Origin of the sequence: Pseudomonas sp. 2835 (assembly GCF_050435905.1) — a bacterium.
Classification (GTDB): domain Bacteria; phylum Pseudomonadota; class Gammaproteobacteria; order Pseudomonadales; family Pseudomonadaceae; genus Aquipseudomonas.
Window position 1 is genome coordinate 57,672 of record NZ_JBNDLE010000014.1, and the last position, 82,320, is coordinate 139,991.

Sequence of the window (82,320 nt, forward strand, 5' to 3'; positions counted from 1 at the left end):
CGCCGCCCTATACCCTGGGGCTCAACAGCTGGTGGATCAAGCCTTCGGAGAAAGCCCAATGATGCCAATGTCCCGCCTGCGCCTGAAGGCCTGCGCACTGCTGCTGGCCTGCCTCGGCGGCCAGGCACTGGCTGCACCGCAACACGCGCTGACCCTTTACGATGAAGCGCCGAAATACCCGGCAGGCTTCAAGCACTTCGACTACGTCAACCCCGACGCGCCCAAGGGCGGCACCTTCCGCCAGGCCGGCTTCGGCGGCTTCGACAGCCTCAATCCGTTCATCAACAAGGGCGTCCCTGCCGATGACATCGGCCTGATCTACGACACCCTGATGACCCAGAGCCTGGACGAACCTTTCACCGAGTACGGCCTGGTCGCCGGCAAGATCGAGAAAGCCCCGGACAACAGCTGGGTGCGCTTCTACCTGCGCCCCGAAGCACGCTTTCATGACGGCCAGCCGATGCAGGCCGAAGACGTGGTGTTCACCTTCAACACCCTGATCAAGCACGGTGCACCGCTGTACCGCGGCTACTACGCCGACGTCGCCGAAGTGATCGCCGAAGACCCGCAGCGGGTGTTGTTCAAGTTCAAGCACAGCAACAACCGCGAGCTGCCGCTGATCCTCGGCCAGTTGCCGGTGCTGCCCAGGCACTTCTGGGAAAACCGCGAGTTCACCAAGGGCAACCTGGAAATCCCCCTGGGCAGTGGCCCGTACAAGGTCGCCGAGGTCAAGCCGGGGCGCTCGATCCGCTACGAGCGGGTCAAGGACTACTGGGGCAAGGACCTGGCGGTCAACCGGGGTTACTACAATTTCGACGAGATGACCACCGACTACTACCGCGACAGCGCCGTCACCCTCGAAGCGCTAAAGGCCGGTCAGTTCGACTACCGCCTGGAAACCGCCGCCAAGAGCTGGGCCACCGCCTACGACGTACCGGCCGTACGGCAGAAACGCCTGATCCTCGAAGAACTGCCCAACGGCAACCCGACCGGCATGCAGGGCTTCGTCTACAACATCCGCCGGCCGCTGTTCCAGGATGTACGGGTACGTGAAGCGCTGAGCCTGTTGCTGGACTTCGAATGGACCAACAAGCAGCTGTTCAACGGTGCCTACACCCGCACCCGCAGTTACTTCGAGAACTCCGACATGGCCGCCACCGGCCTGCCCGACGACGCCGAGCTGAAGATCCTCGAACCGTTGCGCGGCAAGATCCCCGACCAGGTGTTCACCCAGGCCTTCGCCAACCCGGTCACCGATGGCAGCGGCATGATCCGCGAACAACAGCGCAAGGCCTACAAGCTGCTGCAGGAAGCTGGCTGGCGCATCGTCGATGACAAGATGGTCGACGCCCAGGGCAAGCCGGTGTCGATCGAGTTCCTGCTGGCGCAGACCGAATTCGAACGCATCCTGCTGCCGTTCAAGCGCAACCTGGCCGACCTGGGCATCGACCTGGTGATTCGCCGCGTCGACGTTTCGCAGTACATCAACCGCCTGCGCTCGCGGGACTTCGACATGATCGTCGGTGGCTACCCGCAGTCCAACTCGCCGGGCAACGAGCAACGCGAGTTCTGGCAGAGCGCCGCCGCCGACAATCCCGGCAGCCGAAACTTCATCGGCCTGAAAGACCCGGCCATCGATACGCTGGTCGAGCAACTGATCAATGCCGATTCGCGGCAAAGCCTGATCGAGCACTCGCGCGCCCTGGACCGGGTGCTGCAATGGGGTTTTTACGTGATCCCCAACTGGCACATCAAGACCTGGCGCGTGGCCTACTGGAACCACATCGGCCACCCCAAGGTGTCGCCCAAATACGACATCGGCATCAACACCTGGTGGATCAAGCCGGATGTCGAACCGGTGGTGCCGCTGACCCCGGCACCCGAAGCGCAAGCGGCCGAAGGGGCGAAATAGCATGCTGGCCTACATCTTTCGCCGTTTGCTGCTGATCATTCCGACCCTGCTGGGCATATTGATCATCAACTTCATCATCATCCAGGCCGCCCCCGGCGGTCCGGTCGAGCAGATGATCGCCAAGCTCGAAGGCTTCGAGGGCGCCACCAGCCGGATTGCCGGTGGTGGCGCCGAAGTCTCGGTAGCCGGCTCCAACTACCGCGGTGCCCAGGGCCTGGACCCGGCCCTGATCAAGGAAATCGAGCAGATGTACGGCTTCGACAAGTCGGCGCCGGAACGCTTGTGGATCATGATCAAAAACTACGCCCACCTGGATTTTGGCGACAGTTTCTTCCGTGACGCCAAGGTCATCGACCTGATCGTCGAGAAGATGCCGGTGTCGATCTCCCTGGGGTTGTGGAGCACGCTGATCATGTACCTGGTGTCGATCCCCCTGGGCATTGCCAAGGCCACCCGCCACGGCAGCCATTTCGATATCTGGACCAGCTCGGCGATCATCATCGGTTACGCCATTCCGGCGTTCCTGTTCGCCATCCTGCTGATCGTGCTGTTTGCTGGTGGCAGCTACCTGGACTGGTTCCCGTTGCGCGGCCTGACGTCGAACAACTTCGACGAGCTGAGCACCGCCGGCAAGCTGCTCGACTACTTCTGGCACCTGGTGCTGCCGGTCACCGCCCTGGTGATCGGCAACTTCGCGACCATGACCCTGCTGACCAAGAACAGCTTCCTCGACGAGATCAACAAGCAGTACGTGGTCACCGCCAAGGCCAAGGGCCTGAGCCCCAACCGCGTGCTTTACGGCCATGTGTTTCGCAACGCCATGCTGCTGGTGATCGCCGGATTTCCTTCGGCGTTCATCGGCATCTTCTTCACCGGTTCCCTGCTGATCGAAGTGATCTTCTCCCTCGACGGCCTGGGCCTGATGAGTTTCGAGGCGGCGATCAACCGCGACTACCCGGTGGTATTCGGCACCCTGTTCATCTTCACCCTGCTCGGGCTGGTGGTGAAGCTGATCGGCGACCTGACCTACACCTTGGTCGACCCACGTATCGACTTCGACAGCCGGGAGCACTGAGATGAACCTGTCACCTCTGAATCGCCGGCGCTTCGAGCGCTTCAAGGCCAACCGCCGCGGCTGGTGGTCGCTGTGGCTGTTCCTGATCCTGTTCGGCCTGAGCCTGGGCGCCGAACTGATCGCCAACGACAAGCCCCTGGCCGTGCGCTACGACGGTGAATGGTATTTCCCGGCGCTCAAGCGCTACCCGGAAACCACCTTCGGCGGCGAGTTCCCGCTGGAAGCCAACTACAAGAGCCCGTACATCCGCGAACTGCTCGCCGCCAAGGACAGCTTCGTGCTGTGGGCACCGATTCCGTTCAGCTACCAGAGCATCAACTACGACCTCAAGGTCCCGGCACCCGCCCCGCCGTCGGCGCAGAACTGGCTGGGCACCGACGACCAGGGCCGCGACGTGCTGGCGCGGGTCATCTATGGTTTTCGTATCTCGGTGCTGTTTGCCCTGACCCTGACCATCCTCAGCTCGATCATCGGCGTGATCGCCGGCGCCCTGCAGGGCTTTTACGGCGGCTGGGTGGACCTGGCCGGGCAGCGCTTCCTGGAAATCTGGTCGGGGCTGCCGGTGCTGTACCTGCTGATCATCCTCGCAAGCTTCGTGCAACCGAACTTCTGGTGGCTGCTGGGGATCATGCTGCTGTTCTCATGGATGAGCCTGGTGGATGTGGTACGCGCCGAGTTCCTGCGCGGGCGCAACCTTGAATACGTGCGCGCGGCGCGCGCGCTGGGCATGCAGAACGGCGCGATCATGTACCGGCACATCCTGCCCAACGCGATGATTTCGACCATGACCTTCATGCCGTTCATTCTCACAGGCGCCATCGGCACCCTGACCGCCCTGGACTTCCTCGGCTTCGGCCTGCCGCCCGGTGCACCATCGCTGGGCGAACTGGTGGCCCAGGGCAAGTCCAACCTGCAAGCGCCCTGGCTGGGCATGAGTGCCTTTGCCGTGCTGGCATTGATGCTCAGCCTGCTGGTGTTTATCGGCGAGTCCGCCCGCGATGCCTTCGACCCGAGGAAATGACATGAGCAAGGAAACCTTGATCGAAGTCCGCGACCTGGCCGTCGAGTTCGTCACCGGCGATCAATGCCAGCGAGTAGTCGAAGGCGTCAGCTTCGACATCCGCCGCGGAGAAACCCTGGCCCTGGTCGGCGAAAGCGGTTCGGGCAAGTCGGTGACGGCGCACTCGATCCTGCGCCTGCTGCCCTACCCGCTTGCCCGGCACCCGAGCGGCAGCATCCAGTTCGAGGGGCACGACCTGCTGAGCCTCGACGAGAAAAAGATGCGGCGCATTCGCGGCAACCGTGTAGCGATGATCTTCCAGGAGCCGATGACCTCGCTCAACCCGTTGCACAACATTGAAAAGCAGATCAACGAGATCCTCCTGCTGCACAAGGGCTTGCGCGGCAAGGCGGCCACTGAGCGCACCCTGGAGCTTCTGGCGATGGTCGGCATACCCGAGCCGCACAAGCGCCTCAAAGCGCTGCCACACGAGCTCTCAGGCGGCCAGAGGCAGCGTGTGATGATCGCCATGGCCCTGGCCAACGAGCCTGACCTGCTGATCGCCGACGAACCAACCACGGCGCTGGACGTCACCGTGCAGTTGAAGATCCTCGAACTGCTGAAATCCTTGCAGGCCCGGCTGGGCATGGCCCTGCTGCTGATCAGCCATGACCTCAACCTGGTCAAGCGCATTGCCCACCGGGTTTGCGTGATGCAAAAGGGCCAGATCGTCGAGCAAGCCGACTGTGAAGAACTGTTCCGCCACCCCAAGCACCCCTACACGCAGATGCTCCTCGGTGCCGAGCCCAGCGGCGGCCCGGCCGGCAACCCGCCCGGCGCGCCGATGCTGCAGGTTGAAGACCTGCGCGTGTGGTTCCCGATCAAGAAGGGGCTGTTGCGGCGCACCGTCGATTACGTCAAGGCAGTCGACGGCATCAACTTCGACCTGCCTCAGGGCCAGACCCTGGGCATCGTTGGCGAGAGCGGCTCGGGCAAGTCGACCCTGGGCCTGGCGATCCTGCGCCTGCTCGGCAGCCAGGGCAGCATCCGCTTCCAGGGCACCAACCTCGAGCACCTGACCCAGCAGCAGGTACGTCCGCTACGCCGGCAGATGCAGGTGGTTTTCCAGGACCCGTTCGGCAGCCTAAGCCCGCGCATGTGCGTCAGCGACATCGTCGGTGAAGGCCTGCGCATCCACCGCATGGGCAGCGCCGCCGAGCAGGAACAGGCGATCATTGCCGCCTTGCAGGAGGTCGGGCTCGATCCGCAGGCGCGGCATCGTTACCCGCACGAGTTCTCTGGCGGCCAACGCCAGCGCATCGCCATTGCCCGGGCACTGGTGCTCAAACCGGCACTTATCCTGCTCGATGAGCCGACCTCGGCCCTGGACCGAACCGTGCAGCGCCAGGTGGTCGAGCTGCTGCGCTCATTGCAGAGCAAGTACAACCTCACCTACCTGTTCATCAGCCACGACCTGGCGGTGGTCAAGGCGCTCAGCCACCAGTTGATGGTGGTCAAACAGGGCCAGGTAGTGGAGCAAGGGGTGGCGGCGGATATCTTTGCCGACCCGCAGCATCCGTATACCCGCCAGTTGCTTGAGGCGGCTTTTCTGGCGCCATCTGCCGTTCAGTAGCCTCTTCGCGGGGCAAGCCCGCGCCTACAAACCGGTGGGAGCGGCGGTGCGGCGACCCGACTTGCCCCGCGATGAAAACAGAAAAGGCCGCATCAGCGGCCTTTTCTGTTTCAAGCATCCAGCACTCAGTAACGAGTGATATCCGCTTTGGCTTCCAGCTGCTTGCGGTACGCCGCAAAGTCTTGCTGGCCGGCGCGCGAAGCGAGGAAGCGGCGGTAGCTCGCTTTCTCTTCTTCAGTAGCCGCTGTGCCTTCGTTGACGCCGCTCAGGCGCAGTACCACGAGGCTACCGTCGTTAAGGGTGACGCTGGCGTACACCGGCTTGTCCTTGGCTTCAGGCTTGCTCATGCGGAACAGTGCCTGCAGCTCGACCGGGTCGATACCGTCCTGGCTGCGCGATACCGCCTCCTGAACCTTCCAGGCCTGACCGTCCTGGCTTGCCGCCAGGGCAATCTTGCCATCACGCAGACCGGCGATCAGGGCATCGGCCCTGGTCTTCAGGGCAGCAGTCGCCTGCTCTTTGGCCAGGTGCTTGCGAATGCTCTCGGAGACCACTTCAAGGCCCAGTTGCTCAGGTTTGCGGTGTTCCTTGACGCGCAGCACCACGATGGTTTCCGGATCCAGCTCGATCGCCGTGCTGTTGGAGCCTTCTTCCAGCACTTCGGTGCTGAACGCAGCCTGGATCACAGCGCGGTTGGCCGTGATGCCTTCGCCGCCTTCACGACCGAACGCTGGCGAGGTATGCACCTTCAGGCCCAGTTCCTGAGCCGGCTGGGCCAGGTCGGAGGCTTCGAATGCCGAGTCTTCCAGCTGCTTGGTCACTTCGACAAAGCGCTGTTCGACCTGCTGGGTTTTCAGCTCGCGGGTCAGCTTGTCTTTCAGGCTGTCGAAGCTTGGCACTTCAGGTGCCTGCACATCGAGCAGCTTGATCAGGTGGAAACCGTATTCGGTGCGTACCGGGCCCGAGACCTGGCCCTTGTTCAGCGTATACAGCGCATCTTCAAAGGCTGGGTCATAGACGCCCTGGCCGGCATAACCAAGGTCACCGCCGCTGCTGGCCGAGCCCGGATCCTGGGAGAACTCCCTGGCCAGGGAGGCAAAGTCTTCGCCCTTGGCCAGGCGTGCCTGGATCTCTTCGATCTTGGCCTTGGCCTGCCCCTCGTTCACCTTGTCGTTGATTTCGACAAGAATGTGCGCGGCATGGCGCTGCTCGGCGAGGTTGGCGATTTCTTTCTCGTACAGCGCCTTGAGTTCGTCCTGGTTGACCTCAACCTGGTCGAAGAACGCGGACTTCTTCAGCTCGATGTAGTCGATGACGACCTGATCGGGGCTCATGAATTCCTTGGCGTGTTCGTCGTAGTGCGCCTTGATCTGCTCGTCGGTAACCTTGACCGCGGCCGGGTCGACCTTGAAGGTCAGCGAAGCGAAATCACGGGTCTGTTTTTCCAGACGGGCGAAAGCATCAACCTGGTCGTCGGTGACAAAACCGCTGCCGGCAAGGCCAGTGCGCAATTGGCCGATGAGCATTTCCTGGGCCAGCATTTCGCGGAATTGCAGACGGCCATAGCCCATCTGGCGAATGACCTGGTCGAAGCGCTCGGGGCTGAACTTGCCGTCCACCTGGAACTCAGGGGTTTGCAGGATCAGTTGGTCGAGGGCAGCTTCCGAGAAAGCGAACTTGGCGTCTTCAGCGCCCTGAAGCAGCAACTTGCGATCGATCAGCCCCTTGAGCGCGGCTTCACGGAGCATTTGCTCGTTGAGCATGGCCGGATCGAAGTCCTTGCCCAGCTGTTGCATCAGCTGCCGACGTTGCATGTCGACGGCCTGGCTCAGCTCGTTCTGGCTGATCTTGTCGCCATTGACCTTGGCAGCGTCCTGGCTGTGGGTGGTGGCCTGGAAGATGGCATCGAAGCCGGTCAGTGCCATCAAGGCTACGATGACACCGATGATGGTCTTGGCAATCCAACCTTGTGAATTGTCCCTGATATTCTGCAGCATGCGTCCCCCAGAAACGGTTGTACTGAATAAACCAACCGTGGAGCGTGGGTAGAGTCCTGATAGAAGAAAGGCGCATCCGAGGATGCGCCTTCTCGTAACTGGCCGAGCGCCGGGAACCTGGTATCAGGCCTCCCGGCGCTCGGCAGCCGGGCCAGGCGTTAGCCCAGCTCGGTTAGGCGTGAGCCTGAAGGAAGCGACTTAGTTGACGGCTTCTTTCAGTGCCTTGCCAGCCTTGAAGCCAGGCTTCTTGGCGGCAGGGATTTCCAGAGTCTTGCCGGTTTGCGGGTTGCGGCCGGTGCGAGCTGGGCGGTCGGTGACGGAGAAGGTACCGAAACCTACCAGTACCACGGAGTCACCTGCCTTCAGGGCGCCGGTGACGGATTCGATTACTGCGTCCAGCGCTTTGCCAGCGCTAGCTTTCGAAATATCAGCAGATGCGGCGATAGCGTCAATCAGTTCCGACTTGTTCACTCTAAGTCCCCTTATATCTCTATTGAGTTTGTTTCTAAGTATGTAATGAAAAGCTAAACGAGCGCTGGGTGGCCTGTTGACATTTAAGTGCCGCTTTATAACAAGGGCCTGAAAATACTGTCAAGAAAGCCCCCCAGCCAAATACGTACTAATGTGTGCTGATTCTTTCCTTGGAATCGCTGTCGCGCTTTTCATCCTTGGCGACAATCTCCGGAGCCACATCGGGCAAGGGCTCCGGGGCGTATTGCAGCGCAATTTGGAGGACTTCGTCAATCCATTTGACCGGTTTAATCTGCAGATCCTGCTTAATATTCTCAGGAATTTCCTTCAGATCACGCACATTCTCTTCCGGAATGATCACCGTCTTGATTCCACCCCGGTGCGCGGCCAGCAGTTTTTCCTTCAAACCGCCAATCGCCAGCACCTGACCACGCAAGGTAATTTCACCGGTCATGGCTACATCGGCACGCACAGGGATCTGGGTCAGGGCCGAGACCAGGGCAGTGCACATGCCGATACCGGCACTTGGACCGTCCTTGGGCGTAGCGCCTTCGGGCATGTGAATGTGGGTGTCGCGCTTCTCGTGGAAGTCCGCAGGAATGCCCAGGCTACGGGCTCGGCTGCGCACCACGGTTTGCGCGGCAGTGATGGACTCGACCATCACGTCGCCGAGCGAGCCGGTCTTGATCAACTGACCCTTGCCCGGAATCACCGCCGCTTCGATGGTCAGCAGCTCGCCACCCACCTGGGTCCAGGCCAGGCCCGTGACCTGGCCGACCTGATCCTGCTGCTCGGCCAGACCGTAGCGGTACTTGCGCACGCCCAGGTAGTGCTCGAGCTGCTCGCCAGTGACCTTCACCGCGACCTGCTTGAGGCCGGCGTGCTCCTTGACGACCTTGCGGCAGATCTTCGCGATCTGGCGCTCCAGGCCCCGCACACCGGCTTCGCGGGTGTAGTAGCGAATGATGTCGCGTATCGCCGAAACATCGATCTCCAGCTCGCCCTTCTTCAGGCCGTTGGCCTTGATCTGCTTGGGCGACAGGTACTTGACCGCGATGTTGATCTTCTCGTCCTCGGTGTAGCCCGGCAGACGGATGACTTCCATGCGGTCCAGCAACGCTGGCGGGATGTTCATCGAGTTGGAGGTGCAGAGGAACATCACGTCCGAGAGGTCGTAGTCGACTTCAAGGTAATGATCGTTGAAATTGTGGTTCTGCTCGGGGTCGAGTACTTCCAGCAGCGCCGAGGCCGGATCGCCACGCATGTCGCTGCCCATCTTGTCGATTTCGTCAAGCAGGAACAGCGGATTGCGTACGCCAACCTTGGTCATCTTCTGAATCAGGCGACCAGGCATCGAACCGATGTACGTACGGCGGTGGCCGCGGATCTCGGCCTCGTCACGCACGCCACCCAGGGCCATGCGCACGAACTTGCGGTTGGTGGCACTGGCGATCGACTCGGCCAGCGAGGTTTTACCCACGCCAGGCGGCCCTACCAGGCACAACACCGGGCCACGGATCTTTTTCACCCGTTTTTGCACGGCGAGGTACTCAAGGATGCGCTCCTTGACCTCTTCCAGGCCGTAGTGGTCGGCATCGAGGATTTCCTCGGCCTTGGCCAGGTCCAGGCGCACCTTGCTCTGCGCCTTCCACGGCACCTGCACCAGCCAGTCGAGGTACGAGCGCACCACGGTGGCTTCAGCCGACATCGGCGACATTTGCTTGAGCTTGTTCAGCTCGGCCTGGGCCTTGGCGTAGGCATCCTTTGGCAGGCCGGCGGCGTCGAGACGCTTTTTAAGCTCTTCGACTTCGTTGTGACCTTCTTCGCTGTCGCCGAGCTCTTTCTGAATGGCCTTCATCTGCTCATTCAGGTAGTACTCGCGCTGGCTGCGCTCCATCTGCTTCTTGACCCGGCCACGGATACGCTTCTCGACCTGCAGCAGGTCGATTTCGGCATCCAGCAGCGCCAGCACGTGTTCGACACGGGCCGACAGGTCGAGGATCTCGAGGATTTCCTGCTTCTGCTCGATCTTCAGCGCCATGTGCGCTGCCATGGTGTCGACCAGACGTCCAGGTTCGTCGATGCTGTTGAGCGACGACAGGACTTCAGCCGGGACTTTCTTGCCCAGCTGAACGTATTGTTCAAATTGTGACAGCAAGCTGCGAACGAACACTTCAGACTCGCGCTCGGCGGCCTGGGACTCGTCAATCAGCGAAACCTCGGCACGAATGTGGCCGTCGACTTCGTTGAAACGCTCGACCGCACCGCGCTGTTCACCCTCGACCAGCACCTTGACGGTGCCATCGGGCAGTTTCAGCAGTTGCAGGACGGTGGCAATGGTACCGACGCGGTACAGGGCATCTTCGCCTGGATCGTCGTCAGCGGGGTTCTTCTGGGCCAGCAGGAGGATCTGCTTCTCGCCCGTCATCGCGGCCTCAAGGGCCTCGATGGACTTCTCGCGCCCCACGAACAGTGGGATGACCATGTGCGGATAGACGACGACATCGCGCAATGGCAGGAGAGGCAAGTCGAGGGTGGTCTTCATGATTTCGCCTCTACAGCGGCCTTATGGCCGGAAACCGATGGAATTTGAGCGTGGAGTTAATGTGGGGGCAGGCCCGCAAAAAAACAAGCTCTGCGACAGGAAAAGCAAAGGGGCCCGAAGGCCCCTTGCTTGAATCGAGCCGCGTGGCGACTCAGACGTCGGGTGCAGCCTTGGCTTGCGGCTCGCTGTTCTCGTAGATCAACAGCGGCTGCGAGGAGCCATCGATGACGCTCTCGTCGATCACCACCTTGCTGACATCCTTCTGCGAAGGAATCTCGTACATGGTGTCGAGCAGGATGCCTTCGAGGATCGAACGCAGGCCACGGGCCCCGGTCTTGCGCTCCAGGGCCTTGCGGGCCACGGATTTGAGCGCATCGCTGCGGAACTCCAGGTCCACGCCTTCCATTTCGAACAGCTTGGCGTACTGCTTGGTCAGGGCGTTCTTCGGCTCGGTCAGAATCTGCATCAAGGCAGCTTCGTCCAGCTCGTCGAGGGTTGCCAGAACCGGCAGACGACCGACGAATTCCGGGATCAGACCGAACTTGACCAGATCGTCAGGCTCGACTTCACGCAGCGACTCGCCAACCTTCTTGCCTTCCTGCTTGCTGCGTACTTCGGCACCAAAGCCGATGCCGCCGCGGGTGGAACGCGCCTGGATGACCTTTTCGAGGCCCGAGAACGCACCGCCACAGATAAACAGGATGTTACGCGTATCGACCTGCAGGAATTCCTGCTGCGGGTGCTTGCGGCCACCTTGCGGCGGTACCGAGGCAACCGTGCCTTCGATCAGCTTGAGCAGCGCCTGCTGCACGCCCTCGCCCGAGACGTCACGGGTGATGGACGGGTTGTCCGACTTGCGCGAGATCTTGTCGATTTCGTCGATGTAGACAATGCCCATCTGGGCCTTTTCCACGTCGTAGTCGCACTTTTGCAGCAGTTTTTGAATGATGTTCTCGACGTCTTCACCCACGTAACCGGCTTCGGTCAGGGTGGTGGCATCGGCGATGGTGAACGGTACATTCAACAGACGCGCGAGGGTTTCGGCGAGCAGGGTCTTACCCGAGCCCGTCGGACCGATCAGCAGGATGTTACTCTTGCCGAGCTCGACGTCGTCGTTCTTCTTGTCGCGTTGGTTCAGGCGCTTGTAGTGGTTGTACACCGCTACGGCCAATACCTTTTTCGCACGCTCCTGACCAATGACGTACTGGTCCAGGATGGTGCTGATTTCTTTCGGCGAAGGCAGTTTATGCGCGCTGCTCTCGGCCTGGGCTTCCTGCACCTCCTCACGGATGATGTCATTGCACAGGTCGACGCACTCGTCGCAGATAAATACCGAGGGGCCGGCAATCAACTTGCGCACTTCGTGCTGGCTTTTGCCGCAGAAGGAGCAATAGAGCAATTTGCCGTTGTCCTCGCCGTTACGGGTGTCAGTCATTCGATCGATCCAATCCGGTAGGCTTGCAACACAAGATGAAGGCAATTGCGGGCTTTTTCAAGTCCGCAGGTAGGCGCATTACACGCCCGCCTGCTCTGGCACCCGGATTCAGGAGGCCAGTTGCCGCTTGTCGTAGACCGAGTCGATCAGGCCGTATTCGGCTGCGCGCTCGGCGCTCATGAAATTGTCGCGCTCGGTATCACGCTTGATGGTCTCCAGATCCTGGCCGGTGTGGTAGGCCAGCAGCTCGTTCAGACGCGACTTGATGGACAGGATTTCCTTGGCGTGGATCTCGATATCCGTGGCCTGACCCTGGAAACCGCCCAGTGGCTGGTGAATCATCACCCGCGAGTTCGGCAGGCAGTGACGCTTGCCCTTGGCACCGGCGGCCAGCAGGAAGGCGCCCATGCTGCAGGCCTGGCCGATGCAGATGGTCGAGACGTCCGGCTTGATGAACTGCATGGTGTCGTAGATCGACATGCCGGCAGTCACCGAACCGCCCGGCGAGTTGATGTAGAGATGGATATCCTTGTCCGGGTTTTCCGCTTCAAGGAACAGCATCTGCGCCGCAACCAGGTTGGCCATGTAGTCCTCTACCGGGCCGACCAGGAAGATCACCCGCTCCTTGAGAAGGCGCGAGTAGATGTCGTAGGCGCGTTCGCCACGAGCGGATTGCTCGATAACCATCGGGACCAGGCCGCCTGCGGCCTGGATGTCAGAGCTCTGCTGATAATAAGAATTGCGGGACATGTCCTGCACTCACTCCCAAATAGTCATGTCTTGAATACGCACAAGCCAGCTCGAAGGCTGGCTTGTGGTGTTTTCCTACAAAGCTGGCGTATTACTCAGCAGCGGCAGGTGCCTGGGCTGGTTTTACGGCTTCTTCGTACGAGACCGATTTATCGGTCACAGTCGCTTTCTGCAGAACAGTATCCACAACTTGTTCTTCCAGCACAACCGAACGGACTTCGTTCAGTTGCTGGTCGTTCTTGTAGTACCAGGCCACGACCTGCTCAGGCTCCTGGTAAGCCGAGGCCATTTCCTGAATCATCTCGCGAACGCGGTCTTCGTCCGGCTTCAGTTCGTTCTGCTTGACCACTTCGGCGACGATCAGGCCCAGCACGACGCGGCGCTTGGCTTGCTCTTCGAACAGTTCGGCCGGCAGTTGCTCAGGCTTGATGTTGCCGCCGAACTGCTGAACGGCTTGAACGCGCAGGCGGTTCACTTCGTTTTCCAGCAGGGCTTTCGGCACTTCGATCGGGTTGGCAGCCAGCAGGCCGTCCATTACCTGGTTCTTGACCTTGGTCTTGATCGCCTGACGCAGTTCACGCTCCATGTTCTTGCGAACTTCGGTGCGGAAACCTTCCAGGGTTGCTTCCTTGATGCCGAACTGGGCGAAGAATTCTTCGGTCAGCTCAGGCAGCTTTGGCTCGGCAACACTGTTGACGGTAACGGTGAACTCGGCGGTTTTGCCAGCCAGGTCGAGGTTCTGGTAGTCCTCGGGGAAGGTCAGGTTCAGAACGCGCTCTTCACCGGCCTTGGCGCCAACCAGGCCTTCTTCGAAGCCTGGGATCATGCGGCCGGAACCGAGTACCAGCTGGGTACCCTTGGCCGAACCACCGGCGAACACTTCACCGTCGACCTTGCCAACGAAATCGATGTTCAGCTGGTCTTCGTTCTGGGCAGCACGGTCGGCGGCTTCGAAACGAACATTCTGCTTGCGCAGCACTTCGAGCATGTTGTCCAGGTCGGCGTCAGCCACTTCGGCGCTCAGGCGCTCAACGGCGATCGAGTCGAAACCGGCAACGGTGAACTCAGGGAATACTTCGAAAATGGCGACGTATTCCAGGTCTTTGCCCTTTTCGAACGATTTTGGCTCGACGGCAGGGGCGCCAGCCGGGTTCAGCTTCTGCTCGACCACGGCTTCGTAGAAGGAAGCCTGTACCAGGTCGCCGAAGGCTTCCTGACGGGCAGCGTCTTCGTAGCGCTGACGGATCACGCTCATCGGCACTTTGCCAGGACGGAAGCCTGGGACCTTGGCGCGACGGGCAGTCTGTTGCAGACGCTTGTTGACTTCGGTCTCGACGCGCTCGGCCGGAACGGCGATGGTCATGCGGCGCTCGAGAGCAGAAGTATTTTCAACAGAAACTTGCATGGATATTCCTCGTTGCACAGACGTTAGCCGGCGATACCCGACTCCAGAATCAAGGGCAAGCATTCTAGTGGCTCAAAGGCCAGAAGTCACCCCGTTCAGGACGACGGGAAAGTACGCCGGTCCATTTAATTCAAAGACCCCGGCAAAAACCTTGCCCAAGGCCGCTCAACACACGCAGACCCTGGGCTGGACGCCATAACTGAAGCCATGGTGAGCCAGCCCCCGGGGCTGCAGAAAATCTTGTCAAAACACTACAAATTCGAGTCCAGGCGTCACGAATCCAGTTCGATATCGTTGAACGCGCAGTACTCTTCCCACGCCATCCCCAGCGCCTCGGCTACTTCGCGATGCACCTCAAGGCGCATGGCCGCAAGCTCTTCGGCAGACTCGGCAATCAACTGCAAAGTCAGCTCCCAGGGCTCAATCCCCTGCTCCTGCGCGGCATCCTCGAAGGCCCAAAGGACCTGCTGAGCCTGTTCGTGCTCGCTGAGCCCAGCGATCTCTTCCAGCATCTGCGGGTTTGCCTCGACATAGCGCTGCAGGGCGATGGCCTAACGTTCGGGTGAAATCATGGTGGTTTCCCTTTTTGCGACCCTAAACCCGGCCACTGTTTCAACCGGCTGAAATTTATCAGCTTTTCGTCGATTGTCACCAGGCGGTAAAAAGATGCGTGAATAATGTCTTCCGATTGTCGGAAATTTCTGGAACAAATAAGGAAAGGTGATTGTCTAGGAAGCGCTCGCCCACTAAGCTAGCAAGGTGTATTAACGATAATGGGTTGCATTATCGATCGGCACCACCTGCCAATCACAGCGCCAATGCAAGGAAGTACCCGTGCTGATCAAACTTATTTCTGGCAGTTGCCTCGCACTCTGCTGCTTCGCCGCTGGCGCTACAGCGCTGCAAACCTCCTTCGACCACGACGCTCGCTACTCCATCGTCAGCGTGGCCGGCGATGCCTCCCAGCGCACCGTGATTACCCAGCGTGTCGGCGTCAGCGGTACCAGCTACAGCGCCCGTCAGTTCGATTGCACGGCGCGAACCGTCCGGTTCCTGGGTTCGGGGACCTCGCTGGAAGATCTTCAACACGCCGAAGCCGATAACGAGCCCACGCCGATCTTCAAAGGCTCATTGGCCAGGGCCATCAGTCACGCAGTATGCGACGAAAGCGTGCAACCGGGCGCTACAGCAGACGGACAGCACGACACATCCGCTCACGGCCAGCCGGTAACCAGCATCACGAAATAACAATAATTATCATTTGATAATCATTCTCGCTATACTGGGCGTCCGTTCCGCTTTACGCCGGCCACGCACCCGATGGACACCCGCACCGCTTCACCGCAGCTCGATTCCTGCCTAGGCACCCTGTACAACGACCATCATCGCTGGCTGCACCGATGGCTGCGCAACCGTATCGGCTGCTCGGAACATGCCGCCGACATTGCCCAGGACACCTTCCTGAGCATCCTCAGCTCCAAGGACCTGTTCAGAATCCGCGAACCCCGCTCGTTTCTTTCGACCGTAGCGAGGCGACTGATGGCCAATGTCTATCGCCGGCGCCAGGTCGAGCAGGCGTATCTGCAGGCCCTGGCCAGCCTGCCTGAAGCACTTGAACCCTCACCCGAAGTCCGGGTGCTGGCACTTGAAGCGCTGACCCTGCTCGATCGCATGCTCGACGCCCTGCCGGGCAAGGTTCGCGAAGCCTTCTTGCTGTCGCACCTGCAGGGCCTGAAGATCGCCGAAATCGCCGAACGCCTGCAGGTCAGCACCCGCTCGGTGAAACTGTACCTGGTCCGGGCCAACCAACACTGCTTTTTTGCCGACCTGCAATGAACCCCTCACCCTTTAACCCGCGCACCACCCGCAAAGCCGCGCAATGGCTCACGGAAACCATGGAAGGCGCACTCAGCTGCGAGCAGCAGCGTGCGCTTGAGCAGTGGCGCGCCGCCCATCCGGACAACGAACGTGCCTGGCTGCACATCGAGGCCCTGCGCCGGCGCATGGCCGGGCTCGAACCGCATGCCGGCTACCAGAGCCTGTCCCAGGGCAGCGCGGGCAGCAGTCGCCGGCAAGCACTCAAGACCCTCGCCCTGCTCGGCTTGTTCGGCTGCGCCGGGCAACTGGCCTTCCGCAACTTCTGGCAACCGCGGGCGAGACTGAGCTACAGCAATGGCGCCAGTGCGCCGCAGCACATCAGCCTGGAAGATGGCAGCCAGCTGACCCTCGATGCAGGCACCGAGGTCGCCGTGCTGTTTGATAGCCAACAGCGGCGCCTGCAATTGCAAAGTGGCCGCCTGCTGATCAGCAGTGGCCACCCCTCCAACGCCATTGATCGGCCGTTGAGCGTACACACCCCGCACGGGCTGGTGCGTGCGCTGGGGACACGTTTTTGCGTCGAACTGCAAGCAGGCCGGACCCAGGTCGACTTGTTCGAAGGCGCGGTAGAAGTGCAAGCCCAGCAATCGCCAGCCAATACCCTGCGCCTGGCCCCGGGGCAACGCACCCGTTTCACCCTGGCACGTATCGAACCGGCCAGCGCCAACCAGGCCGAGCCGGCCTGGAGCAACGGTTTGCTGGTAGCCGACAACCTGCGCCTGGACGCCTTCGTGGACCAGCTCAGCCGCTACCGGCCAGGCCTGCTGCGCTGCAGCGACGAGCTCGCCGCGCTGCGTATCTCAGGCGTTTACCCGCTGGCCGACACCGATGCGGTGCTCGACGCCCTGCCCCTTTCATTGCCGGTGCAGGTGCAGCGGCGTTCGCGCTATTGGGTCACCCTGAGCCGACGCTAGTTGCTGTCAGGGCATCAGCTCGATGCTCACCTTGTGCTGCTCGCCCGCCGCTACCCGCACCTGCGCACCGAACACCTGTGCAACGCGCTGCTCGCTGAGCACCTGGGCCGGCGTACCACTGGCGCAGAACCGGCCGTTTTCCAGCAGCCACAGGCGATCGCAGTAGCGCGCGGCCAGGTTCAGGTCGTGCAGTACGCAAACCACCGCAATGCACGGCGAACCGGCCAGGGTACGTAGCACCCGCATCAGGTTCTGCTGCTGGCCGATGTCCAGGGCGCTGGTGGGTTCGTCCAGCAACAGCAGGCAGCCCCGGCCATCGTTCCAGGCGTCAGTCAGCGGGCTGACGGCCAACTGGTTCATGGCCCGGGCAATGGTCACCCGCTGCAATTCGCCGCCAGACAGCGACAACACCCCACGGCCAAGCAGATGACGGATATCCAGGGCGTCGATTATGCCCGGGCAAGGTTCGCCGGGGTGCTGCTGGCCCAGAGCAATGAACGCTTCGACTCGCCAATCAAAGGCACTGTCCATCTGTTGAGTAACCAGCGCCCGCCTGCGCGCCAGCTGTACCGGCAAGTACCCTGACAGTTCACGACCCAGCAACTTGATCTGCCCACCACCCGGGTGCAGGTAGCCGGAGATCAGCGACAGCAGCGTGCTTTTGCCCGCACCATTAGGGCCGATCAGCCCCAGCAGCTCCCCCGCCCTTACCTGTTCGCTGAACGGCGCCAGGGCAAACGGCCGCTCCAGGCTGACATTGATCAGTTCAAGCATGTCAAAACTCCCGCACCTTGCGACCGAGCAACAACCAGAGAAAGTAAGGCCCACCGATAATGCTGGTGACCAGGCCGACGGGAATCTCCGCCGGGCTGGTGAGGCTGCGCGCAAGGGTATCGGCGACCAGCAACAGGATCGCGCCACAGAGCATTGAGGCCGGAATCAGTAAACGGTGGCCGGGGCCGAAATACAGGCGCAGGCAATGCGGCACCAGCAGGCCGATAAAGCCGATGATGCCGCTCAGGGCCACGCACAGGCCCACGCCCAGCGACGAGGCCAGCACCACGCGGTTTTTCAGCCGATCGCCATCCAGCCCGGCGGCGTGCGCAGATACCTCGCCCAGCTGGAACAGGTCCAGATCCCCCGCGCAACGCGCCAGCATCCACAGGGTCAAGGGCAAGACCAGGCAAGCCACTGTCAGGGTCGACCATTCGGCGCTGCTCAGGCTGCCCATACCCCACAGACTGAGCTGGCGCAACTGCTCTTCACTGGCAACAAAGGTGAGAATGCCGCCCACAGCACCCGTCAGGGTGTTGATGACCAGACCTGCCAACAACAAGGTAATGGTCGATTCGCGCCCCTTGTATCCCCGGCCAATACGGAAAATCACCAGGGTCACCAGCAACGCTCCGACAAAGCCGGCGAGAAACTGCCCATACAGCTCCAGCCCGGCAAAGCGGCCGTTGAACAGCACCACCCAGATCGACACCGCCAGCCCCGCGCCACTGGCCTGCCCCAACAGGGTCGGGTCGGCCAGCGGGTTACGAAACAGCCCCTGCATCGCCGTGCCGCCCACCGCCAGGGTCGAACCCACCAACACCGCCAGCAACAGTCGCGGCAGACGCACCTCGCTCCACACTTGCCACTCCAGTGCAGTGGGCAGATCGCCAAACAGGATCCGCGGCGACAAGCCGATACTGCCAACCAGCGAACACATCACCAGCAGAGCGCACAAGCCTGCCAGCATCAGCATCAGGATCGGCAACGAGACATTCCTAGCGCCCCTCATGGAAACAGCGCCCCAGCATCCTGGCGCAACTGCAGCATGGCCTGAACCGTGCGCGGCCCGAGGTTGAGCAGCGCCTGGTCATCAACCTGCACCAACCGCCGCCGCTGTCCAGCCGGGGTGTGCGTCAGGCCACCCAGCTTCCACAGGTTGTCTTCACCGCCCAACGCCGCCAAGCCGGCCTTGCTGACAATGACAAAGTCCGGCGCCAGCGACACCATGGCCTCGCCCGCCACTTGCTTGTAGGCATTGAAGGTTGCGCAGTTTTCGATCCCGGCCTGCTCCAGTGCCGCCTGAGCCTCGGTGCCGCGCCCCATGATCAGCGGGGTCATGCCTGCGTGGTTGAAAATGAACAAGGCCTTCGGCCCTTTCAATGCCGGTTGTTTTGCCAGTTGCGCAAGCAGCCGGCGCTGTTCGTCGAGCAGCGGTTGCGCCCGTGCCTGACGATCCATGGCCGCCGCGACCTGCTCAATCTTCGCAGGGATATCAGCAATGTTTTTGCCGCGGGCAATGCTCAGGACCTCAAGCCCCAGGCCGTTCAACTGGCGCAACACGATGGCCGGACGGGCTGCATCGCTGATCAGCAGCCGTTGCGGCTTGAGCGCCAACACGCCTTCTGCCGAAAGCTGGCGCAAGTAACCCACCGAGGGCAGGCTGGCGATGGCTTGCGGATAACGACTGGAATCATCGCGGCCGACAAGGCGCGAAGTGCCATCCAGGCGATCGACAATTTCCGCCAGGTCGTTGCCGATCACCAGAGTGTCGGCGGTTTCGGCCTGTACGGTCATGACCGCGCAGGCCGCCAGTACGCCAAGGAGCCAAGCCTTCATCGCGCTGCCTCCAGGGCATCCAGCCATTCGCGCCAGGCCGACTGCTCAGGCTGCCCCGCCGGGCGACGGGCAAAGACCTGGACGATCAGGCGCTCTTCGGCGTCAAAAAACTCAAGGCTGGTGACACCGCCAACCTGGTTCGGCTTGTAAACACGCCAGATCTGCGCATCCGGCGCATCAGCGATCCAGAAGCGGGTCGGCGCCGCCTGTTCACTGGCGGGCATGTCGAACACAAGCTCGACCCCCGCCTCGCTCATGCCCGTCAACAGGCCGGTAAAGATCTGCACGCTACCGGCGCTGTAGACAAACAGCATCAGCTCCAGCGCGCTGGCGGCCAGTTCACGGAACATCGCCACCGGGCTGGCCTGCGAAAGTTGCCGGGCAAATTCCGGGGCCACCAGGGCGTTACCTTCGTAACGGCTCAGGCCGTGGCGCTTGAGCAGGGCAAAGTGCTCATGGACGTTGGCCATCGCCGCCCATTCCTCAACAAGGCCGGGCACCTGCAGATCACGCTTGCTCAAAGCAGACGGCTCGCTGAAGACAGCCGGCTTGTCGATGCACCGCTCATACAGTCCTGCCCAGCCGGCCATGGACGATTGCCCGGTCGAGGCCAGGCGCAGCAGTACTTTGCCGTGGCGATCGAAGACACTCAGGTTGTAGTCACCAGCATCATGAACCATGCCGATCCAGTACCAGGCGCGCAGGTTCAAGCGCAGGTCCAGGCCGTCCTCGCCGATCACCAGCCCCGCTTCGCTGATATCGTCGGACTGCGGATAACGCCCCGGCTGTTCGATCGTGGCATGGGTCGCCGGTGTACAGGTGCGCACCTGGCCCAAGGTATGCAGTTGTGCGGCCAGCTCCACGGCAGGCAGGTCCAGACACCGAGGGTTGAACCCGGCGATAGTCAATTCAGTCATGGATAAATTCCTTGTAGTGAAAGGTTCAATGGGCTGGCTGGTCGCAACCGCCAGCGTCGACCACCAGGGCGGCACCCTCGGCATCCTCGGTCGGTAGCATCCAGACGTAGTCGGCGTCGCGGGCGCTCAGGCGATGATCCTGCTCAGCGATCACCAGCACTTTCAGCCCCGGGTCGTTCGCACCCCACCCCAGGTATTGCGGGGCGCCGAGGCTTTTCAGCGTGTGCAGCACGCCCGCAAATAGCAGTCGCGGCACCTGGGCGTTATCGAGCACCTGTGCCATGCGCTGATCACGGGCGTGCTGGATAGCGAGCATTGCATTCATGCGCGCGGCATCGATCTGCCCGCAGTGCATCTCGTTGATGTGCTGGCGCTGGCGAGCGGTAATCGCGGGCGACGGGAACAGGCCGTCGGGGTTGGCTGGCGCTGCCGCCATCAGGCGCTTGAGCTCGGCGCCCGAGAGGTTGCCGGCCAGCAGTACCGGCGGCGCCGGCATCAACGCCGCCATCAGGGTGCCGTACTGCTCCCAGCTCCAGCGCGGGTCCCAATGGATGACCTGTTGCAGGCGCTGGCTACGCACCTGGTTGCCCTGGCCCAGCCAGGCCTGGACTTCGGCGACCGGGCGCTGCTGGTCGCTGTCGAGCATCTCCAGGACCACCGCGCCCTGGGGTCGGCGCTTGGCCAGGTGGGTCGCCAGCCATTGCTCGATCAGATGATGGGCGAAGTTGTCGTGCACTTCGCCGACCATCACCGTGCGCGCTGGCGCCAGCTCATCGAGCAGTTGCGTCGGCGAAACCTGCTTGCCGCTGCTCAACTCGATGATCGCGCCCCATTCGGGAATATGGCTTTCGACCCGGGTGTAGGCACTGTCGGCCACCGGCGCATTGACGTTGGCACAACCGACGAGCAGCGCCAGCCCTGCCCCTATAAAGGAAGACTTGAACATATAGGGTCCTGTCAGTATTCGAGGGTGAAGCCGAACGAGGTGGTGCGCCCGCGGCCATTGCCCTGGTCCATCACCGCTGACATCAGGTAGTCCACCGAAGCGCTGTTGTTGTAGACCTTGTTGCCGACGTTCTCAACGTTGAAAAACAGGCTCAGGTTGTCCTGTACCCGGTAACTGCCATACAGGTCCCAGATCACCCCGGTGGAGTTGGATTTTTTCGTCTCATACCAGTCCCAGCTGGTTTCCGACGGGCCGGCGTACTCGCCGCGGGCGCCCAGCACCAGGCGTTCGTCAAACCAGCGGGTGCCAAGGTCGAGGGTCCAGAAACGGTCCGGCTGGCTGTTGATGTCTTCCAGTTCGATGCCGGAGGTGGTCGGCGACTTGGTCGTGGCCTTGGTCCATGACAGGTTGGCGTAGAAGAAACCAGCGTCGTAGCGCCCTTCCACCTCGTAGCCGCTCATGCGCACTTCTTCCGGCCAGTTGACCCAGTTCATCTTCGCCGACTCTTCGCCGTCATCATCGAGGATGTCGAACGACTGCGGGGTGATGTAGCCATCGATCTTGCTGATGAAGCGGTTGATCTTCAGTTGCCCGTAGTCATCGTTGCTGAACAGCCCGGCGCGGGTGAAATTGACCCCGAACTCGTAGTTGGTCGAACGTTCCTGACGCAGGAACGGGTTGGCGCCGACGCCATCGGCGTCGCTGGCGTCAGCCTCGAGCGGCACTTTCTCGAAGAACATTTCCTGCACCCGCGGCGCCCGCGAGGTGCGCGACCAACTGCTGTAGAGCTGCATCCAGTCATAAGGCTTGACTGCAAAGCCCACCCGCGGGTTGAAGCTGTGTTCACGACGGGTGATATCCACGTCACCGCCATCGATGCCGCGGCACTGGCCGATGATCGAGCACTTGGGCACATGGCCGCTGACCTTGTAACCGTCGTAGTGGCCGGCCAGGGTCAGGGCATAGATGTCGTAGTTGAACTCCAGGGTGCTGAACAGGCTATGGGTGGCCTGCTTGCCTTCGGGGTTGGCGCCGCGTTTTTCCGGGGTCTGGGCAACGAAGTCGTCGGTGTAGTAGCGCGCGCCATTGCTCCAGCTCGCCTCCACCGGCCCAAGGTTGAAACGGCTGACGTTGGTCAGGTCAAAACCGTGGGCGTCGTCGCGGGTCTTGCGGCCAATATAGTGGGACTCTTCTACCGGCGGGTACTCAAGCTCGGTCTTGTTCTGGTAGGCATTGACCGTAAGGTTGATCCATTCGCTGTAGGGCGTGTAGGCGTACTTGGCGCGATAGGTCTCGTTGTCCAATTGCCAGGGATAGTTGTGATAGAACTCGTTGCGGTACTTCACCCCGCTCAGGTCCAGGCGGTGCATGTCGTTGGGCTGCAGGCGCAGCTTGAGCAAGCCGGAGCGCGGGTTCTGCTTGGTGGTGTCGTATTCGTTGGACTGGCCGTTGGTGGTCTTGTACTCGCCGGTCTGGGTGCTGCTCACCGCAGCGACCAGGCCGTAGACGCCTTCGACGTCTTCCGGGCGGGTGCGGGCACCGGCGGCGAACATGCGGGTATTGCCGTAGCCATTGTTACCGGTGCGGTAGGTCGTGCGCAGGCCTACACGGTGGTCTGGCTTGACGATGTCATCGATATCGAAGGTACGAAAGTTCGCCGAGCCGCCCAGGGTGTTGGCACCTTCGGCGCCGTCCACCGAACCACGCTGTACATCGACCCCGGCCAGCAGGTTGGCGTCGACAAAAGCCATCGGCCCACCCGAGCCGTGGCCGGCGTTATTGCGAAAGGTCTGGGTGACGCCATCGATCATGGTGTTGACCCGGCCCAGGCCGGCCAGGCCACGAATGTTCACCGACACCCCCGGCTGGCTGCGCGAGTGCAAGGTGTAGGTACCGGGTATCGAGCGCACCACACTGTTGAGGTCCTGGCGCTCGGCATGCACTTCCCGGCTGCTCTGGATTGCCCCGGGCCGCTCGGCCAGGGCGCCGACCATGGTCGGGCCGACTTCAAGCGCGCTGTCGCTGCGTTCGTGCATGCGCAGCACGTAGGTGTGATCCTTGAGTCGCTCGACCCACAGGCCAGTGCCCATCAGCAGCAGATCGAAAGCTTCCTTGAGGGTGTAATCACCGTTCAGGCCCTGGGTGCTGCGGTTCTCGCTGAGTTGCGGATCGAAGGTGAGGATCACCCCGGTAGCGGTGGCCAACTGGTTCAAAGCCGGCGCCAGTTGCCCTGGCGCAATTTCATAATGCTTGCGCAGCGGCGCCTGCCGGGTCGCGCCTCTTTCAGCGGCATTGGCCAACGACCAGGCGCTACAGCCGCCCGCCAAAACCAGTGCGGTCAGCGCACTACAGGCAATCTTGCGTGCAGCGTTTTTGTTGTTTGGCTGCAGCCGCTGAACGGCGGCCGGCTGTGTGCTCTTCACGAGGCGCTCCCTTGCAGATTGAAATGATCTTGCAGGAGAGGTCACGCGAGGGAGACAAAAAGGGAAATGAAAATCAGTATTATCTGAAACTATCTTCTATTTGACCGAAAACGAACAGGCGAGAGTCAAACCCTAGAAACGAAAAAAGCCGCACAAGGCGGCTTTTTCGAGGTTTTCACGCGCTTCAGCGAAGGGCGGGAAAAGCATGGATGGTGCGGACGAAGAGACTCGAACTCTTACAGCTTGCGCCGCTGGAACCTAAATCCAGTGTGTCTACCAATTTCACCACGTCCGCATGAAGCATTTAAAACAAAGGCGCCGGATTTTCATCGGGCGCCTTTGAGAATATGGGGTGGACGATGGGAATCGAACCCACGACCACAGGAATCACAATCCTGCGCTCTACCAACTGAGCTACGTCCACCATATTGCATGTGCCGCTTTGCTTGTGTCAAAGCCGCTTTTGAAACATTCACGCGCTTCAGCGAAGTGCGGTGAAACGTTGGATGGTGCGGACGAAGAGACTCGAACTCTTACAGCTTGCGCCGCTGGAACCTAAATCCAGTGTGTCTACCAATTTCACCACGTCCGCGTGACGCTTTTAAAGCAAAGGCGCCAGACTTTCATCAGGCGCCTTTTGGAATATGGGGTGGACGATGGGAATCGAACCCACGACCACAGGAATCACAATCCTGCGCTCTACCAACTGAGCTACGTCCACCATATTGCAGTTACCGCTTTACTTGTGCCAAAGCTGCCGATTGGCGCACCCGGCAGGACTCGAACCTGCGACCATCCGCTTAGAAGGCGGATGCTCTATCCAGCTGAGCTACGGGCGCATATTTAATCTGCTTTCTGTTACGATTACAAATTAACTTTTAGCCGTACCGAACAAGCTAAAAAATCTGCTCATTCTGCCTGACCTTGCTAACCAGTGCTAGGCTCTGCCCGACAAGTGCGACGAATGTTATAGCCGAGCCTAAAGGTCGTCAACTCTTTTCTGAAAAAAATTCATTTTATTTAAGGGCTTAGGGCAATTGCCGGACCAAGCGCCTTTGCCCTCGGCCCCCTTCATGCGAGAATGCGCGCTCTTTTTATTCCCTCTCGATGGTTAATCACGCGTCATGACTGCACACCTTATCGACGGCAAGGCGATCGCCGCCAGCCTGCGCCAGCAGATCGCCCAACGTGTCGTGGAGCGTCGCCAGCAAGGCCTGCGTACGCCTGGCCTGGCGGTGATCCTGGTCGGCACCGACCCCGCCTCTCAAGTCTATGTCTCGCACAAGCGCAAGGATTGCGAAGAGGTCGGCTTTATCTCCCAGGCCTTCGACCTGCCCAGCGATACCACGCAGCAAGCCCTGACCGAGCTGATCGATCGCCTCAATGACGACCCGAACATCGACGGCATCCTCCTGCAGCTGCCACTGCCAGCGCATCTGGACGCCTCGCTGCTGCTCGAGCGCATTCGCCCCGACAAAGACGTCGATGGTTTCCATCCGTATAACGTCGGCCGCCTGGCCCAGCGTATCCCGCTGCTGCGCCCGTGCACGCCAAAAGGCATCATGACCCTGCTGGAAAGCACCGGTCAGGACCTGTACGGCATGAACGCGGTGGTCGTCGGCGCTTCCAACATCGTTGGCCGGCCGATGGCCATGGAACTGCTGCTGGCCGGTTGCACCGTGACCGTCACCCACCGCTTCACCAAGGACCTCGCCGGCCACGTCGGCCGCGCCGACCTGGTGGTGGTTGCCGCCGGCAAGCCGGGCCTGGTCAAGGGTGAGTGGATCAAGGAAGGCGCGATCGTCATCGACGTCGGCATCAACCGCCAGGAAGACGGCAAGCTGGTGGGCGACGTGGTCTACGAGACCGCCCTGCCCCGCGCCGGCTGGATCACCCCGGTACCGGGTGGCGTCGGTCCGATGACCCGCGCGTGCCTGCTGGAGAACACTTTGTATGCGGCCGAAGCGCTGCATAAGTAAGTGCTGATGGCGGGACAAAAAACGGCACCTGCGAAGGTGCCGTTTTTTTGTGCCTGTGTGGTTACTTGCGCGCAGCCTCCCAGGATTTGAGCAGTTCGCTGTAGCTCACGGTCTCGCCCTGGGGTTTCTCGTTGGCCAGTTTCGGCTTCGGCGCCCCTGGCTGGTCGAACCAGTACTGGGCATCTTTCTCGGGGTTGAGCTTCGGTGCACAAGTCGCCTGGGCCTTGGAGCGCTCCAGACGCTCGAGGATGCGGTCCTGATCCTTGGCCAGGCCATCCAGCGCCTCCTGCGGGGTTTTCTCGCCACTGGCCGCTTCGGCAATATGGCTCCACCACAGCTGTGCCAGGCGCGGGTAATCCGGTACGTTGGTGCCGGTCGGGGTCCATTGCACCCGCGCCGGGCTGCGGTAGAACTCCACCAGGCCGCCGAGCTTGGGCGCAAGCTCGGTCATGGCCTGGGAGTTGATGTCCGACTCGCGGATCGGCGTCAGGCCGACGATGGTCTTTTTCAGCGAGACGGTCTTGGAGGTGACGAACTGGGCGTAGAGCCAGGCCGCCAGGCGCTGTTTCTCCGGCGTCGACTTGAGGAAGGTCCAGGAGCCGGTGTCCTGATACCCCAGCTTCATGCCCTCCTCCCAATACGGCCCCTTGGGCGACGGCGCCATGCGCCACTTTGGCGTGCCGTCGGCGTTCATCACCGGCAGGCCCGGCTTGGTCATGTCGGCGGTAAAGGCGGTGTACCAGAAGATCTGCTGGGCGATGTTGCCCTGGGACGGCACCGGCCCGGACTCGGAGAAAGTCATGCCCTGGGCTTCGGGCGGCGCATAGGCACGCATCCAGTCGACGTACTTCTGCGTGGCATAGACCGCTGCCGGGCCGTTGGTGTCACCTCCACGGGTGACGCTGGAACCGACCGGGTGGCAGTCCTCGACGCGAATACCCCACTCATCCACCGGCAGACCATTGGGCAGGCCCTTGTCGCCGCCACCGGCCATTGAGAACCAGGCGTCGGTGAAACGCCAGCCCAGCGACGGGTCTTTCTTGCCGTAGTCCATGTGCCCGTAGACGCGCTTGCCGTCGATTTCCTTGACGTCCTCAGTGAAGAACTTGGCGATATCTTCATAGGCCGACCAGTTCACCGGCACGCCCAGCTCGTAGCCGTACTTTTCCTTGAACTTGGCCTTGAGGTCGGGGCGGTCGAACCAGTCGGCGCGGAACCAGTAGAGGTTGGCGAACTGCTGGTCAGGCAGTTGATAGATCTTGCCATCCGGCGCGGTGGTGAAGGAGATACCGATAAAGTCCTTGAGGTCCAGGGTTGGCGAGGTGTAGTCCTTGCCTTCGTTGGCCATCATGTCGGTGATCGATTCAGTCTTGCCATAGCGAAAGTGGGTACCGATCAGGTCGGAATCATTTACCCAACCGTCGTAAATGTTTTTGTCCGACTGCATCTGCGTCTGCAGTTTTTCCACCACGTCGCCTTCCTGCAGCAGGTCGTGGGTCAGCTTGATCCCGGTAATCTCACTGAAGGCCTTGGCCAGCACCTTGGATTCGTACTCATGGGTGGTAATGGTTTCCGACACCACGTTGATCTTCATGCCGCGAAACGGCTCGGACGCCTTGATGAACCACTTCAACTCTTCGAGCTGCTGCTCGGGGGTCAGGGTTGAAGGCTTGAACTCGCTGCCGATCCATTTCTTGGCGGCATCTTCGTAGGCATCGGCCCAGGCGCTGGCGTGAAAGCTGCCCAGCACCAGCAGGGCTGCCAGGGTCAAATGTCGCCGGTTCTTGTTGTTGTCGAACATTGTGATCTCCCGATTGAGTGTTTTCCCGGAGCCCTGCCGATTGCCCTCGGCTAACCCCAGCGCATCACCACCAACAGCCAGGCCAGGGACAGCAGCGAGGCTACCCACAGGTTCCAGTCGCTGAGCCCGCTTACCAGCAGGTGCAGGTAAGCGCTGCCCAGTAAAGCAATGAACAACCGGTCGCCACGGGTGGTGGCAATCGGCAGAAAGCCGCGACGCTCGACGCACGGCCGGCGCAGCTCATACACCGTCATGCCCAGCAGCAACAGGCCGATTGCGGCGAAGAAGATCGCCGTGGGCAGTGTCCAGGCCATCCAGTCCATGGCGCGCTCCTCAGACCCGGCCCAGGGCAAAGCCCTTGGCCACATGGTTACGGACAAACCAGATCACCAGCATGCCCGGCAGAATGGTCAGCACCCCGGCAGCCGCCAGCACGCCCCAGTCGATCCCCGAGGCCGACACCGTGCGGGTCATCACCGCAGCAATCGGCTTGGCGTTCACCGAGGTCAGGGTGCGCGCCAGCAGCAGTTCGACCCAGGAAAACATGAAACAGAAAAACGCCGTGACACCGATGCCGGAGCCAATCAGCGGGACAAAGATCTTCACGAAGAATCGCGGGAAGCTATAGCCATCGATGTAGGCAGTTTCGTCGATTTCCTTGGGCACCCCGGACATGAAGCCTTCGAGAATCCACACCGCCAGCGGCACGTTGAACAGGCAATGAGCCAGGGCCACGGCAATGTGTGTGTCGAACAGGCCGATGGACGAGTACAGCTGGAAAAACGGCAGCAGGAACACCGCCGGCGGCGCCATGCGGTTGGTCAGCAGCCAGAAGAACAGGTGCTTGTCGCCCAGAAACCGGTAGCGCGAAAAGGCATAGGCGGCCGGCAAGGCCACGCTCAGGGAGATAACCGTGTTCAGGCACACGTAGTACAGCGAGTTGATATAGCCGCTGTACCAGCTGGGGTCGGTGAAGATCACCCGGTAGTTGTCGAAGGTGAAGTTCTGCGGCCACAGGGTCAGGCCGCCGAGGATCTCGGTATTGCTCTTGAACGACATGTTCAGCAGCCAGTAGATCGGCACCAGCAGGAACAGGATGTACAGCAGCAACGGCAGCGTCTTGCGCAGGTTCATGGGCGGCCCCTACTGTTTGTCGGCGTGAGTCATGGCGGTATAGAACAGCCACGACACCAGCAGGATGATCAGGAAGTACACCAGCGAAAACGCCGCCGCAGGCCCCAGGTCGAACTGCCCCACCGCCATCTGCGTCAGGGTCTGGCTGAGGAAGGTGGTGGCATTGCCCGGCCCGCCACCGGTGAGCACGAACGGCTCGGTGTAGATCATGAAGCTGTCCATGAAGCGCAGCATCACCGCGATCAGCAGCACGTTCTTCATCTTCGGTAACTGAATATGCCGGAACACTGCCCAGGCCGAAGCGCGGTCGATGCGCGCTGCCTGGTAATAGACATCGGGGATCGCCCGCAGACCGGAGTAACACAGCAGCGCCACCAGCGAGGTCCAGTGCCAGACGTCCATCACCAGCACCGTGACCCAGGCGTCCATGGTGTTGGCGGCGTAGTTGTAACTGATGCCCAGCTGGTTGAGCGAAGCGCCCAGCAGGCCAATGTCGGCACGGCCGAAAATCTGCCAGATGGTGCCGACCACGTTCCACGGAATCAGCAGCGGAATGGCCATGACGATCAGGCACAGGGACGACCAGCGGCCCTTGGTCGGCATGGTCAGGGCGATGGCGATCCCCAGGGGGATTTCGATCAGCAGCACGCAGGCCGAATAGATGAACTGGCGCAGCAGCGAGTCGTGCAGGCGCGGGTCCTGCAGCACCTGGCGGTACCAGTCGGCGCCGACGAAGTAACGGCTGGACTGGTCGAAAATGTCCTGCACCGAGTAATTGACCACGGTCATCATCGGCACCACAGCGCTGAACGCCACCAGCAGGAACACCGGCAGCACCAGCCACCAGGCCTTGTTGTTGGGCACCTTGTTCATGGCCGCGCCTCCAGCAGTACGTCATCGGCATAGAGCATCAGCCACTGCGCCGGAAAACTGATCCAGGCCTGGCCCTCGGGCAGCGTACGATCCTCGCCCAGGCGTACCTTGAGCGGCACGCCCTGCAGGTCGAGGCTGAGAATCTTGTAGGTGCCCAGGTCTTCGACATCCACCACCCTGGCGCTGAAGCCTTCATCGAACGGAGTGTCCCAGACCTGGACGAACTCCGGGCGGATACCCACCTGCAAGCGCGTGGCGTTGCTCGCGGCCAGGCGCTCCTGCAACTCCAGCGGCAACGCCAGGTGGATGCCGGCAAAGCCGACGCCACCAGGCTGCACCTGTACCGGGATCAGGTTCATCCCCGGGCTGCCGATGAAATAACCGACGAAGGTATGGCGCGGGCGTTCGAACAGCTCGCGCGGGGTGCCGAACTGGACGATCTGCCCGCCATACATCACCGCAATCTTGTCAGCGAAGGTCGACGCTTCGAGCTGATCGTGGGTGACGTAGATCATGGTGATGTTGAACTGTTCATGGATCTGCTTGAGCTTGCGCCGCAGCTTCCACTTAAGATGCGGGTCGATCACCGTCAGCGGCTCGTCGAAAAGGATTGCCGAAACGTCGTCGCGCACCAGCCCGCGGCCCATGGAGACCTTCTGCTTTTCATCGGCGCTGAGGTTGCGGGCCTTTTTCTTCAGCAGGCTGCCGAGGTCGAGCACCTCGGCGATCTCGGCCACCTTCCTGGCAATGCGCGCTTCATCCAGGCCCTGGTTGCGCAGCGGGAAGGCCAGGTTGTCGAACACCGTCATGGTGTCGTAGACCACCGGAAACTGAAACACCTGGGCGATATTGCGCGCCTGCGGCGACAGTTCGTTGACCACTTTGCCATCGAACAGTACCTGGCCCTGGGACGGACTGAGCAGCCCGGAAATGATATTGAGCAAGGTCGACTTGCCGCACCCCGACGGCCCGAGCAAGGCATACGCACCGCCCTGCTCCCAGACATGCTCAAGCTCACGCAAGGCGTAGTCGTCCGCACCTTGAGGGGCACGGCTGTAGCTATGGGCCAGGTGCTGCAGGCGGATCTCGGCCATCAGGCGACCCTCGTTTCACGCAAGCCCGGGGCCTGCACCAGCTGCCCGGCGGGGTCGAAGACGAACAGCTTGTGGGTGGGGATGAACACCCGGATCGGCGCATCGACGTGGTACTCGTGCACCCCCGGCAAGTGCAGGACCAGGCGAAAGTGCTCGTTGCGCACATGCAGGAAGGTTTCCGAGCCGCTGATTTCCGCCAGTTCCACCAGCACCGCCAGCTCCAGGTCATCGTCGTTGGACGGCACCAGGCTGATATGACTGGGGCGTACGCCGAAGCGGTAGTCGCCATCGCCGATGCGGCGCAGGTCGGCGTTCATGGCAAAATGTACGGCACCGGCAAAACTCACTTCATTGCCGCTGATACGCCCGGGTATCAGGTTGATCGGCGGCTCGGAAAACAGCTCGGCCGCCAGCACCGTGCGCGGTTGGTGATAGACCTGGGCAGTGGGCCCGCTCTGGACGATGCGCCCTTCATGGAGAATGGTGGTGGTGCCGCCCAGGGCCAGGGCCTCGTTGGGTTCGGTGGTGGCATACACGGCAATGCAATGGCGCGCGGCGAACAGCTCGCGCATCTCCTGGCGCAGCTCTTCGCGCAGTTTGTAGTCGAGGTTCACCAGCGGTTCGTCGAACAGGATCAGCTCGGCATCCTTGACCAGCGCCCGGGCCATGGCCGTGCGTTGCTGCTGGCCGCCCGACAGTTCCAGCGGCAAGCGCTGCAGGTACGGCTCGATACGCAGCATCTTTGCGGTCTGCTGGACTTTCTCGCGGACCAGCTCCTCGGCCATGCGCGCCTGGCGCAAGGGCGAGGCGATGTTCTCGAACACGCTCAGGGTCGGGTAATTGATGAACTGCTGATAGACCATCGACACATTGCGCCGGCGCACCGGGCGGCCGGTGACATCCTCGCCATTCATCAGCACCCGGCCACGGTCCGGCCGATCGAGCCCGGCCATCAACCGCATAAGGCTGGTCTTGCCGGCCAGGGTGCGGCCGAGCAGCACATTGAACGAGCCAGGTTCGAAGCTCAGGCAGGCGTCGTCGATGCACACCTGGTTATCCACGGTACGGCTGACATGCTCGAGCGTGAGCGACATGGCGCGGCCTTCTTGTTGTTATCGGACAGGCGCCTGCTGTAGAGCGAGATTCATGCCAGCGCTAACCAAGCCATTGTCTGTAAACGACTTTCAGCCGATTGCAGGTTTGCCGAGGTTCACTCCTGAACAGAAATGAACAGCCTTCGCTGCACAGTTGAACAGCCGCGGCATTGACAATGAACAGGACTGAACAACACTGGATCACACAAAAACAACAACACTGCCGCCGGCAGAGGACGGGCCCATGGCCGCATCCACCAGCGCCCATGCGCATCTGATCCAGGCGTCCTGGCAGCGCTGCCGCGCCTACGGCCTGGACCACCAGTCGCAACCGCAGTTTGGCGAAGCATCCGCCGCCCAGGTCAGCGAACTGCTCGAGCGCGAGCATGCACTGCTGGACACCACCCGCGACGAAGTGCTGCCGCAGTACGCACACCTGCTGGGCAACTCCAGCTACTTGATCATGCTCAGCGACCATCTGGGCCAGCTGCTCGATGCCTGGGGCACGCGGCGCTTTATCGACCCGCGCCAACGCCACGGCTTTGTCGCCGGCGCTTGCTGGCGGGAGCAAGGGGTGGGCACCAATGCCATTGGCACCGCCCTGGCCACCGGCGAGGCGGTGCATATCAGCCAGGACGAGCACTTCCTCAAGCTCAACCGCTTCATGGCCAGCGCCGCTGCTCCCTTGTTCGATGCCGAGCGCCAGCTGATCGGCGTGCTCGATGTTTCCAGCGACAGCTACCTGCCTACGGCGCAAACCCAGGGCCTGGTACGGATGATGAGCCAGAGCCTGGAGAACCGCCTGATCCTGGCGCGCTTTGCCGGGGATTACCGGCAACTGAGCTTCAATACCGGCGCCAACAACCTCGACAGCCAATGGGCCGGGCTGCTGCTGTTCGATGACCAGGGGCGGGTAATGGCGGCCAATCGCCGGGCCGACAGTTTGCTCGGCCAGAACCCGTTGCAACTGAACCTTGAGCAGTTGTTCAGGACTCCCCTGGCGCAGCTGTTGGCCCACGGCGCGGACCAGCCGTTTGCGCTACAGGTGACCGGGCGCAACCGCTTCCACTGTCTGTTGCATGCGGCCACAGCCCCAGCCGCCCCGCTCAGCCGCCCGCAAGCGGGCTGCGACCCGCGTATCGACAAGGCTCTGCGCCAGGCCGGGTTGCTGCTGGAAAAAGACATCCCGCTGTTGATCGAAGGCGAAACCGGCGCCGGCAAAGAGGTCTTTGTCACCGCCCTGCACCGCGCCAGCAGCCGCGCCGCGCAGCCATTGATTGCGGTGAACTGCGCGGCGATTCCGGCCGAGCTGGTCGAGTCGGAGCTGTTCGGCTATGAAAAAGGCGCGTTCACCGGCGCCCACCACAAGGGCAACATCGGCCTGATCCGCAAGGCCGACCGGGGCATTTTGTTTCTCGACGAAATCGGCGACATGCCGCTGCCCACCCAGGCACGCCTGCTGCGCTTTCTGCAAACCCGCAGCATTCAACCACTGGGCAGCGGCGAACCGACGCCGGTGGATATCCGCGTGGTCTCGGCGACCAACCACAACCTCGCCGAACAGGTACGGCTGGGCCACTTTCGCCAGGACCTGTATTACCGCATCGCAGGCTTGAGCCTGAAGCTGCCACCGCTGCGCGAGCGTAGCGACCGCCTGGCCCTGATCGAACAGCTCCACCAGCAGTACCGCGAACCGGGGGCACCGACGCAATTGCCCGGCAAAGTGCTGGAGCTGCTGCTCCAGCATCCCTGGCCGGGCAACCTGCGACAACTGGCCAGCGTGCTGCAGGTGGCATTGGCTCTGGCCGGCGAACGACCGATTGCCATGGAGCACCTGCCAGACAGTTTCTTTGCCGACCTGCCTGAGGCCAAGCCCGCCGCGCCAGTGCTGGCCACGCCGGCAAACACTGACGATCTCGGCCAGCGCCTGCGTGCCCTCAATGGCAATATCTCGGCCCTGGCCCGGGTCCTCGGCATCAGCCGCACCACCCTGTACAAGCGCCTGCACACCCAGGGCCATGCCGGCACAGTTGACGAACGCCTGGGCTGATGGTCAGATGCCTGCCAGTTTCAGGTGCCTGCCGCCGCCGTGCGTCAGGTGAAACGGGAAGCCGGTGCGTCGTTATCGACCAGTCCGGCGCTGCCCCCGCAACGGTAAGCGAGTGAAGCATTCAACACGCCACTGTGCCCACAGGAATGGGAAGGCGAATGACTTTACGCCTCGCAAGCCCGGAGACCGGCCTGAAGCCCCACGACTGCATGCAGTCAATTAGGCAAACCTGCGGAGGGCGGGCACGAGCCGGCTGCCTGGCGCGTGTTGGCCGGGGCCCTCCTGTGCGCTTCGCGAATATTTTTCGAGAAGTCCATGACAGCAACAACCCCCAAGCGACGCCGCGGCCGCCTCGCCGAAGAGCAAATCCAGAGCAAGCCGGAGTGGTCGCAAATCCCCGAGCATACCCGCCATGTGATGCTCTGCACCGGCCCGCGCTGCGTACAACGCGGTGCCCTGCCACTGTGGAAAGTCCTGCGCCGCGAGCTGCTGGTGGCCAACCGCATCGAAACCACTGACGGCGTGCTGCTGACCCGCAGCCATTGCCAGTTCCCGTGCAACCTTGGCCCGGTGTTGACGGTGTATCCGGACCGCTGCTGGTACCGGGTGGCCAGCGCCGAAGACGCCCAGCGCCTGGTGCGCGTGCACCTGATCGACGGCCAGCCGGTGCCCGAGCTGCTGCTCAACGGCCAGGGCTCATGAAGTGGATCGGCGCCAGCCTGCTGGCCCTTTTAAGTAGCAGCGCAGTGGCCCTGGACTATCAGAACTGCGGACACACCTGGCAACTGCCACAGGAGCGCCCGCAACGCATCCTGGCCCTCAACCAGCACGCCGCCGACCTGTTGCTGGCCCTGGACGCCGGCCCGGCGCTGGCCGCCGTCAGCTATATAGATGATGACGCCCAGGCGCTGACCAGCGGACGCTATCGCGGCGTCCCCCTGCTGTCGCGTCGCTACCCGGCAACCGAGGTGGTCTATGCCCAAGGTTACGACCTGCTGGTCGGCGGCTTTGCCAGCGCCTTTCGTGACCGCGACGGGGTCGCGCCGCGCACCACCCTGCAGGCCAACGGCATCGCCAGCTACCTGCTGGAAAACGCCTGCGCGCCAGCGCCGGAAAACGGCTTTGCCGCCATTGAACAAGACCTGCGCAGCCTCGGCCACCTGTTGCAGCGCGAGGCCCGGGCCAGCCAGTTGATCACCCGCCAGCGCCAGAACCTGGCCGCCGCCAAAACCATCGCCGGGCACAGCCCGCCGCTGTCGGTGTTCTACCTCGACAGCGAGGTCAACGGCCTGCAAAGCGAAGGCAAGCGCGGTTTCATCACCCAGTTGATCGACGCAGCAGGCGGTCGCAACCTGTACGCCGAGATCGAGCTGAACCGGGTCACGGTCGATGCCGAGCGCTTGCTGCGCGCCGATCCTGACGTGATCATCCTTGCCGATGCGGTGTGGTCGCCGGCCGCCGGCAAGCGCGCCTACCTGCGCCAGCACCCGGCGCTTTCGCACCTGCGCGCGGTGCGCGACGACCGCCTGATCGACCTGCCCTTCAGCCATATCGTGCCCGGCGAACACAGCGCCCGTACCGCCCTGACCCTGGCGCGCCAACTGCGCGCCTTGAAGCAACAGCGGCCTTGACCCGTCGCAGCAGAATCCGTTGCCAAACCCACTATTTCAGCTTTACCGGCTGAGCACCCAATGCGCTTCAGCCGGGATTTATCGTTGATCACGTCGACAATAAGCACACAGCCAACCCCGGATGCGTGCCTCGATGCAAACAACAAATACAGTCTTGATGATCCGCCCGGCGCGGTTCGCCTTCAACCCGGACACCGCCCTCAACAACCGTTTCCAGCAAGCCCTGCTCAACCCGCAGCAGGCACAGCAGAAAGCGCTGGAAGAGTTCGATGGCTATGTCGATACCCTGCGCCAGCACGGTGTCGAAGTGCTGGTGGTGCAGGACACCCCGGCGCCGCACACCCCTGATTCGATCTTCCCCAACAACTGGTGGAGCAGCCACGCCGACGGCAGCCTGGTGCTCTACCCGATGGAAGGCCAGAACCGCCGCCTGGAGCGCAGCAAAGGTGTGCTCAAGGTCCTTGAGGAGCGCTTCGCCGTCCGTCAGACCATCGATCTGAGCCCCCTGGAACAGCAGAGTATGTATCTGGAAGGGACCGGCAGCATGGTCCTCGATCGCGAGCACCGGATCAGCTACGCCTGCCACTCCGGGCGCACCCACACCCAGGCCCTGCGCCTGTTCGCCGAACAGCTCGATTATCGCCTGTGCCTGTTCCACGCCGTCGACCGCCACCAGGCACCGATCTATCACAGCAACGTGATGATGAGCGTCGGCCGCGGGCTCTCGGTGGTCTGCCTGCAGGCGCTGCCCGAGGCCGATGAGCGTCGCGCCCTGGAGCATTCGCTGCGCGACACCGGCAAGGACATCCTGACCCTGGACTTCGACCAGCTCGAAGGTTTTGCCGGCAACATGCTTGAAGTCCACGACAAGCAAGGCCAGCCACTGCTGGTGATGTCACGCAGCGCCTGGCGCTCGCTCAACCCCGAACAACGCCGGCAGGTCGAGCAGCACAGCCACCCGGTGGTGGTGAACATCGACCATATCGAGCGCATCGGCGGCGGCAGCGCCCGCTGCATGCTCGCCGAAGTGCACCTGCCCGTCCGTCACTGATTACAACAAAGGAGTTCATCATGACCCGCTATATCGACGTTACCGACCTCAGCCGCCTGGTGGCACGCAAAGGCCTGAGCACCTGCATCAGCGAGATGGCCGAGTACATCCGTGAGGACTACCTGCGCTGGCACGACTTCGAAAAATGCGCGCGCCTGGCCAACCACTCGCCCGACGGCGTGATCGAGCTGATGCCGGTGTCCGACGCCAACCTGTACGCCTTCAAGTACGTCAACGGCCACCCGAAAAATACCCAGCGCGGCATGCTCACAGTGATGGCCTTCGGTGCCTTGGGCGACGTCGATACTGGCGCGCCGGTGCTGCTCAGCGAAATGACCCTGACCACCGCCATCCGCACCGCCGCCACCTCGGCCCTGGCCGCCCGCTACCTGGCGCGCAAAAACAGCCGCAGCATGGCGCTGATCGGCAACGGCTCGCAAAGCGAGTTCCAGGCCCTGGCCTTCCATGCCCTGCTGGGTATCGAGGACATCCGCCTGTATGACCTGGACCCTGCGGCCAGCGCCAAGCTGGTGGCCAACCTCAGCGCCTTCCCGGCAATCAGGGTGAGCGTTGCCGGCTCCGTCGCCGAAGCGGTGCGCGGCGCCGATATCGTCACCACGGTGACTGCCGACAAGGCCTACGCCACCATCCTTACCCCGGAAATGATTGAGCCGGGCATGCACCTGAATGCCGTCGGCGGCGACTGCCCGGGCAAGACCGAACTGCACCGCGAGATCGTCGAGCGCGCGCGGGTGATCGTCGAGTACGAACCGCAAAGCCGCATCGAAGGCGAAATCCAGCAAATGCCTGCCGACTCGCCCACCACCGAATTCTGGCAAGTGGTCAACGGCCAGGCCGCCGGCCGCGAAAACGCCGAGCAAGTGACCCTGTTCGATTCGGTCGGCTTTGCCCTCGAGGACTACTCGGCCCTGCGCTATGTGCTGGACGTGGCCAAGGCCCTGGACATCGGCAGCGAGATCGCCCTGGTTCCGGAGCTCAAGGACCCGAAAGATCTGTTCGCGCTGCTGCGTGCACCGGTTGAAAACCTGCAGAAAAAACGCGCCTGAACCCGACCGATTCTGCCGCGCTCTGGCGCGGCAGATCGGAAACCGCTGCATGCGAAGCTCAAACCGGAGGTGCTCCAGCCGAATCGGCTGCCATACACGCGTTAACAGCACAATCCGGCAGCCGACGCCGGCGCAAACGACACAAAAAAAACGTCGTCATCGCGCATTCTGAGCCCGACCAGAGAGTCACTAAAAGACCAGAAGCGCACCACTGCCCTACATCAACTATAAAACTCAGGGATACTCATATGACTTCGCTGCGAAAGCTCCTCAGCGTGCTGCTCCTGCCACTGTGCGCAAGTGCGGTGCAGGCCAAGGAATGGACCGAGATCCGTTTCGGCGTCTACCCCGAATACCCCCCTTTTGAATCCGTTGCCGCCGATGGCAGCCTGCAAGGCTTCGACATTGAACTGGGCAACGCCATCTGCGCCAAGCTGCAGGTCAAGTGCACCTGGGTACACAACGAATTCGACGGCATGATCCCGGCCCTGCGGGCGCGCAAGTTCGACGCGATCATGTCGTCGATGGCGGTGACCCCGGCGCGACAGAAGCAGATCGACTTCAGCGCCAAACTGTTCCTCAGCCCGACCTCGGTAATCGTGCGCAAGGGCGCCGATTTTGGCGACACCCCCGAGTCGCTCAAAGGCAAGCAGGTCGGTGTGCTGCAAGGCTCGCTGCAGGAAGCCTATGCCCGCGCCAAGCTGACGCCGCTGGGCGCCCAGGTCAAGGCTTACCAGGCCCAGGACCAGAACTACGCCGACCTGATCAACGGCCGCCTCGACGCCACCCTGACCGACAAGCTCGAAGCCCAGCTCAACTTCCTCACCAAGCCCGAAGGCGCCGACTTCAAGAGCGGCCCGGCAATCAAGGACCCGACCCTGCCCCTGGACATCGCCATGGGCCTGCGCAAGAACGACAGCGAGCTCAAGGCCCTGCTCGACAAAGGCATCGCCGCAGTTCACGCCGACGGCACCTTCGCCGAAATCCAGAAAAAATACGTCGGCGACCTGGATATCTACAACGAGTAAGCCGTGCCGGCGTGATCAGTTCGCCCTGGGCTGATCACAGCCGCATTTGCCCTGCGTCCTACCGAGATTTTTCCCGTGAACGACTTCCTTCACTCCCATGGCTGGCAGGCCCTGAGCCTGCAGGGCTTCGGCCCGCTGTTGCTGCAAGGGACCGCGATGACCCTGAAACTGGCGCTGCTGTCGCTGGCCCTGAGCCTGGCGCTGGGCCTGATCGGCGCCAGCGCCAAGCTCTCGCGCCTGAAACTGCTGCGGGTACCGGCCACCCTGTACACCACCCTGATTCGCAGCGTGCCGGACCTGGTACTGATCCTGCTGATCTTCTACACCTTGCAACTGTGGCTCAACGACCTGACCGAGCTGCTCGGCTGGGACTACTTCGAGATCGACCCGTTTACCGCCGGGGTCATCACCCTGGGCTTTATCTACGGCGCTTATTTCACCGAGAACTTTCGTGGGGCGATCCTCAGTGTCCCGGCCGGGCAGCTGGAGGCCGCCACGGCCTACGGGCTGAGCCACGCGCAACGCTTTCGCCTGGTGCTGTTCCCGCAACTGATGCGCTTCGCCCTGCCGGGCCTGGGTAACAACTGGCTGGTGCTGCTCAAATCCACCGCGCTGGTGTCGATCATCGGCCTGGCCGATCTGGTCAAGGCTGCGCAAAACGCCGGCAAGACCACCAATAACACCCTGTACTTCCTGATCATCGCGGGGCTTGTGTACCTGCTGATCACCAGCCTCTCCAACCGCCTGTTCAAGCACCTGGAGCGGCGTTACAACACTGGCATCAAGGGGCTGGCGCAATGATCGAACTCTTTGAGCAATACGGCCAGGCCTACCTCTACAGCGATGGCGCCGGGCTTTCCGGGCTGGCCATGACCCTGTGGCTGTTCGTCATCACCATGGTCCTGGGCTTTTTCCTGTCGCTGCCGCTGGCCCTGGCGCGGGTCTCGCGTAGCCTGTGGCTGCGCTGGCCGGTGGAGTTCTACACCTTCGTGTTCCGCGGCACGCCACTCTACATCCAGTTGCTGATCTGCTACACCGGCCTGTACGGGCTGGAGGTGGTGCGCGATCACGCCCTGCTCGACCAGTTCTTTCGCAATGCACTGAACTGCACACTGCTGGCCTTTGTGCTCAACACCTGCGCCTACACCGTGGAGATTTTCGCCGGAGCGATTCGCAACATCCCCCACGGCGAGATCGAAGCGGCCCAGGCCTACGGCCTGCACGGCTGGAAGCTGAACCTGTTCGTGGTGCTGCCGGCGGCCCTGCGCCGTTCGTTGCCGGCCTACAGCAACGAACTGATCCTGATGCTGCACGCCACCTCGCTGGCCTTCACCGCCACCATCGCCGACATCCTCAAGGTCGCCCGCGATGCCAATGCCGCCACCTTCCTGACCTTCCAGGCCTTCGGAACCGCGGCACTGCTGTACATGTTGCTGTCCTTCGCGCTGGTCGGGCTGTTTCGCCTGGCCGAGCGGCGCTGGATGGGTTTTCTTGTTCCTGCCCGAGGCTAACTCATGACCATTACCGCACACGCCTTGTCGACCGGCGAGCACACCCACAGCACGCGTCCAAGCCCACGCATTGCCAGCGTCACCGCCGACGCCACGGTGAAACTGAGCGTTGCCGACCTGCATAAACGCTATGGCGACCATGAAGTGCTCAAGGGCGTTTCGCTGCAGGCACGCAAAGGCGACGTGATCAGCCTGATCGGCGCCAGCGGCTCGGGCAAGAGCACCATGCTGCGCTGCATCAACTTCCTCGAACAGCCCGATGCCGGGGTTATCACCCTTGATGAACAGACCATCGAAATGCGCCAGGGCCGTGCCGGCAGCCGGGCGCCGCACCCGGCGCACCTGCAGAACCTGCGCACGCGCCTGGCCATGGTGTTCCAGCACTTCAACCTGTGGAGCCACATGACCGTGCTTGAGAACATCTGCATGGCGCCGCGGCGGGTGCTCGGGGTCAGCAGCCAGGACGCCGAAGCCCGCGCGCGCAAGTACCTGGACAAGGTCGGCCTGCCGGCACGGGCCGCCGACCAGTACCCGGCGTTTCTTTCCGGCGGCCAGCAACAGCGGGTGGCGATCGCCCGGGCACTGGCCATGGAGCCGGAAATCATCCTCTTCGACGAACCGACCTCGGCCCTGGACCCGGAGCTGGTCGGTGAAGTGCTGAAAGTCATACAGACGCTGGCCGAGGAAGGTCGTACCATGCTCATGGTCACCCACGAGATGGGCTTTGCCCGTCAAGTGTCGAGCCAGGTGCTGTTTCTGCATCAGGGCCGGGTCGAGGAACAAGGAAGCGCCGAGATACTTGACCAGCCGCAGAGCGAGCGCCTGCAGCAATTTCTTTCCAACCGTTTGAAGTGAAGCCGAACCTGCATGGATACCAAGGTCAACAGCCCACAGACCACGCCGCCCCTGGACCGGATCGACGAAGCGATCATCGACGTGCTGCGCCACAACGGGCGCATCACCTATGAAAAGCTCTCCTCGCTGGTGCACCTCACCCCCCGCCCATGCCTGGAACGGGTACGCAAGCTGGAACGACGCGGGGTGATTCGCGGCTATGGCGCGATCATCGATGTGCAGATGGTTTCGCCAGGGTTGTCACTGCTGGTGCTGGTAGCCCTCTCCAACCAGAGCGGGCGCGCGGCGCAGAAAGCCTTCGAGGCTTGCGTACGCGCCTGCCCGCAGGTGTTCGATTGCCAGCTGATCAGTGGCCACTTCGACTACAGCCTGCGCATGCGCTGCCGGGACATGGAGCACTACCGGGTGCTGACCGAGACCTGGATGAACAACGACGAGCTGCACATCGACAAGCTGGTCGCCCACCCGGAGCTGGCGGTGGTGAAGAACACCGCCCCCCAGCTCTAAACCGTCCAGTCAGGTACGCGGCGGCGCCACCGGCCCGCTGCGCGACCAGTCCAGCAACAGGCTGTAGGCCACCGCCAGCAAGGTCGGGCCGATGAACAGGCCGATAAAGCCGAAGGCCAGCAGGCCGCCAAACACCCCGAGCAGGACGATCACCAGCGGCAGGTTGCCGCCACGGCTGATCAGGTAGGGCTTGAGTACGTTGTCGACGCCACTGATGATGAACGTACCCCAAAGGCCGAGAAACACCGCCATGCCGTACTCACCCTGCCAGGCCAGCCAGGCAGTGGCCGGTACCCAGGCCAGCGGCGGGCCCATGGGGATCAGGCTGAGCATGAAGGTGACGATCCCCAGCACCAGCGCGCCCGGCACGCCGGCAATCAGGAAGCCGATCAGCGCCAGTACCGCTTGCGCCGCAGCGGTGCCGATCACGCCGTTGACTACCCGTTGCACAGTACCGGCCACCAGCTCCAGGTAGTACTCGGCACGCTCGCCGATCAGGCGATCCAGCAGGCGCAGGACGAACGCCGCCAGACGCGGCCCGTCACGGTAGAAGAAGAACACGAAGACCAGGCTCAGGGTCAGCTCGAGAATGCCGCTGCCGATCTGCGCGCTACGCGCCAGCAGCCAGTTGCCGACCTGCCCCAGGTACGGCTTGATCGCCGTCAGCAAGGCCGCGCCCTGCTGGTCGATGGTGTCCCACATGCCCACCAGGCGCTCGCCCACGAACGGCACGCTGCCCAACCAGCCCGGCGCATCAGGCAGGCCGTCGACCTGCACGTCACGCACGAAGGCGGTGGCATCGCGAATATGATCGGCCAGGTTGAAACCCAGCCACACCAGCGGCAACGCCACCAGCAGGATCCACAAGGTGGTCAGCAAACCTGCGGCCAGGGTTTCGCGACCGCCAAGCAGGCGGGTCAGCAGGCGCATCAGCGGCCAGCTGGCATAAGCCAGGATGGCCCCCCAGAGCAGCGCCGAAATGAATGGCGCCATCACCCAGAGGCCGGCGCCAAGCAGCGCCAGCAGGATGATCTGTACCAGCAGGCGGTCGTTATTGGGCATCATGCTTCTCGATCAGCGAATCAGTTCGACGTGGAAACCATCGGTCTCGGCGCTACCCACTTCCAGTCGTGCCGGGCGTACGCCGGCCTTGACCAGTTGCTCGCGCCAGGCTTGCGCCTTGGCCCCGCTCAGGCTCACGCGCAAGGTGGTGTTGTTGTTCAGGCTGCGCCCGATCAGGTTGACCCAGGCCTCGGGCGGCTCGCCGTTCAAGTCAGGGTAGTCGAGCTTGCCGGTGTCGAGCAGTTCGCGCATCAAGGTTGCCGCGGTTGGCAGCAATTCACCCAGGGGCGCGTCGGCGACGAACTTTTCAACATGCAGGTAAGCGCGCTTGTTGCCGCGGGTGACGCTGTACAGGGCGATCAGGGTGTTGCTCTGCTCGGCGGAGCGACGCAGCAGGATGAACGCCTGTTGCTCGTCCGCGCCCGACAGCGTGCGGTTCTTGAACACTTCGTTGGCCCACAGGCTGTTCTCGCCGCAGTCACGGGCCTGGCACCAGAACAACGGATAACCGCCATCCTTCTGCAGGGCTTCACGGGCGGTGGTAAAGGCTTCGTTGGCGCTGCGCTCGCGGGGCAGCTGGTAGGTAACCGAACTGACCTGGCCACGGCTTTCGATCTTGCTTTCGACCCGCAGCTGGTTGCTGATCTTGCGCAGGCCGCCCAGCGGGTAGACCCGCTCCTGCACCAGCGGCGGGCGCTGATCGACCACTTTAGCGTCCAGCGGAACCGGCAGGCCATCGGCCAGCAGCGGCAGGCTGGCGAGAACGCCGAGCCCGGCCATTGCCGCCTGGATAATAGGTTTGAGCCTCATAGGCACGCCACCGAGCGCGGGGCGTCAAGGTGGTCAATGGATGTGGCGTAGTCTTGCTCGTTCATGGTTGTCTCCCTGTTCAACCCGCCAAGCCTCGACAGTTGCCCGCCACAAGTCAAGGAATGCCAAAGAAGCGATTGAAACAGTCTGCAACAAGGGTTGCGCCGGCCTCGTCATTCAGGTGCAGGTGATGGCCGCCCGGCAGCTGTTCTCGCTCGAAGGGTAGCTGCTCGAGCAGTTCGCCGTGTCGCGCCAGCATACCGTCCGCGGCCACCACCAGTTTCGCCGGGCAGGCGATGCGCTGCACAAAACTCATGGCCTGGGCTTCATTCAGGCGGGTCGGCGATGGCAGGGTCAGGCGGCTGTCGCTGCGCCAAGTGTAGCCACCGGGTACCGGCATCAGCCCACGCTGGGCAAGCAGCTCGGCCGCTTCGCGGCTAACCGCCACCAGACCCTTCATGCGCGCCTCGATTGCCTGGTCGAGGGTCGGGTGCACCGCCTTGCGCTTGCTGTCCAGGCGCAGTTGCGCCTGCAGGGCCATGCCCATGCGTTCTGCGGCATCCTGCGGGCCGCTGGTGGGCGGGATTACACCGTCGATCAAGGCCAGGCGGGTAACCCGCTCGGGCAGTGCACCGGCCAGCAGTACCGAGATGATCGCCCCCAGCGAGTGCCCAAGCAGGGCAAAGCGCTCCCAGCCCATCTGCTCGGCGACCCGCAGTACATCATGGGCGTAATCGGCCAGGGCGTAGCCGGCACCCGCCGGGCGATGTTCGGAATGGCCATGGCCGGCCAGGTCCAGGGCCAAAATGCGCAGCCCCTTGAGCCGGGGCGCCAGGCGGGCAAAGCTGTTGGCGTTGTCCAGCCAGCCGTGCAGGGCAATCACCGGCAAGCCGTCGGCCGGGCCGAACAGGTGCGCAGCCAGCTCGATATGACCCAGGTTCAGGCGTACTTCTTCCATTTCAGTGCTCATGTCGGGGTGTCCTGCCAGCGGTCGAACAGGCCCTTGATCAGGCTCGCGGTATCGGTCGGGTGCTCCAGCGGAAACATGTGCCCGCCGGGCAGGCTGTGGTATTCGCCCCTGGGCATGCCACGCACAGCCAGGGCATGATGACGCTTGACCACCCGGCTTTGGCTGCCACGAACCATGGCCAGGGGCAGTTTCAGCTGCCTGGCCGGGCTCGGGCTGGTGTGCGGCAAGCTGCGGTAGATGCTGATCTCGGTGGCCGGGTCAAAGCGCAAGCGCAAACCGTCTGCGCCGGACTCCAGGCCATGCTCCAGATAGGCATCCAGGCATTCCGGGTCGAAATGGCGGAACAGCGTCTTGCCGGCAAAATAGGCCCGCGCGCTGTCACGGTCGGCAAAGGCTTCACGGCGGCCCAGGGTGCGCCCGGCCGGGGTGATGCGATCGATGAAGCCCATGCGCTTGGCCGCCTGGATCAGCCACTGGTCGAACCGGGTCAATACCGGCGAATCGAGCATCACCACGCCGCGGTAATACTGCGGGCAGCGCATGGCCGCGTGCAGGTGCAACACTCCGCCCAGGGAATGACCGACACCCCAGACCGGGCCTGGCTGTTGCTCCAGGTGATGGATCAGCTCGTCGACCAGGTTCTGCCAGTTGTCGTTGACTGGAAAGCGCGGATCGTGGGCATGCTGGGCCAGGTGGGTAACCTGGTAGTCCGGTGCCAGCGCAGCAAAGAGCTTGCCGTAGGTGGCCGAGGGGAAGCCATTGGCATGGGCGAAGAAGATTTGCTGCGACATGGCCGCCAATCCAGAAGGAAGTGATGGCTCATTGTCGGCAACCGCACCCGCGGCGGCAATGTCCGGAAAAGCCATCGGCGACGGCAATCAGGTCAATACTCGCCGAAACTGGCCATCGAGCGGCGCAGGCAGGCCTGCATGTAGGCCAGTTGCTGCTCCAGGGCTTCGCGGGCGCGACGCTTGTCCTCGGCATCGAGCTCGAGCCGGCGCAGGGCCAGACAGCTGGTCTGCAACAGGTGCGACATGCGGATACTGGCCTGGCGCAGTTGCTCCAGCTCGTACTGACCTTCGAATTTGCGCAGCAGGTAGTCGAGCTTGGCGTCGGCGCTGTCCTGCAGCATGCGGTACTCGGCAAAATCCAGCGCCTGATGCTTTTGCACCTTGTCGAGCGCCGGTTGCACGTCGGCCGAGTACACCAGATCCAGATGTCTACTGCTCATAGTCGAATTCCCTGGGACACCCTGCCCCGCAACTTCAACGCACGCTAACAAGGTGTACCGGGCACGACAACTGGTAAAAATGCTAGGTCGATCAGCGGACTCATGAATGATGCAGGCCACGCAGGGTCATCAAGCCAGCCAGCGGCCAGTCGCCTTCAAGCTCGGCCAGGCTGGCGGTGCTCATTGGCACCGGATGTTGGCGGCTGCCATGCGCCAGCAGGCTGACCAGGTTGCCCACCAGCGGCTGATGGCTGACCAGCAGCACGTGCTCCAGACCCAATTCTTCCAACTCGGCGATCACCGCGTGCGGGTCAATGTCCGGGGTCAGCCACGGCACGGTCTGCACCGGTTTGCCAAAGCCGAGGGCTTCGTGGACCTGCGCCGCAGTCTGCTGGGCGCGCACATAAGGGCTGGCGACAATCACCTGCAGCGGCTGCCCAAGCAGCACCGCCGCGCTGCGCAGTACCTGCTCGCGGCCATGGGCGGTGAGCCGGCGCTCGGCATCGGTGTTGGCGCGCTGCTCGGCCTCGCCGTGACGCAGCACCCAGAGCCTCACAGCTTCGGCTCTTCGTCGCGAACCGGGTGCGCGGCCGGCGGCACGCTGTGGGCAGCTTCGCCTTCGGGCGCGCGCGGGGTTGGCCAGTCGGCGAACGGCCAGGGCTTGTGGTCGCTGTGGAAGCTGCCAAAACGGCCGATCTGGGCCAGGAACTGGCTGAGGCTGTCGCCGAAATTCATCAAACTGGCGCTCGGGGCGCCGTAGATCAGCCGGTAGATCAATTGCACCAGCACCAGGCCGCCAAGCAGCAGTTCGGCCAGTTGCCAGACCACCAGGAACACCAGCATCCACAACACGCGCAAGATGATCGATTCGCGCTGGGTCTGGTTCGGGGATTCGTTCATGTCCTGCTCCTGCTTAATTGAAACCACTGGTGGAGATAAAATCGACGTCGGTTTTCGGCTCGCCACGCATCAGCAGCTCGATCACCTGGGTCAGGGTCCGGCCTTCAAACAGGATCGCGTGCAAGCCGGCGACCAGGGGCATGTATACCTGGACCTCCTGGGCTTTGACCTTGAGCACCTTGAGGGTGTTCACCCCTTCGGCCACTTCGCCCAGGCGGCTGACCGCCTCTTCCAGGCTCAGGCCCTGGCCCAGGGCGTGACCGACCTGGTAGTTGCGGCTCTTGGGCGAGGAGCAGGTGACGATCAGGTCGCCGACCCCGGCCAGGCCCAGAAAGGTCATCGGGTTGGCGCCCTGGCTGACGGCGAAGCGGGTCATCTCGGCCAGGGCGCGGGTGATCAGCATGCTCTTGGTGTTCTCGCCCATGCCCAAGGCCACAGCCATGCCGGCAATGATCGCGTAGACGTTCTTCAACGCCCCGCCCAGCTCGACACCAAAACGGTCGCCACTGGCGTAAACGCGAAAGGTGCGCCCGTGCAGCACGGCCTGGACCTGCTGGCAGAGGCCTTCGTCTTCGCTGGCGACCACGGTGGCGGTCAGGGCGTGCTCGGCCACTTCGCGAGCCAGGTTCGGCCCCGACAGCACGCCGATGCGCGCCTGGGGGGCGATTTCTTCGAGGATCTGGCTCATCAGCTTGAAGCTTTGCGCTTCGATGCCCTTGGTCAGGCTGACCAGCATCTTGCCGCCCAGCAGCTGGGCGTGGGGCGCCAGCACGCTGCGCAGGGCGCTGGAAGGCAAGGCGACGAAGATCAGCTCGCAAGCCTCAAGAGTCGCCAGCAGATCGTTGACCGGCTCGACCCCGGCATGCAGCTTGATGCCTTTGAGGTAGCGCGGGTTCTCGCGGTGGGTGCGCATGGCCTCGGCCTGCTCGGGGTCGCGCATCCATTGGCGCACCCGAACGCCGTTTTCCGCCAGCAGATTCGCCACGGCGGTGCCGAAACTCCCGCCTCCCAGAACTGCAACAGGCTGCTGTTCAGTCATATCCAATCCGTTAAAACCAATTAAAGTGGCGACCTGCGCATTATACGGAGCGCCGGTGCCAGAGCCAGTGGCAGATGACCGAATCGCCGTTGGGAACCGTCGCGCCATGACTGGAAAATGCCCACCACTCGGTTAACATGCCCGACTTGAACCTGTTACCAAGGCCGCACTGTGTCTTTTGGCCCGACTTCCAAACGCCCTTTATTACTGCTGACTGTCCTGCTCAGCGGCCCCGGCATGGCTGACGACCTGTTTGTCGACAGCCAGGCTTTGCCACAAGTGCTCACCGCCACCCGCCTCAAGCAATCGCCAGCGGCGGTGCCGGGCAGCATGACCGTGCTCGACAGCGACCTGATCCGCGCCAGCGGTGCCCGCGACATTCCCGAACTGTTGCGCCTGGTGCCGGGGATGATGATCGGCTACGGTGCCGGCAACCAGCCAACGGTCAACTACCACGGCAGCAACGTCAACGATGCCCGGCGCATGCAGGTGCTGATCGACGGCCGCTCGGTGTACCGCGCAGGCCTGGCCACGGTGGACTGGAGCGATATCCCGCTGGCCATGGAAGACATCGAGCGCATCGAGGTGTTCCGCGGCCCCAACACCGTCAGCTACGGCGCCAATGCGCTGATGGCGGTAGTCAACATCCTCACCCGCAGTCCGGCCGACAGCCACGGCACGCGCCTGAAGGTCACCCGTGGCCAGCGCGGCATCAATGACTGGTACGCAAGCCAGGGCCTGGGCTGGGACGGAGGCGATCTGCGCCTGTCGCTGTCGGGCATGCAGGACGATGGCTTCGACGAGAACCACCTGGGCCAGGACTACCGCGACAGCCGCCGCCTGAACCGCCTGAACCTGAGCGCCAGCCACACCCTGGCCAGCAACCAGAGCCTGGAGTGGCAGTTCGCGGCCAAGGAAGGCAGTGACCAGCGGCCCTACACCTATAAACCGGTGTTTCCCTACGTCACCGCCGCCGGCAACAACGCCGACCTCAACGCCAAGGACTACGCCGGGTCGCTGCGCTGGAACATCGATTTCAACCCGAACCATAGCCTTTACATCCAGGGCTCGGCCCAGCACTGGGAGCGAGACCAGGTGTGGCGCGCCTGCGATGCAGCGCTGTCGTTCAGCCCGCAACTGACCGCGCTCTGGCGCCTGAACCCGAACTATGCCGAGCAGGTGGCGCGCAACATCACCTCGCCCTTGCCTGCGGGCAAGAGCGAAGAACACGCACTGGCCGAACAGGTCCAGCAGCAGTGGCGCAACGGCGGCTCGCAGCAAGTCTGCGGCGACATCGACCAGAGCACCCGTGAAACCCGCTACGACCTTGAAGTGCAGGACACCCTGAGCCTGTCCGACAGCCTGCGCCTGGTCAGCGGCGCCAACTACCGCTATGACCGCGCAGACTCGCAGACCTACTTCAATGGCAGCCTCGACGACAGCACCTGGCGCCTGTTCGGCCACCTGGAATGGCGCGCCGACGAGCACTGGATTCTCCAGGGCGGTGCCATGTACGAAGATGCCCGGCTGTCCGGCAGTTCCTTGACCCCGCGCGTCGCGGTCAACTACCTGATCACCCCGCGCCATGGCTTGCGCGCGGTGTACTCGGAAGCGGTGCGCTCGCCGGACATGTTCGAGAACAATGTCAACTGGAGCTACCGGGTCAACAACCTGGAGCCTGGCGCCTTCGGCCAGCGCGACGCCGATTACTTCGTCAAGACCCGCGGCCCGGGCGATCTCGAACAGGAGCGCATGCGCTCGCGGGAACTGGGCTATAACGGTTACTTCGCCGATGCCGACCTGAGCGTCGACCTCAAGCTGTTCTACGACGAAATCACCGGCATGATCAGCGAACCGCTGCGCAACAACCAGTACATTGCCAGCAACAGCAACAAGGCCCGTTTCAGCGGCACAGAAGCGCAGCTTGACTGGCGTCTGAACCCGGCCGACCGCCTGCGCCTGACCTACGCCTACGTCGATGCCTGGGCCAGCAACCCGGCCGACCGGCGCCTGAGCGCGCACAACAGTGGCTCGGCCGGCTGGCTGCGGGACTGGGGCGCCGGTTGGTCCAGCGCGCTCTTCTACTATGGCGACGACGCGCTGAACCAGTACCGCTTCGAACGCGTCGATTTGCGCGTGGCCAAGCGTATGCACTGGAACCGTACCAGCCTGGAACTGGCCGGTATGCTCCAGCAGCGCCTGGATGACGAGCCGACGACCATCTACGACAACCGCTATGACAGCCGCCACGTGCTGTACTTCAGTGCGGAGCTGGCGTTCTGATGCGCCGCCTGCGGCACTGGCTGCTGCTGGTCTGCCTGTGGCCCCTTGGTGCCCTGTCGGCCAGTGAGATCCTGCTCACCGCCGGCCAGGACAACCCCGGTGTGCGCAACTTCGTCGAAGCCTTGCGCGAGCGCCGCCCGACCGATCAGGTGCGCTTCGTGCCGGTGGCCGAATTGCCGCGACCGAGCGAGATTAAAACCGCCACCCGCCTGATCCTGCTCGATGGTGCCAGCCTCGAATGGCGCCTGAGCGAAACCGCCGGGCCGCCGGCACTGGCCTTGCGCGTCAGCCGCGTCCAGGCCCAGCAGCGCCTGGGCAGCCTGCGCCCGGCGTACCTGAGCCTGCTGTGGAGCGACCCGCCCCTGGCCCGCCAGTTGCGCCTGACCCGCTACCTGTTGCCGCAGGCCAAGCGGGTGGGCGTGCTGTATGCCGAACATAGCCAGTTCCTGCTCGACGAGCTGCGCAAGGCGGCACGCCCGCTGGGCCTGGAAATCATCGCCGAAGCCTGGCCGGACCTGCGCGACAGCCGTCCACTGCAAAGTCTTCTGCAAAACAGCGATGTACTGCTGGGCATCGACGATCCACAGTTGTACAACTCCAAAACGGCCAAGAACGTGCTGCTCAGCAGCTATGGCCGGCAGATGGCGCTGATCGGACCCAATGCCGGCTTCGTCAAGGCCGGCGCCCTGGCCAGCACCTTGAGCGACCAGGAGGACTGGCTGGCGGTACTCGACCGGCTGCTCAACCAGCCGCCCTATCGCTGGCCACGCACGCTCTACCCGGATCACTTCAGCGTGCTCGGCAACCAGCAGGTAGCCCGCGCCCTGGGCATCGAAGCGATTGACCCGTCCGCCGCCGCCCTGGCCCTTGCCGAAGGAGAAAGCACACCATGAGACGGCGCCTGAGCTGGGACATTCACACCCGCACGCAGATCATCAGCCTCGGCCCGGCCCTGTTGCTGACCCTGCTGCTGATCAGCTTCTTTACCTTCGTGCGTATCCAGGACTTGCGCCAGGAGCTCAACCACACTGGCCAGCTGATCGCCAATCAGTTGGCCCCGGCCTCCGAATACGGGGTGATCGCCGGTAACAATGAAGTGCTCGAAAGCCTCATGCGCGCGACCTTGAGCATCCCCCACGTGCGCTTTCTCGAGGTCCAGGACAGCAGCAACCATATCCTTGTGTATGTCGAGCAGCCGGACGAAAACAACAACCGCGCGCAGCAGGTCGAAGTGTTCCAGGCCCCGATCCGCCTGCAGCAGATCCGCCTGGACAGCGACTTTTTGCACAGCAATGCACCGGCCAGGAGCATCGGCGACGATTACCTGGGCCGGGTGATCGTCGGCATGTCGGACGACGCCTTCAGCGAGCGCCAGCAGGAAATCGTTGTCAAGGCCGGGATTCTCGCGCTGTTTGCCCTGCTGTTCACCTTTATCCTCGCCCGGCGCCTGGCCCTGAGCCTGGCCAAGCCGATCAGCGACATGGGCCATGCGGTCAAGGCCATCCAGCAGGGTGAGTTCAACGCGCCGCTGCCGGTGGTCGATGACAGCGAACTGGGCCACCTGGCGCGGCACATCAACAACCTTGCCAGCGCCCTGGGCAAGGCCAGCCATGAACAGCAGCAGGCCATGTCGCAGTTGATCCAGGCCCGCGAAGAGGCCGAACAGGCGAACAAGGCCAAGTCCGACTTTCTGGCGATGATGAGCCACGAACTGCGCACGCCCATGAACGGTGTCATGGGCATGCTGCAACTTCTGGAAACAACCTCGCTCAACGAGGAGCAGGCCGAATACACCGCCGTCGCCAGCGAGTCGACCGGGCACCTGCTCAAGGTCATCAACGATATTCTTGATTTCTCGCGCATCGAGCGCACCAACCTTGAACTTGAGCACATCGATTTCAACCTTGGCGAGCTGATCGGCAGCAGCGTGCAATCGTTCCAGCACCTCGCCCAGCAGCGCCAGCTGGACCTGCAACTGCGCCTGCCGCCGGGCATGGAACAGCTGCAGGTAGTGGGCGACCCGACGCGCATCCGCCAGGTCCTGCTCAACCTGATCGGCAATGCCCTGAAGTTCACCGAGCGCGGCAGCGTGCACATCGAACCGCGCTGGCAGGTGCTCGACCGCCAGCTGATCTGGTTCACCTGTGCGGTGCGCGACACCGGCATCGGCATCGACAGCACCCGCCTGGAGATGATGTTCGTTGCCTTCCAGCAGGCCGACAGCTCGATCTCGCGTCGTTACGGCGGCACTGGCCTGGGCCTGTCGATCGCGCGCACCCTGGCCCAGCGCATGGGCGGTACCCTGCGCGGCGAAAGCCGTGAAGGCCTGGGCTCGACCTTCACCCTGGAAATGCCCCTGGCCCTGTCAACCGCGCAAACGCCACGCCTGCCCAGCGGCCTGACCCGCCCCGAAGACGACGGCCAGGGTCGGCGGATCCTGCTGGTCGAGGACAATCCGGTGAACCAGACGGTGATCGAAGCGATGCTGCGCAGCCTGGGTTTTGAAGTCTGCGTCGCCGTTGACGGCGCCCAGGCCGTGGCCCAGGCCGGGCGCCAGCGCTTTGCCGCCGCGTTGATGGATTGCCGCCTGCCGATCATCGATGGCTACGAGGCCACCCGGCGCATCCGCCTGCTGCCCCAGGCGGCGGCCATGCCGATCATCGCCCTGACCGCCAATGCCTTGCAGGGCGATCGCGAGCGCTGCCTGAACGCCGGCATGAACGACTACCTGGCCAAGCCGTTCAAACGCACTGACCTGCAGCAAATTCTGCAACGCTGGCTGCCCGGTCAGACAGCTGCGACTGGCGATAAATGCTAAATTGCGGCAGTCTAAGAGACTGGACAAGCGCCGCGAAGGGCTTGAAAATAAAATTTCAGTGCACAAGTGTACTTCTTTGCCCCGTGCGCTGTGACTTTCACTACAACGCAATAGTCTATGTGTAGGCTGCCGGCTCAAACGCTAGCGTTTTGGGACGGCCGGGAAGATTTGCCCCCTGCCGCACGGGGACTATTGAGGAGCTCGCATGACCAAACAAAACGCCTTTACTCGGGAAGACCTGCTGCGCTGCAGTCGCGGTGAGCTGTTCGGCCCAGGTAACGCGCAACTGCCCGCCCCGAACATGCTGATGGTTGATCGCATCACCCATATCAGCGCCGAGGGTGGCAAGTACGGCAAAGGTGAATTGGTCGCCGAGCTGGATATCACCCCGGACCTGTGGTTCTTCGCCTGTCACTTCGAAGGTGATCCGGTAATGCCGGGCTGCCTGGGCCTTGATGCCATGTGGCAGCTGGTTGGTTTCTACCTCGGCTGGCAAGGCCTGCCGGGCCGCGGCCGCGCCCTGGGTTCGGGCGAAGTGAAATTCTTCGGCCAGGTCTTGCCGACCGCCAAGAAAGTCACCTACAACATTCATATCAAGCGCGTCCTCAAAGGCAAGCTGAACATGGCCATCGCCGATGGTTCGGTCAGCGTCGACGGTCGCGAGATCTACACCGCCGAAGGCCTCCGGGTCGGCGTCTTCACCTCCACTGACAACTTCTAAGGGTTATCCGCATGCGCCGCGTCGTTATCACTGGTCTGGGCATCGTTTCGTGCCTGGGCAATGACAAAGAGACCGTCTCCGCCAACCTGCGTGCAAGCCGCCCTGGCATCCGATTCAACCCGGAATATGCCGAAATGGGTCTGCGTAGCCAGGTTTCCGGCTCCATCGACCTCAACCTCGAAGAACTGATCGACCGTAAAATCTACCGCTTCGTTGGTCAGGCCGCTGCCTATGCCTACCTGGCAATGGCTGACGCAATCAAGGACTCGGGCCTGACCGAAGAGCAGGTTTCCAACCCGCGTACCGGCCTGATCGCAGGCTCCGGCGGCGCCTCGACCCTGAACCAGATGGAAGCGCTGGACATCCTGCGCGAGAAAGGCGTCAAGCGCGTTGGCCCGTACCGCGTCACCCGGACCATGAGCAGCACCGTCTCGGCGTGCCTGGCCACCCCGTTCAAGATCAAGGGCCTGAACTACTCCATCGCCTCGGCCTGCGCCACCAGTGCTCACTGCATCGGTACCGCGATGGAACAGATCCAGATGGGCAAGCAGGACATCGTCTTCGCCGGTGGCGGTGAAGAAGAGCACTGGAGCCAATCGTTCCTGTTCGACGCCATGGGCGCCCTGTCCAGCAAGCGCAACGATACCCCGGAAAAAGCCTCCCGCGCCTACGACGCTGACCGTGACGGTTTCGTCATCGCCGGCGGTGGCGGCATGGTCGTGGTTGAAGAGCTGGAACACGCCCTGGCCCGTGGCGCCAAGATCTACGCCGAAATCGTCGGCTACGGCGCGACGTCCGATGGCTACGACATGGTCGCGCCAAGCGGCGAAGGCGCCATCCGCTGCATGCAGATGGCCATGTCCACCGTCGACACCCCGATCGACTACCTGAACACCCACGGCACCTCGACCCCGGTTGGCGACGTTGCCGAGATGAAGGGCGTTCGCGAAGTGTTCGGCGACAAGGCTCCGGCCATCAGCTCGACCAAGAGCCTGTCCGGTCACTCCCTGGGCGCCGCCGGCGTTCACGAAGCGATCTACTGCATGCTGATGATGGAAGGCAACTTCATTGCCGGCTCCGCCAACATCGACGAGCTGGATCCGGAAGTCGCCGACCTGCCGGTGCTGACCAAGACCCAGGAAAACGCCAAGATCGATACCGTGATGAGCAACAGCTTCGGTTTCGGCGGCACCAACGCCACCCTGGTACTCAAGCGCTGGGCTGGCAAGTAAGGGCTAGCCCCTTGCACGCAAAACGCCCCGACTCGTCGGGGCGTTTTTGTTTGTGCCTTACACCGAAAAGCGCCCCACCAGCCCATTGAGCTCAATCGCCAGCTGCGACAGCGCCTGGCTCGCCGCGTTGGTCTGATTCGCCCCGGCTGAAGTCTGCATGGCCAGGTCGCGGATATTGGTCAGGTTGCGGTCAACCTCCCGCGCTACCTGCGCCTGCTGCTCCGAGGCACTGGCGATCACCAGGTTGCGCTCGTTGATCAGGCTGATGGCCGCGGCAATCTCTTCCAGCGCGGCGCCGGCGGCATGCGCGCCCTCCAGGGTGCCGCGTGCCCGCTCGTTGGTCTGCTGCATGCCCTCGACCGCGCGATTGGTGCCTTGCTGAATACCATCGATCATCTGCTCGATTTCACGGGTCGATTGCTGGGTGCGATGGGCCAGTGCCCGCACCTCGTCCGCCACTACGGCAAACCCGCGCCCGGCATCACCGGCGCGCGCCGCTTCGATCGCCGCATTCAGGGCCAGCAGGTTGGTCTGCTCGGCAATCGCACCGATCACATCCAGCACTTTGGTAATGCCATGCACCTGCTGCGCCAGTTGCCCGACCTCTTCGGCGTTGGCGGTGACGCCGGCCGCCAGGTCTTCGATCGAAGTCACGGTCAGGCGCACCTGCTCGCGCCCTTGCCGGGCGATGCGGTCGGACTCGCGCGAGGCTTCGGAGGTGGCCACGGCATTGCTCGCCACTTCCTCTACAGCCGTGGTCATCTGGTTGACGGCGGTGGCCGCCTGTTCGATTTCCTGGCTTTGCTGCATCAGCCCGCGAGTGGCGTCTTCGGTGACTGCGCTGAGCTCTTCGGAGGCTGAGGCTAACTGGCTGGAAGAATCGGAAATGCGCCCGATGGTATCGCGCAGGCTCTGCTGCATCTGCTTCAAGGCAGCGAGCAAGCGCGCCGGCTCATCCTTGCCCTGCACCGAAATCTGCGGGGTCAGGTCACCGGTAGCGACCACTTCGGCGACCTGCAGCGACTGCGCCAATGGCCGGACGATGCTGCGGGTCAGGGTCAGGGCCAGCACCACGGTGAGCACCACGGCGGCGATCAGCAAGCCGATCACCCAGATCCGCGCCTCCTTGTAGACGACCTCGGCCAGGTCGGTAGCAGTGTTGGCATGATGGTTATTGAGCGCGATAAGCTCATTGAGGCTGGCAGTCATCTGGTCGGCGAGCTGGTTCATCTCGCCGTTGACCATGGCCACTGCCTCTTCCACCCGGTGCTCGGTGGACAGCTGCACCACCTGGGCCTGCAGCTTGAGGTAGCGCTGCTCCAGGTCCAGGTAGCGGTCAAACAGGGTCTGCTCTTCGGGCAGCACGATCAGCGCCTGGTATTTCTGCTGGGCCTTGTCCAGGCCGGACTTGATCTCGTCGATGCGCGACTTGTTCTGCTCCAGCGCCGCAGCATCGCGATTGACCAATAGGCGCAGGGTCAAGGCGCGGATCCGCAGCATGTCCTGGGTCATCTGCCCGACCGAAATCACGCTGGGCAACCAGTTGCTGTCGACCTGCTCGGACTGCTGGCGCATGCTGGTCATCTGCATCAGGGCAAACGCGCCCAAGGCAAACACCAGCGCCGCCACCAGGCCAAAACCCAGGCCGGCCCTGGGCGCGATATTCATGCTTCTCAAGCTCATCTTCTGGCTCCCTCCAAAAGCGCTGCTCAACAGGGCAGCAGTCCTTGCTTCTAGACGGTATCGGCCTGTGGAAAATTTGCGTAAGACGAAAACGTGATATCAAAAGGCCTTATGATCGCGACGCCAGGGTCGCCCTGCCTCAGCGCACGGTAAAGCGCTGCTCGGCCAGCAGGCGATCGCCCTGAAAGACCATGAAATGCCACTGTCCCGGCACCACTTCATGGTTCTCGGTGAATTCGTAGGCCATGACATCCTGGACCGCACCCGGCACCAGCTTCTGCACCACCTCGAACTTGTCGTGGCGCTTGCCGTCCGGCGTGCGCACGCCAGGGGTGAGGTACAGCAGGGTCAGCGGCGTGTCTTCGGCGACCTTGCCTTCCAGCCGGTAGCGCATACCGAACTTGCTGCCCAGGCGCGCCGGAATTTCATCGGTTTGCTGGATGGTCTGGTTGCTCTGGCTCAGCACCCGCTCACCGGGCTGGAAGTTCTGGTGGCGGGTTTCGAACAGGCCGTACTCGACCGGCCCTTCAACGCGAACCTCGGCAGCGGCCAGGCCACTGACCAGCAACAGCCCGCACAGGGCGCTGAAACGACGTGGAAACATAGTGCACTCCATCAGGTTGATGGCGGCAGGCTATGACGCGGGCATGACAGGCTGATGACAGTGCTGTCACTTGCGTGCCTTGGGCAGCACCGCGAGGAAGTTGTCGCGGGCGACCTTTTGCGCCACCTCGGCAGGCAGGGCGTCCAGGAAAGGATCAAAGCCATGCAACTGCTCACCCAGGCTGTTGAAGCGCCCAACCACGTCGGAGCCGAGCATGAAGCGCTCAGGGAAGCGTTTGACCAGCGCCAGCCACTCAGCCCTGGGCTTGCCCTTCTCGTCCAGCAGATAAGGCTGCAGCACGCTCCAGGACAGGTCTATGTACAGGTTCGGGTAATCCTCGAGCATCCGCGTCAGGGTCGGCAGCAGAAAATCCAGCTGCGTCTGGTGGCGATGAATCTCCATGCTGGTGCCGGCATGGGCCCAGATGAAACGGGTGTGCGGGTGATTGCGCAACGGCTCTTCGATTTCCGCCAGGTACAGCGGGTTGCGTTCGCGCTTGGAGGTGATGTTGGAATGGATCAGCACCGGTAGGTCCTGCTCGGCAGCCAGGTGATAGATACGGGTCATGGCCTCGTTGTTGGCCCTGGGCGTGTCGCCGCTGGTCAACGCGGTCAGGTCGTCGTGGCGGGTGAACACCTCGCCGATCCCCTGCCACAGGCCCGGGTGCAGCGCGAGCATGCGTTCGATGTGAGCCACGGCGTTCTTGTCTACCGGGTTGAAGCCGGTGAGAAACGGATGAAAGCGCTGGCGCTGCTCAGGCGAAAGCTTCTCCAGCGCCGCAGCAACGTAGATGTCGGTGGCGCTGTACCAATAGGCGTCGGCATCATCGCCCGCGTAGTAACGCGGGCGCTTGGGTTCATCTTCGTGCCACTTCTTGGCCACCGGGATGCCGGATATCATCGACTGGTCGATGCGCGCCTGGTCCATAGCCTTGAGCAAGGCGTCCATGCCGGCGGTTTCCTGAAAGAAGTCGACGTAATGCAGGTGCGCATCACTGTAGTGATACTCGCGCGCCTGCGCCGCCTGCAGCGACACGCCCAGCAACAGCACCCAGCCCAGACACCTGGCAATCATTTCGCATTCCTTGTTGGCCGATTCAGACAGGGTAGACCGGAGCAAACACACGCCAGTTCAGCAGGTTATGCTACAAGAACTTTCCCTGCTGGCCTGGAGCACACCGTGAGCCTTCCCCTGGTCATCCGCCCTCGCGCCGAATCGGTCGAAGGCCAACCCATCCTGCGCCCCCTGCCCTCGGCCCAGTGCCGCAGCGTCGGGCCATTCGTGTTCTTCGACCACATGCTCGAAACCGACTATCCGGCCGGGCGCGGCATGAACATCCGCCAGCACCCGCATATCGGCCTGTCGACCCTCACCTACCTGTTCGAGGGCGAAATCCAGCACAAGGACAGCCTGGGCTCGGATCAACGGATCAAGGCCGGCGAAGTCAGCTGGATGACCGCCGGCAGCGCTATCGCCCATGTCGAGCGCACGCCGGCCGAACTGTTGCCTGGCAGCTCGCGATTGCACGGTCTGCAGGTGTGGCTGGCGTCCCCCAGGGAGCACGAGCAAGGCCCGGGGCACTACAGCCATCACCCGGCAGCGAGCTTGCCGGTCAGTGATAGCCTGGGGGTGCGCATCCGCATGATTGCCGGCAGCGGTTTTTGCCTGCAGTCTCCGGTACCGGTGCTGTCACCGACCCTGTATGCGCTGGTGCAGATGCAGGCGGCCACTACCCTGACGGTGCCCACTGAGCATGCCGAGCGTGCGCTGTATGTACTGGATGGCGAAGTCAGCCTCAACGATGAGGCGGTCGAGCCGTGCAGCCTGGTGATCTTGCCGCCCGGCGAAGCCATGAGCCTGTATGCCGATAGCGAGAGCCAGCTGGTGCTGTTTGGCGGGGCGCCGCTGGACGGGCCGCGGCGGATGAACTGGAATTTCGTTGCCAGCGATCCGGCCTTGATCGAGCAGGCGCGGGCACGCTGGGCGGCTGGAGACTGGCCGACGGTGCCGGGGGAAAGTGAACGGATCGAGTTGCCTTGAGGTTATTGCGACCGCTACGCGGTCGATCGCCGGCAACGCCGGCTCCCACAGGGTGGAGACATACAGGTCCATTGTGAGAGCCAGCCTTGCCCCCTCACTCAGCGCTGAAACACTTCATCGAGCAGATTGAACATCGCCCGGAACGCGCGCTTGGATGTGCGCGCGTCGTACTTCATCTTGCCGGGAGTGTTCGCCGCGGTATCAGTAAAGGAATGCACCGCGCCGCCATAGCTGATCAATTGCCAATCAACCTTGGCGGCATCCATTTCGGCTTCGAAGGCTGGCAACTGCTCTTTGGGCACGAACGGGTCGGCGGCGCCATGCAACACCAGCATCGAAGCCTTGACCTTGCCTTCTACCGCCGGCAGCGGCGTATCCAGGGTGCCGTGGAACGACACCGCAGCCAGCAGGCGGGCGTCTTCGCGGGCCAGCTCCAGGGCGCAGCAACCGCCGAAGCAGAAGCCGAAGGTGGCCAGCTTGCCAGGCTCGAGCACCGCCTTCGATTGCCCCAGCAACTGGTCCAGCGCCGCCTTCAGGCGTTTGCGCAGCTCGACGCGGTCGTTCTTCAGCGGCGTCATCGCCGCCCCTGCTTCGTCCATGTTTGACGGTCGCAGGGTCTGGCCGTAGATGTCGGCCAGCAACACCACATAGCCCTGGGCGGCAACCTCGCGGGCGATGCGTTCGGCGCCCTCGCCCACCCCCATCCAGTTTGGTGCCATCACCAGCCCAGGCTGCTCACGGGCGCCCTGGGTAAAGAACAAGCGGCTCTCATAGGCTTTGCCGGCAACATGATAGACCAGCGATTCGACGGTAACCTTGCTCATGCACTCCTCCTTGCACAATGAAAAAAGCCCGCCGAAGCGGGCTTTCCTGCAACTACTTAAGCCGACAATTCGACCAGCAGCTTGTTCAGGCGACGAACGTACGCCGCCGGGTCCTTGAGGCTATCGCCCGCCGCCAGCGCGGCCTGGTCGAAGAGGATGTGCGAGAAGTCGGCGAAACGGTCTTCGCTCTGCTCGTTGTCCAGTTTCTCGATCAGCGGGTGGCCCGGGTTGAATTCGAAGATCGGCTTGGAGTCCGGTACTTTCTGACCGCTGGCTTCGAGGATCTGGCGCATCTGCAGGCCCAGGTCCTGTTCACCGATGGCCAGGATCGCCGGCGAATCGGTCAGGCGGTGCGACACGCGCACTTCGCTGACGCTTTCGCCCAGCGCCGCCTTGAGGCGCTCGACCAGGCCTTCTTTCTCCTTGGCGACTTCTTCCTGGGCTTTCTTGTCCTCTTCGGAGTCCAGCTTGCCCAGGTCCAGGTCACCGCGGGCGACGTCGACGAAGCTCTTGCCGTCGAATTCGCTCAGGTAGCTCATCAGCCACTCATCGATACGGTCGGTCAGCAGCAGCACTTCGATGCCTTTCTTGCGGAAGACTTCCAGGTGCGGGCTGTTCTTGACCTGTGCGTAGGATTCGCCGGTAAGGAAGTAGATCTTGTCCTGACCTTCCTTGGCGCGGGCCAGGTAGTCGGCCAAGGCAACGCTCTGCTCGCCGCTTTCGTCATGGGTGGAGGCGAAACGCAGCAGGCCGGCGATTTTTTCCTTGTTGGCGAAGTCTTCAGCCGGGCCTTCTTTCATTACCTGGCCGAAGTTCTTCCAGAAGCCCTTGTACTGCTCAGGCTCGTTCTTGGCCAGCTTCTCGAGCATGTCCAATACGCGCTTGGTCAGTGCCGACTTCATCGAGTCGATGATCGGGTCTTTCTGCAGGATCTCGCGCGAAACGTTCAGCGACAGGTCGTTGGAGTCGACCACGCCCTTGATGAAGCGCAGGTACAGCGGCAGGAAGGATTCTGCCTGGTCCATGATGAACACGCGCTGCACGTACAGCTTCAGGCCGCGTGGCGCTTCACGCTGGTACAGGTCGAACGGGGCGCGGGCCGGTACGTAGAGCAGCGAGTTGTACTCAAGCTTGCCTTCAACCTTGTTGTGGCTCCAGGCCAGCGGGTTCTCGAAATCGTGACCGATGTGCTTGTAGAACTCCTGGTATTCCTCGTCCTTGATCTCGGTACGCGGACGGGTCCACAGGGCGCTGGCGCGGTTGACGGTTTCCCATTCTTCGGCCGGCTTTTCTTCACCTTCGCCGGCTTCGACCTGTTTTGGCAGCTCGATCGGCAAGGCGATGTGATCGGAGTACTTCTTGACGATGTTGCGCAGGCGCCAGCCGTCGGCGAACTCTTCTTCACCCTTTTTCAGGTGCAGGACGATGCGGGTACCGCGTTCGGCCTTGTCGACGGTGGCAACTTCGAAGTCGCCCTCGCCCTTGGACGACCAGTGCACGCCCTCGGCGGCTGGCAGGCCGGCGCGGCGGCTGAACACGTCGACCTTGTCGGCGACGATGAAGGCCGAGTAGAAGCCCACGCCGAACTGACCGATCAGGTGCGAGTCCTTTTTCTGGTCGCCGGTGAGGTTTTTCATGAAGTCGGCGGTGCCGGACTTGGCGATGGTGCCCAGGTGCGCGATGACCTCTTCGCGGCTCATGCCGATGCCGTTGTCTTCGAGGGTGACGGTGTTGGCGTCCTTGTCGAAGCTCAGGCGGATTTTAAGCTCGGCGCCGCCTTCGAGCAGCTCTGGCTTGGCCAGGGCTTCGAAGCGCAGTTTGTCGACGGCGTCGGAGGCGTTGGAAATCAGTTCGCGAAGGAAGATTTCCTTGTTCGAATACAGGGAATGGATCATGAGGTGCAGCAGTTGCTTCACCTCGGTCTGGAAGCCCAGGGTTTCTTTTTGAGTTTCCACACTCATGGTCTTCAACACTCCGATCTGATGGCAGTTGTCGTTGGGCAGGCCGGCGGCCTGCTTTCACGGCGGGATGCACAACAGATGGGGGTGGCTGGGGCTATTTCAAGGGCGAGGTCATTTCTTCAATCTTGAAATGTGCGCGCGCCGTGGCAATCGGCTCGTCCGGGTCGCCCTGCCAGGCGGTGATCGCCACGTTGGTCACTCGCCGGCCCTGGCGCCACAGCTGGCAGCGGGCGTAAGTATCGCGATAGTAGCCAGCGCGCAGGTAGTCGATGGAAAAGTCGATGATCTTCGGGATCGCCGCGCTTTCGCTGAAAATCAGCAGGTACAGCGCCGCCGACAGCTCCATGAAACCTGCAATCACCCCGCCGTGGATGGCCGGCAGCAACGGGTTGCCGATATTGTCCTGGCTGGCCGGCAGGCAAAACAGCAGGTCATCGCCCTGGCGGCTGCACTGGATACCAATCAATCCGGAATAAGGGATCAACTGCAGCAGCGGCTCATAATTGCCTTCGGCATGGGCCTGGCGCAGTTGCCGGTGCACTTCTGGCGGGATCATTGGCCACTCCCCTTGAGCTTGTTGGCGAAATTGAGACCGCCCTTGATGCCCTTGCCCAGGCGCATGAAGGTGCCGACTACCTGGGCGATCGGCTGCTGCGGGTCGTCCTGGTAGGCCACCCCGCGGGTGAATATCACATCGCGGGAGACGCGGTAACAGTAGGCATGGCCGAAGATGTCCTTGCCGGCCTCGGCCGGCTGCATATAGTCGATGCGCAGGTCTAGCGTCGGGCATACCTCGAACTCAGGCAGCGCACAAAGGGTAGCCATGCCGCAGGTGGTGTCCATCAGCGTAGTGACCGCCCCGCCGTGCACGGCGCCGGTCTGTGGGTTGCCGACGATCTTCGCCGAATACGGCAACACCAGGGTCATGCCCTGGGCATCAGCATGATGCACGCGCATCTGCAGCACCTGGCAATGTCGCAATGCCGAGAGAAAACGCTCGGCCATTGCCAGCAAAGAAGTGTCGGTCATTTGAAAAACTCCCGGGCCATTGAGAACATGCACACAGTCTGGCAAATGTCCATATAGAACCATTTGTTATATATCTGTATTGTGCGCGGAACTTCTACCGGTTACTTGAGCTCGAAGGAACAAGTAACTTATTCCACAAGGAGAAACACCCCATGCGTAAACCTTTTGCTTTTGCCGTTATGCTCGCCGCTGCTCTGGGCCTGGCCGCTTGCGATAAAGCCAGCGAGAACAAAGCCCAAGATGCTCAACAACACGCCGAGCAAGCCCAAGAGAAGATGGGTGAAGCTCAGGATAAAGTGAACGAGGCAGCGAAAGAAAACGCCGAAGCCGCCAAAGATCAGGCCGAAGCGCAACAGAAAGCCGCTGAAGAAGCTGCAAAAGAAGCTGCACCTGCTGCTCCAGCTACTCCTGCCGAGCCTGCCAAGTAAGCAAGCTCCCTGGAATAAAAAAACCCGACGCTGTCGGGTTTTTTTATGCCTGCTGCAACCAGGTTAAACGATTCAGTCAATCACCTTCAGACGGGGGTTTCTTTGCCGGGCTCCAACACCGGCGCTTCGGTCGGGGTATAGACCATCACATCGAGCACATCGGAGTGGAATTCACGGCGATAAAGCACCAGCACTACCCCGGTACTCATCAACATGAACAACCAAGGGCTGATAAACCAGCAGAGCATGGCCATGCCAAAGTAATAGGAACGCAGGCCAAAGTTAAACTGGTTGGCGGCCAGGGAAATAACCTTGGCGGCTCTAAGGGCAAAGGCTTTACGCTCAAGTTCGCTGACATGGCGCTCGCCGACCATCGGTGCCGAACCCACCAGTACCGCGGCAAAGTTGTATTGACGCATGCACCAACTGAAGGTGAAGAAGGCATACACAAACACCATCGCCAGGCACAGCAACTTGATTTCCGACATGCCCTGGGACGCCTGCTGCACCAACGGCAGGTCCGCCAGCAACGACACTGCGCGGTCCGATGCACCGAGCACAGTGAGAATGCCAGCAAGGATGATCAGGGTGCTGGAGGCAAAGAACGAGGCGTTACGCTCCAGGTTGCCGATCACGCTGGCATCGGCGATGCGGTTGTCGCGCAGCAGCATGCGGCGCATCCAGTCTTCGCGGTACAGGTGCAGCACGCTGGCCAGGCACGCGGTATCGCGGCCCTTCCAGGTGGCGTAGCGGGTGTATCCGCCCCAGCAGACGACAAACCAGCAGGCGGCCAGCAGGTGGATCAGATTGCTTTGAATGAAGCTCATGCAAGGTCCTGATTGAAGTTTCGAGCACAGTAAAGCCCATTGACCGGCTTTCGACGCTTTGCCGCAGAAAAAGACACGTCTGCCATGCAGAAACAAAAAAGCCCCGCATCCTTGCGGACGCGGGGCTCGGAATCTGCCGTGACGGTCACCCTGTTGGCTTGTGGCCGGTGTCCGTCATAAGGCCAATTCTCAGGCCAGCACTTCGCGTGGCTTGCCGAGCATGCGGTCACACACTACCGCAACGCCCAGGGCAACTACCGAAGGCACCAACCAGGCCAGGCCCTGCTCGCTCAGCGGCAGGTGGGCGAGGATTTCCGGCAGTTCGCTGGCCAGGGCGGTGCCCTTGATCGCATCGATCATGCCGAACAGCAGCGACACCAGCATCACCGGCGCCAGGATGCGCACCTCGGAATTCCACAGTTCTTTGCAGAAGCTCAGGCCCACGACCACGATGCACGGCGGGTAAATGGCCGTCAGCACCGGGATCGAGAACATGATCAGCTTGGTCAGGCCGAGGTTGGAGATCAGCAGCGAGAAGCCGGCAAGGATCACCACCAGGGTGCGGTACGACAGCGGCAGTACCTGGCTGAAGTACTCGGCACAGGCGCAGGTCAGGCCAACTGCGGTCACCAGGCAGGCCAGGGCGATCAGCACGGCCAGGAAGCCGCTGCCCAGCGAGCCGAAGGTGTGCTGTACATAGGCATGCAGTACCGCTGCGCCGTTGCTGGCACCGGCGGCGATTTCATGGCTGCCGGCACCCAGGCGGAACAGGCTGATGTACACCAGGGCCAGGCCGACGCCGGCGATCAGGCCGGCGATGATCGCGTAGCGGGTGATCAACCGCGGCGATTCGACACCGCGCGAACGGATGGCATTGACGATGACGATACCGAACACCAGCGCGCCGAGGGTATCCATGGTCAGGTAACCATTGATGAAGCCCTGGGAGAACGGTGCGGCGACGTAGGCCGGCTGCGCTTCACCGATACCACCGGCGGGCAGCATGAACGCGGCGATGCCGAGCGCGGCCAGGGCGATGATCTTCAGTGGCGCGAGGAAGCGGCCGACGGTGTCGAGCAACTTGCCCGGGTACATGGAAACCGCCAGCACCACCAGGAAGTACACCAGGCTGTAGATGAACAGGGCCAGCGGGCTTTCACCGGTCAGCGGCGCAACACCCACCTCGAAGGATACGGTGGCGGTACGCGGGGTCGCGAACAGCGGGCCTACCGACAGGTAGCACACTGCCGCCAGCAGGCCGCCGGCGACTTTGCCGATCGGGCTGCTCAGGGCATCCATGCCGCCGCCGACCTTGGCCAGGGCGACAACGGTGATGACCGGCAGGCCCACAGCAGTGATCAGGAAACCCAGCGCCGCCATCCACACGTGTGGACCGGATTGCAGACCGACGATAGGTGGGAAAATGATATTGCCCGCGCCGACGAACAAAGCGAACGTCATAAAACCAAGTGCCAGGATATCCTGGCCTTTTAAAACTTTCATTAAGGAAATACCACACTGCTGAAATCGGGATTTAGAGAGGGATTTCCCCTTGGGTGAGGGAAATGCTGCCTGGCTGGATGAGCCAGACCCGTTTAGCGTGTCGTTCCCTTTTGGGGAGCGGGCACAAAATGAGTGCATAGGTTAACGAATTTGTCACAGAAACGCACTGCTGCAGGGCTGCTTGTCCGATGTGTGAATATGCGTGTCGCTTGCGCGACAGCCTCAAGCGGCAAGTTACAAGCCGCAAGCTTGCCGCAAAACCCTCTTGGAGCTTGAAGCTTGCCGCTTGCCGCTGCTGCCTGGTAAACAAAAAAGGCCACCCGAAGGTGGCCTTTCTTGTTTAGCGGGCAGTGATTACTTCTTCACTTCCCAGCCAGTCAGCTCGGCCAGGGCCTTGCCGATGTCTGCCAGCGAACGCACGGTTTTCACACCAGCGTCCTGCAGCGCAGCGAATTTCTCGTCTGCAGTGCCTTTGCCGCCGGAGATGATGGCGCCAGCGTGGCCCATACGCTTGCCCGCAGGAGCGGTAACACCAGCGATGTAGGAAACCACAGGCTTGGTGACGTTGGCTTTGATGTAGGCAGCTGCTTCTTCTTCAGCCGAACCGCCGATCTCGCCGATCATGACGATCGCTTCGGTCTTCGGGTCTTCCTGGAACAGCTTCAGGATGTCGATGAAGTTGGAGCCCGGGATCGGGTCGCCACCGATACCGACGCAGGTGGACTGACCGAAACCGGCGTCAGTGGTCTGCTTGACCGCTTCGTAGGTCAGGGTGCCGGAACGCGAAACGATACCGACCTTGCCTGGCAAGTGGATGTGACCTGGCATGATGCCGATCTTGCACTCGCCCGGAGTGATGACGCCTGGGCAGTTAGGGCCGATCAGGGTAACACCCAGTTCGTCGCACTTGACCTTGGCATCGAGCATGTCCAGGGTAGGAATGCCTTCGGTAATGCACACGATCAGCTTGATGCCGCCGAAGGCAGCTTCCAGGATCGAGTCCTTGCAGAAAGGAGCCGGAACGTAGATGACCGACGCGTCAGCGCCGGTAGCTTCTACTGCTTCTTTCACAGTGTTGAACACTGGCAGGCCCAGGTGGGTGGTGCCACCCTTGCCTGGCGTCACGCCGCCGACCATCTTGGTGCCGTAGGCGATGGCTTGCTCGGAGTGGAAAGTACCTTGCGAGCCGGTGAAGCCCTGGCAGATGACTTTGGTGTCTTTATTGATCAGGACGCTCATTACTTGCCCTCCGCAGCTTTGACAACTTGTTGAGCAGCGTCGGTCAGGCTGGTTGCAGCAATGATGTTCAAACCGCTTTCTGCCAGTACTTTAGCACCCAGTTCAGCGTTGTTGCCTTCGAGGCGAACAACAACCGGCACCTTGACGCCGACTTCTTTCACAGCGCCAATGATGCCTTCGGCAATCATGTCGCAGCGAACGATGCCGCCGAAGATGTTGACCAGAACGGCCGCGACATTGCTGTCGGACAGGATGATCTTGAAGGCTTCGGTAACGCGCTCTTTGGTAGCACCACCACCTACGTCGAGGAAGTTGGCTGGCTTGCCGCCGTGCAGGTTGACGATGTCCATGGTACCCATGGCCAGGCCGGCACCGTTGACCATGCAGCCGATGTTGCCTTCCAGGGCCACGTAGTTCAGCTCGAAGCTGGCAGCGTGGGCTTCACGAGGATCGTCCTGCGACGGGTCGTGGAAGGTTTTCAGCTTAGGCTGACGGTACATGGCGTTAGCGTCGATGTTGATCTTGGCATCGAGGCAGTGCAGGTCGCCGTCGGCCTTGATGACCAGCGGGTTTACTTCCAGCAGGGCCAGGTCGTGTTCTTTGAACAGCTTGGCCAGGCCTACGAAAATCTTGGCGAACTGAGCAACTTGCTTGCCTTCCAGACCCAGCTGGAACGCCAGTTCACGACCCTGGAATGGCTGAGCGCCAACCAGTGGATCGATAGTAGCCTTGATGATCTTCTCAGGAGTCTCGTGAGCGACTTTCTCGATGTCCACGCCACCTTCGGTGGAGGCCATGAACACGATACGACGGCTCGAACGGTCGACTACAGCGCCCAGGTACAGCTCTTTGGCGATGTCAGTGCAGGATTCGACCAGGATCTTGGTCACTGGCTGACCGTTGGCGTCGGTCTGGTAGGTTACCAGACGCTTGCCCAACCATTGCGCAGCGAACGCCTTGGCGTCTTCCTTGCTGCGAACCAGCTTGACGCCGCCCGCTTTACCGCGACCACCGGCGTGGACCTGGGCTTTGACAACCCACTCGGTGCCACCGATCTTGTCGCAGGCTTCTGCGGCAGCTTCAGGGGTGTCGACTGCGAAACCCTTGGAAACTGGCAGGCCGTATTCAGCGAACAGCTGCTTACCCTGATACTCGTGAAGATTCATGCTTTTTACCGTCTTCGTTAGGTACTGCGCTTCGGCGCTGCGCTCCATGGGAGTGCCGCGCCACCTGTGACCACTTGCCCCCGGTATGCTCCGGGAGTTCGAGTCCGGCGGACTTTCCGCGGTGAGTCATGCACGCAAGACTCACGACGGGCCACCCGCCGTGGTTTCTTATTGTTTAACGCTTCTTACGGTTGGCAACGTGAATGGCACCGCCATTTACAGCCAGCGCGGCTTCATGCAGCGCTTCGGACAGGGTCGGATGGGAGAAAACCATCATGCCCAGGTCTTCGGCGCTGGTGCCGAATTCCATAGCGATTGCACCCTGCTGCACCAGTTCGGCAGCCGATGGGCCAATCACGTGTACACCCAGGACGCGGTCGGTCTTGGCATCGGCGATGACCTTGACGAAACCACCGGTGTCGTTGGCAGCCATCGCACGGCCGCTGGCCGCGAACGGGAAGGTGCCCACGTTAACCTCAACGCCTTCGGCCTTCAAGGTCTGTTCGGTTTTACCGACCCATGCGATTTCCGGGTGGGTGTAGATAACCGACGGGATCAGGTCGTAGTTCATCTGGGCTTTGTGGCCCTTGATGCGCTCGACAACCATGATGCCCTCTTCCGAGGCCTTGTGCGCCAGCATCATGCCACGAACCACGTCACCGATGGCGTAAACGCCCGGTACGCTGGTCGCGCAGTGATCGTCGACGAAGATGAAACCACGCTCGTCGATGGTCACGCCGCTGTCGGCAGCCAGCAGGTCGGTGGTCACCGGACGACGGCCGACCGCAACGATCAGCTTGTCGAAGGTGATCTTCTGCTCGCCGTTGGCGTCGGTGTAGGTCACTTCGACTTCAGCGCCGTTGACCTTCGAGCCGGTCACGCGAGCGCCCAGCTTGATGTCCAGGCCTTGCTTGGTCAGGGTTTTCAGCGCTTCCTTGGAGACGGCGGCGTCAGCGGCCATCAGGAAGGTGTCCAGGGCTTCCAGGACGGTGACTTCTGCGCCCAGGCGAGCCCAGACCGAACCCAGCTCCAGACCGATCACGCCAGCACCGATCACGCCCAGGCGCTTGGGTACGGTTTGGAATTCCAGGGCGCCGGTGGAGTCGACGATGACGTTCTGGTCGACCGGAGCCGGTGGAATGTCGATCGGACGCGAACCGGAAGCCAGGATGACGTTCTCGGCTTCGATGATTTCGGTAGTGCCGTCAGCCTTGGTGACTTCGACTTTCTTGCCAGCCAGCAGCTTGCCGTGGCCCTGGATCGAGGTTACGCCGTTGGCCTTGAACAGGGTGGCAACACCGCCGGTCAGGTTTTTGACGATGCCAGCCTTGCGGCCAACCATCGCGGCGACGTCCATCTTCACTTCACCAGTGGAGATACCGTGGACGTTGAAGCTCTCTTTGGCTTCCTTGTACTTCCAGGAGCTGTCCAGCAGGGCCTTGGAAGGAATGCAACCCACGTTCAGGCAGGTACCGCCGAGGGCCAGCTTGCCTTCGCCGTCAGTGTACTTCTCGATACAGGCAGTGCTCAGACCGAGTTGCGCAGCCTTGATGGCAGCTACGTAGCCGCCAGGACCTGCGCCAATCACTACCACATCAAATTTTTGCGACATTCAGAAAATCCTCTTTAAAGCTGCAAGCGATAAGCTGCAAGCCACAAGCTCAAGCGCAAACCGTTCAGGCTTGCCGCTTGAAGCTTGCAGCTTGCAGCTGCTCAATCAGATATCCAGCAGCAGACGAGCCGGGTCTTCCAGCAAGTTTTTGATGGTCACCAGGAAGGTCACGGCTTCTTTACCGTCGATCAGACGGTGGTCGTAGGACAGTGCCAGGTACATCATCGGACGGATCACGACCTGACCGTTAACGGCCATAGGACGCTGGATGATGTTGTGCATGCCCAGGATCGCAGCCTGCGGCGGGTTGACGATCGGGGTCGACATCATCGAACCAAAGGTACCACCGTTGGTGATGGTGAAGGTACCGCCGGTCATTTCGTCGATCGACAGTTTGCCGTCACGGGCTTTCTTGCCGAAGGTGGCGATGCCGTTCTCGATTTCAGCCAGGCTCATCTGCTCGGCGTTACGCAGTACCGGTACCACCAGGCCGCGGTCGCTGGAAACGGCAACGCCGATGTCCGCATAACCGTGGTAGACGATGTCGGAACCGTCGATCGAGGCGTTGACGGCCGGGAAGCGTTTCAGCGCTTCGGTGGCAGCCTTGACGAAGAACGACATGAAGCCCAGGCGTACGCCGTTGTGGGTCTTCTCGAACAGGTCCTTGTACTTCGAACGCAGGGCCATGACTTCAGTCATGTCGACTTCGTTGAAGGTGGTCAGCATGGCCATGTTCGACTGTGCTTCTACCAGGCGCTTGGCAACGGTGGCACGTACGCGAGTCATCGGTACACGCTTCTCGGTGCGATCGCCAGTGGCGACGACCGGGGCAGCAGCGGCAGCGGCTGGCTTGGCGGCAGGTGCGGCAGCCGGAGCGGATTTCTTCGCTTCGATGGCAGCAACCACGTCTTCCTTGGTGATGCGACCGTCTTTGCCGGTGCCCTTGATGCTGTTCAGGGCGATGCCGTTTTCTTCGGCCAGCTTGCGAGCAGCCGGAGCGCCGATGGCGTCTTCGTCGCCGGCAGCAGCGGCAGCAGGAGCAGCGGCGGCGGCAGGCGCGGCAGCAGCGGCAGGCGCAGCGGCAGCAACACCACCTTCTTCGATCGAACCCAGGACTTCGTCGGACAGGACGGTCTCGCCCTCGCCCTTGACGATTGCACCCAGTACGCCGTCAGCGGTAGCCAGTACTTCCAGGACAACCTTGTCGGTTTCGATGTCGACGATCAGCTCGTCACGCTTGACGGCTTCGCCCGGTTGCTTGTGCCAGGTGGCAACGGTGCCATCGGCAACCGATTCCGGGAAAGTAGGGGCTTTGATCTCGATAGCCATTATCAGTGGTTCCTTAAATTCGGTTTCTGGTGCGCGATGGCATTAAACGGTGAAGGCATCTTGCAGCAGTTTTTCCTGCTGCTCGGCGTGCATCGAAGCGTAACCACAAGCAGGTGCTGCCGAAGCATCGCGACCGGCGTACTCGAGGACCAGGTCCTTGTTGTGACGGGTCAGGATACGACGCATGTGGTGTTGGCTGCTGTACCAGGCGCCCTGGTTCATCGGCTCTTCCTGGCACCACACCACATCCTTGAGATTGGTGTACGGCGCGAGGATTTCGACCAGGTCGTCTTCAGGGAACGGATACAGCTGCTCGATACGCACGATGGCGATATCTTCGCGGCCTTCGGCACGGCGTTTTTCCAGCAGATCGTAGTAGACCTTGCCGCTGCACAGGACCAGGCGCGTGACGTTCTTCGGATCGAGGGTATCGATTTCCGGGATCACGGTCTGGAACGAGCCTTCGGCCAGTTCTTCCAGGGTCGAGATGGCCAGCTTGTGGCGCAGCAGCGACTTTGGCGTCAGCACGATCAGCGGCTTGCGCAGCGGACGGATGACCTGACGACGCAGCAGGTGGTAGATCTGAGCCGGCGTGGTCGGTACGCAAACCTGGACGTTGTGCTCGGCGCACAGCTGCAGGTAACGCTCCAGACGTGCCGAGGAGTGCTCAGGCCCCTGCCCTTCATAACCGTGTGGCAGCAGCATGGTCAGACCGCACAGACGGCCCCACTTGTGCTCGCCGCTGGTGATGAACTGGTCGACAACCACCTGGGCACCGTTGGCGAAGTCGCCGAACTGGGCTTCCCAGATCACCAGCGCATTCGGCTGGGTGGTCGAGTAGCCGTATTCGAACGCCAGGACCGCTTCTTCGGACAGGAACGAATCGTACAGGTCGAAACGTGGCTGGCCTTCAAAGAGGTTCTGCAGCGGGATGTAGGTGCTGGCGTCCTTCTGGTTGTGCAACACCGCGTGGCGGTGCGAGAAGGTGCCGCGACCAATATCCTGCCCGGTCATGCGAATCGGGTGACCTTCGAACGCGAGGGTGGCGTAGGCCATGGTTTCGGCGTAGCCCCAGTTGATCGGCAAGCCACCGGCCTGCATCTTCTGGCGATCTTCGTAGATCTTCGAAACCTGACGCTGAACCACGAAGCCTTCCGGCAGCTCCAGCAGCTTGGCCGACAGCTCCTGCAGGGTCTTCAGATCGAAGCGGGTGTCGTGACGCGCGGTCCAGGCGTGGCCCAGGTACGGACGCCAGTCGACGAACAGCTCTTTGTTCGGCTCTTTGACCAGGCTTTTCACTACGTGCAGGCCGTTGTCCAGCGCGTTGCGGTACTCGTCGACCTTGGCCTGGACGCGTTCGGCGTCAAGGCGACCCGCCTGGGTCAGGACGTCGGCGTACAGCTCGCGGGTGGTGCGCTGCTTGGCGATCTGCTGGTACATCAGCGGCTGGGTGCCGTTCGGCTCGTCGGCCTCGTTGTGGCCGCGACGACGGTAGCAGACCAGGTCGATGACCACGTCACGCTTGAACTGCATGCGGTAATCGACGGCCAGCTGGGTCACGAACAGCACTGCTTCCGGATCATCACCGTTGACGTGCAGGATCGGCGCCTGAATCATCTTGGCGACGTCGGTGGCGTACTCGGTGGAACGCGAGTCCAGCGGGTTGCTGATGGTGAAACCAACCTGGTTGTTGATCACGATGTGCACGGTACCGCCGGTCTTGAAACCGCGGGTCTGCGACATCTGGAAGGTTTCCATGACCACGCCTTGACCGGCGAATGCCGCGTCACCGTGGATGGAAATCGGCAGTACCTTGTCGCCAACGGTGTCGTTGCGACGGTCCTGACGGGCACGTACCGAACCTTCAACCACTGGCGAGACGATCTCCAGGTGCGAAGGGTTGAACGCCATGGCCAGGTGAACTTCGCCACCGGCAGTCATCACGTTGGACGAGAAGCCCTGGTGGTATTTCACGTCACCGGAACCCAGTTCGACCTTCTTCTTGCCTTCGAACTCGTCGAACAGGTCGCGCGGGTTCTTGCCGAAGGTGTTGACCAGGACGTTCAGACGACCACGGTGGGCCATGCCGATGACAACTTCCTTGGTGCCGTAGGAACCGGAGCGCTGAATCAGCTCGTCCAGCATCGGAATCAGGCTCTCGCCGCCTTCCAGGCCGAAACGCTTGGTGCCCGGGTATTTGGTACCCAGGTATTTTTCCAGACCCTCGGCGGCGGTGACGCGCTCGAGCAGGTGGCTCTGAATATCCGCAGAGAAGACTGGACGCCCACGCACGCTCTCCAGACGCTGCTGGAACCAGCTGCGCTGCTCGGAGTCGACGATGTGGGTGAATTCGGCGCCAATGGTGCGGCAATATGTCTGCTGCAAAGCGTCGAAGATTTCGCGTAGGCTCGCTTCCTCTTTGCCGATGAACAGGTCGCCGGCACGGAAGGTCGTATCAAGATCGGCATTGGTCAAGCCGTAATGATTGATCGACAGGTCTACTGGCGCAGGGCGCTGCCACAACCCCAGGGGGTCGAGCTTAGCGGCTTGGTGGCCGCGCATACGGTAGGCCTGGATCAGTCGCAGAACTTCAACCTGCTTCTTCTCGTGTTCACTGCTCACGCTCCCGGCGGAAACCGGTTGGGCGCGGCGCTGGTTCTTTGCCAGCAGTACGAAATGGTCGCGGATTGTAGAGTGCGATACATCGGTAGCGGTGCTGCCTTCGGCGGGCAACTTCTGGAAGTAAGTGCGCCACTCTTCTGGCACAGCGTTAGGGTCGTGCAGGTAAAGCTCGTAGAGCTCTTCCACATATGCAGCGTTACCACCTGAAAGGTGGGCGCTATCCCACATGCGCTGCATCACGCTTTCTTGCATGCTTGGTCACCCTCGGTTAGGGGACGGATCGGCAAGAGCCACAGCACGCCTGGAAAAGTCCTAATGCAGCGACCCAACCAAGCCACCAAGGATCCTACAGATTTTCCGGGTACCAGCCCGGAAGCCCCTGCTGGTCTCATATCTTCATAGGTAAAAGCTTGGGCTTTGTGGGCCCTAGCTCGGGTTTCACCTTGGTGCGGGCAAGGGCCCGCACCTTGGCGTACTACGGGTACAACACTTTTAAAATCAGGTACCGCTTTGCAGCAGCATGTTACGTACGTGACCGATGGCCTTGGTCGGGTTCAGACCTTTAGGGCAAACGTTTACGCAGTTCATGATGCCGCGGCAACGGAACACGCTGAACGGGTCATCCAGCGAAGCCAGACGCTCCTGGGTCTTGGTGTCACGGCTGTCGGCCAGGAAACGATAGGCCTGCAGCAGTGCAGCTGGACCGAGGAACTTGTCCGGGTTCCACCAGAACGACGGGCAGGAAGTCGAGCAGCAAGCGCACAGGATGCACTCGTACAGGCCGTCCAGCTTTTCACGTTCTTCCGGCGACTGCAGGCGCTCGATGGCCGGAGCCGGCGTGTCGTTCTGCAGGAATGGCTTCACCTTCTCGTACTGCTTGTAGAAGATGCTCATATCGACGACCAGGTCACGAATGACCGGCAATCCAGGCAAAGGGCGAACAATCAGCTTGTTGCGCTTGACCACGGCCGACAGCGGCGTGATGCAGGCCAGGCCGTTCTTGCCGTTGATGTTCATGCCATCGGAACCGCAAACACCTTCACGGCAGGAACGACGATACGAGAAACCTTCGTCCTGTTCCTTGATCAGTGCCAAGACATCGAGAACCATCAGGTCCTTGCCGCCGGTATCGACCTGGAACACCTGCATCTTGGGTGCCGAGTCGGTATCGGGGTTGTAACGATAAACTTCGACTTGCAACATTGTGGCCACCCTTAGTAAGTCCGGACTTTAGGCTCGAACGCCGGAACGGTTTTCGGCGCGAAGTTGACGGCGCGCTTGGCGACGCGCTTCTCACCCGGGAAGTACAGGGTGTGGCACAGCCAGTTTTCGTCGTCACGGTCTTCGTAGTCTTCACGGGCGTGAGCGCCGCGGGACTCTTTACGGACTTCTGCAGCGATTGCAGTGGCCTCGGCGACTTCCAGCAGGTTCTGCAGCTCCAGCGCTTCGATACGCGCGGTGTTGAAGGCCTGGGACTTGTCGTTGATCTTGACATTGGCGATGCGCTCGCGCAGGCCAGCCAGTTGCTCGATACCCTTCTGCATGTATTCGCCGGTACGGAATACACCGAAGTAGTTCTGCATGCAGCTTTGCAGCTCGCGACGCAGGGTAGCCACGTCTTCGCCGGTGTTGCGCTCGTTGAGCTTGTTCAGGCGGCTCAGGGCAACATCGATGTCGGTGTCGCTGGCGTCGAGGTATTCGATACCGTCGCTCAGCGCTTTTTCCAGGTGCAGGCCGGCAGCGCGACCGAAGACTACCAGGTCGAGCAGCGAGTTGCCGCCCAGGCGGTTGGCACCGTGAACCGATACGCACGCCACTTCACCGACCGCGAACAGGCCCGGGATGATGTGGTCGACGCCATCGGCGTCCTGGGTCATGGCCTGGCCATGGATGTTGGTGGCAACGCCGCCCATCATGTAGTGGCAGGTTGGCACAACAGGAACCGGCGCGACCACAGGGTCAACGTGAGCGAAGGTCTTGGACAGCTCGCAGATGCCTGGCAGGCGGCTGTGCAGTACTTCTTCACCCAGGTGGTCAAGCTTGAGCATCACGTGGTCGCCGTTAGGGCCACAGCCGTTGCCGGCGATGATTTCTTTAACCATGGAACGGGCCACAACGTCACGACCGGCGAGGTCTTTGGCGTTAGGCGCATAACGTTCCATGAAACGCTCGCCGTGCTTGTTGATCAGGTAACCGCCTTCACCGCGGCAACCTTCAGTGACCAGTACACCAGCGCCGGCGATGCCGGTCGGGTGGAACTGCCACATCTCGATGTCCTGCACCGGAACGCCTGCACGCAGGGCCATGCCGATACCGTCACCGGTATTGATCAGGGCGTTGGTGGTGGAGGAGTAGATACGGCCTGCACCGCCAGTGGCCAGAACGGTAGCCTTGGCTTTGATGTACAGGGTTTCGCCGGTTTCGATGCAGATGGCGATCACACCGACGAACGCACCTTCCTGGTTCTTCACCAGGTCAACGGCGTAGTACTCGTTGAGGAAGGTGGTGCCTGCTTTCAGGTTGCCCTGGTACAGGGTGTGCAGCAGCGCGTGACCGGTACGGTCGGAGGCGGCGCAGGTACGGGCGGCCTGGCCACCTTTACCGAAGTCCTTGGACTGACCGCCGAACGGGCGCTGGTAGATACGGCCTTGCTCGGTACGCGAGAACGGCAGACCCATGTGGTCCAGTTCGAACACGGCAGCAGGACCTTCCTGACACATGTATTCGATAGCGTCCTGGTCACCGATGTAGTCGGAACCCTTGACGGTATCGTACATGTGCCAGCGCCAGTCATCGTTCGGGTCGGCCGAAGCGATGGCACAGGTGATGCCACCCTGGGCCGATACAGTGTGCGAACGGGTCGGGAAGACCTTGGTGATCACGGCAGTCTTGTGACCGCCCTGGGCCAGCTGCAGCGCAGCGCGCATGCCGGCACCGCCGCCACCAATGATGATGGCGTCGAATGAAATCGTAGGAATGTTAGCCATGAATCAGATACCCCAGAGAATCTGCACACCCCAGACGAAGTACGCGAACATCGCGACACCACATACCGCCTGGAACAGGAAACGTACGGCAGTCGCCGACTTGCCCAGCGCCATCGGCGTCAGGTAGTCGGTGGCAATGGTCCACATGCCGACCCAGGCGTGAGCGCCCAGGGCCACAAGGGCCAGCAGACTGAAAATACGCATCGCGTTGTTGGAGAACAGAGCGTGCCACTGGGCAAACTCGATGCCCGGGTGCGCGACCAGGTATCCGATCAGGAAAATGAAATAAGCCGCGAGAACGACCGCAGAAACGCGCTGCGCCATCCAGTCATAGAGGCCCGAACGCGAGAGGTTCGTGACGTTGGTTACCATATCCAAACTCCTGCCAGCACAATCACCACCACGGAAACGGCGATGATAATTTTCGAGCCCAGTCGGCCGCCTTCCAGCGTTTCACCGATGCCCATGTCCATGATCAAGTGGCGCACACCGGCTACCAAGTGATACAGCAAGGCGGACAGGAGGCCCCATGCCACGAACTTGGCCAGCGGACTGGTCAAGCATGCCTTCACCTCGGCGAAACCTTCCTCCGAACCCAGGGATTTGCCCAATGCATAAAGCATGAAGCCAAGGCCCAGGAAGAGGATGATGCCGGAAACACGGTGAAGAAATGACGTAACGCCGGTAATGGGGAGTTTGATGGTCCTTAGGTCTAGGTTTACAGGTCGTTGGCTTTTCACGGCTTTTTTCACACTGAAGAGCCCCTAGCAAGCAGGGCAAAGTTGTTGGTAAGTGTACTGGTCAGGTACCCACCACCCAGGGAGTGACGACCCCAGCAACACGGGCTTGCAAGCCCCTGGCGGTCGGGGGCCGATTATAGACAGTTAGGCTACTAATGACAACGCAGACACCTAGCCCAAATAGCGCATTGCCTTTAGCGAACAAAAGGCGTAAACGGGCGGTAATTTCGAGGAAAAACAGCGCCCAAAGCCCTTTACAACCGTGCTTTAGGCAAATTGACATTCGAATTTATCTCACTATAGTGGTGCGGGCCCTGCGTGGGGGGTCTGTCTGATGATTTCAAGCATTAATAGGAGGCCACATGGCTGACAAAAAAGCGCAGTTGGTCATCGAGGGCGCAGCCCCCGTCGAGCTGCCCATTTTAACCGGCACCGTTGGTCCCGATGTTATCGACGTTAGAGGGTTGGGGGCCACGGGTCACTTCACTTTCGACCCTGGTTTCATGGCGACCGCATCCTGCGAGTCGAAGATCACTTATATCGACGGCGACAAGGGTATCCTGCTGCACCGCGGCTATCCGATCGAGCAACTGGCCGAAAAATCCGACTACCTCGAGACTTGCTACCTGCTGCTCAACGGCGAACTGCCGAATGCCGAGCAGAAGGCCCAGTTCGTCAGCACCGTGAAGAACCACACCATGGTTCACGAGCAGTTGAAGTCCTTCTTCAACGGCTTCCGTCGCGACGCCCACCCGATGGCCGTCATGTGCGGCGTGGTTGGCGCCCTGTCGGCGTTCTACCATGACTCGCTGGACATCAATAACCCGCAGCACCGCGAAATCTCCGCGGTCCGCCTGGTCGCCAAGATGCCGACCCTGGCAGCGATGGTGTACAAGTACTCCATGGGCCAGCCCATGATGTACCCGCGCAACGACCTGTCGTACGCGGAAAACTTCCTGCACATGATGTTCAACACCCCGTGCGAGATCAAACCGATCAGCCCGGTACTGGCCAAGGCAATGGACCGGATCTTCATCCTCCACGCCGACCACGAGCAGAACGCATCGACCTCCACCGTCCGTCTGGCCGGCTCTTCGGGTGCCAACCCGTTCGCCTGTATCGCTGCCGGCATCGCTGCACTGTGGGGCCCTGCCCACGGCGGCGCCAACGAAGCGGTACTGACCATGCTCGATGAAATCGGCGATGTCTCGAACATCGACACGTTCATCGCCAAGGCCAAGGACAAGAACGATCCGTTCAAGCTGATGGGCTTCGGTCACCGCGTTTACAAAAACCGCGACCCGCGCGCCACCGTGATGAAACAGACCTGCGACGAAGTCCTGCGCGAGCTGGGCATCAAGAACGACCCGCAGCTGGAACTGGCCATGCGCCTGGAAGAGATCGCCCTCACCGATCCTTACTTCATCGAGCGCTCGCTATACCCGAACGTCGACTTCTACTCGGGGATCATCCTCAAGGCGATCGGCATTCCAACCAGCATGTTCACCGTGATCTTCGCCCTGGCGCGGACCGTCGGCTGGATTTCGCACTGGAAAGAAATGCTCTCCAGCCCTTACAAGATCGGCCGCCCTCGCCAGCTGTACACCGGCTACGAGTCGCGCGACATCGTCAAGCTGGAAGACCGCAAGTAAGCCCTTCGGGCCGAACACGAAAAAGGCTGCCCTCGGGCAGCCTTTTTTTTGCGCTCTCATCGCGGCTCACGCCCCCTGTGGGAGCGGGCTTGCCCCGCGATTCCCCAACAGTTGACGCAAGCCCGCCAATTACACCAACTGTACTTACGGCTTCTCGGCCCGCTCTTTCAACGCTTTCAAAGTATTGAACGGCGCATCGACCACAAACTTGTTCGCCACCATCGACGGCACGCTGCCGCCCGGCTCGGTGTGTACCTGGTAAGTCACCTCGGTGCCACCGTCTTTTGGCTGCAGCTTCCAGAAACCCTCGACCTTGGCCACCCGCACAAAGCCCTTCTCTTCCGGCAGGTAGGTGGGTACGCCTTGAAGCTTGCGGGTCAGGCTGCCATCGGCCGCGACGGTAGTGGTGACATGCATGACCGAATCACGCGCAGTAACCGGCCACGGGGTATTGAACTGGGTGTAGGTCCAGCTCTGGTCACCTTCGGTTTTCAGCAGCTTTTGCGACTTGCACTCATGAATCCAGGCGCAGGCCCCGGCAACGTCTTCCTGCAAGGCCTTGACCTTGGCCAGCGGCGCCTTGATGAAGGTTACGCCGCGATAGGCTTTGTAATCGGATCCGGCAACCTCGCTTAGCTCGATCTTGATCCCCTCTTCGTCCTTGGCTTGCTTCCAATTCTCGGCATGCGCCAGCGGCACCAGCGCCGCTCCCAGACCCAACACCAGTGCCATGTGCTTAAACGATCCCATGCTTTTGTTCCTTATTGTCGAAGATCCGCGTTTCAAGCTGCCGTCATTTGCTCAAGCCACCCCAGGATCCTGATCGCCTCGTCGCGGTCGTTGCCGCAGACCTCGGCCTCTGCCTTGAAACCACCACACACCGGCGGGCGCTCGGGCTTGCCGAACAAGCCACAGAGGTTGGCAACCGACAAGTGCAGGCAGCGCTCACCGGCGGGCTTGCCCTTGGGCATCCCCGGTATCGGCGAGCTGATGGAGGGCGCAATGCAGCAGGCGCCACAACCTTCACGGCAATTCATGACAACAGAATCCTCGGAGTAACAAATGATGAATGAACCCGGATAGTAACCGCTTAAACAGGTGTTTGAAATTGCTCGCAGGATGAAATATCAGCCTGAAAGTGATGACCGAACAGTCAGTTCTGCCCTACTGCTTGAACTCGAACTCGATCGCCGCGCCTTCGACATCCTTGCGGCTTTCATTGCGCAGTTGCAGCTGCATTTCGTTGCTGATCAGCCGGCCATTGAGCTGGAACGGACTGTCAGACGGCGGCTTTTCGCCAAACAGATAGGGCAGCAATGGCTTGGGCAGCGGCGCTTGTTCCTGGGTGTCGGGCTTCATTTCCTTGACCAGGCCAGAGGGCAGGCTTAAGTCGAGCTTGGTTTTGGGCAACGGCTTTGGTGCCGCCTTGGCACTTTTGCGCGCGCTGCGCTGGGTGGCCTTGGCAGTGGCTTTTTTACGCACCGGCGGTGTTTTTGCCTGCTTTGGCTTGGCGACAGGCGTGGTGCTTTTCGTTGCGGAGGCTTTGCCGGCCGGCGCGGTTTCGGCCACTGCTGCCCAGGTGCAGGCCAAGCCACCGAGCAAACACAGGGACAACCCGATACAACGCAACGCTTTCATAGGCACCGACGATTATCCCTAAAAATGCTTATGCTCCCCGTTCCCGACGCGACTGGCAAGTCTAGAAAAACGCGCCCGAGGCCGATTCCTGGCACAACTGGCTGGCGAGCATCCCCAGGGTCATCACCGCCCGCTCCGCTTCACGGTTCCATGGGATGCCGCAGTTCAGGCGGATGCAGTGGTTGAACTGCTCGGTATTACTGAAGATCAGCCCCGGAGCGATACTGATGCCCTGTTGCAGCGCGCGCACATGCAACTCCTGGGTATTGACCCGCCCCGGCAGGCTCACCCAGAGGATGAAACCACCGGTGGGCCGGGTCATCTGTGTGCCTTCGGGGAAGTGCTGCTGCACGGCCAGTTGATAGGCACTGAGATTTTTCCGGTACTCCTGACGGATGAAACGCAGATGCCGGTCGTAACCTCCGTTCTCCAGGTAGGACGCCACTCCCATTTGGGTCACGCTGCAGGCCGAGTGGGTAGTGAAGGTCTGCAAGCGCTGGATTTCCGCCTGGTACTTGCCGGCGATCATCCAGCCGATGCGCACACCCGGCGACAAGGTCTTGGAAAAGCTCGAGCAATAGATCACCCGGCTTAGCCGGTCGAAGGCCTTGAGCGCCTTGGTCTTGCCTTGCTCGAACATCAACTCGCCATAGATATCATCTTCAATGATCTGGATGTCGAAGTCCGACGCCAGGCGCAACAGCTGCTTCTGGCGATCTTCCGGAATAGTGCCGCCCAGCGGATTGCTCAGGCGCGCGGTCAACACCAGGGCCTTGATCGACCACTGGTTGGCCGCCAACTGCAACGCTTCGAGGCTGATGCCGGTAGACGGATCACTGGGAATTTCGATGACTTTCAGGCCGAGCAGGTCGGCCAGTTGCAGTAAGCCGTAGTAGGTTGGCGATTCAGCGGCGATCAGGTCGCCCGGCCGGGTCAATACCCGTAGCGACATCTGCAGGGCGTCGACGCAGCCATGGGTGACCACCACTTCGCTGGGGTCGACCACCACGCCGGCATCGCGCATGCGAATGGCGATCTGCCGGCGCAGTGGCTCGAAGCCCGGGCTGAACATATAGCTGAAAGCCCGCGGGCTATGAAATCGGGTGACCTTGGCCAACTGCTGGTGCAGCGCCCGCACCGGTAAATAGTCGACATGCGGTACCGCCGCGCCAAAGGGGAACACCCCGTCGCGCCGGGCTTCGGTCAATACCTGCTGGATGATGCTGCTGCGCGTAACCAGGCCCGGGCGCTCGACCCGGGCGATGTCCGGGGTTTGCGCGGTCAGCGCCGGCGTCTGGTGCACGTAATAACCGGACTGCGGCCGTGCGCGGATCAGGCCCTGGTCCTCGAGGTTGGCATAGGCCTGCAGCACCGTGGCATGGCTGACATTGAGCTGCGAGCTCATCTTGCGCACCGACGGCACCCGCTCACCTGGCTGGTACACACCGCGGCGAATATCTTCGGCCAGTTGCTGGGCGATGCGCTGGTAGAGCAACAGGTTGGTCATGATCAGTTCTCGACACGCAGGCAATGTAGTTGTTTTTGTACGGCTGTTTCGGCCCAGAATACCGTAACAGTTGCGAAGTGTACTGGGACAGATTGCAGAATAGTCGACAATACAGTTGTGTGACAGAGAGGGCGATTATCATTTTCTGCGAGCTTATCCATTCGCTGGGGCGCCGCTGCTGGCCCCTTCCGCCCTTACGGCGGGTCCCTTTTGTTCTTGGCAAAAGGAACCAAAACCGCTCGCTCCAGCATACGGCCCTACGCTGCGCTCCGGG

76 protein-coding genes, 5 tRNA genes and 1 riboswitch (1 of these 82 cut by a window edge) are annotated in these 82,320 nt (G+C 61.8%); of the genes, 27 read left to right on the plus strand and 54 right to left on the minus strand.

The genetic code is table 11. The features are described 5' to 3' along the window. The 5 genes in view from ABIE20_RS19245 to ABIE20_RS19265 are tightly spaced (at most 1 nt apart) and all read left to right on the plus strand, a layout consistent with a single transcriptional unit that may run on beyond the window. A protein-coding gene (locus ABIE20_RS19245; protein ID WP_429506694.1) for an extracellular solute-binding protein crosses the window boundary here: on the plus strand, positions 1-62 show its 3' portion. Its footprint begins 1,768 nt before the window's first position; the window shows 62 of its 1,830 coding nt (coding positions 1,769-1,830); its start codon lies off the left edge, out of view; its stop codon occupies positions 60-62. Further along, on the plus strand, positions 59-1,912 hold the full coding sequence (locus ABIE20_RS19250; protein WP_429506616.1) for an extracellular solute-binding protein: 1,854 nt from the start codon (positions 59-61) through the stop codon (positions 1,910-1,912). Before ABIE20_RS19245 ends, ABIE20_RS19250 begins: the two co-directional genes overlap by 4 nt. A 1-nt stretch (position 1,913) precedes the next feature. Next, positions 1,914-2,987 (plus strand): microcin C ABC transporter permease YejB, encoded by a 1,074-nt coding sequence (locus ABIE20_RS19255; RefSeq protein ID WP_429506617.1) that lies wholly within the window; start codon positions 1,914-1,916, stop codon positions 2,985-2,987. Position 2,988: 1 nt separating this feature from the next. Next, the gene (locus tag ABIE20_RS19260; protein ID WP_429506618.1) at positions 2,989-4,008 is read left to right on the plus strand and encodes an ABC transporter permease; all 1,020 of its coding nucleotides are present in this window, start codon (positions 2,989-2,991) and stop codon (positions 4,006-4,008) included. A 1-nt stretch (position 4,009) separates the two neighbouring features. Then, a complete protein-coding gene (locus tag ABIE20_RS19265) occupies positions 4,010-5,620 on the plus strand; it encodes an ABC transporter ATP-binding protein (RefSeq protein WP_429506620.1) in 1,611 nt (536 codons plus the stop codon). Positions 5,621-5,745: 125 nt separating this feature from the next. Here the strand turns inward: ABIE20_RS19265 and ABIE20_RS19270 are convergent, their stop codons facing one another. From ABIE20_RS19270 to ABIE20_RS19300, 7 genes are all read right to left on the minus strand, one after another. Next, positions 5,746-7,617: a SurA N-terminal domain-containing protein gene (locus ABIE20_RS19270; RefSeq protein ID WP_429506621.1), complete on the minus strand. Its 1,872-nt coding sequence runs from the start codon at positions 7,615-7,617 to the stop codon at positions 5,746-5,748. Between the two features lie 198 nt (positions 7,618-7,815). Beyond that, positions 7,816-8,088 carry an HU family DNA-binding protein gene (locus ABIE20_RS19275; protein WP_010224366.1) on the minus strand — a complete coding sequence of 91 codons (273 nt, stop codon included), beginning with the start codon at positions 8,086-8,088 and terminating at the stop codon, positions 7,816-7,818. Between the two features lie 148 nt (positions 8,089-8,236). Then, the gene (lon, locus tag ABIE20_RS19280) at positions 8,237-10,633 is read right to left on the minus strand and encodes an endopeptidase La (protein WP_045202125.1); all 2,397 of its coding nucleotides are present in this window, start codon (positions 10,631-10,633) and stop codon (positions 8,237-8,239) included. A 151-nt stretch (positions 10,634-10,784) separates the two neighbouring features. After that, complete coding sequence (gene clpX, locus ABIE20_RS19285; RefSeq protein ID WP_010224368.1) at positions 10,785-12,068, minus strand: ATP-dependent Clp protease ATP-binding subunit ClpX; 1,284 nt, start codon at positions 12,066-12,068, stop codon at positions 10,785-10,787. A 108-nt stretch (positions 12,069-12,176) separates the two neighbouring features. Next, positions 12,177-12,818 carry an ATP-dependent Clp endopeptidase proteolytic subunit ClpP gene (clpP, locus tag ABIE20_RS19290; protein WP_010224369.1) on the minus strand — a complete coding sequence of 214 codons (642 nt, stop codon included), beginning with the start codon at positions 12,816-12,818 and terminating at the stop codon, positions 12,177-12,179. Between the two features lie 91 nt (positions 12,819-12,909). Next, positions 12,910-14,223 (minus strand): trigger factor, encoded by a 1,314-nt coding sequence (gene tig / locus ABIE20_RS19295; protein ID WP_429506623.1) that lies wholly within the window; start codon positions 14,221-14,223, stop codon positions 12,910-12,912. 272 nt (positions 14,224-14,495) lie between these two features. Further along, complete coding sequence (locus ABIE20_RS19300; protein WP_429506695.1) at positions 14,496-14,771, minus strand: DUF6388 family protein; 276 nt, start codon at positions 14,769-14,771, stop codon at positions 14,496-14,498. 286 nt (positions 14,772-15,057) lie between these two features. Between ABIE20_RS19300 and ABIE20_RS19305 the strand changes: the two genes are divergently transcribed. The 3 genes from ABIE20_RS19305 (at position 15,058) to ABIE20_RS19315 (ending at position 17,015) form a co-directional block, all read left to right on the plus strand. After that, positions 15,058-15,471 (plus strand): hypothetical protein, encoded by a 414-nt coding sequence (locus ABIE20_RS19305; protein WP_429506624.1) that lies wholly within the window; start codon positions 15,058-15,060, stop codon positions 15,469-15,471. A gap of 72 nt (positions 15,472-15,543) precedes the next feature. Further along, positions 15,544-16,059, plus strand: a complete 516-nt coding sequence (locus tag ABIE20_RS19310; RefSeq protein ID WP_429506626.1) for a sigma-70 family RNA polymerase sigma factor — start codon at positions 15,544-15,546, stop codon at positions 16,057-16,059. Continuing rightward, on the plus strand, positions 16,056-17,015 hold the full coding sequence (locus ABIE20_RS19315; RefSeq protein WP_429506627.1) for a FecR domain-containing protein: 960 nt from the start codon (positions 16,056-16,058) through the stop codon (positions 17,013-17,015). Before ABIE20_RS19310 ends, ABIE20_RS19315 begins: the two co-directional genes overlap by 4 nt. Before the next feature lie 6 nt (positions 17,016-17,021). On the opposite strand, the gene ABIE20_RS19320 is transcribed toward ABIE20_RS19315, so the two are convergent. From ABIE20_RS19320 to ABIE20_RS19370, 11 genes are all read right to left on the minus strand, one after another. Continuing rightward, positions 17,022-17,789 (minus strand): ATP-binding cassette domain-containing protein, encoded by a 768-nt coding sequence (locus ABIE20_RS19320; protein ID WP_429506628.1) that lies wholly within the window; start codon positions 17,787-17,789, stop codon positions 17,022-17,024. 1 nt (position 17,790) lies between these two features. After that, positions 17,791-18,777 (minus strand): FecCD family ABC transporter permease, encoded by a 987-nt coding sequence (locus tag ABIE20_RS19325; protein WP_429506629.1) that lies wholly within the window; start codon positions 18,775-18,777, stop codon positions 17,791-17,793. 20 nt (positions 18,778-18,797) lie between these two features. Continuing rightward, the gene (locus tag ABIE20_RS19330) at positions 18,798-19,628 is read right to left on the minus strand and encodes a heme/hemin ABC transporter substrate-binding protein (protein WP_429506631.1); all 831 of its coding nucleotides are present in this window, start codon (positions 19,626-19,628) and stop codon (positions 18,798-18,800) included. Beyond that, entirely contained in the window at positions 19,625-20,545 is a 921-nt protein-coding gene (locus tag ABIE20_RS19335) for a ChuX/HutX family heme-like substrate-binding protein (protein WP_429506633.1), read from the minus strand. Before ABIE20_RS19335 ends, ABIE20_RS19330 begins: the two co-directional genes overlap by 4 nt. Positions 20,546-20,570: 25 nt before the next feature. After that, complete coding sequence (locus tag ABIE20_RS19340; RefSeq protein WP_429506635.1) at positions 20,571-21,491, minus strand: ChaN family lipoprotein; 921 nt, start codon at positions 21,489-21,491, stop codon at positions 20,571-20,573. Between the two features lie 11 nt (positions 21,492-21,502). Then, entirely contained in the window at positions 21,503-23,914 is a 2,412-nt protein-coding gene (locus tag ABIE20_RS19345) for a TonB-dependent receptor domain-containing protein (protein ID WP_429506636.1), read from the minus strand. A gap of 210 nt (positions 23,915-24,124) precedes the next feature. Then, positions 24,125-24,209: transfer RNA gene (locus ABIE20_RS19350), tRNA-Leu, on the minus strand. A gap of 53 nt (positions 24,210-24,262) precedes the next feature. Continuing rightward, positions 24,263-24,338 (minus strand) — tRNA-His (locus ABIE20_RS19355). Between the two features lie 83 nt (positions 24,339-24,421). After that, a tRNA-Leu gene (locus ABIE20_RS19360) sits at positions 24,422-24,506 on the minus strand. 53 nt (positions 24,507-24,559) lie between these two features. Beyond that, a tRNA-His gene (locus ABIE20_RS19365) sits at positions 24,560-24,635 on the minus strand. 41 nt (positions 24,636-24,676) lie between these two features. Continuing rightward, positions 24,677-24,753 (minus strand) — tRNA-Arg (locus ABIE20_RS19370). Positions 24,754-25,038: 285 nt separating this feature from the next. Here ABIE20_RS19370 and folD point away from each other — a divergent pair. Continuing rightward, positions 25,039-25,893, plus strand: coding sequence for a bifunctional methylenetetrahydrofolate dehydrogenase/methenyltetrahydrofolate cyclohydrolase FolD (gene folD, locus ABIE20_RS19375; RefSeq protein ID WP_115087907.1), 855 nt, complete (start codon positions 25,039-25,041; stop codon positions 25,891-25,893). A gap of 61 nt (positions 25,894-25,954) precedes the next feature. On the opposite strand, the gene ABIE20_RS19380 is transcribed toward folD, so the two are convergent. The 6 genes from ABIE20_RS19380 to ABIE20_RS19405 are packed head-to-tail and all read right to left on the minus strand — an operon-like array spanning position 25,955 to position 31,889. Then, complete coding sequence (locus tag ABIE20_RS19380) at positions 25,955-27,694, minus strand: carbohydrate ABC transporter substrate-binding protein (RefSeq protein WP_429506637.1); 1,740 nt, start codon at positions 27,692-27,694, stop codon at positions 25,955-25,957. Between the two features lie 50 nt (positions 27,695-27,744). Then, positions 27,745-28,017 (minus strand): DUF2160 domain-containing protein, encoded by a 273-nt coding sequence (locus ABIE20_RS19385; RefSeq protein ID WP_429506639.1) that lies wholly within the window; start codon positions 28,015-28,017, stop codon positions 27,745-27,747. Between the two features lie 10 nt (positions 28,018-28,027). Beyond that, on the minus strand, positions 28,028-28,828 hold the full coding sequence (locus ABIE20_RS19390) for a carbohydrate ABC transporter permease (RefSeq protein ID WP_010224614.1): 801 nt from the start codon (positions 28,826-28,828) through the stop codon (positions 28,028-28,030). Between the two features lie 9 nt (positions 28,829-28,837). Next, positions 28,838-29,701 (minus strand): carbohydrate ABC transporter permease, encoded by an 864-nt coding sequence (locus tag ABIE20_RS19395; protein ID WP_045202147.1) that lies wholly within the window; start codon positions 29,699-29,701, stop codon positions 28,838-28,840. Further along, positions 29,698-30,795, minus strand: a complete 1,098-nt coding sequence (locus tag ABIE20_RS19400) for an ABC transporter ATP-binding protein (protein WP_429506640.1) — start codon at positions 30,793-30,795, stop codon at positions 29,698-29,700. Before ABIE20_RS19400 ends, ABIE20_RS19395 begins: the two co-directional genes overlap by 4 nt. Then, complete coding sequence (locus ABIE20_RS19405) at positions 30,795-31,889, minus strand: ABC transporter ATP-binding protein (protein WP_429506641.1); 1,095 nt, start codon at positions 31,887-31,889, stop codon at positions 30,795-30,797. Before ABIE20_RS19405 ends, ABIE20_RS19400 begins: the two co-directional genes overlap by 1 nt. 244 nt (positions 31,890-32,133) lie before the next feature. On the opposite strand from ABIE20_RS19405, the gene ABIE20_RS19410 reads away from it, so the two are divergent. The 10 genes from ABIE20_RS19410 to ABIE20_RS19455 all read left to right on the plus strand — a co-directional run bounded on the left by ABIE20_RS19410 (position 32,134) and on the right by ABIE20_RS19455 (position 41,589). Next, positions 32,134-33,939 (plus strand): sigma-54-dependent Fis family transcriptional regulator, encoded by a 1,806-nt coding sequence (locus ABIE20_RS19410; protein WP_429506643.1) that lies wholly within the window; start codon positions 32,134-32,136, stop codon positions 33,937-33,939. 5 nt (positions 33,940-33,944) lie between these two features. Further along, positions 33,945-34,148: riboswitch (cobalamin riboswitch) on the plus strand. A 106-nt stretch (positions 34,149-34,254) separates the two neighbouring features. Beyond that, positions 34,255-34,641: a (2Fe-2S) ferredoxin domain-containing protein gene (locus tag ABIE20_RS19415; protein ID WP_123568263.1), complete on the plus strand. Its 387-nt coding sequence runs from the start codon at positions 34,255-34,257 to the stop codon at positions 34,639-34,641. Beyond that, entirely contained in the window at positions 34,638-35,570 is a 933-nt protein-coding gene (locus tag ABIE20_RS19420) for an ABC transporter substrate-binding protein (RefSeq protein ID WP_429506645.1), read from the plus strand. The genes ABIE20_RS19415 and ABIE20_RS19420 overlap by 4 nt, the downstream gene beginning before the upstream one ends. 133 nt (positions 35,571-35,703) lie before the next feature. After that, positions 35,704-36,621: a citrulline utilization hydrolase CtlX gene (ctlX, locus tag ABIE20_RS19425; protein ID WP_429506647.1), complete on the plus strand. Its 918-nt coding sequence runs from the start codon at positions 35,704-35,706 to the stop codon at positions 36,619-36,621. A 20-nt stretch (positions 36,622-36,641) separates the two neighbouring features. Beyond that, the gene (locus ABIE20_RS19430) at positions 36,642-37,688 is read left to right on the plus strand and encodes an ornithine cyclodeaminase (RefSeq protein ID WP_429506649.1); all 1,047 of its coding nucleotides are present in this window, start codon (positions 36,642-36,644) and stop codon (positions 37,686-37,688) included. Positions 37,689-37,936: 248 nt separating this feature from the next. Then, entirely contained in the window at positions 37,937-38,716 is a 780-nt protein-coding gene (locus tag ABIE20_RS19435) for an ABC transporter substrate-binding protein (protein WP_429506650.1), read from the plus strand. 75 nt (positions 38,717-38,791) lie between these two features. After that, positions 38,792-39,517 carry an ABC transporter permease gene (locus tag ABIE20_RS19440; RefSeq protein WP_429506652.1) on the plus strand — a complete coding sequence of 242 codons (726 nt, stop codon included), beginning with the start codon at positions 38,792-38,794 and terminating at the stop codon, positions 39,515-39,517. Then, a complete protein-coding gene (locus ABIE20_RS19445) occupies positions 39,514-40,227 on the plus strand; it encodes an ABC transporter permease (RefSeq protein WP_093385307.1) in 714 nt (237 codons plus the stop codon). Before ABIE20_RS19440 ends, ABIE20_RS19445 begins: the two co-directional genes overlap by 4 nt. A 3-nt stretch (positions 40,228-40,230) precedes the next feature. Next, a complete protein-coding gene (locus ABIE20_RS19450; protein WP_429506654.1) occupies positions 40,231-41,082 on the plus strand; it encodes an ABC transporter ATP-binding protein in 852 nt (283 codons plus the stop codon). A gap of 12 nt (positions 41,083-41,094) precedes the next feature. Further along, positions 41,095-41,589: an Lrp/AsnC family transcriptional regulator gene (locus ABIE20_RS19455; protein WP_010224632.1), complete on the plus strand. Its 495-nt coding sequence runs from the start codon at positions 41,095-41,097 to the stop codon at positions 41,587-41,589. Positions 41,590-41,598: 9 nt separating this feature from the next. On the opposite strand, the gene ABIE20_RS19460 is transcribed toward ABIE20_RS19455, so the two are convergent. From ABIE20_RS19460 to ABIE20_RS19495, 8 genes are all read right to left on the minus strand, one after another. After that, positions 41,599-42,651, minus strand: a complete 1,053-nt coding sequence (locus tag ABIE20_RS19460) for an AI-2E family transporter (RefSeq protein ID WP_429506656.1) — start codon at positions 42,649-42,651, stop codon at positions 41,599-41,601. 12 nt (positions 42,652-42,663) lie between these two features. Beyond that, positions 42,664-43,431 (minus strand): DUF4892 domain-containing protein, encoded by a 768-nt coding sequence (locus ABIE20_RS19465; RefSeq protein WP_429506697.1) that lies wholly within the window; start codon positions 43,429-43,431, stop codon positions 42,664-42,666. A gap of 145 nt (positions 43,432-43,576) precedes the next feature. After that, positions 43,577-44,431, minus strand: coding sequence for an alpha/beta hydrolase (locus ABIE20_RS19470; RefSeq protein WP_429506657.1), 855 nt, complete (start codon positions 44,429-44,431; stop codon positions 43,577-43,579). Beyond that, the gene (locus ABIE20_RS19475; protein WP_429506659.1) at positions 44,428-45,222 is read right to left on the minus strand and encodes an alpha/beta fold hydrolase; all 795 of its coding nucleotides are present in this window, start codon (positions 45,220-45,222) and stop codon (positions 44,428-44,430) included. Before ABIE20_RS19475 ends, ABIE20_RS19470 begins: the two co-directional genes overlap by 4 nt. A gap of 92 nt (positions 45,223-45,314) precedes the next feature. Next, positions 45,315-45,662, minus strand: a complete 348-nt coding sequence (locus ABIE20_RS19480; protein WP_429506660.1) for a hypothetical protein — start codon at positions 45,660-45,662, stop codon at positions 45,315-45,317. Between the two features lie 100 nt (positions 45,663-45,762). Next, complete coding sequence (gene sixA / locus ABIE20_RS19485; protein ID WP_429506661.1) at positions 45,763-46,218, minus strand: phosphohistidine phosphatase SixA; 456 nt, start codon at positions 46,216-46,218, stop codon at positions 45,763-45,765. Beyond that, positions 46,215-46,562 carry a DUF4389 domain-containing protein gene (locus ABIE20_RS19490; RefSeq protein ID WP_429506663.1) on the minus strand — a complete coding sequence of 116 codons (348 nt, stop codon included), beginning with the start codon at positions 46,560-46,562 and terminating at the stop codon, positions 46,215-46,217. The genes sixA and ABIE20_RS19490 overlap by 4 nt, the downstream gene beginning before the upstream one ends. A 13-nt stretch (positions 46,563-46,575) precedes the next feature. Continuing rightward, entirely contained in the window at positions 46,576-47,601 is a 1,026-nt protein-coding gene (locus tag ABIE20_RS19495; protein WP_429506664.1) for an NAD(P)H-dependent glycerol-3-phosphate dehydrogenase, read from the minus strand. 237 nt (positions 47,602-47,838) lie between these two features. On the opposite strand from ABIE20_RS19495, the gene ABIE20_RS19500 reads away from it, so the two are divergent. The 5 genes from ABIE20_RS19500 to fabB all read left to right on the plus strand — a co-directional run bounded on the left by ABIE20_RS19500 (position 47,839) and on the right by fabB (position 54,655). Continuing rightward, complete coding sequence (locus ABIE20_RS19500; RefSeq protein ID WP_429506666.1) at positions 47,839-49,884, plus strand: TonB-dependent receptor plug domain-containing protein; 2,046 nt, start codon at positions 47,839-47,841, stop codon at positions 49,882-49,884. Beyond that, the gene (locus ABIE20_RS19505) at positions 49,884-50,777 is read left to right on the plus strand and encodes an ABC transporter substrate-binding protein (RefSeq protein ID WP_429506668.1); all 894 of its coding nucleotides are present in this window, start codon (positions 49,884-49,886) and stop codon (positions 50,775-50,777) included. The genes ABIE20_RS19500 and ABIE20_RS19505 overlap by 1 nt, the downstream gene beginning before the upstream one ends. Beyond that, positions 50,774-52,702 (plus strand): ATP-binding protein, encoded by a 1,929-nt coding sequence (locus ABIE20_RS19510; protein WP_429506669.1) that lies wholly within the window; start codon positions 50,774-50,776, stop codon positions 52,700-52,702. Before ABIE20_RS19505 ends, ABIE20_RS19510 begins: the two co-directional genes overlap by 4 nt. Positions 52,703-52,907: 205 nt before the next feature. Beyond that, entirely contained in the window at positions 52,908-53,423 is a 516-nt protein-coding gene (fabA, locus tag ABIE20_RS19515) for a 3-hydroxyacyl-[acyl-carrier-protein] dehydratase FabA (protein WP_045202185.1), read from the plus strand. Between the two features lie 11 nt (positions 53,424-53,434). Further along, on the plus strand, positions 53,435-54,655 hold the full coding sequence (fabB, locus tag ABIE20_RS19520) for a beta-ketoacyl-ACP synthase I (RefSeq protein WP_429506671.1): 1,221 nt from the start codon (positions 53,435-53,437) through the stop codon (positions 54,653-54,655). A 57-nt stretch (positions 54,656-54,712) separates the two neighbouring features. Here fabB and ABIE20_RS19525 read toward each other — a convergent pair whose 3' ends face one another. The 3 genes from ABIE20_RS19525 to ABIE20_RS19535 form a co-directional block, all read right to left on the minus strand. After that, complete coding sequence (locus ABIE20_RS19525) at positions 54,713-56,338, minus strand: methyl-accepting chemotaxis protein (RefSeq protein ID WP_429506672.1); 1,626 nt, start codon at positions 56,336-56,338, stop codon at positions 54,713-54,715. A gap of 139 nt (positions 56,339-56,477) precedes the next feature. After that, positions 56,478-56,942, minus strand: coding sequence for a DUF3859 domain-containing protein (locus ABIE20_RS19530; RefSeq protein WP_123568234.1), 465 nt, complete (start codon positions 56,940-56,942; stop codon positions 56,478-56,480). A 66-nt stretch (positions 56,943-57,008) separates the two neighbouring features. Then, a complete protein-coding gene (locus tag ABIE20_RS19535) occupies positions 57,009-58,016 on the minus strand; it encodes an amidohydrolase family protein (RefSeq protein ID WP_429506674.1) in 1,008 nt (335 codons plus the stop codon). Positions 58,017-58,121: 105 nt separating this feature from the next. Between ABIE20_RS19535 and ABIE20_RS19540 the strand changes: the two genes are divergently transcribed. Further along, complete coding sequence (locus ABIE20_RS19540; RefSeq protein WP_429506675.1) at positions 58,122-58,982, plus strand: pirin family protein; 861 nt, start codon at positions 58,122-58,124, stop codon at positions 58,980-58,982. A 98-nt stretch (positions 58,983-59,080) separates the two neighbouring features. On the opposite strand, the gene ABIE20_RS19545 is transcribed toward ABIE20_RS19540, so the two are convergent. The 4 genes from ABIE20_RS19545 to ABIE20_RS19560 all read right to left on the minus strand — a co-directional run bounded on the left by ABIE20_RS19545 (position 59,081) and on the right by ABIE20_RS19560 (position 62,796). Then, complete coding sequence (locus ABIE20_RS19545; protein ID WP_429506677.1) at positions 59,081-59,806, minus strand: dienelactone hydrolase family protein; 726 nt, start codon at positions 59,804-59,806, stop codon at positions 59,081-59,083. Between the two features lie 56 nt (positions 59,807-59,862). Beyond that, a complete protein-coding gene (gene htpG / locus ABIE20_RS19550; RefSeq protein WP_123568226.1) occupies positions 59,863-61,767 on the minus strand; it encodes a molecular chaperone HtpG in 1,905 nt (634 codons plus the stop codon). A gap of 94 nt (positions 61,768-61,861) precedes the next feature. Continuing rightward, on the minus strand, positions 61,862-62,323 hold the full coding sequence (locus tag ABIE20_RS19555) for a PaaI family thioesterase (protein ID WP_429506679.1): 462 nt from the start codon (positions 62,321-62,323) through the stop codon (positions 61,862-61,864). Then, entirely contained in the window at positions 62,320-62,796 is a 477-nt protein-coding gene (locus tag ABIE20_RS19560) for a PaaI family thioesterase (protein ID WP_429506680.1), read from the minus strand. The genes ABIE20_RS19555 and ABIE20_RS19560 overlap by 4 nt, the downstream gene beginning before the upstream one ends. 152 nt (positions 62,797-62,948) lie before the next feature. Here ABIE20_RS19560 and ABIE20_RS19565 point away from each other — a divergent pair, with 152 nt between their 5' ends. Further along, the gene (locus ABIE20_RS19565) at positions 62,949-63,224 is read left to right on the plus strand and encodes a hypothetical protein (RefSeq protein ID WP_045202206.1); all 276 of its coding nucleotides are present in this window, start codon (positions 62,949-62,951) and stop codon (positions 63,222-63,224) included. Between the two features lie 86 nt (positions 63,225-63,310). Here ABIE20_RS19565 and ABIE20_RS19570 read toward each other — a convergent pair whose 3' ends face one another. The 11 genes from ABIE20_RS19570 to sdhC form a co-directional block, all read right to left on the minus strand. Continuing rightward, positions 63,311-64,051: a DUF599 domain-containing protein gene (locus ABIE20_RS19570; protein ID WP_429506682.1), complete on the minus strand. Its 741-nt coding sequence runs from the start codon at positions 64,049-64,051 to the stop codon at positions 63,311-63,313. A gap of 189 nt (positions 64,052-64,240) precedes the next feature. Further along, positions 64,241-65,554, minus strand: coding sequence for a branched-chain amino acid transport system II carrier protein (brnQ, locus tag ABIE20_RS19575; RefSeq protein ID WP_045202210.1), 1,314 nt, complete (start codon positions 65,552-65,554; stop codon positions 64,241-64,243). A 354-nt stretch (positions 65,555-65,908) separates the two neighbouring features. Further along, entirely contained in the window at positions 65,909-66,793 is an 885-nt protein-coding gene (gene sucD, locus ABIE20_RS19580) for a succinate--CoA ligase subunit alpha (RefSeq protein ID WP_004376004.1), read from the minus strand. Beyond that, a complete protein-coding gene (gene sucC / locus ABIE20_RS19585; protein WP_010224674.1) occupies positions 66,793-67,959 on the minus strand; it encodes an ADP-forming succinate--CoA ligase subunit beta in 1,167 nt (388 codons plus the stop codon). The genes sucD and sucC overlap by 1 nt, the downstream gene beginning before the upstream one ends. 175 nt (positions 67,960-68,134) lie before the next feature. Then, positions 68,135-69,571, minus strand: coding sequence for a dihydrolipoyl dehydrogenase (gene lpdA, locus ABIE20_RS19590; RefSeq protein ID WP_038996215.1), 1,437 nt, complete (start codon positions 69,569-69,571; stop codon positions 68,135-68,137). 105 nt (positions 69,572-69,676) lie between these two features. Further along, positions 69,677-70,900, minus strand: coding sequence for a 2-oxoglutarate dehydrogenase complex dihydrolipoyllysine-residue succinyltransferase (gene odhB / locus ABIE20_RS19595; protein WP_429506685.1), 1,224 nt, complete (start codon positions 70,898-70,900; stop codon positions 69,677-69,679). 42 nt (positions 70,901-70,942) lie between these two features. Then, on the minus strand, positions 70,943-73,774 hold the full coding sequence (locus ABIE20_RS19600; protein ID WP_429506686.1) for a 2-oxoglutarate dehydrogenase E1 component: 2,832 nt from the start codon (positions 73,772-73,774) through the stop codon (positions 70,943-70,945). Positions 73,775-74,020: 246 nt separating this feature from the next. Next, positions 74,021-74,725: a succinate dehydrogenase iron-sulfur subunit gene (locus tag ABIE20_RS19605; protein WP_010224678.1), complete on the minus strand. Its 705-nt coding sequence runs from the start codon at positions 74,723-74,725 to the stop codon at positions 74,021-74,023. A gap of 11 nt (positions 74,726-74,736) precedes the next feature. Next, the gene (gene sdhA, locus ABIE20_RS19610) at positions 74,737-76,509 is read right to left on the minus strand and encodes a succinate dehydrogenase flavoprotein subunit (protein WP_429506688.1); all 1,773 of its coding nucleotides are present in this window, start codon (positions 76,507-76,509) and stop codon (positions 74,737-74,739) included. A gap of 3 nt (positions 76,510-76,512) precedes the next feature. Beyond that, positions 76,513-76,881, minus strand: coding sequence for a succinate dehydrogenase, hydrophobic membrane anchor protein (gene sdhD / locus ABIE20_RS19615; RefSeq protein WP_028945358.1), 369 nt, complete (start codon positions 76,879-76,881; stop codon positions 76,513-76,515). Then, complete coding sequence (sdhC, locus tag ABIE20_RS19620) at positions 76,875-77,261, minus strand: succinate dehydrogenase, cytochrome b556 subunit (protein ID WP_174242293.1); 387 nt, start codon at positions 77,259-77,261, stop codon at positions 76,875-76,877. Before sdhC ends, sdhD begins: the two co-directional genes overlap by 7 nt. 350 nt (positions 77,262-77,611) lie before the next feature. Between sdhC and gltA the strand changes: the two genes are divergently transcribed. Then, entirely contained in the window at positions 77,612-78,901 is a 1,290-nt protein-coding gene (gltA, locus tag ABIE20_RS19625) for a citrate synthase (RefSeq protein ID WP_258610163.1), read from the plus strand. Between the two features lie 144 nt (positions 78,902-79,045). Here gltA and ABIE20_RS19630 read toward each other — a convergent pair whose 3' ends face one another. From ABIE20_RS19630 to ABIE20_RS19645, 4 genes are all read right to left on the minus strand, one after another. Continuing rightward, positions 79,046-79,651, minus strand: coding sequence for an START domain-containing protein (locus tag ABIE20_RS19630; RefSeq protein WP_429506690.1), 606 nt, complete (start codon positions 79,649-79,651; stop codon positions 79,046-79,048). 32 nt (positions 79,652-79,683) lie between these two features. Continuing rightward, on the minus strand, positions 79,684-79,938 hold the full coding sequence (locus ABIE20_RS19635; protein ID WP_429506691.1) for a YkgJ family cysteine cluster protein: 255 nt from the start codon (positions 79,936-79,938) through the stop codon (positions 79,684-79,686). Between the two features lie 127 nt (positions 79,939-80,065). Then, entirely contained in the window at positions 80,066-80,539 is a 474-nt protein-coding gene (locus ABIE20_RS19640; RefSeq protein WP_429506692.1) for a translation initiation factor 2, read from the minus strand. 61 nt (positions 80,540-80,600) lie between these two features. Beyond that, positions 80,601-82,046, minus strand: coding sequence for a PLP-dependent aminotransferase family protein (locus ABIE20_RS19645; protein WP_401292733.1), 1,446 nt, complete (start codon positions 82,044-82,046; stop codon positions 80,601-80,603). Positions 82,047-82,320 lie beyond the last annotated feature (274 nt).

What these genes read in the sequence shown, in the direction of transcription:
- ABIE20_RS19250 (WP_429506616.1), top strand. Translation starts at nt 59, where the DNA reads ATGATGCCAATGTCCCGCCTGCGCCTGAAGGCCTGCGCACTGCTGCTG.
- ABIE20_RS19255 (WP_429506617.1), top strand. Translation starts at nt 1,914, where the DNA reads ATGCTGGCCTACATCTTTCGCCGTTTGCTGCTGATCATTCCGACCCTG.
- ABIE20_RS19260 (WP_429506618.1), top strand. Translation starts at nt 2,989, where the DNA reads ATGAACCTGTCACCTCTGAATCGCCGGCGCTTCGAGCGCTTCAAGGCC.
- ABIE20_RS19265 (WP_429506620.1), top strand. Translation starts at nt 4,010, where the DNA reads ATGAGCAAGGAAACCTTGATCGAAGTCCGCGACCTGGCCGTCGAGTTC.
- ABIE20_RS19270 (WP_429506621.1), bottom strand. Translation starts at nt 7,617, where the DNA reads ATGCTGCAGAATATCAGGGACAATTCACAAGGTTGGATTGCCAAGACC.
- lon (WP_045202125.1), bottom strand. Translation starts at nt 10,633, where the DNA reads ATGAAGACCACCCTCGACTTGCCTCTCCTGCCATTGCGCGATGTCGTC.
- clpX (WP_010224368.1), bottom strand. Translation starts at nt 12,068, where the DNA reads ATGACTGACACCCGTAACGGCGAGGACAACGGCAAATTGCTCTATTGC.
- clpP (WP_010224369.1), bottom strand. Translation starts at nt 12,818, where the DNA reads ATGTCCCGCAATTCTTATTATCAGCAGAGCTCTGACATCCAGGCCGCA.
- tig (WP_429506623.1), bottom strand. Translation starts at nt 14,223, where the DNA reads ATGCAAGTTTCTGTTGAAAATACTTCTGCTCTCGAGCGCCGCATGACC.
- ABIE20_RS19310 (WP_429506626.1), top strand. Translation starts at nt 15,544, where the DNA reads ATGGACACCCGCACCGCTTCACCGCAGCTCGATTCCTGCCTAGGCACC.
- ABIE20_RS19315 (WP_429506627.1), top strand. Translation starts at nt 16,056, where the DNA reads ATGAACCCCTCACCCTTTAACCCGCGCACCACCCGCAAAGCCGCGCAA.
- ABIE20_RS19320 (WP_429506628.1), bottom strand. Translation starts at nt 17,789, where the DNA reads ATGCTTGAACTGATCAATGTCAGCCTGGAGCGGCCGTTTGCCCTGGCG.
- ABIE20_RS19330 (WP_429506631.1), bottom strand. Translation starts at nt 19,628, where the DNA reads ATGAAGGCTTGGCTCCTTGGCGTACTGGCGGCCTGCGCGGTCATGACC.
- ABIE20_RS19335 (WP_429506633.1), bottom strand. Translation starts at nt 20,545, where the DNA reads ATGACTGAATTGACTATCGCCGGGTTCAACCCTCGGTGTCTGGACCTG.
- ABIE20_RS19340 (WP_429506635.1), bottom strand. Translation starts at nt 21,491, where the DNA reads ATGTTCAAGTCTTCCTTTATAGGGGCAGGGCTGGCGCTGCTCGTCGGT.
- folD (WP_115087907.1), top strand. Translation starts at nt 25,039, where the DNA reads ATGACTGCACACCTTATCGACGGCAAGGCGATCGCCGCCAGCCTGCGC.
- ABIE20_RS19380 (WP_429506637.1), bottom strand. Translation starts at nt 27,694, where the DNA reads ATGTTCGACAACAACAAGAACCGGCGACATTTGACCCTGGCAGCCCTG.
- ABIE20_RS19385 (WP_429506639.1), bottom strand. Translation starts at nt 28,017, where the DNA reads ATGGACTGGATGGCCTGGACACTGCCCACGGCGATCTTCTTCGCCGCA.
- ABIE20_RS19390 (WP_010224614.1), bottom strand. Translation starts at nt 28,828, where the DNA reads ATGAACCTGCGCAAGACGCTGCCGTTGCTGCTGTACATCCTGTTCCTG.
- ABIE20_RS19395 (WP_045202147.1), bottom strand. Translation starts at nt 29,701, where the DNA reads ATGAACAAGGTGCCCAACAACAAGGCCTGGTGGCTGGTGCTGCCGGTG.
- ABIE20_RS19400 (WP_429506640.1), bottom strand. Translation starts at nt 30,795, where the DNA reads ATGGCCGAGATCCGCCTGCAGCACCTGGCCCATAGCTACAGCCGTGCC.
- ABIE20_RS19405 (WP_429506641.1), bottom strand. Translation starts at nt 31,889, where the DNA reads ATGTCGCTCACGCTCGAGCATGTCAGCCGTACCGTGGATAACCAGGTG.
- ABIE20_RS19410 (WP_429506643.1), top strand. Translation starts at nt 32,134, where the DNA reads ATGGCCGCATCCACCAGCGCCCATGCGCATCTGATCCAGGCGTCCTGG.
- ABIE20_RS19415 (WP_123568263.1), top strand. Translation starts at nt 34,255, where the DNA reads ATGACAGCAACAACCCCCAAGCGACGCCGCGGCCGCCTCGCCGAAGAG.
- ABIE20_RS19420 (WP_429506645.1), top strand. Translation starts at nt 34,638, where the DNA reads ATGAAGTGGATCGGCGCCAGCCTGCTGGCCCTTTTAAGTAGCAGCGCA.
- ctlX (WP_429506647.1), top strand. Translation starts at nt 35,704, where the DNA reads ATGCAAACAACAAATACAGTCTTGATGATCCGCCCGGCGCGGTTCGCC.
- ABIE20_RS19430 (WP_429506649.1), top strand. Translation starts at nt 36,642, where the DNA reads ATGACCCGCTATATCGACGTTACCGACCTCAGCCGCCTGGTGGCACGC.
- ABIE20_RS19435 (WP_429506650.1), top strand. Translation starts at nt 37,937, where the DNA reads ATGACTTCGCTGCGAAAGCTCCTCAGCGTGCTGCTCCTGCCACTGTGC.
- ABIE20_RS19445 (WP_093385307.1), top strand. Translation starts at nt 39,514, where the DNA reads ATGATCGAACTCTTTGAGCAATACGGCCAGGCCTACCTCTACAGCGAT.
- ABIE20_RS19450 (WP_429506654.1), top strand. Translation starts at nt 40,231, where the DNA reads ATGACCATTACCGCACACGCCTTGTCGACCGGCGAGCACACCCACAGC.
- ABIE20_RS19455 (WP_010224632.1), top strand. Translation starts at nt 41,095, where the DNA reads ATGGATACCAAGGTCAACAGCCCACAGACCACGCCGCCCCTGGACCGG.
- ABIE20_RS19460 (WP_429506656.1), bottom strand. Translation starts at nt 42,651, where the DNA reads ATGCCCAATAACGACCGCCTGCTGGTACAGATCATCCTGCTGGCGCTG.
- ABIE20_RS19465 (WP_429506697.1), bottom strand. Translation starts at nt 43,431, where the DNA reads ATGGCCGGGCTCGGCGTTCTCGCCAGCCTGCCGCTGCTGGCCGATGGC.
- ABIE20_RS19470 (WP_429506657.1), bottom strand. Translation starts at nt 44,431, where the DNA reads ATGAGCACTGAAATGGAAGAAGTACGCCTGAACCTGGGTCATATCGAG.
- ABIE20_RS19475 (WP_429506659.1), bottom strand. Translation starts at nt 45,222, where the DNA reads ATGTCGCAGCAAATCTTCTTCGCCCATGCCAATGGCTTCCCCTCGGCC.
- ABIE20_RS19480 (WP_429506660.1), bottom strand. Translation starts at nt 45,662, where the DNA reads ATGAGCAGTAGACATCTGGATCTGGTGTACTCGGCCGACGTGCAACCG.
- ABIE20_RS19490 (WP_429506663.1), bottom strand. Translation starts at nt 46,562, where the DNA reads ATGAACGAATCCCCGAACCAGACCCAGCGCGAATCGATCATCTTGCGC.
- ABIE20_RS19495 (WP_429506664.1), bottom strand. Translation starts at nt 47,601, where the DNA reads ATGACTGAACAGCAGCCTGTTGCAGTTCTGGGAGGCGGGAGTTTCGGC.
- ABIE20_RS19500 (WP_429506666.1), top strand. Translation starts at nt 47,839, where the DNA reads ATGGCTGACGACCTGTTTGTCGACAGCCAGGCTTTGCCACAAGTGCTC.
- ABIE20_RS19505 (WP_429506668.1), top strand. Translation starts at nt 49,884, where the DNA reads ATGCGCCGCCTGCGGCACTGGCTGCTGCTGGTCTGCCTGTGGCCCCTT.
- ABIE20_RS19510 (WP_429506669.1), top strand. Translation starts at nt 50,774, where the DNA reads ATGAGACGGCGCCTGAGCTGGGACATTCACACCCGCACGCAGATCATC.
- fabA (WP_045202185.1), top strand. Translation starts at nt 52,908, where the DNA reads ATGACCAAACAAAACGCCTTTACTCGGGAAGACCTGCTGCGCTGCAGT.
- fabB (WP_429506671.1), top strand. Translation starts at nt 53,435, where the DNA reads ATGCGCCGCGTCGTTATCACTGGTCTGGGCATCGTTTCGTGCCTGGGC.
- ABIE20_RS19525 (WP_429506672.1), bottom strand. Translation starts at nt 56,338, where the DNA reads ATGAGCTTGAGAAGCATGAATATCGCGCCCAGGGCCGGCCTGGGTTTT.
- ABIE20_RS19530 (WP_123568234.1), bottom strand. Translation starts at nt 56,942, where the DNA reads ATGTTTCCACGTCGTTTCAGCGCCCTGTGCGGGCTGTTGCTGGTCAGT.
- ABIE20_RS19535 (WP_429506674.1), bottom strand. Translation starts at nt 58,016, where the DNA reads ATGATTGCCAGGTGTCTGGGCTGGGTGCTGTTGCTGGGCGTGTCGCTG.
- ABIE20_RS19545 (WP_429506677.1), bottom strand. Translation starts at nt 59,806, where the DNA reads ATGAGCAAGGTTACCGTCGAATCGCTGGTCTATCATGTTGCCGGCAAA.
- htpG (WP_123568226.1), bottom strand. Translation starts at nt 61,767, where the DNA reads ATGAGTGTGGAAACTCAAAAAGAAACCCTGGGCTTCCAGACCGAGGTG.
- ABIE20_RS19555 (WP_429506679.1), bottom strand. Translation starts at nt 62,323, where the DNA reads ATGATCCCGCCAGAAGTGCACCGGCAACTGCGCCAGGCCCATGCCGAA.
- ABIE20_RS19560 (WP_429506680.1), bottom strand. Translation starts at nt 62,796, where the DNA reads ATGACCGACACTTCTTTGCTGGCAATGGCCGAGCGTTTTCTCTCGGCA.
- ABIE20_RS19565 (WP_045202206.1), top strand. Translation starts at nt 62,949, where the DNA reads ATGCGTAAACCTTTTGCTTTTGCCGTTATGCTCGCCGCTGCTCTGGGC.
- ABIE20_RS19570 (WP_429506682.1), bottom strand. Translation starts at nt 64,051, where the DNA reads ATGAGCTTCATTCAAAGCAATCTGATCCACCTGCTGGCCGCCTGCTGG.
- brnQ (WP_045202210.1), bottom strand. Translation starts at nt 65,554, where the DNA reads ATGAAAGTTTTAAAAGGCCAGGATATCCTGGCACTTGGTTTTATGACG.
- sucD (WP_004376004.1), bottom strand. Translation starts at nt 66,793, where the DNA reads ATGAGCGTCCTGATCAATAAAGACACCAAAGTCATCTGCCAGGGCTTC.
- sucC (WP_010224674.1), bottom strand. Translation starts at nt 67,959, where the DNA reads ATGAATCTTCACGAGTATCAGGGTAAGCAGCTGTTCGCTGAATACGGC.
- lpdA (WP_038996215.1), bottom strand. Translation starts at nt 69,571, where the DNA reads ATGTCGCAAAAATTTGATGTGGTAGTGATTGGCGCAGGTCCTGGCGGC.
- odhB (WP_429506685.1), bottom strand. Translation starts at nt 70,900, where the DNA reads ATGGCTATCGAGATCAAAGCCCCTACTTTCCCGGAATCGGTTGCCGAT.
- ABIE20_RS19600 (WP_429506686.1), bottom strand. Translation starts at nt 73,774, where the DNA reads ATGCAAGAAAGCGTGATGCAGCGCATGTGGGATAGCGCCCACCTTTCA.
- ABIE20_RS19605 (WP_010224678.1), bottom strand. Translation starts at nt 74,725, where the DNA reads ATGTTGCAAGTCGAAGTTTATCGTTACAACCCCGATACCGACTCGGCA.
- sdhA (WP_429506688.1), bottom strand. Translation starts at nt 76,509, where the DNA reads ATGGCTAACATTCCTACGATTTCATTCGACGCCATCATCATTGGTGGC.
- sdhD (WP_028945358.1), bottom strand. Translation starts at nt 76,881, where the DNA reads ATGGTAACCAACGTCACGAACCTCTCGCGTTCGGGCCTCTATGACTGG.
- gltA (WP_258610163.1), top strand. Translation starts at nt 77,612, where the DNA reads ATGGCTGACAAAAAAGCGCAGTTGGTCATCGAGGGCGCAGCCCCCGTC.
- ABIE20_RS19630 (WP_429506690.1), bottom strand. Translation starts at nt 79,651, where the DNA reads ATGGGATCGTTTAAGCACATGGCACTGGTGTTGGGTCTGGGAGCGGCG.
- ABIE20_RS19635 (WP_429506691.1), bottom strand. Translation starts at nt 79,938, where the DNA reads ATGAATTGCCGTGAAGGTTGTGGCGCCTGCTGCATTGCGCCCTCCATC.
- ABIE20_RS19640 (WP_429506692.1), bottom strand. Translation starts at nt 80,539, where the DNA reads ATGAAAGCGTTGCGTTGTATCGGGTTGTCCCTGTGTTTGCTCGGTGGC.
- ABIE20_RS19645 (WP_401292733.1), bottom strand. Translation starts at nt 82,046, where the DNA reads ATGACCAACCTGTTGCTCTACCAGCGCATCGCCCAGCAACTGGCCGAA.